At 60.4% G+C, this 94,973-nt stretch carries 96 protein-coding genes and 2 tRNA genes; 43 read left to right on the top strand and 55 right to left on the bottom strand.

Features of this window, described 5'->3' with window-relative positions:
- Window positions 1–312 precede the first annotated feature (312 nt).
- Complete coding sequence (locus tag ERD78_RS19440) at window positions 313–750, bottom strand: hypothetical protein (protein ID WP_129971556.1); 438 nt, start codon at window positions 748–750, stop codon at window positions 313–315.
- A 104-nt stretch (window positions 751–854) separates the two neighbouring features.
- Between ERD78_RS19440 and ERD78_RS19435 the strand changes: the two genes are divergently transcribed.
- The 7 genes from ERD78_RS19435 to ERD78_RS19405 all read left to right on the top strand — a co-directional run bounded on the left by ERD78_RS19435 (window position 855) and on the right by ERD78_RS19405 (window position 5,835).
- A complete protein-coding gene (locus ERD78_RS19435) occupies window positions 855–1,466 on the top strand; it encodes a DUF6088 family protein (protein WP_129971555.1) in 612 nt (203 codons plus the stop codon).
- A complete protein-coding gene (locus ERD78_RS19430; RefSeq protein ID WP_129971554.1) occupies window positions 1,459–2,475 on the top strand; it encodes a nucleotidyl transferase AbiEii/AbiGii toxin family protein in 1,017 nt (338 codons plus the stop codon). Before ERD78_RS19435 ends, ERD78_RS19430 begins: the two co-directional genes overlap by 8 nt.
- A gap of 265 nt (window positions 2,476–2,740) precedes the next feature.
- Window positions 2,741–3,358, top strand: coding sequence for a hypothetical protein (locus ERD78_RS19425; protein ID WP_129971553.1), 618 nt, complete (start codon window positions 2,741–2,743; stop codon window positions 3,356–3,358).
- Between the two features lie 170 nt (window positions 3,359–3,528).
- Window positions 3,529–4,134 (top strand): 2OG-Fe(II) oxygenase, encoded by a 606-nt coding sequence (locus ERD78_RS19420; RefSeq protein ID WP_129971552.1) that lies wholly within the window; start codon window positions 3,529–3,531, stop codon window positions 4,132–4,134.
- A gap of 148 nt (window positions 4,135–4,282) precedes the next feature.
- Window positions 4,283–4,951 (top strand): 7-cyano-7-deazaguanine/7-aminomethyl-7-deazaguanine transporter, encoded by a 669-nt coding sequence (locus ERD78_RS19415; RefSeq protein ID WP_129971551.1) that lies wholly within the window; start codon window positions 4,283–4,285, stop codon window positions 4,949–4,951.
- The gene (queC, locus tag ERD78_RS19410) at window positions 4,948–5,661 is read left to right on the top strand and encodes a 7-cyano-7-deazaguanine synthase QueC (protein WP_129971550.1); all 714 of its coding nucleotides are present in this window, start codon (window positions 4,948–4,950) and stop codon (window positions 5,659–5,661) included. Before ERD78_RS19415 ends, queC begins: the two co-directional genes overlap by 4 nt.
- 98 nt (window positions 5,662–5,759) lie before the next feature.
- Window positions 5,760–5,835 (top strand) — tRNA-Gly (locus ERD78_RS19405).
- Between the two features lie 298 nt (window positions 5,836–6,133).
- On the opposite strand, the gene ERD78_RS19400 is transcribed toward ERD78_RS19405, so the two are convergent.
- Window positions 6,134–7,525 (bottom strand): MFS transporter, encoded by a 1,392-nt coding sequence (locus tag ERD78_RS19400; RefSeq protein WP_129971549.1) that lies wholly within the window; start codon window positions 7,523–7,525, stop codon window positions 6,134–6,136.
- Between the two features lie 101 nt (window positions 7,526–7,626).
- Here ERD78_RS19400 and ERD78_RS19395 point away from each other — a divergent pair, with 101 nt between their 5' ends.
- A complete protein-coding gene (locus ERD78_RS19395; protein WP_129971548.1) occupies window positions 7,627–8,337 on the top strand; it encodes an ArsR/SmtB family transcription factor in 711 nt (236 codons plus the stop codon).
- Between the two features lie 339 nt (window positions 8,338–8,676).
- Window positions 8,677–10,695, top strand: a complete 2,019-nt coding sequence (locus tag ERD78_RS19390; RefSeq protein ID WP_129971547.1) for a DUF8189 domain-containing protein — start codon at window positions 8,677–8,679, stop codon at window positions 10,693–10,695.
- 145 nt (window positions 10,696–10,840) lie between these two features.
- Here the strand turns inward: ERD78_RS19390 and ERD78_RS19385 are convergent, their stop codons facing one another.
- Both ERD78_RS19385 and ERD78_RS19380 read right to left on the bottom strand, forming a co-directional pair.
- The gene (locus ERD78_RS19385; protein WP_129971546.1) at window positions 10,841–11,050 is read right to left on the bottom strand and encodes a hypothetical protein; all 210 of its coding nucleotides are present in this window, start codon (window positions 11,048–11,050) and stop codon (window positions 10,841–10,843) included.
- Window positions 11,051–11,163: 113 nt separating this feature from the next.
- The gene (locus tag ERD78_RS19380; protein ID WP_129971545.1) at window positions 11,164–11,427 is read right to left on the bottom strand and encodes a DUF1272 domain-containing protein; all 264 of its coding nucleotides are present in this window, start codon (window positions 11,425–11,427) and stop codon (window positions 11,164–11,166) included.
- 141 nt (window positions 11,428–11,568) lie between these two features.
- Here ERD78_RS19380 and ERD78_RS19375 point away from each other — a divergent pair, with 141 nt between their 5' ends.
- On the top strand, window positions 11,569–11,958 hold the full coding sequence (locus tag ERD78_RS19375) for a VOC family protein (protein WP_129971544.1): 390 nt from the start codon (window positions 11,569–11,571) through the stop codon (window positions 11,956–11,958).
- A 72-nt stretch (window positions 11,959–12,030) separates the two neighbouring features.
- Here ERD78_RS19375 and ERD78_RS19370 read toward each other — a convergent pair whose 3' ends face one another.
- The 6 genes from ERD78_RS19370 to ERD78_RS19345 form a co-directional block, all read right to left on the bottom strand.
- Entirely contained in the window at window positions 12,031–13,188 is a 1,158-nt protein-coding gene (locus tag ERD78_RS19370; protein ID WP_129971543.1) for a magnesium transporter CorA family protein, read from the bottom strand.
- A gap of 63 nt (window positions 13,189–13,251) precedes the next feature.
- A complete protein-coding gene (locus ERD78_RS19365) occupies window positions 13,252–13,878 on the bottom strand; it encodes a LysE family translocator (RefSeq protein WP_209020041.1) in 627 nt (208 codons plus the stop codon).
- 187 nt (window positions 13,879–14,065) lie between these two features.
- On the bottom strand, window positions 14,066–14,791 hold the full coding sequence (locus ERD78_RS19360; protein WP_129971542.1) for an ABC transporter substrate-binding protein: 726 nt from the start codon (window positions 14,789–14,791) through the stop codon (window positions 14,066–14,068).
- A 106-nt stretch (window positions 14,792–14,897) separates the two neighbouring features.
- Window positions 14,898–15,608 carry an RraA family protein gene (locus ERD78_RS19355; protein ID WP_245152545.1) on the bottom strand — a complete coding sequence of 237 codons (711 nt, stop codon included), beginning with the start codon at window positions 15,606–15,608 and terminating at the stop codon, window positions 14,898–14,900.
- 38 nt (window positions 15,609–15,646) lie between these two features.
- Entirely contained in the window at window positions 15,647–16,363 is a 717-nt protein-coding gene (locus ERD78_RS19350; RefSeq protein ID WP_129971540.1) for a PIG-L deacetylase family protein, read from the bottom strand.
- 46 nt (window positions 16,364–16,409) lie between these two features.
- Window positions 16,410–17,390, bottom strand: a complete 981-nt coding sequence (locus ERD78_RS19345) for a Bug family tripartite tricarboxylate transporter substrate binding protein (RefSeq protein ID WP_129971539.1) — start codon at window positions 17,388–17,390, stop codon at window positions 16,410–16,412.
- Window positions 17,391–17,501: 111 nt separating this feature from the next.
- Here ERD78_RS19345 and ERD78_RS19340 point away from each other — a divergent pair, with 111 nt between their 5' ends.
- The gene (locus ERD78_RS19340) at window positions 17,502–18,431 is read left to right on the top strand and encodes a LysR family transcriptional regulator (protein WP_129971538.1); all 930 of its coding nucleotides are present in this window, start codon (window positions 17,502–17,504) and stop codon (window positions 18,429–18,431) included.
- A gap of 76 nt (window positions 18,432–18,507) precedes the next feature.
- Window positions 18,508–19,440 carry a pyridoxal-phosphate dependent enzyme gene (locus tag ERD78_RS19335; RefSeq protein WP_129971537.1) on the top strand — a complete coding sequence of 311 codons (933 nt, stop codon included), beginning with the start codon at window positions 18,508–18,510 and terminating at the stop codon, window positions 19,438–19,440.
- Here the strand turns inward: ERD78_RS19335 and ERD78_RS19330 are convergent.
- Window positions 19,437–19,928 (bottom strand): GNAT family N-acetyltransferase, encoded by a 492-nt coding sequence (locus tag ERD78_RS19330; RefSeq protein ID WP_371734641.1) that lies wholly within the window; start codon window positions 19,926–19,928, stop codon window positions 19,437–19,439. The genes ERD78_RS19335 and ERD78_RS19330 overlap by 4 nt on opposite strands.
- Before the next feature lie 122 nt (window positions 19,929–20,050).
- Here ERD78_RS19330 and ERD78_RS19325 point away from each other — a divergent pair, with 122 nt between their 5' ends.
- The gene (locus ERD78_RS19325) at window positions 20,051–21,352 is read left to right on the top strand and encodes an MFS transporter (RefSeq protein ID WP_129971536.1); all 1,302 of its coding nucleotides are present in this window, start codon (window positions 20,051–20,053) and stop codon (window positions 21,350–21,352) included.
- A gap of 37 nt (window positions 21,353–21,389) precedes the next feature.
- Here ERD78_RS19325 and ERD78_RS19320 read toward each other — a convergent pair whose 3' ends face one another.
- Window positions 21,390–22,394 (bottom strand): Bug family tripartite tricarboxylate transporter substrate binding protein, encoded by a 1,005-nt coding sequence (locus tag ERD78_RS19320; RefSeq protein WP_129971535.1) that lies wholly within the window; start codon window positions 22,392–22,394, stop codon window positions 21,390–21,392.
- A 193-nt stretch (window positions 22,395–22,587) separates the two neighbouring features.
- On the opposite strand from ERD78_RS19320, the gene ERD78_RS19315 reads away from it, so the two are divergent.
- The 4 genes from ERD78_RS19315 to ERD78_RS19845 all read left to right on the top strand — a co-directional run bounded on the left by ERD78_RS19315 (window position 22,588) and on the right by ERD78_RS19845 (window position 25,088).
- On the top strand, window positions 22,588–24,129 hold the full coding sequence (locus ERD78_RS19315; RefSeq protein WP_129971534.1) for an acetolactate synthase large subunit: 1,542 nt from the start codon (window positions 22,588–22,590) through the stop codon (window positions 24,127–24,129).
- A gap of 197 nt (window positions 24,130–24,326) precedes the next feature.
- A tRNA-Cys gene (locus ERD78_RS19310) sits at window positions 24,327–24,400 on the top strand.
- Between the two features lie 150 nt (window positions 24,401–24,550).
- Complete coding sequence (locus tag ERD78_RS19305) at window positions 24,551–24,850, top strand: hypothetical protein (protein WP_129971533.1); 300 nt, start codon at window positions 24,551–24,553, stop codon at window positions 24,848–24,850.
- 85 nt (window positions 24,851–24,935) lie between these two features.
- Window positions 24,936–25,088 (top strand): hypothetical protein, encoded by a 153-nt coding sequence (locus ERD78_RS19845; RefSeq protein WP_167668999.1) that lies wholly within the window; start codon window positions 24,936–24,938, stop codon window positions 25,086–25,088.
- A gap of 143 nt (window positions 25,089–25,231) precedes the next feature.
- Here the strand turns inward: ERD78_RS19845 and ERD78_RS19300 are convergent, their stop codons facing one another.
- Window positions 25,232–25,432, bottom strand: coding sequence for a hypothetical protein (locus tag ERD78_RS19300; protein WP_129971532.1), 201 nt, complete (start codon window positions 25,430–25,432; stop codon window positions 25,232–25,234).
- A 249-nt stretch (window positions 25,433–25,681) separates the two neighbouring features.
- Between ERD78_RS19300 and ERD78_RS19295 the strand changes: the two genes are divergently transcribed.
- Entirely contained in the window at window positions 25,682–26,257 is a 576-nt protein-coding gene (locus ERD78_RS19295) for a hypothetical protein (protein ID WP_129971531.1), read from the top strand.
- Between the two features lie 4 nt (window positions 26,258–26,261).
- Here the strand turns inward: ERD78_RS19295 and ERD78_RS19290 are convergent, their stop codons facing one another.
- Window positions 26,262–27,791: an esterase/lipase family protein gene (locus ERD78_RS19290; protein ID WP_129971530.1), complete on the bottom strand. Its 1,530-nt coding sequence runs from the start codon at window positions 27,789–27,791 to the stop codon at window positions 26,262–26,264.
- A gap of 188 nt (window positions 27,792–27,979) precedes the next feature.
- Here ERD78_RS19290 and msrB point away from each other — a divergent pair, with 188 nt between their 5' ends.
- The gene (gene msrB, locus ERD78_RS19285) at window positions 27,980–28,462 is read left to right on the top strand and encodes a peptide-methionine (R)-S-oxide reductase MsrB (protein ID WP_129971529.1); all 483 of its coding nucleotides are present in this window, start codon (window positions 27,980–27,982) and stop codon (window positions 28,460–28,462) included.
- Between the two features lie 26 nt (window positions 28,463–28,488).
- A complete protein-coding gene (locus ERD78_RS19280) occupies window positions 28,489–30,345 on the top strand; it encodes a cytochrome c biogenesis protein DipZ (RefSeq protein ID WP_129971528.1) in 1,857 nt (618 codons plus the stop codon).
- A gap of 64 nt (window positions 30,346–30,409) precedes the next feature.
- On the opposite strand, the gene ERD78_RS19275 is transcribed toward ERD78_RS19280, so the two are convergent.
- Window positions 30,410–31,879, bottom strand: coding sequence for a sensor histidine kinase (locus ERD78_RS19275; protein WP_129971565.1), 1,470 nt, complete (start codon window positions 31,877–31,879; stop codon window positions 30,410–30,412).
- Window positions 31,879–32,598, bottom strand: a complete 720-nt coding sequence (locus ERD78_RS19270) for a response regulator transcription factor (protein WP_129971527.1) — start codon at window positions 32,596–32,598, stop codon at window positions 31,879–31,881. Before ERD78_RS19270 ends, ERD78_RS19275 begins: the two co-directional genes overlap by 1 nt.
- 165 nt (window positions 32,599–32,763) lie before the next feature.
- Between ERD78_RS19270 and msrA the strand changes: the two genes are divergently transcribed.
- A complete protein-coding gene (gene msrA / locus ERD78_RS19265; RefSeq protein ID WP_129971526.1) occupies window positions 32,764–33,501 on the top strand; it encodes a peptide-methionine (S)-S-oxide reductase MsrA in 738 nt (245 codons plus the stop codon).
- A 129-nt stretch (window positions 33,502–33,630) separates the two neighbouring features.
- Here msrA and ERD78_RS19260 read toward each other — a convergent pair whose 3' ends face one another.
- Complete coding sequence (locus tag ERD78_RS19260; protein WP_129971525.1) at window positions 33,631–33,828, bottom strand: hypothetical protein; 198 nt, start codon at window positions 33,826–33,828, stop codon at window positions 33,631–33,633.
- Window positions 33,829–34,059: 231 nt separating this feature from the next.
- Between ERD78_RS19260 and ERD78_RS19255 the strand changes: the two genes are divergently transcribed.
- The 12 genes from ERD78_RS19255 to ERD78_RS19200 all read left to right on the top strand — a co-directional run bounded on the left by ERD78_RS19255 (window position 34,060) and on the right by ERD78_RS19200 (window position 44,855).
- Complete coding sequence (locus tag ERD78_RS19255; RefSeq protein WP_218940914.1) at window positions 34,060–34,812, top strand: FadR/GntR family transcriptional regulator; 753 nt, start codon at window positions 34,060–34,062, stop codon at window positions 34,810–34,812.
- A 148-nt stretch (window positions 34,813–34,960) separates the two neighbouring features.
- Window positions 34,961–36,034 (top strand): histone deacetylase family protein, encoded by a 1,074-nt coding sequence (locus tag ERD78_RS19250; RefSeq protein ID WP_129971523.1) that lies wholly within the window; start codon window positions 34,961–34,963, stop codon window positions 36,032–36,034.
- Between the two features lie 54 nt (window positions 36,035–36,088).
- The gene (locus ERD78_RS19245) at window positions 36,089–36,961 is read left to right on the top strand and encodes an ABC transporter permease (RefSeq protein WP_129971522.1); all 873 of its coding nucleotides are present in this window, start codon (window positions 36,089–36,091) and stop codon (window positions 36,959–36,961) included.
- A 30-nt stretch (window positions 36,962–36,991) separates the two neighbouring features.
- Window positions 36,992–37,786, top strand: coding sequence for an ABC transporter permease (locus ERD78_RS19240; RefSeq protein WP_209020040.1), 795 nt, complete (start codon window positions 36,992–36,994; stop codon window positions 37,784–37,786).
- 64 nt (window positions 37,787–37,850) lie between these two features.
- On the top strand, window positions 37,851–38,987 hold the full coding sequence (locus ERD78_RS19235) for an ABC transporter substrate-binding protein (protein ID WP_129971521.1): 1,137 nt from the start codon (window positions 37,851–37,853) through the stop codon (window positions 38,985–38,987).
- 1 nt (window position 38,988) lies between these two features.
- Complete coding sequence (locus ERD78_RS19230; protein ID WP_129971520.1) at window positions 38,989–40,065, top strand: ABC transporter ATP-binding protein; 1,077 nt, start codon at window positions 38,989–38,991, stop codon at window positions 40,063–40,065.
- 110 nt (window positions 40,066–40,175) lie between these two features.
- Window positions 40,176–40,853: a DL-methionine transporter permease subunit gene (locus ERD78_RS19225; RefSeq protein ID WP_129971519.1), complete on the top strand. Its 678-nt coding sequence runs from the start codon at window positions 40,176–40,178 to the stop codon at window positions 40,851–40,853.
- 72 nt (window positions 40,854–40,925) lie between these two features.
- Window positions 40,926–41,609 carry a DUF2946 family protein gene (locus ERD78_RS19220; RefSeq protein WP_129971518.1) on the top strand — a complete coding sequence of 228 codons (684 nt, stop codon included), beginning with the start codon at window positions 40,926–40,928 and terminating at the stop codon, window positions 41,607–41,609.
- A gap of 14 nt (window positions 41,610–41,623) precedes the next feature.
- Window positions 41,624–42,211 (top strand): NUDIX hydrolase, encoded by a 588-nt coding sequence (locus tag ERD78_RS19215; protein WP_129971517.1) that lies wholly within the window; start codon window positions 41,624–41,626, stop codon window positions 42,209–42,211.
- 10 nt (window positions 42,212–42,221) lie between these two features.
- On the top strand, window positions 42,222–42,974 hold the full coding sequence (aat, locus tag ERD78_RS19210) for a leucyl/phenylalanyl-tRNA--protein transferase (RefSeq protein ID WP_129971516.1): 753 nt from the start codon (window positions 42,222–42,224) through the stop codon (window positions 42,972–42,974).
- Window positions 42,975–43,055: 81 nt separating this feature from the next.
- The gene (locus tag ERD78_RS19205; protein WP_129971515.1) at window positions 43,056–43,784 is read left to right on the top strand and encodes an arginyltransferase; all 729 of its coding nucleotides are present in this window, start codon (window positions 43,056–43,058) and stop codon (window positions 43,782–43,784) included.
- 12 nt (window positions 43,785–43,796) lie between these two features.
- Window positions 43,797–44,855: a quinone-dependent dihydroorotate dehydrogenase gene (locus ERD78_RS19200; RefSeq protein WP_129971514.1), complete on the top strand. Its 1,059-nt coding sequence runs from the start codon at window positions 43,797–43,799 to the stop codon at window positions 44,853–44,855.
- Window positions 44,856–44,932: 77 nt separating this feature from the next.
- Here the strand turns inward: ERD78_RS19200 and phaP are convergent, their stop codons facing one another.
- The 4 genes from phaP to ERD78_RS19180 form a co-directional block, all read right to left on the bottom strand.
- On the bottom strand, window positions 44,933–45,514 hold the full coding sequence (gene phaP, locus ERD78_RS19195) for a TIGR01841 family phasin (RefSeq protein WP_129971513.1): 582 nt from the start codon (window positions 45,512–45,514) through the stop codon (window positions 44,933–44,935).
- Between the two features lie 101 nt (window positions 45,515–45,615).
- A complete protein-coding gene (locus ERD78_RS19190) occupies window positions 45,616–46,434 on the bottom strand; it encodes an IclR family transcriptional regulator (protein ID WP_129971512.1) in 819 nt (272 codons plus the stop codon).
- 61 nt (window positions 46,435–46,495) lie between these two features.
- Window positions 46,496–47,302 (bottom strand): competence/damage-inducible protein A, encoded by an 807-nt coding sequence (locus ERD78_RS19185; RefSeq protein WP_129971511.1) that lies wholly within the window; start codon window positions 47,300–47,302, stop codon window positions 46,496–46,498.
- Between the two features lie 26 nt (window positions 47,303–47,328).
- Window positions 47,329–48,123 (bottom strand): EI24 domain-containing protein, encoded by a 795-nt coding sequence (locus ERD78_RS19180; RefSeq protein WP_129971510.1) that lies wholly within the window; start codon window positions 48,121–48,123, stop codon window positions 47,329–47,331.
- A gap of 80 nt (window positions 48,124–48,203) precedes the next feature.
- Between ERD78_RS19180 and ERD78_RS19175 the strand changes: the two genes are divergently transcribed.
- Entirely contained in the window at window positions 48,204–48,587 is a 384-nt protein-coding gene (locus ERD78_RS19175; protein WP_129971509.1) for a thioredoxin family protein, read from the top strand.
- Window positions 48,588–48,592: 5 nt separating this feature from the next.
- On the opposite strand, the gene ERD78_RS19170 is transcribed toward ERD78_RS19175, so the two are convergent.
- From ERD78_RS19170 to ERD78_RS19135, 8 genes are all read right to left on the bottom strand, one after another.
- The gene (locus ERD78_RS19170) at window positions 48,593–49,024 is read right to left on the bottom strand and encodes a MarR family winged helix-turn-helix transcriptional regulator (protein WP_245152544.1); all 432 of its coding nucleotides are present in this window, start codon (window positions 49,022–49,024) and stop codon (window positions 48,593–48,595) included.
- Window positions 49,017–50,630: an MFS transporter gene (locus tag ERD78_RS19165; RefSeq protein ID WP_245152543.1), complete on the bottom strand. Its 1,614-nt coding sequence runs from the start codon at window positions 50,628–50,630 to the stop codon at window positions 49,017–49,019. Before ERD78_RS19165 ends, ERD78_RS19170 begins: the two co-directional genes overlap by 8 nt.
- A 116-nt stretch (window positions 50,631–50,746) precedes the next feature.
- On the bottom strand, window positions 50,747–51,592 hold the full coding sequence (gene kdsA / locus ERD78_RS19160) for a 3-deoxy-8-phosphooctulonate synthase (RefSeq protein ID WP_129971508.1): 846 nt from the start codon (window positions 51,590–51,592) through the stop codon (window positions 50,747–50,749).
- Window positions 51,593–51,611: 19 nt separating this feature from the next.
- Window positions 51,612–53,276, bottom strand: a complete 1,665-nt coding sequence (locus tag ERD78_RS19155; RefSeq protein ID WP_129971507.1) for a CTP synthase — start codon at window positions 53,274–53,276, stop codon at window positions 51,612–51,614.
- A gap of 109 nt (window positions 53,277–53,385) precedes the next feature.
- Window positions 53,386–55,185, bottom strand: coding sequence for an aminopeptidase P family protein (locus ERD78_RS19150; RefSeq protein WP_129971506.1), 1,800 nt, complete (start codon window positions 55,183–55,185; stop codon window positions 53,386–53,388).
- Between the two features lie 5 nt (window positions 55,186–55,190).
- A complete protein-coding gene (locus ERD78_RS19145) occupies window positions 55,191–55,844 on the bottom strand; it encodes a CoA transferase subunit B (RefSeq protein WP_129971505.1) in 654 nt (217 codons plus the stop codon).
- Between the two features lie 3 nt (window positions 55,845–55,847).
- Complete coding sequence (locus ERD78_RS19140) at window positions 55,848–56,555, bottom strand: CoA transferase subunit A (RefSeq protein WP_129971504.1); 708 nt, start codon at window positions 56,553–56,555, stop codon at window positions 55,848–55,850.
- A 98-nt stretch (window positions 56,556–56,653) separates the two neighbouring features.
- Window positions 56,654–57,115 carry an acyl-CoA thioesterase gene (locus ERD78_RS19135; protein WP_167668998.1) on the bottom strand — a complete coding sequence of 154 codons (462 nt, stop codon included), beginning with the start codon at window positions 57,113–57,115 and terminating at the stop codon, window positions 56,654–56,656.
- Window positions 57,116–57,263: 148 nt separating this feature from the next.
- Here ERD78_RS19135 and ERD78_RS19130 point away from each other — a divergent pair, with 148 nt between their 5' ends.
- Together ERD78_RS19130 and ERD78_RS19125 are read left to right on the top strand one after the other, a co-directional pair.
- Window positions 57,264–58,910, top strand: coding sequence for an electron transfer flavoprotein-ubiquinone oxidoreductase (locus ERD78_RS19130; protein WP_167668997.1), 1,647 nt, complete (start codon window positions 57,264–57,266; stop codon window positions 58,908–58,910).
- A gap of 83 nt (window positions 58,911–58,993) precedes the next feature.
- On the top strand, window positions 58,994–60,166 hold the full coding sequence (locus ERD78_RS19125; protein WP_129971502.1) for a metallophosphoesterase: 1,173 nt from the start codon (window positions 58,994–58,996) through the stop codon (window positions 60,164–60,166).
- Here ERD78_RS19125 and ERD78_RS19840 read toward each other — a convergent pair whose 3' ends face one another.
- The 5 genes from ERD78_RS19840 to rpsO all read right to left on the bottom strand — a co-directional run bounded on the left by ERD78_RS19840 (window position 60,167) and on the right by rpsO (window position 65,277).
- Window positions 60,167–60,334, bottom strand: coding sequence for a hypothetical protein (locus ERD78_RS19840; RefSeq protein ID WP_167668996.1), 168 nt, complete (start codon window positions 60,332–60,334; stop codon window positions 60,167–60,169).
- 10 nt (window positions 60,335–60,344) lie between these two features.
- The gene (locus ERD78_RS19120; RefSeq protein WP_129971501.1) at window positions 60,345–61,430 is read right to left on the bottom strand and encodes a YeeE/YedE thiosulfate transporter family protein; all 1,086 of its coding nucleotides are present in this window, start codon (window positions 61,428–61,430) and stop codon (window positions 60,345–60,347) included.
- A gap of 100 nt (window positions 61,431–61,530) precedes the next feature.
- Window positions 61,531–62,484, bottom strand: coding sequence for a sulfurtransferase (locus ERD78_RS19115; protein WP_129971500.1), 954 nt, complete (start codon window positions 62,482–62,484; stop codon window positions 61,531–61,533).
- Window positions 62,485–62,770: 286 nt separating this feature from the next.
- Window positions 62,771–64,918, bottom strand: coding sequence for a polyribonucleotide nucleotidyltransferase (gene pnp / locus ERD78_RS19110; RefSeq protein WP_129971499.1), 2,148 nt, complete (start codon window positions 64,916–64,918; stop codon window positions 62,771–62,773).
- Window positions 64,919–65,007: 89 nt separating this feature from the next.
- Window positions 65,008–65,277, bottom strand: a complete 270-nt coding sequence (rpsO, locus tag ERD78_RS19105; RefSeq protein ID WP_129971498.1) for a 30S ribosomal protein S15 — start codon at window positions 65,275–65,277, stop codon at window positions 65,008–65,010.
- Window positions 65,278–65,454: 177 nt separating this feature from the next.
- On the opposite strand from rpsO, the gene ERD78_RS19100 reads away from it, so the two are divergent.
- Window positions 65,455–65,982 carry a hypothetical protein gene (locus tag ERD78_RS19100; protein ID WP_129971497.1) on the top strand — a complete coding sequence of 176 codons (528 nt, stop codon included), beginning with the start codon at window positions 65,455–65,457 and terminating at the stop codon, window positions 65,980–65,982.
- A 47-nt stretch (window positions 65,983–66,029) separates the two neighbouring features.
- Here ERD78_RS19100 and pssA read toward each other — a convergent pair whose 3' ends face one another.
- From pssA to ERD78_RS18995, 21 genes are all read right to left on the bottom strand, one after another.
- Window positions 66,030–66,917, bottom strand: coding sequence for a CDP-diacylglycerol--serine O-phosphatidyltransferase (pssA, locus tag ERD78_RS19095; RefSeq protein WP_245152542.1), 888 nt, complete (start codon window positions 66,915–66,917; stop codon window positions 66,030–66,032).
- A 4-nt stretch (window positions 66,918–66,921) separates the two neighbouring features.
- Window positions 66,922–67,593, bottom strand: coding sequence for a phosphatidylserine decarboxylase (locus ERD78_RS19090; RefSeq protein WP_129971496.1), 672 nt, complete (start codon window positions 67,591–67,593; stop codon window positions 66,922–66,924).
- A 50-nt stretch (window positions 67,594–67,643) separates the two neighbouring features.
- Complete coding sequence (locus ERD78_RS19085) at window positions 67,644–68,471, bottom strand: heme ABC transporter ATP-binding protein (protein WP_129971495.1); 828 nt, start codon at window positions 68,469–68,471, stop codon at window positions 67,644–67,646.
- Between the two features lie 7 nt (window positions 68,472–68,478).
- On the bottom strand, window positions 68,479–69,486 hold the full coding sequence (locus ERD78_RS19080) for a FecCD family ABC transporter permease (RefSeq protein ID WP_129971494.1): 1,008 nt from the start codon (window positions 69,484–69,486) through the stop codon (window positions 68,479–68,481).
- Window positions 69,487–69,510: 24 nt separating this feature from the next.
- Window positions 69,511–70,359 carry a heme/hemin ABC transporter substrate-binding protein gene (locus tag ERD78_RS19075; protein ID WP_129971559.1) on the bottom strand — a complete coding sequence of 283 codons (849 nt, stop codon included), beginning with the start codon at window positions 70,357–70,359 and terminating at the stop codon, window positions 69,511–69,513.
- Window positions 70,360–70,457: 98 nt separating this feature from the next.
- Complete coding sequence (locus ERD78_RS19070) at window positions 70,458–71,504, bottom strand: hemin-degrading factor (RefSeq protein ID WP_129971493.1); 1,047 nt, start codon at window positions 71,502–71,504, stop codon at window positions 70,458–70,460.
- Between the two features lie 60 nt (window positions 71,505–71,564).
- Window positions 71,565–73,907 (bottom strand): TonB-dependent hemoglobin/transferrin/lactoferrin family receptor, encoded by a 2,343-nt coding sequence (locus ERD78_RS19065; RefSeq protein WP_167668995.1) that lies wholly within the window; start codon window positions 73,905–73,907, stop codon window positions 71,565–71,567.
- 279 nt (window positions 73,908–74,186) lie between these two features.
- Window positions 74,187–75,203, bottom strand: a complete 1,017-nt coding sequence (gene ilvC / locus ERD78_RS19060) for a ketol-acid reductoisomerase (RefSeq protein WP_129971491.1) — start codon at window positions 75,201–75,203, stop codon at window positions 74,187–74,189.
- 103 nt (window positions 75,204–75,306) lie between these two features.
- Window positions 75,307–75,798: an acetolactate synthase small subunit gene (ilvN, locus tag ERD78_RS19055; protein WP_129971490.1), complete on the bottom strand. Its 492-nt coding sequence runs from the start codon at window positions 75,796–75,798 to the stop codon at window positions 75,307–75,309.
- A 10-nt stretch (window positions 75,799–75,808) separates the two neighbouring features.
- Window positions 75,809–77,530, bottom strand: a complete 1,722-nt coding sequence (locus tag ERD78_RS19050) for an acetolactate synthase 3 catalytic subunit (RefSeq protein ID WP_129971489.1) — start codon at window positions 77,528–77,530, stop codon at window positions 75,809–75,811.
- A gap of 371 nt (window positions 77,531–77,901) precedes the next feature.
- The gene (locus ERD78_RS19045) at window positions 77,902–78,594 is read right to left on the bottom strand and encodes a TetR/AcrR family transcriptional regulator (RefSeq protein ID WP_129971488.1); all 693 of its coding nucleotides are present in this window, start codon (window positions 78,592–78,594) and stop codon (window positions 77,902–77,904) included.
- 73 nt (window positions 78,595–78,667) lie between these two features.
- Window positions 78,668–79,369: an ABC transporter ATP-binding protein gene (locus ERD78_RS19040; protein ID WP_129971487.1), complete on the bottom strand. Its 702-nt coding sequence runs from the start codon at window positions 79,367–79,369 to the stop codon at window positions 78,668–78,670.
- Window positions 79,366–80,172 (bottom strand): ABC transporter ATP-binding protein, encoded by an 807-nt coding sequence (locus ERD78_RS19035; RefSeq protein WP_129971486.1) that lies wholly within the window; start codon window positions 80,170–80,172, stop codon window positions 79,366–79,368. Before ERD78_RS19035 ends, ERD78_RS19040 begins: the two co-directional genes overlap by 4 nt.
- Window positions 80,169–81,113 (bottom strand): branched-chain amino acid ABC transporter permease, encoded by a 945-nt coding sequence (locus ERD78_RS19030; protein WP_129971485.1) that lies wholly within the window; start codon window positions 81,111–81,113, stop codon window positions 80,169–80,171. Before ERD78_RS19030 ends, ERD78_RS19035 begins: the two co-directional genes overlap by 4 nt.
- Complete coding sequence (locus ERD78_RS19025; RefSeq protein ID WP_129971484.1) at window positions 81,110–81,982, bottom strand: branched-chain amino acid ABC transporter permease; 873 nt, start codon at window positions 81,980–81,982, stop codon at window positions 81,110–81,112. The genes ERD78_RS19030 and ERD78_RS19025 overlap by 4 nt, the downstream gene beginning before the upstream one ends.
- Window positions 81,983–82,074: 92 nt before the next feature.
- The gene (locus ERD78_RS19020; protein WP_129971483.1) at window positions 82,075–83,295 is read right to left on the bottom strand and encodes an ABC transporter substrate-binding protein; all 1,221 of its coding nucleotides are present in this window, start codon (window positions 83,293–83,295) and stop codon (window positions 82,075–82,077) included.
- A 174-nt stretch (window positions 83,296–83,469) separates the two neighbouring features.
- Window positions 83,470–85,092, bottom strand: coding sequence for an AMP-binding protein (locus ERD78_RS19015; protein WP_129971558.1), 1,623 nt, complete (start codon window positions 85,090–85,092; stop codon window positions 83,470–83,472).
- A 7-nt stretch (window positions 85,093–85,099) separates the two neighbouring features.
- A complete protein-coding gene (locus ERD78_RS19010; protein WP_129971482.1) occupies window positions 85,100–85,462 on the bottom strand; it encodes a DUF6285 domain-containing protein in 363 nt (120 codons plus the stop codon).
- Window positions 85,459–86,532, bottom strand: coding sequence for a phosphotransferase family protein (locus ERD78_RS19005; protein ID WP_245152540.1), 1,074 nt, complete (start codon window positions 86,530–86,532; stop codon window positions 85,459–85,461). The genes ERD78_RS19010 and ERD78_RS19005 overlap by 4 nt, the downstream gene beginning before the upstream one ends.
- Before the next feature lie 2 nt (window positions 86,533–86,534).
- On the bottom strand, window positions 86,535–87,731 hold the full coding sequence (locus tag ERD78_RS19000; protein ID WP_129971481.1) for an acyl-CoA dehydrogenase family protein: 1,197 nt from the start codon (window positions 87,729–87,731) through the stop codon (window positions 86,535–86,537).
- A gap of 109 nt (window positions 87,732–87,840) precedes the next feature.
- Window positions 87,841–88,638: an IclR family transcriptional regulator gene (locus tag ERD78_RS18995; RefSeq protein ID WP_129971480.1), complete on the bottom strand. Its 798-nt coding sequence runs from the start codon at window positions 88,636–88,638 to the stop codon at window positions 87,841–87,843.
- A gap of 157 nt (window positions 88,639–88,795) precedes the next feature.
- Between ERD78_RS18995 and ERD78_RS18990 the strand changes: the two genes are divergently transcribed.
- The 6 genes from ERD78_RS18990 to ERD78_RS18965 are packed head-to-tail and all read left to right on the top strand — an operon-like array spanning window position 88,796 to window position 94,847.
- The gene (locus ERD78_RS18990) at window positions 88,796–89,527 is read left to right on the top strand and encodes an RraA family protein (RefSeq protein ID WP_167668994.1); all 732 of its coding nucleotides are present in this window, start codon (window positions 88,796–88,798) and stop codon (window positions 89,525–89,527) included.
- A gap of 15 nt (window positions 89,528–89,542) precedes the next feature.
- Window positions 89,543–90,439: an SMP-30/gluconolactonase/LRE family protein gene (locus ERD78_RS18985; RefSeq protein ID WP_129971478.1), complete on the top strand. Its 897-nt coding sequence runs from the start codon at window positions 89,543–89,545 to the stop codon at window positions 90,437–90,439.
- Between the two features lie 34 nt (window positions 90,440–90,473).
- The gene (locus ERD78_RS18980; RefSeq protein ID WP_129971477.1) at window positions 90,474–91,430 is read left to right on the top strand and encodes a Bug family tripartite tricarboxylate transporter substrate binding protein; all 957 of its coding nucleotides are present in this window, start codon (window positions 90,474–90,476) and stop codon (window positions 91,428–91,430) included.
- Between the two features lie 15 nt (window positions 91,431–91,445).
- Entirely contained in the window at window positions 91,446–91,763 is a 318-nt protein-coding gene (locus tag ERD78_RS18975) for an NIPSNAP family protein (RefSeq protein WP_129971476.1), read from the top strand.
- 10 nt (window positions 91,764–91,773) lie between these two features.
- A complete protein-coding gene (locus tag ERD78_RS18970; protein ID WP_129971475.1) occupies window positions 91,774–92,577 on the top strand; it encodes an HpcH/HpaI aldolase family protein in 804 nt (267 codons plus the stop codon).
- Window positions 92,578–92,633: 56 nt separating this feature from the next.
- Window positions 92,634–94,847: an FUSC family protein gene (locus ERD78_RS18965; protein ID WP_129971474.1), complete on the top strand. Its 2,214-nt coding sequence runs from the start codon at window positions 92,634–92,636 to the stop codon at window positions 94,845–94,847.
- The last annotated feature ends 126 nt before the right edge of the window (window positions 94,848–94,973 follow it).

Below are 94,973 nucleotides of genomic sequence, written 5' to 3'. Positions count from 1 at the left end.
CCGACTCGTAGCTTTGCACTACGGACAGCTTGAATTGCTCATCGTACTTCGTCATGAAAAACACCCCAAAGGTTGGATCAGTGTCCAACTTTTGGGGTGCAGTTCAAAAGGCCCTTTTTTCATTCCAGCGAGCACCACGGAAATCCACCCACAGCCAGCGTTTTTGAGGCGCCAATTGAGGCACAAGAATGCGGGTGGGTCGGCTACCGGATAGTTGCTGGAGTTGAGCGGGGATTGTGACGAGCATAGGACCTAAGTCATAGCTTAAGGAGGCTCGAAATCTGAGTCGTTCGTGTTCCAGGCTTTTGACAGCTAGCCGAGTCGAAGTTCGGAAGTATCAAGTTCAAACTCGTCTTCAATGCCAAGCTTTTTTATTAGCGCCGGCAGTACTTGATGAATCACACGCATGCCAGTGAGCAGTTCGTTCATGTAGATGTCAGGATGAAGGCGGTTTTGGTCAAAGCCAAGGCTATGCGCTTCCGCAGTCCGACCTAACTCGTCGTGGGAATCGAAGACCAGATCCATCAGCTCGACTCTCAAAGGGATACCAGCACGAAATGCACGCTCCTTCAGATACGTGACCATTTTCGTGGCCTCAGACTTCACTTTGTTTTTGAAACGTGAAAAGCCGGGAATCTTGCTCTCGTCCAGGTCCAGCTTTGATGCGGCCAGACTGAGTAGTTCAGAATCAAGTTCCCAAGCTGGAGTGTCGATAAGATCAAGCTTTTCGTCATAGACCAAATCTGACACGAACGTTGCGTAAAGAACCAGGTGCCCGTATTGCCCCTGAACGAGGTGGGTGACAGATGTTAGATTTTTAACTAAAATATCTAACAATTAAGGTCAATTCAGCCATGAGCACATCCCAAGCCATCCGTGAACGCATCGCCTCGCAACCCGCAGGCGAGCCCTTCACCCCCGCATTGTTTGTGGGGCTAGGTTCGCGCGCGGCCATCGATCAGACCTTGATGCGGCTGGCCAAGGCGGGCAGTATCGAGCGCATCGGTCATGGCTTGTATCTCGTGCCCAAAACCGAACGGTTTGGCATTAAATCGATGCCCGCGCCCGAGCAGGTGGCGCGGACTGTGGCCGAGGCGGAAGGGGCGACGATCGAGATTCATGGGGCAGAAGCCGCACGGCGCCTGGGACTGTCCACGCAGATGCCGGCGCAGGCAGTTTTTCAGACCACAGGCTCCTCGCACCAGATCCGGCTCGGCAAACTGATCGTCCGACTGCAGCACGTGGCGCCGCGCAAGCTGGCGCTGGCCGGCCGTCCCGCAGGACAGGCACTGTCGGCCCTGTGGTACCTGGGGCGAAGCCAGGTCACGCCACACACGTTCAAGCAGATCGCGAAGAAACTGTCTACAGCCGAGTTCGAGACGCTGAGCAGAGCCAAGGCGTCGATGCCGGCCTGGATGGTGGAAGCCCTGACCTGCTACGAGCGAGGCGAACTGGCCCATGCCTGAATCCACGCAGCACTACTTCGATTTGTCCCTGGCCGAGCAGGCCGAGCTGTTGCATGGCCTAGCACCGGTGCTGGGCCGCCGCGCCGAAATTCTGGAAAAAGACATTTGGCTGTGCCAAGCGCTGGGCGCCCTGTTCGCGCTACCAAATCGCAAGCCGATGGCCTTCAAGGGCGGCACATCGCTGTCCAAGGTCTATCAGGCCATCGAACGTTTTTCCGAGGACATCGACGTTACCGTCGACTATCGAAGTCTGGGGACCGATGTCCCTGATCTCGTGGGCCTTTCAAACAACCAGCGAAAAAAACTGTCCAATGCGCTCAAAGAGGCTTTGGTGAAGCACGTCCTCGAGGAGCTGGTGCCGGCCCTGCGAGAAGCGCTGGCGCAAGCGCTCCCCGCGCATGAAGTCACCATCGAGGTCAGCGACGACGCGGAGAAGCTCTGGCTGTATTACCCGAGCGCGGTAGAGAACACAGACGCCTATCTGCGACCGAGCGTGCTAATCGAGTTCGGTGGACGCAATGCCACGCTGCCGCAGGACTCCGTGACGATCATGCCGGATGTGGCTGCGCACGTGCCAGAGCTGGTGTTCCCATGTGCCCGGGTGGCTGTGCTGTCGCCGACGCGCACATTCTGGGAAAAAGCCACGCTGATCCATGTCGAGTGCCATCGTCCCGACCTGCGCGTCGGCGCAGAGCGACTGTCCCGGCATTGGTACGACCTGGCGCGTCTGGCTGATCACGAGGTCGGGCGCAAGGCGCTAGCCGATACCGAGCTGCTGCGCGATGTGCTGCACATCAAAGAGACCTTCTACCGCAGCGGGTTCAGCCACTACGAACTGTGCCAGGTGGGTGGCCTGCGGCTGATTCCCGATGCCGCGCTGCTCCGTACGCTGCAGCAGGACTACCAGGCCATGCTGGGCGCCCAGATGTTCTACGGCAAGACCATGACTTTCGATCACATTGTCGAGCGTTTGTCCGCATTGGAGAGGGAAATCAATCGTCAAGGATGAGCCGCGGCTGGCGGCCGATAGATAGACGCCCGTTGGATGTCCTTGAAAGTCGATGGACAGTTTTATCGTCGAGGGCGAAAAATAGGGCTACAATTAAGGCCTTCGCTGACCATCCCAGCGGAGAAAGTGATTGGGAAACAACCACTTAAGGCACTAGGTCGAGCCTCGTTTCCCGCTCCAGAATATAAAAATGGCCCAAACCCTGGTTTGGGCCATTTGTTTTGTGCGCCGGCAATCGCGGCTGCACGGCATGGGAACAGTGGCAATGGACACCGCATTAATCCTGTTGATGATCCTCGCAGTATGGCAGGCGCTACGCGTGCATTATCAGCGCACGCACATTGCTCTGCTGGGACGTCACCTGGCCAGCCTGCAGCTCGAGCGCCACATGGAGACGCTGACGCAGGGTTATGTTCGCGCCATCCATGAGGAAGCTGAAGCGCGCCAGATCCAGGTGCTGGAAAACTTCGCCCAGGCCGAACGCGCAGTGGCCGCACAAGTACGGACGCTGGCCGAGGCCATGCAAAAGGAAAGCGTCCAGGCTGCCAGCATGGGCGCACTTGCGTTTTGCATTCCTTATGCCGAACGCTTTCTTCCCGCGATAACGCGAGACTTCCGCGCATTGCTGCACATCCATGCGGCCGGCCTGCGGCACGCGGTGGACAACGAAAATCAGTGGGATGCAAAAAAGCGCGCCTATCACATCTCGGCAGAACTGTACCTGCTGCAGCATAGCTGCCATTGGTTCTGCAAATCGCGCATCGTCGCCGACGCGCGATTGATGCGGCGCCATCAAGTCAATCATCAGAAAGTGCTGGACTCCGTTTCCCCAACGACCCGTTCCGCCTATCTGCAGTGGATGCGGGGCGGCGGGCAGCGCTAAACATTGCGGCGCTCCAGCAACGAAAGAACAAAAACCAGTGGCGCCGGCCGCAGCCCCGCCAGTAAAATCCTTCTCCCATTTGCCTTCCACGACAGCAGGATGCCGGCACTCGCCCCTTTCCGGGATCGCTTGCACAATCTGTCGGCCAGTGCGCCCGGAGCGCACTCTCCATGCATGACAACGACATTATTCTGCAGGGCCTGGCCGAGCAAGGCTGGATCATGCTGGACAGCCACCTGCCCCAGCCTCTGGTTTCCCAGTTGCACGAGGCAGCTGTCGATGCCTGGGCGCGCGGGGAATTTCGCCCGGCCCAAGTGGGAGCGACGAGCCAGCCAGTGCACAGGCCGTCCATACGTGGCGACACCATCCTGTGGCTGGATGAGTCCAAAGCCGCGCCCCCCTGCCGTACATTCCTCCAATGGGCGCATGCCCTGCAGCAGTACCTGAATCGCAATTTGTTCCTGGGCCTGAAGCGCGCCGAGTTCCATTTCGCACGCTATGATGCGGGCTTCGGCTATCAGAAGCACTTCGATCAGCATCGAGGGCAGGCTTTCCGGCAGATATCGCTGACGCTTTACCTGAACCCCAGCTGGGACGCGAGCGGCGGCGGCGACCTCGTACTCTATGATCCACAGGATGCAGCGCATGAAATACAGCGCATACAACCCCACTTTGGCCGCATGGTGTTATTTCGCAGCGCGTTGATACCCCATGCGGTGCTGCCTTGCACCCGTCCCCGCTGGAGCTTGACGGGGTGGATGCGAAACGATGCCTAGACTCGGCAAGAGCCGCCGAATAACTTCGCAGTCTCTACCATGATCCATGGCCGGTAGCGGATACCGCCCGATTTGCGGTTCAGCGTACAATGTCCGCTCGCATTTCTCTCAATGGGTTCCCTAACCCCATTCATCAAAAAGGCGCATCATGACTCCAACCTCCGTTCTGCAGTCGCGAACTTCGTCCTCCCTCGCCCTGCTGGTGGCGTTTCACATACTTGTCATCATCTCCAGCAACTACCTGGTCCAGTTGCCCATCGACCTGTTGGGCTTTCACAGTACCTGGGGTGCCTTCAGCTTTCCCTTTATTTTTCTGGCCACCGATCTCACCGTGCGACTGATCGGCAAGCCGGCGGCGCGTATTGTGATCACCAAGGCCATGGTGCCGGCACTGGTCGCTTCCTATATCGTCTCAGTGTTGTTTCACGACGGAGGATTCAACGGCTTTGGCGCCCTGAGCGATTTCAACAGCTTTGTGTTCCGCATTGCCTTCGCCAGCTTCGCCGCCTATGTGCTGGGCCAATTGCTGGACGTGCAGGTATTCGATCGTATGCGCCGCAACCATATCCAGTGGTGGATAGCACCGGCGGCATCTTCCCTATTCGGGCAGGCGCTGGACACCATTGCCTTCTTCAGTATCGCCTTCTGGCGCAGCGACAACCCCTTCATGGCCGAGCACTGGCCAGAGATAGCGCTGGTTGACTACGTCATCAAGCTGGCTGTCAGCCTGCTGCTGTTCGTGCCCATGTACGGTATTGCCCTGAATGCCATCATTCGGATCATGAAACGGCGCGACGCCCAGTTGGCTGGCGCATGACCGCGGCCCGGCAGCACCGCCGCGCACTGGTTCTGTTCTCCGGCGGCCAAGACTCCACCACCTGTCTTGCCTGGGCATTGACACAGTTCAACCACGTCGAAACCCTAGGCTTCGATTACGGCCAGCGCCATCGATCGGAACTGGAATGCCGCCTTATATTGCGCCGTCGAATTGCAGAACTGCATACCGATTGGGCGTGCCATCTTGGCGAGAACCATCTGCTGGATGTAAATACGCTGGCGCAACTTGGCTCTTCAGCCATGACCGACGAGGTGGCGATAGCGATGCAGGCCGATGGCCTGCCCAACACTTTTGTGCCGGGCCGCAATCTGCTTTTTTTCACGCTGGCGGCCGCGCTGGCCTACCGGCGCGGGCTGAATGTGCTTGTGGGCGGCATGTCGCAAACCGACTACTCTGGCTATCCCGACTGTCGCGACAATACCCTCAAGGCCCTGCAAGTGGCGCTGAGCCTGGGCGTGGATCGCCCGCTGACTCTGGAAACCCCGTTGATGTGGCTGGACAAGGCCGATACCTGGCGACTGGCGGAACAACTGGGAGGCAAGGCCCTGGTGGATCTGATACGCACGGAAACCCACACCTGCTATCTGAACCGTCGCGACACCCTGCATGCCTGGGGCTATGGCTGCGGCCAATGCCCCGCGTGCACCCTGCGCGCCCAGGGCTACCAGCAATGGGCAACAGAGCCTTGATTTCCCAAACCACGGAAAAACTGCTATGATCCCGTTCTTTCCTGCTTGGCACACTACGATGAGCGGGAAAAAACGTGCCAATCAGCGCACGGCAAAATGCGGGAATAGCTCAGTTGGTAGAGCGCAACCTTGCCAAGGTTGAGGTCGCGAGTTCGAGACTCGTTTCCCGCTCCAAGAATTTTAAAAAGGCTCAAACTTCGGTTCGGGCCTTTTTATTTTTCAAACCAGCTGCGATTCATTGAACACAAGCTCCAATTAGAAGCCCTTACAGGTCTTCTAATCACGGGATCCTCGCACCAGGTCCAGCTGGGCAAATCAATCAGCAAGGACGATCAGCATCTCGCAACTGATGGTGCTATTAACACGGGTCAGCTACCCCAGGTAGAAAACACGGATACCTACCTGCAACCTCGCATTCTGCTGGAATTCGGCGAATGCAATGCCGCACTGTCGCAGGCCAAGGCCGGCGCCGCTAGCAGGACAGTGCGCGCCAAGCATAAGCGGCGCATCCCAACTGCATAGCGCCACCCATCAGCATGGCAACGCTCAAACCACTATCACCGCCCTGTGCCATGTCGAATAGGGCGCCTAGCGCCGCCACGCCAAAAGCCGCTCCCGCCATGCGAGCCACGTTAATCAAAGCGCTGGCAGTCCCTGATCGCGCAGCGGTCACGGCGCCCACAGCCGACCCCATCAATGGCCCTGTGGCCAGACCCATACCGATGCCGGTCAGCGCCAAGCCGGCCTCCTGCATGACGATCGACGGCTCATGCGCCTCAGCGCCGATGAGTATAAGTCCGGCGCCGATGACGGCGACGCCGCCGGCCGAAACGATGCGTGTGCCATAGCGCTCAGCCAGCCTGCCGGAGAACGGCGAAACCACAACGAACACCAGGGCCATCGGCATCAAGGCAATGCCCGCCCCCAAAACACTGAATCGGCCGGTTTCCTGCCAGGCGAGCGGCAGTAGAAACAGCACGCCATACATGCCGAAGGTCATGCCGGCCGTCGCCGTCGTCGCCCCGCGAAAAGTCCGGGAACGAAAGATATCCAACGGCACCAGCGCAGCCGATCCGCGATGCGCCTCCACACGTACAAACAGTAGCAGTGCCAGAACGGCGGCAGCCAAGGCGACCACGGCCATGCTGGGCATCCGATGCGACTGAATGGCGGCCAGAACCAGGCCGCCAAGAGCCAAAGCGCCAAATAGCTGCGCAGCGCCATCAAAGTGCCGTCCCTGCGGATCCGAAGATTCTGGAATGGACGCGATTGCCATGACGGCTGCCGCCGCACTGACCGGCACGACAACGAGAAAAATGCTCCGCCAACCGAAATGTTCGATCAACACACCACCAAGCGTCGGACCGATCGCCATGGCCACGCCATTGCATGCCGCCCATATGCCCAAGGCTCTGCCACGCTCGATCGGATCGCACCAGATCACACGAATGATGGCCAGCGAGGCGGGTACAAGCAAAGCCGCTCCCAACCCGGCTACCGCCCTCCCCCCGACCAAGATCGCAGCAGAAGGCGCGACCGCGCATAGTAGCGACGCCGCTGTGAAAATAGCGGCTCCGATCACGAAGACGCGGCGCCTTCCGTAAATATCAGCCACCAGGCCACCCGTCAGCAGCAGCACGGCATAGACGAGGTTGTAGCTGTCCAGCACCCATTGCAGGGCACGCATGCCCACGCCAAGATCATCTCCGATGCTGCGCATCGCCAGATTCACCACAGCGGTATCGACCTGCGCCACCAGCACGGCCAGGCAAAGCGCCGTCAGCGCAAGGATACGCCGGCGCCTCGGCTCCGGGGAGTCTATCGTTAAAATATGATTAAGTTGGATGGGTGGTTTCGGCTGCATGAAATGCAGCGTATCAAAGGCATATGGCCCAATGCTTCGACACATGCCGAATCGTGGAAGCGCAAGACGAGTTAGCATCGTCTTCATACAGGGAGATTGCCATGTCCACCTTTTCCAATGTCTCAAAAACCGCTTTTCTGATCGCCGATCCTAGCCGGGCTACCATTCTCATGGAGCTGGCGGACGGACGCGCGCTGCCGGCGGGCGAGCTAGCCCGCGCCTCGGGCGTGACAGCGCAGACTGCCAGTGCGCACCTCGCCAAGCTCCTCGACGGCGGTCTGATATCCGTCGAGACCCAGGGGCGGCACCGCTATTACCGGCTATCGGACAGCCACGTCGCCCAGACCCTGGAACACCTTGCAGCCATTGGGCCCATCGCCAAAGGGCGGCCTAGGGCGTTCAGTCCTCAGCACAAGCAACTTGCGTTCTGCCGACGCTGCTACGACCACCTGGCAGGGAAAGTGGGCGTGACCATGACGCATGCCATGCAAGCCCGAGACTACATCCGCCCAGCAGAGGACAAACAATACATCGTGACTGCCGCCGGTGCGCAATGGCTGAGCGGCATTGGCGTGGACATCGAAATGATCGCGCCGAGCCGCCGCGGCCTGGCCCGGCAATGCCTGGATTGGACGGAGCGCACTCATCACTTGGCAGGCCCTCTCGGAACGCGCTTGATGGCCGCCTTGTGCGAGCAGGGCTGGCTTCGAATATCCGACTCGACCCGCGTTGTCGTTGTCACTCCCAAAGGATGGATGGCACTCCAGCGCACTTTGGGCATGACGAAAGAAGGCGTTGCCAAACCTGCATAGCCTGTTCTTTTCCTCGTGCCCTGCGAGGACACATGGCGACGCCAACGCCGTGATGCGCATCACGACACTGCCATCTGTACATTATGCGGGCACATACTTTTGGCAGCGCAGTGAAACCCCGCTTGATCCAAGCCGCAGCGAAAGAAGAGAAAAAGAAGCCTCTTGTCCCTGCAGGCTCTCGGTATAAACCCTCGCCATCGGGTCAATCCGGACCCGCCCAAAGATGGATATACTCAGCTTCGCGACAAAATCAAAATGTGCGTCGCCGGTGCCCTGGATCGCGCAGCTCCCGCCACGGCCCCCGAGCACGCACCGGATAAAAGCTTTAGTCCATATATCATGCGCCGTTCATCGGCATACATACTGCAAATAATTTGCCAGGCGCTTTTCGCCACATTTACCTGGACGGCCCCGGGCATCACCAATGCAGCCGGCGCCGCGCCACCGGATTTTTCTTTGGCCGAGTGCCATGGCATACGGGATCTGGCGTTCGTGGCCCATCTTGATGACGACCTGCTCTTCATGAATCCGGATATTGCCTCAAACATCCAGGCTGGTGGCTGCGTTCGGATCGTTTATCTGACAGCCAGTGAGCGTGGTGAAGGCGAGAAGTACATGCTGGGCCGTGAGCGTGGCGTGCGAGCTGCCTACGCCTATATGGCCCGGCAGCCCGACACCTGGACGGAAGGCACCGTGGGAGTAGGCGCCTATCATCTGGCGCGCTTTACGCTACAAGGCAATCCGCGCATTCAATTGCTGCATATGCGTCTGAAGGATCCCTGGCTGGGCAAGGGCTGGGGCAGTCTGACGCCATTGAGTCGCGCCGAATCAGTGCCAGGCGCAACAGCTGCTACCCTGGGTTCCTACCATGAGGTGTACACGCGTCGGGACCTCGTGGCGACGATTGCCAGCATTATCCAGGATTACCAGCCCACGACCGTCCGCCACCTGGACGACACGATAGACATACCTTATACCCAACTCTGCTGGCGCTGTACCGGTCATGGCCATCCTGACCATATCGCCAGCGCACGCCTGGTGCGCGATGCGCTGAAGCAGGCACAAGGCAATTTCGCAGAAACCGGGTACGTGGCATATCCAAGCCAGGAGCGCCAGACAAACCTGAATGTGTCGGAAATTGCAAGCAAGTCTGAGATTTTCCGGCGTTATGCCTGGAACGACTATCGATATTGCTCGGGACCGCAAAATTGCCAGGAGCCTGCGGGTCCCGCGGCCTCCTGGGTGCAACGGTCATACTATGTGTCACGCCGCAATGTGGCGCCCGAGCTGTTCATCGACAAACGCACTGGCCTCATGTTGCTTGCAACCGGCGAAGACAATGACGCCGTGAATTTCTGGAGCAGCCAAAACCATAAATGGAAAACCTTGGGTGGCAGGACGGCGGGGCCCCTGGTGTCATTTTCCTATCCGGATGGCAGCGCTGGCGTGTTCGCACGCGATACATTGGGCGGTCTTTGGGCCAACAAACAGGATCAAGGCAACGCATGGCAAGGTTGGCAGGCCTTGGCCGGAAAGCGTTTCTCCCGCATACCGGCCATTACGGCGCACGCCCCCCTGGCGGCGGTTGCCATGGGCAACGACGGCCAATACTATTGGGCTGAGCCCGATGGCATTGGGGGAAGCTGGACGCCCTGGCAAGCGCTGCCTCGCCTGCCCCTTGCGCGAGACAATGCCGTGATCGCTTCAGCGGCCAATGGCAGGCTTATTGCCTTCGCCATAGACCGCAATGGACAGGCCTGGTTTACGCTTCAGCATGCCGCAAGCAGCAATCGCTGGTCGTCCTGGCAACCACTGGATACGCCAGTCAGCAGCGGCGGTCTGGCTGTCATCCGCACTGCACGCAATCAGATCGTCCTGTACTTGCGAAAACGCGACAATAACCACCTCTTGCGTGTTCCGTCCTGGATCGTCCCGGCGGGTGCGGAACAGTCAGGCGAAACATTACGGTCACAGCCGGCTGCCGACATGGGGTTGGCTTATGTCGGCAAGCCCGCCCTAGCACTGAATGCCATGGGCGACGAAACGGTGGCTTTGCTGGAGCAGCCCGCCGGCGGGTTGTGGCTGCTTGAGGACGGCAAGGCCAACAAGCTGGCCGATCACGCAGCGTCCCTGCCCTCCCTGCGCTTTGTTGGCGACACCCTCTATGTCGTGGCGCGCAGCGCGGGGCAGATACAGTCTTATGAGGTGTTATCGCGCAGCAAAGGCATCTGGGGTGTTGTCGCGCGAATTGCCGAGTTGCCGGCTGGCGGTGGCGGACCTTTTGGTCAGATCGCAGCGGCGGCGACCGACGCCTTGGTTTCAGCCCATCTGCCTGGTCAAGCGGGCATATTGCCCTGACTGGGGCGAACCCAACCTCTACATATAAAACGCCCCGAGTCTGTGGCAGGCATCCGGCTGAACCCATCTTGGGGATTCAGCCCGAATGTCCATTCACAGACCCGGGGCGTTGCGGGCAGCGCCTGCAGCCCGCACAAATGGGGTTTTAATGCTTGGCGGAGGCCTCGCCCTGGCTGCGGGCCTTGGCCAGATCTGCCATGTAGCCAGCCAAGGCGCGATCGGCCTTGTTTACAGCGGAGAGAAAGGCCTTGGCCGCCAAGGCGGCGCGCGTGCCAGCCGAATGACGGCGTACGGCCCTGGAGGCGACCGAGCTGACCGGGGCGTTGCCTGCGAGTGCCAGTTTGATGTTTGCCATGTTCAGAACCTATGCGTTGTGTTGATCGACATAGGTATTATAGGGTAAACCCTAGTCTGATTGCAAGGGTTTACCCTAATATTGCCTCGCATGCCTGAATCTGTGGTTTTCTGTCACGCTTGGGACGCGGGAGCCGCGCCAAGGCAGCCGTGCTCCTTGACCACCCGCTGCGTGGAAGCGGGATATTTATGCAGCAGCCGCGCGGGCCTGATGGGCCTGGGAACGAGGTTGCCGCCACAATTGGGGCAAGTGCCGGCGAGGACATCCTCGACACAGCTCACGCAGAACGTGCATTCAAAGGTACAGATGCGCGCATCCGGGCTTGAAGGTGGAAGGTCGCGATCACAGCATTCACAGTTCGGGCGTAGCGAGAGCATGCGTGATGACTCCTGAAAAGAGAGTTGGTTACCAGGGCGCCGTCACCGCCGTGAGTGCCCTGCCCCTCCTGTTTTACACTATTTGCTCCGATCATTGCGAGCAGCGGTAATCAGCCACTTTGTCCCAGACAAGGAGACACAATGCACATCGATCATCTTGATCACCTCGTTCTCACGACCACAGACCCGCAGTCCTGCATTGATTTCTATACGAGAGTCATGGGCATGAGCCTGGAGACATTCGGCAACGGCCGCCAAGCCTTCCGTTTCGGGAACCAGAAAATCAATCTGCACGTACGGGGCAGGGAGTTCGAGCCCAAGGCCCATCTCCCGGTGCCAGGCGCACTGGATCTGTGCTTCATCGCCGTCGAACCATTGGACGAAGTCATTGCGCATCTGCGGCAGAGCAACTGGCCCATTATTGAGGGGCCGGTGGCACGCACTGGCGCCACAGGAAAGATACGCTCGGTTTATCTCCGCGATCCCGATCTGAATCTGATTGAAATTTCTGAATACCCGTCTGGCGGCTAAACCATCCGCCGGAACACCCGAGCATACCCGCCCACAACGGGCCAATCCGCAATACGCTGATTCGCGGCCGGTTCAATCCAATTTGCTTGAAGACAAATAGCGTTTGCGTGCAAAAAATGCGACAAGCGTGATGGCGATCAGCAGCATGACGGCCAGCGTGCCCCAGAATCCCAACTTGGTGTGCAGCCACGGCGTGAACTGGAAGTTCATACCAAATATGCCCGCGATGAGGTTGAGCGGCAGAAAGATTGCGGTGATGGCCGTCAGCATGCGCATGACGTCGTTTGTGCGATTGTTCTGAATATTGAAGTGAATCTGTATCGCAGTTTCCGCGCTGCGCTCCAACTGGCGTACATGGTGCGAAACGCGCTCGATGTGTTCCAGGATATCCCGGCTGCGTACCAGCAGTTGATCGTGCTCGTGCTGGGCATCAGGCGTGTCCGGCGCCGGTAGGTCCTCCAGTACATCCATCCATCTGTCCAAGGCATTGTGTTGATCCTCGCAGATATCGTACAGATGATGCAGCGATTGTCTGGCCTTCAATAATCCGTCCCAATTGTCGAAGTAGATATTGGGGCGAAGCAGGCGCTGCTGCCAATGATCCAACTGGCGCGTCATGGTTTTGCGAAGGTCGAGGTAGGCATCGACCATCTGGCTCACAATGCGCAGCATGAGTTCCGCGGGCGCATCGGGCAAGCGTGTGGGGCCCGACGGTGCCGCACCGGCCGCTTCCAGCTCACGTGAAGCCAGCTGGTCCAGCCTTCGGCTGTATGCCTCGAGCACGCTGCAGCCTGGAGGATGAACGCTCAACAGCACCTTCTCGAATACGACGAAACCCACAGGCAGGGTCTGGGCCTTGCGTGCCGCCGGCAGAGGATTGGATTTCGAGGCACTACGGTCGTTCTTCGCGTTCGCGGCCGGCGCCGCATCTGTTCCCGTTTCGAACTGATTGTCGGCCAGGCGCCGAAATACCAGCATCTCGTAACGAGAGGTGAAGTCGAACTGCGAAGGCGAATTGGCGTTGAGAAGATCGGACACATGCAGTTCGAGCAGACGCCCGCCGGTCCATCTTGCCAGCAGCCCTTGGACCACATCGGGCTCACGCGAGAATGTATCGCGATCGCAGGCCATCCAGATGAATCCGTCCTGCGGCATGGATTCAGGCGGCTCATCAAGCGTCTCTATGGTTTTTCTTTCAGGACGAATCAGAATGATGCGTGCGCTGCTCATCGGATATCCCCAGACTGGCGTCAACCCTTATGATAGCCAATTGCTTCGCGTCTGGCGCTGCGTTCAGGCACTCAATTCATCGAATAGCAGCCATAAGGCCGTGGCGGCCAGCAAACCGGCCATGGCGAGGTTGAATGCCTGCAGCGCCCAAGGCCGGTGCAGCCAGCGCCGCAGCGTGTCTCCGCCCCACGTCCAGAGCGCAACCGACGGTAGCCCGGCAACGATGCCTAGCAGCGCGATATGCATGGCCGCGGGCAAGCGCCCATGGATCGGCAGGAACAAAATGATGGTATTGAGTACCATGACCCATGCCTTGGGGTTGGCATATTGGAACAACATGGCTTCAAAGAAGCTGACTGGCTTGAGCACCCTCGCACTGCCTGGAGCCGAGGCCCTGGCCAGCTTCCAGGACAGCCAAATGAGATAGGCGCAGCCCACCACGGCAAGCGGCGTGCGCACGGCGGCCAACCAGCCTGCTGCGCCCGATAGCAGCAGCACACACAGCAGAAACTGGACGGCGTTTCCGGTACAGATTCCTGTCATGTGCGGAATAGTGCGCCGAAACCCGAAATTGACGCCGGATGCCGTGACCATGATGTTGTTGGGGCCGGGCGTGATGCTCATGACGAGCAGGTAGCTGAAAAGCGGAACGATATCCATGAAACCAATGCCGGATGTGGGGGCAGCCATGCCGCCATGGCTGCCGTGCGCTTATGATAGGTTGTGTGCGAGAATGGGTACAGAGGCAATTTTCCGTATTTTCAATGGGTACAGTGGCCTGAATACCGTCACCGCCGCCTACCGGTAGCCGCAATGTCGGCGGCGGGGCCGCACGCAGGCCCGCCCCGTCGTAGCACGCAGAAAGAGATGCCGCGGATCAGGCAGCGGGAGCGACCGACGCGCCTTGTATGCCGTGGCGTCGCAAAGCATCAGCCACGAAGCCGCTGGTCTTCTGCTGTTCCACAAACTGCGCGAGAAAGGCAGCTGCTTGAGCCGATCGTGGCTTGGGCATTCCCATCGCCTGCTGTATGACCATGAAGCGTCCCGGCAAGAGGCGTTGCCCGCCCACGCGCGCCGCGTCGGCCTCAAGCTGCTGCTTGACACCTGCTGCAACATCCAGGCCCTGGGCCAGATAGGTATCGACCACGGCAGGTGACGTTGGCGCCCGCACTATCTCGGCATGTTTAAGTTCACGGGTCAGGTACAGATCATATGCACTGCCCTTGCCCACGGCTACGCGCGTACCCTGCCTGTCCACCTCGCTATTGTCTTGCAGCGGCGAGCCCTCCGCCACCAGGTAGGCTCCTTCGATCAGGACATAAGGCGCGGTGAAGTTGATACCCGCGCCGCGCACCGGATCCACGGCAAAAAAACCAATGTCCGCATCTTCATTCGTTACCGCCTCCACCGATTTTCCCGCGCTGTCGAATACGACAAACTCCAGATCGGCCTCCAGGACCTGCGCCAGCGCCCGCGCCATATCCACGGACACCCCGCCCGGTTCGCCGCCCTCCTTGCGATGAGCGAGTATGGGATTGCCCACGTTGATTGATGCACGCAAAACACCGGTGGGCGTGAATGCCTGCCTGATCTGTTTGTCCATGAAAGCCGCTCCTTGTCCGCGGAAATTGGGTAAGCCTCCAGTTTTAACACCGAACCAGGGTCTGGGCATGTGCGGCTCTGCCACAGCAAGGCTCGCCGCGCAATAATCAACCCAGGCGGTTCGCCTGGAACTGGCTGATCAGACTCTGCAGACTGGCGTTGGCCGGCAGTGCGCCGGCTGACTTCAGTGCGCCTTCAAGCCAGCCGTAAACCAGCCTGCCTTCGGCGATATCCTGCATGCGGCGCTGTTCGGATCTGATCTTTTCCTCGGCCGCGTCCAGCAGGCCGGCGGCGTCCTGCCGGGGTATCACGACAATGCCGTCATCGTCGCCCACCACCAGATCGCCCGGTGCCACGCTCACGCCACCCACGGATATCGGGTGGCCTATTCGCCCGCCCTGGGTGCGCGTCGGGCCATTGGGATTGAACGTGCAGGCAAACACCGGTATGCCGCCTTTGCGCAGTGTATCCACATCGCGCACAGCACCGTCGATGACAACACCGCCAATGCCCGCCGCGGCGGCGTGCGCACACATGAGTTCGCCCATGAGCGCATGAGCCGTATCGTTCTTGCCGTCGATGACGAGGATATCGCCAGGCTGCGCAAGAACCAGGGCCGCATGTATCATGAGGTTGTCGCCTGGCCGCACTTCAACCGTGAATGCCGCACCGCCCAGGCGCATATCGGGGGCAAGCGCGCGGATGCGCCCGTCCAGCGCGCCACGGCGGCCCGAGACATCGGCCAGAATCGACGCGGGTATCTTGGCGCAGCGCGAGACTGTCGCACTATCTATACGGGTGTACTGGCTGTTGATCATGCTCGCTCCCATTTGCGCCCATTTGCTTCAATTGCATCTCAAAGGAAATCGTCGGTCACCCGCGGGTAGACGCATTGGTAGGCTTCCGCATATTTGATTTTCCTGCCTGAATTGCGAGCCGCCTGTGCCCCGCGCTGCAAGCCTGTACGCGTATAGTATTCCCAGAGATGTTCCTGGGCCTGCATGGTCTGAAAAGCCCGATACTTCTTGTCCCAGACAGATGATATATCCAGGAACAGTTGAGGCTTCCATTCGCACTGTTCCGGCTGGTGCGGTTCAAACAAATAGACCGGTGGCGCGGCCAGCACCTGCTCTCCCGGCAAATGGCCATGGGCCTGGGCTATGACCCGGGCTTCCATAGCAAGACGATTGGCAAGCGGATGATCGAAGTTATAGGGATCCTGGAATGAATGCGTCAGGACGAACTCGGGCTGGAGACGGCGATATTGTGCGGTGATGTCCAGCAGGCGCTCGTCACTCACCCGCAAGGGATAATCGCCGCAATCCATGAAGGAAATCGTCGCACCGAGTATTTCCGCGGCCTGCTCGGCCTCGCTTCTGCGCGCCGCCTTGACCTGCCCCAATATCATGCCTGGCTGCTTCCAGAGCTTGGCCGATTCTCCCCGTTCGCCAAAAGACAGGCACAGAACATGGATATGCCAGCCACGCTCCGCGTAAAGGGCAATGGCGCCGCCCGCACGCCAGACGAAGTCGGCAGAATGGGCGCTGACAACCAACGCATTTCTTTGTGTCATGTTCTCGTATTCCACTTCCAGTTTAATCACACAGTCCGCCCGCAAATCAGTCGGCCTTGATATGCGCTTCCTTGATGACCTGGGTCAACTTGTCTCTTTCCCGGCTCACGAAAGCCTGAAACTGCGCCGGCGTGCCTGGTTGCTCTTTCGCGCCCAATTGCGCCAGGCGAGCCTGCACGTCGGCATTCTTCAAGGCGGCGTCCAAAGATGCATTCAGTTTCTGGACAACCGCGGCAGGCGTACCGGCTGGCGCGACGATGCCCCACCAGACCGTTGCCTCCAAGTCCCCCAGGCCCTGTGCCTTGGCAGTCGGCAGATCGGGCAGAAGCGGCGTGCCGTCTGTATTGAGCACGGCCAGGGCCCGCAGCTTGCCGGCCTTGATATGGGAAATAACCTCGAGCGGATTGATAGCCATGAAGGAAATGCGACCGCCCAGCAGATCGGTGATTGCTGGCGCACCGCCCTTGTAGGGTACGTGCAGCGCCTTGAAATGGCCGGACCGGAGCAGCAGCTCACTGGCCATATGCCCGGAACTTCCTACCCCCGCCGTGCCGAACGTAAGATCCTTGGGATGCTTGCGCCCATAATCAACCAGATCCTTCAAGGTCTTGAAGGGAGAATCTTCGTTCACCACCACCACCAAGGGGGCCTCTCCGATCTTGCCCACCGGCGCAAAGGCTGTTGCAGGATCAAAATTCAGCTTGGAGTACAGCGCCTTATTGGTGGCCAGCGTGTTGGATGCCGTGTAAAGCGTATAGCCGTCCGGCTTGGCATGCGCCGCATAACTCATGCCGATGTTGGTGCCCGCGCCGGGGCGATTGTCCACGACAAAGGGTTGACCAAGCGCTTCTGACATGTGGCTCGTGACCAGGCGTGTCACGATGTCCACGCCGCCGCCGGGCGAATAGGGGACCACGATGGTAATGGGGCGATCCGGATACTGACCGGCTGCGAAGGCAGGCAGTGCTATCGCCATGCAGGCCACGGCGGCCAGTCTTGACGCGATGCGCCACGGGGAATAAGTCATTGTGCTGTCTCCTGGTTCATTTAAGGATGATGCAGCCATCATTGTCTTTGTGCTTACTTATACAGTCCAATACTATTAAAATCTCATATTTATTCGATATCGAGATAAGTAATGGATTTCAGGCAGCTCAATTATTTTGTTGCCGTAGCCCAGGAATTGAGCTTCAGCGGTGCCGCAAAGAAGCTGCACATCAGCCAGCCGCCCCTCAGCCAGCAAATCAAGCTGCTTGAGGAGGATCTGGGTGTGCAATTGTTCGAGCGTACGCGCCGCGTCGTGAAGCTCACGCATGCGGGCGCCCTGTTCCTGGAACGTGCAACGGAAATCCTGGCGCAATATGCGCATGCCAGGGCACTGTGCGCCTGGACAAAGGACGGGCAAGCCGGCATGCTGCGCATAGCCTTTACGGCTTCGGTACCCATGTTTGACGCCTTCCCACACATACTGCAGGGTTTTCGCGGCCGGTATCCGCGCATCGAGCTGGCCTTGCGGCATCTCTCAACGGGCGAACAGCTGCAGGCGCTGAGTTCCGGCGACATAGACGTTGGCTTCCTGCGCCCGTCATCCAGTTTCAAGGCGCCACCCACCCTGGAAACCACAGATCTTTGGCGGGATGAGCTCGTATTGGCCGTCGCCCAGCACCATCCGCTGGCAAGCGCCACACGGCGCATCAGGCTGGAACAGCTGGCTCGCGAAGACTTTATTCTTTTCCCGCAGGCTTCGGGCTGCGGACTGTTCGAACACATCACCACACTTACCGCCCAGGCAGGCTTCACACCCACCATTGTGCAGGAGGTTCAGGAAAACAGTACCACCTTGGCATTGGTGGCTGCAGGTTTGGGCGTCTCGATCGTGCCCAGCATCTACAGCCAAACCAAGCCACCCGGCGTAGTGTTCAAGCGCCTGCAGGGTGACGCCACGTCGTCACGCATCGTCATGGCGGCATCCACGGCGCACAGGCTGGTGAATATGTCGCTGCCTCACTTCCTGCGCCACGTACAGGCAGCAAGGCAGAATCCGCGGCATTCGAACAAGCCATCATGAATGTATTGACGCAACGGCGGCACGGTTCCACAATCCTTGGCAATGCGTCTTCCTCATCCTGCCAGCCCTTCCTCTCATGAAACTGCATATCGAATCGCCGCTTATTGAGTCCCGTCCTCTCAGCCTGCTGGTGCAACGCAATGTGTGGCTGAAGCTCGATGCGCTTCAGCCATCGGGTTCGTTCAAGATACGCGGCATTGGCACTGCCTGCGAAGCATATGCGCGGCAAGGCAAGCGCCGCTTCATCTCGTCCTCCGGCGGCAATGCCGGCATGGCCGTGGCTTACGCGGGCCGATGTCTCAACATTCCGGTCACGGTCGTAGTGCCGCAGACCACCACTGAACGCGCCAAGGCGTTGATTGCGCGCGAGAACGCCGAAGTCATCGTACATGGCGCATCGTGGCAGGAAGCCAATGCGCTGGCCCAGTCCATGCTGAGCGACGACGCGGCCTTTCTCCACCCCTTCGACGACCCGCTGCTCTGGGCCGGACATGCTTCGCTTGTCGACGAGGTCGCCGCCGCAGGCATGAAGCCGGGTGCCGTGGTGTTATCGGTTGGCGGCGGCGGGCTGTTGGCGGGCGTCGTACAGGGACTGCGGCGTAATGGCTGGCACGACGTGCCAGTCATAGCCATGGAAACACGCGGCGCCGATTCGCTCTCGCAGTCGCTGCGCGCGGGACATCGAATCACACTGGACGCGATTACCAGCCTGGCAACCTCGCTGGGTGCGAAGCAGGTTTGCCAGGAAGCCTTCGATCTGGCGCGCAGTCACCCCGTGCACAGCGTCGTCGTCGAGGACATTGCGGCGCTGAACGCCTGCGAACGATTTCTGGACGATCACCGCATTCTGGTCGAACCCGCCTGCGGGGCCAGTCTGGCGGCCGTTTACGAGCAGATTCCCCAACTGGCCGAAGTGGATGAAATACTTGTCGTGGTTTGCGGCGGCGCTACAGCAACGCTGGACCAGATACGTCAGTGGGCGGCACGTCCAGACATCAAGGCAGCCTAGCCATTGTCCTGGGCGAAATCACGCAGCGCGTCTCCCGCGAGGCGGTAGCGTATCCATTCGTCCTGTGGCTTGGCACCCAGGGACTGATAAAAGCGAATGGCGGGCTCGTTCCAATCGAGCACACTCCATTCGAATCGTCCGCAACCCTCCTGCATGGCAATGCGTGCAATGTGGCGCAACAGCATCTTGCCGGCGCCGCACCCGCGGGCGGCCGGCGTAACGTAGAGGTCTTCCAGATAGATGCCGCTGCGGCCCAGCCAGGTTGAGTAGCTGAAAAAGTAGACCGCAAAGCCAATTGCCTGGCCGGCACGCTCGCAGATAAGCGCCTTTGCGGGCCCTCGCCCCTCAAAAAGCGTTCGCACGACATCATCCGCGCTGGCAACGACTTCATGAGCCGCTTTTTCGTATTCGGCCAGTTCATGAATGAAGGCGTAAATCTGCTGTGCATCTGCGCGCGTTGCAGGCCGAACTTCGATAGCCAAGTCCATATTCCATATCCAGGTTGATTGGGCTGAAGAATCGTACCATTGACCTGCATATCTAAAGAACCAAATCTCATAACGATGTATGCTGCTAATGAGTTAGTTCATTCAATGGGTCGGGAAGCAACATGGGCGGCAACACATCGGGCGGGCAAGACACAGGACAGTCTTCGTCCAACGGCATTTATTTCGGCTGGTTCATCGTGGCGGCCACCACCATCCTGACTTTGCTGACGATAGGAATGAGGCTGGGCATTGGCCCGTTCTTCCTGCCCATGACAAACGATTTGGGCCTCACGCGCAGCCAGCTTTCAAGCGTCATCGCCGTAGGCATGATGGTCTACGGCCTGGCCATGCCGCTGGCCGGCTATCTCGTCAGCGCCTGGGGCACCCGCAAAGTGCTGCTGGCCGGAGCCGTATTGGTACTGATCGCTGTCGGATGGACGGTCGTGGCGCGCAGTGAACTGTCGTTGATGCTCTCATTCGGCGCGCTGCTTTCCGTCGGGCTGGCATTCACCAGCCCCGTTTCAGTGACACCCGTCATCAGCCGCTGGTTCGTACGTCAGCGTGGCATGGCGCTGTTCTGTCTATCGGCCGGATCCATGGCGGGCATTGCCATCCTTACGCCGGTTTTCACCTGGGGCATACAGACTTTCGGCTGGCGCGAAACGCTTTTGGGCTTTGCCGTATTGTTTGCCATCGCCAGCGTGCCAACCGCGCTGTTTGTCATACGCGAAGATGCACCTGAACACGCGGACACTCTGGCAGGCGCGCTGGTGCAGGCCAACAAGCCAGGCGTTCGCCCCATCGTGAATAACGCACCCAGCCTGAAACTGCGCGAAGCCATCCGCACTACGCCCTTTTGGCAGCTTACCTTCGGTCTGTTCGCCTGCGGCTTCAGCATGAATCTGTTGGGTACGCACGGCATGCCCATGCTCATGGACCACGGTTTCGACGCGGGCACCAGTTCCTTCGGCATTGCGCTTATAGGCATTGTTGCCATTTTCAGTTCGCTTGCCTTGGGCAGGCTCTCCGACATCGTGGAACGCCGCAATATCCTGATGGCCATCTATATCGTGCGCGGCTTGGGGTTTTTTGCCTTGGTTGAAGTCATGTCGCCTTGGCAGCTATATACGGTTGCCGCCATTGGAGGCATTGTCTGGGCCGGAAGCGTGGCCATATCCTCGGCCATCATGGCCGATGTCTACGGTGTACGACTAGTGGGTGTGCTGTACGGCTGGGCCTATGTCGGACATCAGATTGGCGGCACCTTGAGTTCATGGCTGGGCGGCTGGGCATACGATACTTTCCACACGCACCTGATTTCCTTCGGTGCCGCAGGCACGCTGCTGCTCGCCGCCGCCGCGACGGCATCCCAGCTGCCGCTGCGGGGCATGACGCTCATGGGGCGCGCGCCAGCGGCGGGTTGAAGGCATCGGCCGCCAGGACGCGCAATCCGCCTGCTCGTTATTTATTGACGGAAATATGCCGCTCTTTGATGAGCGCACCCCAGCGCTGTCTTTCCTGCTTGCCGAAGTCGGCAAGATCCTGTCCAAAGAGATTGCCCACGCTGCCGCCCTGGGAAGTAAAAGTCTTTTCCAGCTCGGGTGACACCATGGCCTTGCGTGAAGCATCGACCAGCGTTTTCATGACATCGGCCGGTGTGCCAGCAGGTGCATAGAGCGCAAACCATGATGTCACCTTGACATCCGGATAACCCGACTCCGCCACAGTGGGCACGTCGGGCAGCACCGGCACACGATCGGCCGAGGTTACCGCCAGTGCACGAATGCGATCGGCCGACTGCACATGGGACAGCGTGCTGGGTAGGTTGTCCATGAGAATATCTATCTGCCCACCTATCAGTGCCGGCATGGAAGCCGAAACGCCCTTGAACGGCACGTGCAGCAACCCCATTCCGGTTGCCTGCTCCAACTGCACACCCGTCAGGTGCAAGGATGAGCCCACCCCAGGCGTGCCATAGCTAAGCAGGTGATCCTTGTCGCGCGACTTGCCTTCTTTCACAAGATCCGCCAACGTTTTATATGGGGAATCTGCACGCACGGCAATGACATTGGGCGTAGTCAATACCATGGCAATGGGTTCGAAATCCTTATCGGGATCGAACGGCAGCTCCTTGTACAGGAACGGATTGATGCCGAATGGCCCGATGGTGCTTAAGCCGATGGTATAGCCATCAGCCTTGGATCTGGCCAGCGCGCCAATGCCGATATTTCCACCCGCTCCCGCCCGATTCTCCACAACCACAGTCTGACCGAGCACGCCTTCCAAGGCCTTGGCTGCGGTACGGCCCGCAAGGTCCGCCGAGCCGCCAGCAGGATAGGGCACAATGAGCGTAATGGGATGATCGGGAAAAGAGGCAGCCATGGCCGGCTGCAGGCCCAGCAGGCCTCCGCATGCAGCCAGCGCACCCAGAGCCTGGAGAAGTGTTCGGCGTTTGTATGTCGTCATGCGTGTCTCGGCGCCGCGGCGGGGCGCCATCTCCTCTTTGTAGGTTGGTGTTTTTCGATTATGGCACTTTATGTAGCCGGGCAGGCAATCGGCCCGCTGTCAGTATCACATTGTGAACAGACGCAGGATATCAACGGGGTATGATTGAGCGGCTGCATGTTCTGGACATCTCACAACAAGGAATATCATTGCAATGAATGGTGCGAAGAGTCTGGTCAGCACGCTGCTTAAGGCGGGTGTTGACACGTGTTTCTCCAATCCGGGCACAAGCGAAATGCATTTTGTCGCGGCGCTGGACCAAACCCCGGGCATGCATTGCGTGCTTGGACTGCAGGAGAATATAGTGACCGGCATGGCCGACGGCTATTATCGCCTGGCAGGCAAGCCGGCATGTACCCTGCTCCACTGTGGGCCCGGCCTGTCCAATGGCCTGGGAAATCTTCACAATGCACGGCGCGCCCGAAGCGGCGTGGTCAATATTGTGGGTGACCAGGCCACCTACCATCGTCCGCTGGATGCGCCGCTTACCGCCGACACCGAAGCTCTGGCTCACACCGTCTCGGCATGGGTGCGCACCAGCAGGCAAGCGAACGAGGTTGGCCATGATGCCGCAGCTGCCGTCCAGTCTGCCTCCACACTGCCCGGGCAGGTCGCCACGCTGATACTGCCATCCGATACATCGTGGGATGAAGGCGGCATCGTGGCCGAACCGCTCGCCGTCCCTGTTCCGCAACCCGCCGACCCCTCAAGCGTCCTCAATGCGGCGCGCGTCCTGCGCAATATGAAGAATGTTCTGTTGCTGGTCGGGGGGCGGCAGGTTCTTGCAAGCACCCAGAAACTGGCTTGGCGCATTGCACAGGCAACCGGTGCCCATGTCATGGCCGACTACACGACAGCACGCGTGGCTCGCGGCCAGGGGCGGTTGCCGCTGGAGCGCATTCCCTACGGCATCGACCAGTCCATAGAAAAGCTCAAACGGTTCGAACACATCATTCTGGTCGGCACGACCCCGCCGGTCGGTTTTTTTGCCTACCCCGGAAAGCCTTCCATCAAATACCCTGCCAACGCGCAACTCTATACGCTGGCGCGTCCCGATCAGGACGTCGAGGCCGCGCTGCAGGCACTGGCCGATGCGTTGAGCGCGCCCGACACCGCCTTTCCCGAAGCAGGCGCCCGGCCCGAACCCGGCAAAGGTGCGGCTACCCCCGAAAGCCTGGCTCTGACCGTGGCGGCACTCATGCCCGACAACGCGATCATTGCTGATGAAAGCGTATCTTATGGGCGCGGTTTTTATCCCTACACCTATGCCGCCGCGCCGCACGATTGGCTGCACATGGTGGGCGGGGCTATCGGCAATGGCCCACCAGTTGCGACTGGCGCGGCCTTGGGCGCCAACCGCGAAAGGCGCGTCATCAATTTGCAGGCCGACGGATCGGGAATGTACACGCTGCAGGCGCTATGGACGCAGGCGCGGGAGCGGTTGCCCGTCACGACAGTCATCCTGAACAACAGCAAGTACAACATTCTTATCGGCGAGTACAAGAACGTCGGCGCAAAGCCAGGCCCCACAGCCATGAGTATGCTGGATCTTGGCAATCCAGGGATCGACTGGGTGAAACTGGCCAACGGCATGGGCGTAGAGGCCGCCCGCGCCGCCACACTGGAGGAATTGGCTGACTTGATGAGAGCCAGCTTCAGACAGGATGCCCCGTTTCTTATCGATCTGATGGTCTGATGCGATAAAGAATGCGTCTGACCGACCCGCGCGCGAAGCCGTCCATATCAGAAAGAATCTTTTCTCCACGGCGCAAATACGGGCCATACCGGCACCGCAAGCCATAATGGTGTAAAATCTTGGACTTGGCTCGCTGCGCGTAGCGCGGTGCCAACCACAGGGGAAGCGCTGGCGCTTCCCTTTAAACTGCTGTATCTGGCGCGATGGCAGAGTGGTTATGCAGCGGATTGCAAATCCGTGTACCCCGGTTCGATTCCGAGTCGCGCCTCCAGTATTATGCGATTTTCCAGCGTTTTCAGAATTTCGATTGCTTCGCAAAACGCTGCTTGCTTCGCAATGACACAAATTGACCTGCCTCATCGCAGGTTTTTTTGTGCTACAAATACTGTTTATAAAACCAGTATTTTAATGCGGAGTGGCCATGTATACCGTAACGCTTCAAGATTTGCCCAACGACGTCCCTGATCACGTAAAAAATAATGCGGAGCGTACATTCCAGAAGGCGCTCGAGCGCAGCCTGGGAGACGCGGACTCAGTCGTGCTTGCCTACCGCGCCTGGCAATACGCAGAAGACGCCACCGAAGCGGAATTATCACAAGAGGACGTTTCCCTTATCAAACGCTGGGTGGCTGCCGCCACGCTGGCACGTTATGAGGGGCTGCGCGAAATCGGCGAAACGCAGGGGTTGGGGTACTTCGAAATCACGATTCAGAGATCATAGAGAGGTAAATCGGGAGCGCGAAATCAGCATGGACAGATTATTCCTTGTATTGCTATGATCGCGATACAACAATCAGGGGACTGCCATGAAAATATTGACCGCCTTCGCCGCCATAGCACTGCTCTCTCTTTCGATTTCCGCGCAGGCAAAGCGGGGAAGCGCAAGCAGCGACTATCCCGCTGTCGAATATGACCTAACCTGGAATATCGTGGCCACCCACTCGGATGTTCGGCCATAAGGCTCGCATCTGCTCGCTGCAGCGATACCGCCCGGCAGAAGCCAGCGTCATCCTTTCCCGCTGGCTGAGTAATTCCCTTTTGGCCGATGATGGTTGGACGATCTGAATCGGCTTCTCCACTTGCGAATACATAAGCAAGTACTTCAACGCCCCGGCTTTCCCGGCTTGGCGGGTTTGGTTGCAGTCAGGCTTTCTTTTGGGCTTTCGATTGCATTGTCCTCGTCCACATTGACATCGTCGGCCGTCGATATATTGGGGCGGGTATCGGGCTTCCGGGAAGGAGCGACAGCGGGTTTCACGGAAGAAGAATCTTTCTGCTTGCTCACATCTTTCTGCTTGCTCATCGAACACCTGTCAGATTGTGCCGGCGCACCGCTACGCCGTACTCGTACATCCCCCAGCAAACCACGTACCCACCCATTGCCAAAGACTGCATCCTATGGCCCCCGGTTGATTTTTGGTGCATAATGTAACAACAAAATACTAAAACCAATCCCGGAAAGCGATGACCATAGCCAGTGTTTACATCCGCGCCAAGGCCCGCTTGAAAAGTAAGCAAAGTTGTTATTAATGAAAATATGTAAAGGACGGCCATGCTTGGGAGACTGAAAAACCGGTTATTCAAAGCCGCCGGCGACAGCGATCGGGACGACTTGATGGCGTTTTCCGATTCCGTTGCGGGGCTGAATCGCGAAGCCGTCCTCCACATGCTGGTGCTGGCCAACGCCCTGCGCCTTACGCTTGCGATCCGGCACAAGCTCGAATTGACTGCCTACCTGGATGGCGAGCCGGTTTCCGACCAAGCGCTCTATCCGGAAAAAATCGCCTGTATCGTCAAGGCGCTGCAGAAATCCAAAGCCAGGATGGCGGCCAGGGCCATGATGATCTGGCTGCATTCCGCCAAGGCAGTCGGGACTCCAGCCTTGCGCGTGCATGGTCGGGACTTGTGGGCGGAATTGGCCAAGGGCCTGGGGAACGACGGAGAAATCGCGCTGGCCAGGGCTCAGCTGTCATGGCTGAAAGCCATAGACTTCCCTGACGGGCCGACAAATGCGGACTGTCTGTATATACCCAGGATGCTGAATCCCCATCGACCCCATCTGGCACATATACGCTGGATCGGCGGCGCGGTCCAGCACGATACTGCTCGCAACGTCATGCGTGCTTGATGCACTATGCGTACTCCCGCTCATGGTGCACAGGAGTACCAGCCGGGGAAATCTTGTGTACGGTCAACGCCAGCGTACCCTTGAAGCCCTTGCCTGAATCCAGCGGCACCGAAAAAGACGCATCGGGGCCAAACTGGGCAAGCGTGCCTTTTTTTTCGCTCCAGCTTTCGTCTGTCCGCAAATAGCGCAGGTTGAAGCCCCCGGGCTTCAGTGTGACCTTGAAAGTCAGTGTGTCGCGAAACAGATATTCCCCTTCGACATGCTGATCCAGCCAAAGCTTGTTGTTTATTGTGTAGCCCGTCGTGGACACTTTCAATTCCACACCAAAGACCACCGTGCGTCCAACAGTAATCTTGCTGGTATCCAGGTACGCAGAGAACAGCATGGGCCAGCGTGGCGCATCCCTATCGGTGTCCTCAAGATTCAGCAATTCGTCATAGCCTCGCAGAATGGCGCTGTATGTGTCGCGGCGCCGCTCCGTCAAACGATAGCCCAATGCACCGCGTGGAGAGACCGAACACTCAAAATAGTAAGACGCGCGAATCGATTTGCCGCGCCGGCGAGCTTTCTCGACTGACGGCGGAAGCGGCAATGCCTGCACCTCCAGAACGCCGTCGACCCTGAGATTGCCGAATAAAAATCGAACAAGGTTCTGATAGCCTTCTTCGGAATTCACGACCCCGTAGGGGCCGCTATGACAGCGAAAAGCAAAGGCTCGCGGCGAATCCGCTACAGTCGCATTCTCGATCTTGACCAGCCCGTCGCTCATTTCTCCAGCAAGCGCCCGCGCCAATCCGCCGGCCACGGGATAATCACGATGATTTGTCCCCACAAAGCAGAAGAAGCGCTGCGCATCGAACTTCCCGCCCAGCGTGTCGACCCGCCCCTCGTCCCGCGGCAGATCCAGATATTCGGCCATCCTGCCACGATTGAAATTGTTCATATCCCATAGGCCAAATGCCGCCGGCACATTGATGCCGGCCATTTCTATGCCATTGTGAGGGGTGGCATAGGTAAAGACCTTGCTTACCAGGTTTCGGTCTTCGGGCGTGCTGATTTCGTCGTTCTGCAGAAAAGCGCGAACAACCAGGCCACCCATCGAATGGGCAACAAGATGAACCTTAAACTGCCGCTGCAGATCGGCCTGAGCCCCGCACATCTGCGCGCGTAGCTGATAGAGGAGCGCCCTCAGTCCGCGCGCCGCCTCGGGGATGGAAAGCGCCTTGCCGTCGCCAAAATCCTTGTCCGCCGTATCATAGTAGCGATAGATGATAATGCTTCTCGCGGGAATCGGGCCGGTTATTTCCGTCCCGTTGGCGTAGATGTCACGATACCCATAGTCCTTCATCAGTCGGACAACGGGCGACTCGAATACCTGGCGCACGACCTTTCCGTCCCAGGTCTGCCTGGCCTTGGTTGCTCCCAGATTGAAGCCCATGTATGGCGTCGACACCGTATCGGCGATCTCGGCCGAAGTCATTGCATAGCCACGCACATAAACGACGGGAAAGAATGGCGGCACAAAATAGGCCATGACGGTTTTCCCTGTGAAACGCGGACTTCTCCATTCTGCAGCACCTGCATCCGATTCGATATCCGCCAAATTGCGGTGTTTCGCAGCCCTTCTACGCAAACTTCAAGAATTGTTTAAATCTTCGTGAGGACTTTGCGACCGCCCCGGCCGTACTCTGCAGCATCATTCACTCATTCCGGAGAAAAACCATGGCAACGCGCCGTCAATTTCTTGGTATCGCTGCGGGCCTGGGCCTGCTGTCCGCGGGACTAGTCACGCGCGCCGGAACACGGCAGGCATTCGCCGTCAATCTGAGCAATGCCGAATGGCATAAGCGGCTTACACCCGCTCAATACCATATTCTTCGCGAGGCAGGCACGGAGCGGCCCTACAGTAGCCCGCTCAACAACGAGCATCGGCGCGGCCAATTTGACTGCGCAGGCTGCGGCTTGCCTCTGTTCTCTTCGGAAACGAAATTCGAAAGCCATACCGGATGGCCGAGCTTCTGGCAGCCTCTGCCGGATGCGGTCGAGGTAAGCGCGGATGCCTCGCTGGGCATGCTGCGTACCGAAGTGCATTGCAGCCGATGCGGGGGCCATCTGGGCCATGTATTCGAAGACGGACCAAAACCGACCGGCCTGCGCTACTGCATGAATGGCTTGTCCCTGACATTCACGCCAAAGCCGGCCTGAAGACAACTGCGCTCCAGGAGACTGCCTTGTTACTGATTATCCTTGCCTATCTGGGCGGCGCGCTTACGATTCTAAGCCCTTGCATCCTTCCAGTGCTGCCCTTCGTTTTCTCCACCGCAGGACTATCGTTCAGACGCGGAGCGCTACCGCTGCTTGCGGGCATGGTGCTCATGTTTTCCCTGGTCGCCACCTTGGCGGTCGTGGGCGGCGGTTGGGTGGTTGCGGCAAACCAATATGGCCGATGGCTGGCCATGGCGCTGATTGCTGTTTTTGCGCTCGCACTGCTGCTGCCCCGCTTTGCGGATCGCATGGCAAGGCCTTTTGTAAGCGCAGGAAACCGACTCACGCAAGTGGCCCAAAAGGATGGCGAGCGCAGCGGACGCATGTCCTTCCTGCTTGGCATCGCCACCGGCCTGCTTTGGGCGCCATGCGCGGGGCCAATACTGGGCCTGGTGCTGACCGGCGCGGCGCTCAATGGTCCCAGCTTGAAGACAACGGTACTCCTGCTGGCATACGCGGCTGGTGCGGCGACATCGCTGGCGCTTGCTTTATTGGTGGGTGGCAAGGTCTTCACCGCCATGAAACGATCCCTGGGCACGGGCGAATGGCTGCGCCGGGGACTCGGCGGTCTGATGCTGGCAGGCGTAGCGGCAATCGCACTGGGTCTGGATACCGGATTGCTGGCGCAGGTGTCGGTGGCATCCACAGGCAAGTTGGAGCAATCGCTGGTGGACAGCCTGGGGCATCCTGCCGCAATGCGGCGCGCAAGCTCCAGTTCGGCAACGAACGAAGGCAGCGCGGACATCGCTGCGGCACCGGATGCGATGATGCGCATGTCGAACCAGCAGAGCGCCATGACCATGACACCGCAATCAGGCGCGATGGCCATGGCGGCGACCCACGACACCACCGTTTTGCACCTGCCTGTGGAAGGCAGCCTGCCTTCGCTGGACGGCGCACTGCAATGGCTGAACAGCCCTCCCCTGTCCGTATCGTCGCTACGCGGCAAGGTGGTGCTCATCGATTTCTGGACCTACTCATGCATCAATTGCCTGCGCACACTGCCGTACATCAAGGCGTGGAATGAGAAATACAGCAAGCAGGGGCTGGTGATCATTGGCGTGCATGCACCGGAATTTGCCTTCGAGCGCGATGTGGACAATGTTAAAAGCGCGATGAAACGCCTGGGCATCACCTATCCTGTGGCTATCGACAATAACTATGCCATCTGGCGGGCATTCAACAACCAGTATTGGCCGGCGCACTATTTTATCGATGCGCAAGGCCGCGTGCGCTATCATCACTTCGGCGAAGGCAATTACGAAAAATCCGAGCAAGTGATCCAGCAATTGCTGCGCGAGGCCGGTGCCTCTGTCGACAGCGCCATGGCGCAAGTCCACGGCTCGGGTGTGGAAGCGGCAGGCAACCTGCCTCAGGTGGGCTCCCCCGAAACCTACCTCGGCTATGCGCGGGCGCAACAGTTCGCTTCGGGACCGGTGTCGCGCGACCAGTCTGCCGACTATCGCATTCCCAAGCAGTTGAGCCTGAATCAATGGGGGCTGGCCGGCGCCTGGACAATAGGCGCCGAGCGGGCCACGCTTGACGCGGCGAATGGACGCATATCGTTCCGATTTCGTGCCCGCGACCTTCATCTTGTTCTGGGGCCTGGCCCTGGCGGCAAGCCCATACCATTCACAGTCACGGTAGACGGCGAGGCACCAGGGGACGCGCACGGCGTCGACCTTGCGCCAGATGGTTCAGGCACCGTCACCGATCAACGGCTGTATCAGTTGGTTCGCATGCCAGGTGATGCCGCTGAACATCTCTTTAGCATCGAGTTTTCCGCCCCCGGCGTATCCGCCTATGCCTTCACATTCGGCTGATAACCCGCGTCAGCCGAAACCGGATGGAGAATATATTAAAAGAGGGGCCTTCAGGCTGCGCAGATCAGGCTTGCGCCCCTTTCTTGGCCATGGGCAGGTAGAAGCGGAAAATGGTTTGGCCGCGCTGCTCCACCAGGCTTATTTTTTCGCCCTGCAGCATCAGCAGGCGCTGCACCACAATCAGACCAAGCCCGCCGCTGCCGCCCCCCGATTTCTGCGGCGCATATTCGAACAGCGTGTTGCGTACCGCCTCCGGCAACGGCGGGCCATCATCCATGACATCGACCTCGACGCGGGTGTTGTCCACAGCCCTCAGGCGCAGCTGGATGCGCGTGCCGGAAGGATTGTGACGTATCGCATTGTCCAGCAAGTTGGTCAGTACGCGTTCCACCATCGCCAGGTCGGCGCGGACCGGAGGCAGCGGCGTCATATCCACACTCATCGCCTGCCCGCGCGCCTGCGCGGCAAGCGCGTATTTCTGCGTGACATCCTGTGCCAGTTCCGCCAGCGAGAATATTTCCAGTTCGGGCCGCACCAGCCCGGACTCCAGCCTGGCCAGCTCGAAGAGCTCCTGGGCCAGGTGGCCCACCTTGGCGCTCTGAGCAATGGCAATATCCAGGTAGCGGTGCCGTTCCTGCGTGCCCAGCATGTGGTCTTTGATCCTAAGCGTCTCCAGATATCCATGCAGCGACGTCAGCGGCGTGCGCAGGTCGTGCGATATGCTGGCCATGAGATCCCGCCGCTGCTGATCCTGGCGTGCGAGCGCCTGCCACTGCTCGGCAATGCGCCGGCCCATCTGCGCAAAGGCCTCACGCAGTATGGATATTTCGTCCGCAGGTGGGTGATCCGCGTCCGTGTCCGCCAGCGCGGCGGCTTTTTCCCCATTGGCATCGAACTGGCGCACTGCCTGCGTCAGGGCCCGCAAGGGTCGCGTTATCAAGCGAAAGGCAAGCAAGCCCATGACCAGCGCCAGCAGGCCCACCAGTCCCAGTGTCAACAGCGAAGGGGCCAGCACACCATCCATCACACGACTCTCAACCGCTGTATCATGCGTTTCGCCCTGCAGCACAACGTAGACATACCCCGCATTGCGCCCATCAACCCGCACCGGCGCAACGCTGAATACCTTGCGTGCAGCCGTGCTGCGGGGATCGTCGCCCAGAATGGGCAAACGTGCACCGGACAAGAACCGCCTTATCGGCTCGAGATCAATCTGACGGCGTTTGAGATGCCCGGACGGGGCCGCATCGCCCACTATTCTTCCTTGATTATCCAGAAGATAAAGCTCCACCGAAGGGTTGACTGCCATGAGCTGGCTAAACAGCGTACGAACGGCGTCGGGCCGCCATCCGCTCGCATCCATCAGTTGCGCCCTGCCTGCAATGTGATCCGCCAGACCGAAAGAAACACGCTGCACCACCACTTGCTCGTGGCGCATGCTGGCGCGGATCTGCAGCCAAGCCGATACGGCACTGCAGGCAAGCAACAGCGCCACAAAAACAAGCGACAGCCGCTGGGTAAGCGTGAGGCGCATCACGAGCTTCCAGTCTCCGGACGCGCGAACTTATAGCCGCGCCCCCACACCGTCACGATGTGGCGTGGCGACGAGGGATCCAGCTCCAGCTTGGAGCGCAAGCGGTTTATATGTGTATTGACGGTGTGCTCGTAGCCCTCATGCCTATAGCCCCACACATCATTGAGCAGTTCCAGGCGAGAGAACACGCGTTCGGGATGACGGGCAAAGAAATACAGCAGATCGAACTCCCTTGGCGTGAGCTCGATGTGCCGTCCCGACAGCGTGACAGTGCGCGATACAGGATCGAGTGTCAGGTCGCCCAGCGTCAGTTCGCCAGCCTGGGCTCTGGAATCCTTCAACAGCGCCTCGGTGCGGCGCAGCAACGCCCGTATGCGAGCCACCAGTTCCAGCACGGAGAAAGGTTTGGCCAGGTAATCATCGGCACCCAACTCAAGACCGAGTATGCGATGGACTTCACTTGACCGCGCACTGGTGATGATGATGGGTATATAACGCCCCAGCATCCGAGCCCGCTTGCAGAGTTCCAGACCATCCACGCCAGGCAGCATGAGATCCAGAACCAGCGCGTCCCAGGAGCCTTGATCGAGCAGCCGCAGTCCTTCATCGCCATCGGCCGCATGCGTCACCGTATAGCCCTCATCGCGCAGATGCAGTTGCAGCAGTTCTGCAATATGCACGTCATCCTCCACGATCAGGATATGTTTACCTGTACCCATGCCCCTTCCCGGAAACGCAAGTTGATATTCTGACTGATTATCGCCCATGCAGTTATCACAATTAATTTAAGTTTGCGTGAGGACTTCGACAAGGCATGCACGCCACAATATTTCCAATCGCCGCCGACGGCCTACTCGGGGCGCTAACAATGCGAGGAGTTCACCATGGCACAGAATGGAAAGAATACGTTGGCTGGCGCACAGGCAAGGCATGCTGTCGCCTGGGTGGCCGGGATGGCCCTGCTTGCGGGGGCGGCCGTGTTTTTTGTCGATCATCCCGCAGCGGCGGGAGAGAAGGCAGTCAAGATTCCGGCGCCTGCCATCGACGAGCAATCCGCGGGGGCCCATACGGAAACAGCCGTATTTGCGGGAGGCTGCTTCTGGGGCGTTCAGGGTGTGTTTCAGCACGTCAAAGGCGTAACCCAAGCTGTGTCGGGATATGCGGGCGGCAACGCATCCAACGCAAATTACGAAACCGTCAGCACAGGCATCACCGGGCACGCCGAGTCCGTCAAGGTCACGTACGACCCTTCAGTCGTCAGTTATGGGAAGCTGTTGCAGGTTTATTTTTCCGTCGCCCATGACCCCACCCAGCGCAATCGTCAAGGGCCTGACGTCGGCAGTCAGTATCGGTCAACGGTTTTCGCCGCCAGCGATGTGCAGGAAAAAGTGGCCGCCGCGTATATCAAACAGTTGAACGACGCCGATGCGTACGGCCGCCCATTGGCCACCACCATCGAATCGCTCAAGGCCTTCTACCCGGCTGAAAGCTATCATCAGGATTATCTGACACATCATCCTGACAGTCTGTATATTGCCGTCAACGATCTGCCCAAGGTCGAGAGCCTTGAGCGCATGTTTCCCGCCCTTTATCGTGAAAAGCCCGTTCTTGTCGGGGGCTAAACCGCCTTCGGGATATGGTCCAACCCTATCCCTGCCGAATTCCGGCGGGCACGGATCAAGAGCGACAGCAGGGCACGAACAGCGTGTAGGATGGGCTCAGGCAGCGGGCGCATCCATGCGCTGTTAGGGCTAGACGCCCGTTTCCTCGTCGCCGTCAATCTCTTCGTCGCTGAACATTTCACGCAGCGAGCGCGGACGGTCTTCGTGCGGACGAAAGTGCTTCATGTCGGACTGGCCATCATCGGGCGCAGGCCGCTCTGGCGACAGATAAAAGGCTGTCACACGCCGCTGATTCATCTGGCGGGCATGCAGGCTCAAAGGTTTCATGGCGTGACGTATCCAGAATAACGACCAGATGTCAGCCTAACACATCGCGCTTCACGCGACGACTCTAGGTATTTATCCCTAAATTCTCGTGCCCTCCTTGCCCGACCTTGGGTTCCGGCCTAATATTGGTCCAACCACTGGACCGAAATTGGCCCAGCCACCAGACTGATTACCGGGGCAAAACAGATCGTGAGCCGCTTCGAACCCGTCAATACGACACGTCTCTATCGGATGATCTCGCGCCAGATCGCCGACAGGATACGTGCGGGCGATTTTCCCGAAGGCTCACGGCTGCCTTCCGAGAGGGAGCTTGCGGGCAGCATGCATGTCAGCCGCACCTCCGTGCGCGAGGCGCTGATCGCGCTGGAAATCGAGGGTTTGGTTGAAGTACGCGTGGGTTCAGGCGTCTATGTGCTGCGTCAGGACCGGCGCGAGAGCGCCGGCGGCAATGCCGCGCGCGGCAAGGCGGCCGCCCGCGTGTCTGGCCGTGATGATCCCGACCGCCAGGAGTTGCGCGAGTATGATCGGACAGCGCCACCAGCGGCCGACATGACACCCTTCGAACTGGTGCATGTACACCTGCTGCTCGAGCCCGAAAGCGCCGCGCTGGCTGCGCGCCATGCCAGCGACGAACAAGTGCAGGCCATCATGCAGGCGGCACGCGGCCTGGAGGATGCCGACTCTCCCGCCGCGCACAATATTCTTTTTCACCTGGCCATCGCCGACGCAAGCGGTAATGCCGCCCTAGCGTCCACGATAAGGGATGTATGGCGGCTGCGCGACGAGAGCGCACTTTACAGCCGGCTGGAGAATCACTTCGTGCCCAGAAAAATCTGGCATATCGCGGAAAACGAACACATGGATATTGCACAGGCCATAGCCCGGCACGATGTCGTGCTGGCGAGGCGGGCCATGCGGGTCCATTTTATGGAAATACGGCAACGGTTGCGGGAAGATTTTCGCAGTCAATTGTTCGTGAAGTAGGCAACCGCCATGCCGCCACGAGGCGGTATGTGCGGACAGGCTGCGTGTACCGCAGGCGCGTTTCGGTCGGACAGCATGCCGGCCAGGGCGAAAAATAGAACACGCGCGCGCTGGAAGCGATGTGGCGCCAAATAGACTGGAGACTTTCATGCGGGCATATTTTGCGCCTGAGCAACTGAAGCACGATCCCAAGCAGTTCATGTGGGAGGGCCGCATCGTCGACCCCAAGGATGTCAAAGAGCGCACAGACGCGCTGCTACGGGCGCTGGCGGCGCTGAACATCCCCGTTTATGCGCCGGACGACTTCGACCTGAGCCCTTTGCAGGCCGTGCATGCGCAAGGCTATCTGGATTTCCTGCAGCATGCATACGAACATTGGCAGACACTCCGCAATCCCGGTATTGAAGTCCTGCCCAGCCATTCTCCATACTACAACGGGCGTATCGAGCAGCTGTCCCGGCCCGAGTGTCCATCGACATCGCCGGTTGCACGGGCTGGCTATTATCTCGGCGATCTCAGTTCACCGATGGGTCCCCACACGTGGGAATCATCGCTGCGTTCGGCGCACAGCGCAGTCGCCGCCGCGCGCGCTGTGCTGGCCGGCGATCAGGCCGCCTATGCGCTGTGCCGCCCATCTGGCCATCATGTGCGCCACGATTGCGCCGCGGGATTCTGCTATCTCAACAATGGCGCCATTGCCGTCCAGCAACTGCGCGAACGCTTCAGCCGGGTGGCCGTGCTCGATATCGATGTGCATCATGGAGACGGCACACAACAGATTTTTTATGGCCGCAGCGATGTATTGACGGTCTCGCTGCATGCGGACCCCATCGACTACTACCCGTTCTTCACCGGATATACCCATGAAACCGGATATGGCGAAGGCGAGGGATACAACCTCAACCTGCCGATGCCGCGTGGCAGCACAGATGATGCGTGGCTGCAGCAGTTTCAGATTGCGTGCGAGCGCATCGCGGACTTCAGACCGCAGGCCCTGATGATCGCACTGGGGTTCGACGCGCATGTGGACGATCCGCTTGGCGTATTGAGCCTGAGCGACGACTGCTTCAGGAAAGTAGGCGCGTCCATCGCCGCATTGGGCCTACCCACTGTGCTTGTGCAGGAAGGCGGATATGCCGTCGATGTGATCGGAGCAAGCCTGCAGGCATTCCTGGAGGGTTTTCTCGGCCGCAAAGCCGCACCCTTTGCCGCCATCCCCTAACGGGGCTTTGGGGCAGGCATGCCCCCGAACCATCATGACAAAGAGGAGCAATTCATGTCCCCCGCCGTCCGGAATACCTGCAAACCCTGGCTATTGCTGAGTCCGACGCTGGGCGCCTATCTCTTTCTTCTGGTGATCCCCACTGCGTTCGTGCTGGTGTATTCGCTGTGGCTCGGCAGCGCCACGGGCATGGCCACCCGGGACTGGACACTGCAAAACTGGAACAGCCTGTTGGGGGATCCCTTTTATTGGGCGATACTCTGGCAGACTTTGCGCATTGCATTACAGGCCACCATCGTGTGCGCATTGCTGGGCTACCCGGTGGCCTACTTTTTGGTGCGCAGCCGGATTCGCAACAAGTCGCTGCTCATCCTGATGCTGCTGCTTCCGTTCTGGATCAGCTATATCATCCGCACGCTGTCATGGATCAATATCCTGGGCGCCCAGGGCGTGCTGAACAGCGTGTTGATGGGCCTGGGCGTTATCGATGCGCCCTTGCAGATGCTCTACAACGAGGCTGCCGTCATTCTGGGACTGGTGCACTACCTCCTGCCCTTCATGATACTGAACATCTATGTGGTGCTTGAAGGTGTGGACCGCAATGTGGAGGATTCAGCCGCCTCGCTGGGCGCGCGCCCATGGCGGGTGTTTGTCGAAGTCACACTACCTCTGTCGCTGCCCGGCCTGGCTGCTGGCGCCCTGTTGTGCTTTGTGCTGGGCGCCGGAACCTATGTTACGCCCATGATACTTGGCGGCCCACAGAACGCGATGTTCGCCCAGCTTATCTACGACACCATCATCGTCCAACTGGATTGGCCCATGGGAGCGGCGCTCTCCATTCTGCTTCTCGTCCTGCTTACCGCCATCGTGGCCATCTACAACCGCTACGTCGGACTCGGACAGGTCTATAAATCGCTGGCTGCCTGATCACGCCCGCAGCCGCACAGGAGTATACGCATGCAAACGACGATGAGCTGGCGCATGATACGCTGGACCACCATGGCAGTGTATCTGTTCATGTTCCTGCCGATCGGCGCCGTCATTCTGCTGTCATTCAGCCCAGAACAGTTCGGCGGTTTGCCGACACACACTTTCAGCCTGCGCTGGTACGACGCGCTGCGGGACAACCAGGCAATACGGGCAGCGGCGCACACGTCACTGGTGCTCGGTGCCCAGGCGGCAATTATTGCATCCGTGCTGGGGGTGCTCGCCAGCATGGCGATGATGCGCTTCAACTTTCGGGGCAAGCAATTCATCAACGCCATCCTTGTCATGCCCATTCTGATTCCCGAGGTCGTACTGGGTGTCGCCCTGCTGCTTTTCCTTCGCTGGGCCTCGGTGCAGCGTTCATATGCCCTGCTGCTCATGGGCCATGTGCTCATCACTCTCCCTTTCGTGATCCTGGTCGTGCAGGCACGCCTGGCCGGCCTGCGGCACGACTATGAAGAGGCTGCGCGCAGCCTTGGCGCCAACGCCATCCAGACATTCTTCACCGTAACCCTGCCGCTCATCATGCCTGCGGTGCTGGCCGGCATGGTGTTCGCCTTCACGATTTCCTTCGATGACATCACTGCCACCCTGTTCTGGAAATCGGCGGGAGTGGAAACCGTCCCGACGCAGATTTTCGCCATGCTGCGCAACTCCATCAGTCCCCAGATCAATGCCTTGGGCACCTTGATGATTGTGCTGACCGTGGGTCTGCCTATTTGCGCCGGACTGCTGGCGCGCTGCTTCAAGCGCGGGCGTGCCTGAAGCGCCCGCCTGCACACTTCCGGCCGCAACCTGGCCGGCACCTTCAACAACAAAGGAGACAGACATGCAAGACGAACGCTACTACGAATGGCTGGACATGTATCAGCGCAATCGCCTTTCGCGCCGGCACTTCATGGGCCTGCTTGCCGCCAGCGGCGTCGCGCTGGGGTTGGCCGGCCGTCCCCTGAAGGCGCTGGCCGCCGAAGCCACGCAGGTACGTTTCGATGGTTGGGGCGGAAGCGTGTCGGAAGCCCTGCGCAAATCTGCCTTTGATCCCTACACCAAAGCCACGGGTGTCAAAGTGGTGGATGGCACCTTTGCCGGCGTCGATGAATTCTTCACCCGGGTGCGCACCAGCCAGCCCGGCTCCTTCAACATCTTTCACTCAAGCGGGGTATTCGATTACGTCCGCTACGTCGATGCCAAGCTGGATGTCAAGCTGGACGAGAGCCAGATTCCAAATCTGAAAAACGTGCTGCCTCGCCTGATGGAACCATTCCGCAAACTGTCCGACGGCGGCCTGTCGGCAGTTCCGTACGACTACGGCACGACGGGCATCGCATACAACCGGGATGTCATCAGCGACGATGAGATCAAGGAAAAAGGCGCGAGCATACTCGTGGATGAAAAGTACAAGGGCAAGCTGGGCGGCATCAACGACTGGCGCACGCAATGCTGGTACGGTGCCGTCATCAGCGGGCAGGATCCCAATAATGTGGAGGATCTGGACGCCATGTGGGAGGTGCTGCGCAAACATCGCTCGCTGCTGCGCAAGTACTGGACATCGGGCGCCGACTTGATGAAACTGATGTCCAGCGGGGAGATTGTCGCCACCCAAGGCTGGTCGGGCCGCATCGCCACCTTGCAGAAGGAGGGACATCCCATTGGCTACCACGAGCCCAAGGACACGTTTGCCTGGCAAGAAGCCATGTTTGTGCTGCGCGGCAGTCCCATGAAGGAAACGCAGGAGCTGCTCAATTTCATGCTGGACCCCAAGGTCGCCATTGCCGTGGCCGAGGCGCAGGGCTATCCTCCCTCGCTCGATCCCACCAAGGTCGAATTGCCCGACAGTGTGACGTCCCTGCCGGCCTACGACCCGTCCGGCAAGCTGGAAGGACGCACCTTTGCGGATCCCCGCTACTGGAATGGCGTGCAGCCCAAGTGGAGCAAGATGTTTTCACGCATCGAGCGAGGTTTCTGACATGACGGACTTCTCGGTCGAACTGCGCGGCATCCAGAAGCGATATGGAACCGTCACAGCCGTGGAATCCATGGACCTGTCTGTGCGCGAAAGCGAGTTCCTGTCTTTTCTGGGGCCATCGGGATGCGGCAAGACAACAACGCTGCGGATGATTGCGGGCCTGGAGCACCCAAGCGCCGGAGACATCTATATACGCGGCAAGCGCATGAACGATGTGCCCATACACAAGCGCAATATCGGTATTGTGTTCCAGAACTATGCACTCTTCCCGCACCGCACGGTCCATGCCAACATCGCCTTCGGGCTGCGCTACCGTCGCTGCAGCCGCAGCGACATCGACAAGCGCGTGGCCGATGTGCTGAGCCTTGTTCAACTGGACGGCATGGCAAAGCGCTATCCCGCTGAACTCTCCGGAGGACAGCAACAGCGGGTGGCGCTGGCCAGGGCCATCGTCATACGTCCGGACCTGCTCCTGCTGGACGAACCCCTGTCCGCCCTCGACGCAAACCTGCGCGAGGATATGCGCGTGGAACTCAAGCAGATACAGCGTGAAACCGGCATTACCACGCTCTTCATCACCCACGATCAGTCCGAGGCGCTGGCCATGTCCGATCGTGTCGCGGTCATGAGCCGTGGTCGAGTCGAACAGTTGGACAAGCCCCAGATCATCTACAACCAACCCAGCACACAATTCTGTGCCAGTTTCCTGGGCAACGCCAATCTTCTGGAGGGACGCATCCAAGGTGGGGAGCCCGGCGCCTGGGAAGTGCTGAGCCATGGCCACACCTGGCTCAGCGCCTCGACGGCTGCCTGGCAACGCAACGCGGCGGTCACGCTGGTGATGCGGGCCGAGCACTTCCAGGCGTCGGACAACAGGCAAGCCCCCAACACCGTTGGCGTCACCGTCAGGAATGTCGATTATCTGGGCGTATCCGCGCACTACATTGCGCAGACCGACGAGGGCCTGACCCTGGAGCTGTTCGGCAGCGTAGGCCGCGCGCCCCTGGAAACCGGAAGCCGCCTGGATGTGTGCATAGATGCCGGTCAGGTAGTGCTTCTGCCGGCAAAAAACCCCTGAGGCGCGGCACCCGGCCTGGTTATGCGGCACAGCTATAAGGACTTATCGAATATGTAGTTCCTGCGCTGGCGACATGCGCCTACACTCGGCATTCGCCTGGAGGATCCCGCATGTCGCCAACGCTGACCGATTTATTTGTAACCGCTGCCGGAGAAACGCTGCTGGCGGTCGCGATATCGCTTGCCGTCGGTGCACTGCTGGGTATCCCCCTGGGCGTCCTGCTACGCCGAGCGGCACAAGCGCACTCGAGCTCGCCCAGCCGCCTTGGCATGCTGGCCGCATATGCCGCGCATGGCGTCCGGGCGACGCCCTCTTTCATCATATTGATCGTGGCAATCGCGCTCACCCACCTCGCCGTCGGCGCCGCCCACGGGACTGCGGCGCTGACATTGCCGCTGAGCCTGCTCGCCATACCTTTTGTGGCACGGCAAACCGAGACCGCACTCAATCAGGCAGCGGCGCCCGCTTCGGAAGATCCTGCCGCACTGTCGACACGCGTCGCGTTCAGCGCAGCCCTGCCAGGCATTATCGCCGGCTTGGGCGTGACACTCGCTGGTCTCGTTGGCTATTCGGCGCTGGCAGGCGCATTGGGGGCCGGCGGCCTCGGCGATTTCGCCATGCGTCATGGCTACCAGGCGTTCCGGCCAGGGCTGCTTCTGCTGGTTGCGCTTGCTTTTGTGGTATTGGCCGAGTCGGCGCAGGCTTGCGGCCATCTGCTGGCGCAGCGGCTGAATAACCTGCAAACAGCACCCGCAAGACGGCTTCTAGCCGTTCGGCGGCCTCGCTAATCTCCGTCTCCTGCCAGCCGGTCGGGGCGCGCTCCTCTATACTGGACTTTCCGTAGCAAAAGGAAGCCCAGCATGGACAAGTCCGTCATCGAAGCCATGGCCAAATGGCCCAACGTACCGCATGTATATGGCTGGCTGTCCCTGAACGAGCGCGGGCAATGGCGCCTGCATCCGGCCGGCGACGCCCTGCGCGGCGATCTGGCGAGCCCCGGCGAAGCCATTGGCAGCGCACCCATTCTCGCCTTCATTGGACGTAACTACGTTTGCGACGAATCCGGACAATGGTTCTTTCAGAATGGCCCCCAGCGCGTCTACGTGCGACTGGATGCCGCACCTTTTATTCTGCGCACGGAACCTGGCGGCCAGGGGCAGGCGGCCTTGCTTACCCATACAGGACTGCCCGCCGTGCCAGTGCGCGACTGGCTGCTCGCCGATGACGGCAGGCTGTATGCCTGGACGCCGGCAGGTCCTGGCCTCATGCAAGGCCACGATATCGAAGCGGTGCTTGGGGCGCTGCGCACCCTCGATGACACGCCCGTACTGGACGCGCTGGATCCCAGTTCACTGCCGGCCGACCCATTGCCGCTGGCCGCTTCGCATCTTGCAGGCAGCGCCGGCGTCAACGACACGGACGCACCAGCCCGCGACGGCGCCCTGCTACATTTCTGCGCGGCTGGCGAAGTGGAGAAGCGACTGGGCTTCATCCGCCATCCCCGGCCCTCTGCTGCCAGGGCTGACATTGATTCCGGGCATTGAGTAGAATGCCTCACATGACTTCGCACGCTCCCAATTTTTATTTCCCCGCTCCGCGCACACAGCGATTCTGCAGTCAATGCGGCACGCCCCTTATCCGGCGCATTCCACCCGACGACAATCGCGAGCGTGACCTGTGCGAGCATTGCGGCGCAGTGCATTACCAGAATCCTCGTAATGTCGTTGGCGTGCTGCCGGTATGGCAAGGCAAAATTCTCTTGTGCAAGCGTGCGATCGAACCGCGTGCCGACAAATGGACGCTACCGGCGGGTTTCATGGAGCTGGGCGAAACCACCGACCAGGGCGCCCTGCGTGAAAATCAGGAAGAGTCGGGCGCGCAGATCGAACTGGAGCAGTTGTACACCATCATTGACGTGCCCCATGCCGAGCAGGTGCACTTTTTCTTCCTGGCGCGCGTTCTGAACGAACAACTTGCCCCGGGCCCTGAAAGCCTGGAAGCCGGCTTTTTCGGTATCGATGAAATTCCCTGGGACGAACTGGCCTTCCGCACCATAATCTCGACGCTGGAGCATTACGTATCGGACCTGGCCACCGGCGTATTCCCAGTGCGCCACTACACCATACCGGGCCCCGCCCCCCGCTAACGAGGCCGTTGTGGGCAGCCTGACCTGGCTCGATGATGCCACACCCTTTCCCCATCCAGACCAGGCATTGCCTGAGGGCCTGCTGGCGGCGGGCGCCGATCTGTCGCTTGCGCGTCTGGAGCAGGCATATCGGCACGGCATTTTTCCCTGGTTTAACGAGGGCGATCCCATTTTGTGGTGGAGTCCCGATCCACGAATGGTGCTGCCTTGTGCAGACCTGCGCATTTCGCACAGCCTGAACAAACTGCTGCACCGTGTGGCGCGCGAAGAACGGCGCGCCGACGCCCGGGTGCGCATCACCACCGACCTGGCCACAGCCGAGGTGCTCGATGCCTGCGCAGCGCCGCGGCGCACCCAGCATGCCACGTGGATATCGCCGCTCATCAAGCAGGCCTACATGGCCTGGCATCGCGCCGGCGCCGTGCACAGTGTCGAGACATGGCTCGACGGCGACCTTGCTGGCGGCCTTTACGGTGTCTGCCTTGGCCGCTTTTTCTTCGGAGAGTCCATGTTCAGCCGGGCCAGCGATACAAGCAAGATCGCGCTGGCCTACCTCGTCCGTTTCCTTGAATCCAGGGGCGTGCGGCACATTGACTGCCAACAACAGACAGATCATCTCGCCAGCCTGGGCGCCCGGCCGATGCCGCGAGACGCTTTTCTGTCGCTGCTGCGGCCTGCGGTGGCACAAACGGCGCCCGTCTGGCAACCCGGGCAACTGCTGCATACCGGGCAGTGCCTCCCCCTTCCAGCGCCCTGCCCCTAGCCCGCCGACCGGGGCCGCTTGCGTGCGCCGCCACATTACGCTCATAATGGTTCGAACCTTCTTGCAATACCGCATGCCGTCATGAGCCACCTCACCGAACCTGGCTTCCATACACTTCAGTTCTACGCCACTGCCTTGTATCCGTGCAGCTACCTGACCGGCGCACAGGCTCGTTCCCAGGTCGCGGCCCCTACGCATCTTATAGACAGCCGCACATACTCCGGGCTGGTGGAACAAGGCTTTCGCCGCAGCGGCCTCTTTACCTACCGGCCCCATTGCGATGCTTGTCAAGCCTGTCTGCCCATACGCATCGACGTGCGCCACTTCCAACCCAGCCGAACCCAGCGGCGTATGTGGCGTCGGCATAGCTTGCTGCAGGCACGGGAGCTGCCGCTGCTCTGGAAAGCCGAACACTATGCCCTGTATCGTGCCTACCAGCTCGGTCGACACGCCGGTGCCGGCATGGATGAAGACAGCCATGCTCAATACACCCAATTCCTGCTCACGAGCAGGGTCGACTCTCATCTGGTCGAGTTCCGCCTGCCTACTGGCGAATTGCAGATGGTGTCCATGATCGACACGCTCGAAAGCGGGCTGTCGTCGGTTTACACTTTCTTCGACCCCAACGCCGCTGGCAGCCTCGGCACCTATGGCATTCTTTGGCAGATCGACCGCTGCCGCTCAAAAGGGCTTCCTTGGCTCTACCTGGGCTACTGGATAGAACAGAGCCGTAAAATGGCGTATAAGTCGCAATACAGACCCGCCCAAATATTCAAAAATGGAAACTGGATAGACCTGGCCACCGGGTAGTCCACGCTTAGCATGTCCTTTCTATTCGATACTTACGGCCTGGCACGCCCGGCCCTGTTCTCCCTTGATGCCGAAAAGGCCCACGAACTCACGCTTTCCTCCCTGAAGAGAGCCCATGACTGCAGCCTGACGCGGCGGTTGCTGACCGCACAGCCCACGCTGCCATGCACATTGATGGGCATGGCACTGCGCAATCCGGTTGGCCTGGCCGCCGGATTGGACAAGAATGGAGCCTATATCGATGCACTGGGCAACCTGGGCTTCGGCTTCATCGAGGTGGGTACCGTCACGCCACGCCCACAGCCAGGCAATCCAAAGCCGCGCATGTTCCGGCTGCCGCGCGAACAGGCGCTCATCAACCGGCTCGGTTTCAACAACCAGGGCCTGGCCGCCTTCATCGGCAATGTTCGTCGCAGCCAGTGGCGCAGGCAAGGGGGCATACTCGGGCTCAATATAGGCAAGAACGCGGCCACGCCCATGGAACGGGCGGTCGACGACTATCTGCAGGGCCTTGAAGGCGTCTATGCGCATGCCGACTACATCACCGTGAACATTTCCTCGCCCAATACCCGAAATCTTCGCTCCCTTCAGGGCGAAGACGAGCTCGCGGGCCTGCTGGGTCCGCTGCGCGAGAAACGCAAGGCGCTGGCGGACCAGCACGGGCGGCATGTGCCGATGGTGGTGAAAATCGCCCCCGACTTGGAGGCCGATCAGATCGACGCCATTGCCGATGTGCTGCATCGCTTCGACGTGGATGGCGTCATTGCCACCAACACCACGCTCTCGCGCGCCGCCGTGCAAGGACTGCCCCACGCGGACGAATCGGGCGGCCTGTCGGGGCCACCCGTGCATGCACTGTCCTTGGCCGTGATACGCCGCCTGCGCAGCCGGCTCGGGCCAGACTACCCTATTATTGGCGTCGGCGGCATCGCTTCGGGCCGGCAGGCAATGGAAAAAATGCAGGCTGGCGCAAACGCGGTGCAACTGTACACCGGCCTGATTTATCGGGGGCCCGCACTGATCGCAGAATGCGTCGGCGCGCTGAAAACGCGCGACCAATCGGTGCGCTGAAAGAAAAAACCCCGGCGCCGCAAGCGGCGCCGGGGCGAAAACGCTGCGGACAGTGCCCGCAGGTCTCGATGCGATGTTTAGTTGGCGGCGCGGCGGCTGCGCGAGGCAGGCTTGGCGGTCGCTTCGCTGGCTTGGGCAGCAGCCTTGAGCGTGGCGTTGGTGGCGGCAGTCAGGTTGGACTCGGCCACATCTGCTGCCTGGCGGGCTGCCTTGGCAACAGACTCATAGGCGTTGTTGGCGCTGGCCAGCGACGACTTGATCAGCGCGATGGCGCCTTCGGATCCGGTGGGTGCGCTCTTGGCGAACTGGTCCAGGGTGTCCGACACGTGTTGCTGGCCTTGGGCGATTTGCGCTTCGACCAGCTTGGTAAGGTCAACCTGCACACCGGAAACGATGTCGTATACGTGTTTGCTGTAGGCCAGCGCTTTTTCCGCGCTGGGTTGAGTCAGGGAAGACGACAGGGCCACCGCTTCCTGGGCGTCGGACACGGAAATGGCCTGCTGCGATTTCTCCGCCACTTCGTCCAGTGTGGCCTTGGCCACCTTCAGGTTGAGGTCCACCAGCTTTTCAAAGCCGCCAAAAATGGCGCCTTGAATGGCCAGCAGGTTGTTCAGAGAGGCCTTCTGGCCGGCGATGACTTGTTCGGGAATTGCGCTCATGGGGTTTAGCTCCTGGGCTGAATGTATGTTGCGTTGCACAATTCCTATTTTAGGCATTATTTATGTGGTGTCAAGCTATTTTGTTGCATCGCAACAAATATTTAATGCGCAGCAGGCGCCTCATAGCCCAGCGCCTCGGAAATCGTCGCCGCGGTCTGCAGCAAAAGCGGTATCCATTCGTCGCGCATGCGCTCCGCCGGCGCCGATAGCGACAGACCAGCCTGCAGCTTGCCGGTATCATCGTAGACACCCGCCGCAATGCACCGCACCCCGAGTTCAAGTTCCTCGTTGTCGCGCGAATAGCCGTGTCTGCGCACCAGCGCCAGGTCACGGTCCAGGGCGTCCGTGTCGGTAATGCTATTGCGCGTGGTGCCCGCCAACCCCGTTCGCATCGCGTAGGCGCGCACTTGCCGAGGATCGCTGACAGACAGGAACAACTTGCCGGTGGAGGTCAGGTGCAGCGGCGCCCGCCCGCCAATGGCCCGGACAACCTGCATGCCCGAGCGCTCGCTCCATGCCCGCTCGATATAGACGATTTCGTCGCCCTGCTGCAGGGACAGATTGACGGTTTGCCCCGTAGCCTTGTGCAGTGCGCGCATGTGCTCGATGGCCACCTCGCGCACATTGAGCCGCCCCTTGACCAGCGAACCTAGTTCCAGCAGACGCATGCCCAGCTGATACAACCCGCTGTCCACCCGCTCGACATAGCGGCCAACCACAAGATCGTTCAATATGCGATGGGTGGTGGAAGTGTGCAGGCCGGTCGCCGTGGCAAGGTCCTTGAGCGGTACAGGATCGGGCCTGGACGCGAGCACGTCCAGCAGCAGCATCGCACGCTCCAGGACTTGTATCGTGATATGCGTGTCATTGAGCGGCGACGCGCCGTTCAGTGTCTGATCGAGCAATGAAGGTCTGGCCATAATATTTGTCGCATTGCAGCATTTCCCATATTATGGAAAGTATCCTCGTTTTTGGCAAGCATTATTTCTGCGGCGGATTCAGCGTACCGCCTGCGCTCACCGCCGCTTCCCGCAAAAAGGCCAGAGCCTGCGCCGCGGCATCTGGCTCGCCCTTGACGCCCAAATCGATGTGTGAACGCCCGTCGGCGCTCATGCTGGGCAGGCTGAAAGCCTTGACGCCTGGCCAGCGGCGCTCCAACTCCTCCATGACGGGCGCTATGCGCGATTCGGGCAATCCAAACACAATGAACGAGTGTTCCGTGTAAGCCACCTGATGCTGTAGATGCCTGTAGCGCGTGTCCAGCGTCCAGGCCATCATGGGCCAGGCCATGACGGGAAACCCGGGCATGAAGGTATGATCCCGGATGAAAAATCCTGGAATCTTGTTGTATGGATTGGGGACGATTTCCGCCCCTTGCGGGAACATTCCCATCTGCAGGCGCTGCTGGTTCTCCGGCAGCGACATATCGCTGCTGCCCTGCCCCTTCTGCGCAAGATCGGCACATCGCTCGGCGATCAGCCGTTTCGCCTCGGGATGCAGGGCCAGCGGCACGCCAAGTGCTTCGGCCGCGGCCTGGCGGGTCTGGTCGTCGGGCGTCCCGCCTATTCCACCGCAGCAGAACACAACGTCGTTGCCGGAAAAACTGCGTTTCAAGGTATGCGCGATGGACGGCCGGTCGTCGGGAACAATCTCCGCCCCGCGCAGCCGCATCCCGCGCTGGGAGAGCAGCTCGATCAGCTTGCTGAAATGTTTGTCCTGGCGTCGCCCTGACAGGATTTCATCGCCGATGATGATAAGGCGTACATTGCGAAGAGCGGTGTCAGGCATGGCATGGAAACCCGGAAAATGGAAAATCAGACATCGATGGTGCCGTCCGCGCGCAGCCGGCGCAGGGCGTCCAGGCTGAAGTGGGCATAGACCAGCGCCGAAAAGACGGGCAGCACCAACCACGCTGGCGGCATTAAATTGACAAGCGCCATGATCAGGCCTATGGTCCAGAGCTGGCCGCGGTGCTGGCGCCAGACAATACGGCGCTCGCGCGAACTGGCGTGCTCCACAATGGCGTCCACGCTCAACATGCGGGTAAATGCAAATGCCCACCAGCACACAGGCAGCAGAATCGCCAATGGCGGAATCAGCCATAGCGGCATGGTGAGCAGCCAGCCGATGCCGAACAGCCCGCCCACCCAAACGGCATTCCAGCCGCTGACGGCGGTGGCGTACTGCCCTTGCCGCTTCAAGCCTGGATAGTCGTGCTTTTCCAGGTGCCGGAGCACGATGGGCATGACGAAGACGGCGGCAATGATCAGGCCCAATATGCCCGACAAAGGGAGCAGGATGCCGGCCGCCAGAATGGGAATCAGGTAGAGCTTGATCGAGAACAGGCCAATGGCGACCATCCAGGCATCGACATGGTTGATGATGTCCCAGTCCGCCGATTCCGCGCTGAGCCAGCCGGTAAGCGGAGCCCAGAACGCCCACAACAGCACGATGGCGCCCAGCAGGGCGATGAAAAACGGCAGGAAAAGCGCAGCGAGCATCTTGGGATGGCACTGCGTAATGGCCGCGCGCTTGAACGCCCGCATTACCGCGCTCATGCCCGTGGCATCGCGGGGCGGACGGCGTACAACAATATCGGATTCACTCATTGGCCGGTCTCGGGATGACATCAGGGTTATCATCATAGTCAAACCCGCCCGGGTTTGTCTTGCAACCCTTACGATTCATCATGCCCGTATTCGACCCGCAGCACAATGCCCAAGCCTTTGCCGCCCGCCTGGCCGATGCACCCGACACCGTGGTGATTGCCTGCTATTGCGCTGCCTGGTGCCGCAGTTGCACCGACTACCAGCCCGACTTCGAGGCACTGGCTGACAAATGGCCGCAATACACCTTTGCCTGGATAGATATTGAGGAAAATCCCGAATTTCTGGATGACGAGGACGTGGACAACTTTCCCACCTTGCTGATCCAGGATCACCGCGGCAATGTCTTCTTTGGCGCCCTGCTGCCTTACATCAGCCATCTGGAACAATTGCTGGCGCGCTACAACCCCGAAGGCCCGCGCATTGCTGGTGGGCCGGGGCCGCTGGCGGGCCTAGCTCACGGATAGCGCCCTCAGTTGGAAGTGCCGCCGCGCATGCGCGACTCCAGCGCACGCAAAAGCTCGGTGAGCGCGTTGGCCTGTTCCGGCGACAGATCCACGAACATATCCCGGATGAAGGCGGCGCGACGCGGCAGGGCTTCTTCAACCAGCGTACGGCCTGGTTCTGTCAGCGCTACATTGGTCAGCCTGTTGTCGAGTTGGTCGTTGTGGCGCTCCACCCAGCCCATGGCCTCTATGGCCTTGATATGTCGGGTCAATGCCGCGGGATCCATGGGCAGGCATGCAGCCAGCTGTTTCTGCGACATCTCTCCGTCCTGGTGCAGTCTCAGGAGGATACGCCATCGCGGCATGGAATGTCCGATCGCGGTTTCGAAAGCCGTCATGACCGAACGATACGTACGGCCCAGTTGCTGAATGGCCTGGAAGTATGCGGTATCAGTCACGCGTCGTATGCTCCTGGCGCACGGTGGTATCCGCTGCGCGCGACAAATGTATGGGAGGCAGCCGATGCACCCAGAAAAGCCCCACGAGGGCGATCAGCAGAACCGATGCCAACCCCATATGCACCGCGTCCACCAGCGCAACGCGGGCATATTCGATAAAGGTTTCCCCATAGAGACCGAGCCGTTGCAGCGTACCGATGAATTCGCTTTGCACGTGCTGGTTGACCAGTACTTGCGGATCCCCCAGGACGCCGAACCAGGGTGCGCCCTGCCGCTCCGGCACCATCGCTGCCAGTCCGCTGGTGTAATAGTGTCCAACCAGCGTGCCCACTATGGCGGTGCCGAGCATCCCCCCTATCATGCGCACCGACTGCAGCATGGCTGTGGAGATGCCCAGCAACGCGCGACCCGCCGTTTCCTGCGCGAACACCGTCAGATTGGGCATGACGAAACCCAGGCCCAGGCCCGCCATGATCATGTATATCAGCATCAGCCAGAACGAAGTGTCGGGCGAGAGCGACACCATGCCCAGGCACGCCAGCACAAGAAGGGCATAGCCCGCGTACAACATGTGATTGGGCCGGGACAGCCGCACCACGATACGCGCATTGGACACACTGCCCAAGGTAATACACACCACCATGGGGGTGATCAGCAGGCCCACCTGCTGGGGGTTGCGGCCGAAACCGCCCTGCAGCAGCAGCGGAATGTAATACAGCAGGGCAAACATGATGAAGCCGACGAACAAGGACAGACAGAACAAGGCCGCCAGACTCTTGTTGCGGAACATGTCCAGCGGCAGCAACGGATGGGCGCATCGCTTCTCCCAATACACCAGCAGCGTGAAAAGCAGCGCGGTGACGCAGCCCAGCAGCACCATATTCAGGCTGGCTCCCTCTTCCGGCAGAAACTGCACAAAAAACTGCAGGCTGATCAAGCCCAGGGCGAGCAGCAGCGCGCCGCGCCAATCGAGCCGTACATTCTCTCCCTTCATCTGCCGGATATGGGGCAGATAGCGCCAAAGAAAATAGAGACTTGCCAGGCCCAGCGGCAGTGTCATGAAAAAAATGGAGCGCCAGCCGAAATGCTGGGTAAGTATTCCGCCCAGCGTCGGACCGAAGCCGTTGGCCACGCCGAACGATGCGCTCAGCATCATCTGCCAGCGCAGCCGCACGTGCGAATCGGGAAACATGTCGGGCACGCAGGCGAAGGCGGTACCTATGAGCATGCCACCGCCTATGCCCTGCAGGCCGCGTGTAAATACCAATTGCAGCATGGACTCCGTAAGGCCGGACAGGATGGATGAGCCGATGAATACGACGACCGACGCAATGACGAAAGGCTTGCGACCGTAATAGTCGCCCAGTCGCCCGAATATGGGAACCGTAATGACGCAAGTGAGCAGATAAGAGGTGGCAACCCAGGCGTAGTAATCAAAACCGTTGAGTTCGGCCGCAACGGTGGGCAGTGCAGTGCCCACTACGGTCTGGTCCACGGCAACAATCATGCTGAGAAAGCATAGGCCTATCATGGCCAGCAGCGATTGCCGAACAGGAAGAACGCGCCCCGCACCGGACGCGCCCGATGTAACTGGCGTAGCAGCCATTCAAAACCTTGGATATATCAATTATTGACGAGTCAATAGTTTATCGCATAAGGGTTTACCCCACAAGCCGCGCCATGCGATTGCCATGGAACGTGCCGAGATACTTGTCGGAAAAGCTAGTTCTGCAGGATGCCGCTGGCTTTCACGCTGCGGTCTATTTCAAGCAGCGACGACAGCAGACGCCGCATGTCCGCCATACGGACCGCGTTCGGGCCATCGGAGAGCGCCTTATCGGGATCAGGATGGGTTTCCATGAAAAGGCCGGCCACGCCGACGGCCACGGCGGCGCGCGCCAGCACCGGGACGAATTCGCGCTGCCCCCCCGACGATGTGCCTTGCCCGCCCGGCAGTTGCACTGAATGCGTGGCATCGAAAACCACCGGGCATTGCGTCTCGCGCATGATGGCCAGCGACCGCATGTCGGATACCAGATTGTTGTAGCCGAACGACGCACCCCGTTCGCACACCATGATGTTGTTGCCATCTCCGCCGGCAGCCAGCGCCGCCGCCCTGGCCTTGGCGACGACCTGCGTCATGTCGTGAGGCGCCAGGAACTGGCCCTTCTTGATATTGACCGGCTTGAGCGTGGCCGCGCAGGCGTGGATGAAATCCGTCTGCCTGCACAAAAACGCGGGCGTCTGGAGCACATCGACCACGCTGGCGACTTCGGCCACCTGCTCAGTGGTATGCACATCGGTGAGCACCGGCACCCCAAGCTGCGAACGAATATCGGCCAGGATACGCAAGCCTTCTTCCTGGCCCGGCCCGCGGTAGGATTTGTCCGAACTGCGGTTGGCCTTGTCGAAAGAGCTTTTGTAGATGAAGGGAATGCCAAGTTCGCCGGTCAGCTCCTTGAGCGCACCCGCCGTTTCAAAGGCCAGTTCGCGCGACTCAATGACACAGGGGCCTGCAATCAGGAAAAACGGACGGGTCAGTCCGACGTCGAATCCGCATAGCTTCATGGCTGCTCCTTGGCCCTCATCAGGCCTGCGCGCGCTCGGTGGTCTCGCGCGCGGCCTTGTGCGCGATGGCTGCACGGATATAGCTGGTGAACAACGGGTGGCCATCGCGCGGGGTGGACGTGAACTCGGGATGGAACTGAACGCCCATGAACCAGGGATGATTGGGCAATTCCATGATCTCGGGCAGATTTTCAGTGGGCGTACGCGCGCTGATGACCAGACCGGCGTCCTCGAGGCGCGACACATAGACGTTATTGACTTCGTAGCGGTGGCGATGGCGCTCGTTCACCTGCGGCCCATAGACCTCGTAGGCGCGGGTGCCGCCCTTGACGGGACAGCGCTGCGCACCCTTGCGCATCGTGCCGCCCAGGTCGGAAGTGTGGTCGCGCTTTTCGATCTTGCCTTCGCGATCCTGCCACTCGGTGATAAGCGCCACCACGGGATGCGGCGCGGCCGGGTCGAACTCGGTGCTGTTGGCGCCGCCCAATCCCGCGACATTGCGCGCGAACTCGACAACGGCCAACTGCATGCCAAGGCAGATGCCCAGATAAGGCACGCCGTTTTCACGCGCATAGCGGATGGCCTTGATCTTGCCTTCGGTGCCGCGCTTGCCGAAGCCGCCAGGCACCAGGATGGCATCAAGACCCTTGAGACAGTCAGTGCCTTCCGCGTCGATCTGCTCCGAATCGAGGTATTCGATGGATACGTGCGAGCGAGTGTGAATGCCGGCATGCACCAGCGCCTCGCTGAGCGACTTGTACGACTCGGTCAGGTCTACATACTTGCCGACCATGCCGATGCGGACTTCGTGCTCGGGGTGCTCGATGGCGTCGACCAAGCGCTCCCACAGGGTAAGGTCCGCCGGCGGCGGCGTAAGGGCCAGGGCATCGCAAACCAGGTTGTCCAGCCCCTGGCGATGCAGCATTGCCGGAATCTGATAGATGGAGTCGGCATCCCAAACCGAAATGACCGCGTCCAGCGGCACATTGGAAAACAGCGAAATCTTTGCGCGCTCGTCGTCGGGCACGGGGCGGTCGGCGCGGCAAAGCAGCGCCGTCGGATAGATGCCGATCTCCCGCAGCTTCTGTACCGAGTGCTGCGTGGGCTTGGTTTTGAGTTCGCCCGCCGTGCCGATATAAGGCACCAGCGTCAGGTGCACAAAGGCCGAATTATTGCGTCCCAGCCGCAAGCTCATCTGGCGAATGGCCTCGAGAAAGGGAAGCGACTCGATATCGCCCACTGTACCGCCGATTTCCACGATGGCAATATCGGCTGCGCCATCCCACGCCGCCTTGGCGCCTCGGGCAATGAAATCCTGGATCTCGTTGGTGATGTGCGGAATGACCTGAACAGTCTTGCCCAGGTAGTCGCCGCGCCGTTCCTTGCGCAGGACCGACTCGTATATTTGCCCGGTAGTGAAGTTGTTGAACTTGTGCATCCGCGTGGACACGAAACGCTCGTAATGGCCCAAGTCCAGATCGGTTTCCGCACCGTCATCGGTAACGAAGACCTCGCCATGCTGGAAGGGACTCATGGTGCCCGGATCGACATTGATATAGGGATCCAGCTTGAGCATCGTGACCCGCAGGCCCCGCGATTCAAGTATGGCAGCCAGCGACGCAGCAGCTATGCCTTTACCCAGGGAGGACACGACGCCTCCCGTGACAAATACGTATTTGGTCATTTGAAACATGCCCGGGGCAACCGGGCAGCAGCGGGAAATTTGGATTATAGCCCGAGCTCAGGCAGCCATTGTGGTTACATAACGCGAGCTTTGTGGCTGCGCGGCCTTATCAGAGGGCAGCCGTGCGCGCATGCAGCCAATCGAGCGCCTCGCCGCGCACCAGAGGCGCAAGGCGCTCACGCACCTGCGCATGATAAGCGTTGAGCCAGTCGCACTCAGCCTGTGTGAGCAGCGCAGCGTCGATGCAGCGGGTGTCTATGGGGCACAAGGTCAGCGTCTCGAAACGGAGGAACTCGCCAAACTCGGTTTCCATCGCCGGCACGGTCAGCACCAGGTTCTCGATGCGTATGCCCCATCGGCCCGGCCGGTACAGGCCGGGCTCGTTGGAGGTAATCATGCCCGGCAGAAAAGCCATGTCCGGATTGACCTGGGCACGGTAGGAAATGGACTGGGGGCCCTCGTGGACATTCAGAAAATAGCCCACGCCATGGCCGGTTCCGTGGCCGTATTCGCCGCCGGCCTGCCAGATGGGGTTGCGGGCCAGAACATCCAGCATGGGCGCCGGGGTGCCGCGCGGAAAGACGGCGCAGGACAATGCGATCATGCCTTTGAGCACATAGGTGTAGTCGCGCTTCTGGGCCTCGCTGGGTGTGCCTATGGGTACCACGCGGGTGATGTCGGTCGTGCCGCCAAGATACTGTCCGCCCGAATCAATAAGCAGCAGGCCACTGCCTTCGATGACGGCATGCGCCTCGGGCGTGGCATGGTAGTGAGGCATGGCGCCATTGGCGTTATAGGCAGCGATGGTGCCAAAACTAGGCGTTACGAAGCCCGGCCTGCGCGCGCGCGCTGCGCAGATCTGCTCATCGACCGATATCTCGGTAATGCGCTCGCGCCCCAGATTGGCTTCCAGCCAGGCAAAGAACTCGCACAGCGCCGCGCCATCCTGCGCCATGACGGCCCGCACATTATCGGCTTCCGCTGTGTTCTTGCGGGACTTCAACCGCTGGGAAGGGTTCAGTGATTCGATGATGCGCACATAGGCCGCTGCCGCCAGGGCACTGGCCGTGCAACGGTCGGGGTCGACCAGTAGTGCACTGTTTTCAGGCAGGCTGGCCAATACTCCCGGCGCATCTTCATAATCGAGCACCTGGACGCCTTCGCTGCCGAGCTGTTCGCGCAGGGCGTCGCCGATCTTGCCAGGCGCCACGAACAATCGGGCCTCATCCGCTCCGATCAGTGCGTGGGCCAGAAAAACAGGGTTGTACGAGACATCACTGCCGCGCAGATTGAACAGCCAGGCGATGTCGTCCAGTGAGGATAGCCAGTGCCAATCGGCGCCCTGTTCACGCATCCCGGCGCGCACCCCCGCCAGGTTCTCCGCACGCGTGCGGCAGGCATGCGGCGGAAGATGCTCGTACACTGGCTTGCAAGGCAAGGCGGGGCGGTTCCGCCAGACATCAGCCAGGACATCCTGATCTGTAACCAGGGCGATATCGTGTGCGCGCAGGGCATTCTGCCACTGCCTGTGTGCGGACAGCGACAGGGTGCGCGCGTCGATGCAGACACGCCCGCCTTTGACAAGCGTCTCACCCGCCCAGGCACTGGGCCCGGGCACGTCAAGCGCGCCGGCGCGCATGACAGCGATGCCGGTGCCCGCCAGCTCGCCTTCGGCCTGTTCCCAATAGCGGCTGTCGGTCCAGAGTGCGGCCTGGCTGGCGGTCACCACCAGCGTGCCAGCCGATCCTTCGAAGCCGCTAAGCCAGGCGCGGCCCTGCCAATGATCCGGCAGGTACTCCGACAGGTGCGGGTCCGCCGTAAGAAACACGCAAGCGTCGAGCTGACGCTGTGCCATGGCGGCCCGCAATGCAGACAGACGTGCGGCGATGGTGCTGGCTGGCGTGGCCATGGATTTCAGCTTACCGCGGAAACATCGAGCCGGGCCGGCGTCTTGGCCTTGATTTCATCAACGGTGACGCCTGGTGCGAGCTCGATGAGCTTCAGGCCGTTCTCGCCCACCTCCATGACACCCAGATCGGTGATGATGAGATCCACCACACCCACGCCGGTCAGAGGCAGCGTGCACTCGGGCAGCAGCTTGAAATCTTCGGTGCCGTCTTTTTTCTTGGCCACGTGGTCCATGAGAATGACCACACGTCCCACACCGGCGACCAGATCCATTGCGCCGCCCATGCCTTTGATCATCTTGCCCGGGATCATCCAGTTGGCCAGATCGCCCTTTTCGGATACCTGCATCGCCCCAAGAATGGCGAGGTTGATCTTGCCTCCGCGTATCATCGCAAAGGAGTCCGCCGAGGCGAAAATGGAAGAGCCTGGCAGCGTCGTCACCGTCTGTTTGCCGGCGTTGATAAGATCGGCATCGATTTCATCGTCGGTCGGGAAAGGCCCGATACCCAGCAAGCCGTTTTCGGATTGCAGCCATACTTCGACACCAGGCGGCACATGATTGGCAACCAGTGTCGGCATGCCTATGCCCAGGTTCACATAAAAACCGTCCTGCAGTTCGCGCGCTGCGCGCGCTGCCATTTGTTCACGATCCCATGCCATGATTCAAGCTCCTTGCGCGTTGCGTACAGTACGTTTCTCGATGCGTTTCTCCGGACTGGCGTTGAGCACGATGCGGTGCACGTAGATGCCCGGCAGATGTACGTCGTCGGGATCGATCGCACCCAGCTCCACGATCTCTTCCACCTCGACCACGGTGATCTTCCCCGCCATGGCCACATTGGGATTGAAATTGCGTGCCGTCTTGCGAAACACCAGGTTGCCGCTGCGATCGGCCTTGTAGGCCTTGACGAGTGATACATCGGGAACGATGGCGCGCTCCATGACGAATTGCTCGCCATCGAACTCGCGGATTTCCTTGCCGTCCGATACCACCGTGCCCACGCCAGTGCGCGTATAGAAGGCGGGTATGCCGGCGCCGCCTGCGCGAAGCTTTTCAGCCAGTGTGCCTTGCGGGGTGAACTCAAGCTCCAGTTCGCCAGCCAGGAATTGACGCTCAAACTCTTTGTTCTCGCCCACATACGAGGCGATCATTTTCTTGATCTGACGCGTTGTCAGCAGCTGGCCCAGCCCAAAATCGTCCACGCCGGCATTGTTACTGACGCATGTGAGGTTCTGCACGTTGGAGTCGCGCAGCGCCGCGATCAGGGCTTCGGGAATGCCGCACAGGCCGAAGCCGCCCACGGCGATGGTCTGGCCGTCTGCGACGACGCCCTTGAGCGCTTCCGCAGCACTCGCATAGACTTTATCCATGACTGCTGTCCTTATTTCAATACTTTGAAGTTATGGCGCTGTTCAACTGCCCCAGCGCCGCGTTTTGGGAAAATGACAAACTCATATCGGTGACGATTTTACGCTGCGGGCGATACCTCGGCAGGATTCACCGCCTTGGCCAGCCGCTCGAGCTCGCCTTCCAGCCACGGCATTGAGCGGCCGGTGGCAATGTCCACGCCGACAACCACGTAGTGCCCTTTCGCGTAGGCAACGCCAGGCTCGTCTTCGCGCTCGATGACGGCATCAAGCGCAAAACTGCTGCGTCCGACCCGTCGGATGATCTGCACCACCACCACGCTGCCCGGATAAACAAGAGGGCGCAGAAAATCGCATGACGTGTGCGCCAGTACAAAGCCGCGGCGCGTGCGATCGACTGCCTGTGCGTTATCGAGCATGCGCATGCGGGCCTCTTCGAAGAAGCGGAAGTAAACGGCGTTGTTGACGTGGCGCATGGCATCCATGTCGCCCCATCGCAGGGGTATGCTGCACCGGAAAACGGCATCCTGCAGCGCGGCAATGAGCGCCTCGTTGTTTTGCATTTGTCTTAACCTGTTGTTAACCCTTGGTTTTGCTGTCCAGTATACATTGGTGAATTCGCGGGAAAGCCTCATACTGCAATACAATCAAATGCTGTCCGTGCCCTGCGGGGGCCGCATCAAATTATATAAACCAGGAGATCGAAACGACATGGCTGAACGCGAATCGATGGAGTACGATGTCGTCGTGGTAGGCGGAGGGCCTGCTGGCCTGGCAGCTGCCATACGGCTCAAGCAATTGGCTGCCCAGCACGAGCACGAAGTCAGCGTGTGCGTGCTGGAAAAGGGGCCGGAAATTGGCGCGCATATCCTGTCTGGCGCCGTCATGGATCCCCAGGCGCTTGCAGAGCTCATTCCAGACTGGAAGGAGAAAGGTGCACCGCTTGATACCGCCGTCACCGAAGACAAGTTCCTTTTTCTCTCCGAAAAGGGTGCGCGCGGTACCCCAGGCTGGATGCTGCCCGACTGCTTCCGGAATCATGGCAACTATATCGTGCGCCTGGGCTATGTTACGCGTTGGCTCGGCGAGCAGGCCGAAGCGCTGGGCGTGGATATTTTCCCCGGCTTCGCTGCGGTGGAAGTGCTATACACCGACAGCGGCGCGGTAAAGGGCGTCGCCACAGGCGACATGGGGATTGCACGCGACGGCAGCCACACCGATGCCTACCAGCCCGGCATGGAGTTGCACGCGCGATACACCATCTTTGCCGAAGGCTCGCGCGGCCAGCTTGGCCGCGAGCTCATTGCCCGCTACAAGCTCGACGCCGACTGTGATCCGCAAAGCTACGGCATCGGCATCAAGGAATTGTGGGAAGTCGACCCATCTCAAAGCAAGCCCGGTCTGGTCGTGCATACCGCCGGCTGGCCGCTGGACTCCGACACCTATGGCGGGTCCTTCCTGTATCACCTCAACGACAACCTGGTTGCAGTGGGCATGGTCGTTGGACTCGACTACGCCAACCCATGGCTTTCGCCCTTTGAGGAGTTCCAGCGCTACAAAACCCACCCCGCCATTCGGCCCACCTTCGAAGGTGGCAAACGCATTTCCTATGGCGCACGGGCACTGACCGCGGGCGGACTCACCTGCCTGCCTAAGGTCGTCTTTCCGGGCGGCGCCCTTGTCGGCTGTGAAGCAGGCTTTCTGAATGCGTCGCGCATCAAAGGCAGCCACTCCGCCATCAAGACGGGCTCCATGGCCGCCGAGGCCGCATTCGAAGCGCTCAAGGCCGGACGCAGCCAGGACGAGCTTACCGCCTACCCTGCCCTGTTCAAGGATTCCTGGCTGCACGCCGAGCTGAACAAGGCCCGCAATTTCAAGCAATGGTTCAAAAAAGGCCGCACCATAGCCACGCTCATGACCGGCATAGAACAGTGGCTGCTCAAGGGCAAAATGCCCTGGACGCTGCATCACAGCAAGCCCGACCATGCCTGTCTTCAGCCTGCGGCCGACTGTCCCCGCATCGAATATCCCAAGCCGGACGGCAAGCTCACGTTCGACCGTCTCAGCTCGGTGTTCATTTCCAATACCAATCACGATGAAAACGAGCCCGTGCACCTTACGCTCAAAGACGCTTCGATACCGGTCGATGTCAACCTGGCCAAGTTTGGCGGACCCGAGGCCCGCTACTGTCCGGCAGGCGTCTATGAATTCGTGACGGATGACGACGGAAAAGACAGATTGCAGATCAATGCGCAGAACTGCGTACATTGCAAGACCTGCGACATCAAGGACCCTACGCAGAACATCGTTTGGGTGGCGCCCCAGGGCGGAGAAGGCCCGGTCTACAACGGCATGTAGGCCCGCGCATGGATGCCGCGCGTGGCATCCATGCCACCGCACCGCCAGGGCGGGCAAAGGCGAAGTGCTGTAAAACGTAGCCTATGACCCGTCTCTCATCCTTCCTGCGCCGCTTGCCCGTATTGTTGGCCCTGGTGCATCTATACACCGCCCTGCGCCTATGCCAGGCGGCATCCTTCCCCGCAACCCGCCTGGCCATTGCCGGCGGGCTTGTCTTGATATACGTGCTTATCCTCGCGGGTTTCAGCACCCGCCGCGCCGTGGGAAAGCGCCATGGCGATATGCTGGCGTGGGCAGGCTTTCTCTCCATGGGATTTTTTTCCTGGCTCTTTGTGCTGACAGTGCTGCGCGATGCGCTGCTCTTGGCCGTGGCCGGCGTCCGCCTGATCTGGCCCGGCTTCCCCGATGCCATGCTCGCATGGACGGACCTGCTCGGCTGGAGCGCCCTGGCCGTGGCCGTCATTTCATCAGCGGCAGTGCTGCTGGGCCTTTTCAACAGCCGGCGAATCGCGGGAATCACCCGGGTCGACATCCCCATCGTCGGGCTGCCCCGCGCGCTGCACGGCTATACCATTGCCCAACTCAGCGACATTCATGTGGGTCCCACCATCAAGCGCTCCTATGTCCAGGCCGTGGTCGACCGAACCAATGATCTGCGGCCCGATGTCATTGTCATAACCGGCGACATCATCGACGGCAGCGTGGCGCGCCTCGCCGCCGATGTGGCGCCGCTTGCACAATTGAAGGCGCCCCACGGCGTTCATCTGGTGACTGGAAACCACGAGTACTATTCCGGCGCCGACGAGTGGGTGCAGGCCTTCCGCGCAATGGGCCTGGCCGTGCTGATGAACGAGCACCGCGTGCTGCGCCGAGACGGCGCCAGTCTCGTGCTGGCGGGCGTCACCGACTATGGCGCCGGCGCCTTCGATAGAACGCAGCGCAGCGACCCCGCGGCGGCACTGGCAGGCGCGCCGCCCGAAGCCGCGCTCAGAATCCTGCTTGCCCACCAACCACGCAGTGCGCAGGCCGCCGAGGCTGCCGGCTTCGATCTGCAGCTGTCGGGCCACACCCATGGCGGCCAGTTCTGGCCCTGGGGGTATTTCGTACCTTTGCAGCAGCCTTTTGTTGCGGGTCTGAATTCGCTCGGTACGTTGAGAATCTACGTAAGCCGCGGAACGGGGTACTGGGGTCCGCCGATGCGCATAGGCGCGCGATCGGAAATCACACGGATACGACTGGTAGCAACGGACAACTGACTAGAACGTCGATGCGCAGTGCCCACCGGATGGCGCCTGCCCTGAGCCTATCGCGACCAGAGGTGGTTCGAGCCGATGATTGATGGGTTCGGATACAAACCAGTCCCATGTGAAGAAAGCGACAAGAACGATCCATAGGGCCAGAGAAAGTTTGGACTTCAGTTTCATGGCGCGTTCCCTAGAAGTTGAAGCGGCGGCGCACCCGCACACCTATCAGAGAGCCCATGAAGGCCATGGGCACCCATATCCAGCCGTGCAGGCTGCCCGTGGAAATGCCGCTGACCATGGCGCCGATATTGCAGCCAAAGGCAAGCCTGGAGCTATAGCCCAGCAAGAAGCCCGCCGCTATGCCCACCACCCACTGCGTGCCTGTCAATGACCTGGGCTCTGCGGCGCCCACCTTTCTTTTGGCGGCAATCCACAGCGCGCCGGCCAGAATACCTATATTGGTGATGGATGTGACGTCCAGAAACACCGACTGCGATAGCGTGCGCACATTGACGGGCTCGCTCCAGAATGCATTGGCGGTCGGATCGAATACACCCAGCGCCGTGGCCGCCTTGGCGCCCCAAAGACCGAACCCATACACAATGCCCCACGGCTGCCCGGCTATTATCAAGTTAAGCGCGGCCAGCACGGCCAGCAGCATGGCGCCAATGAATAATTTCTTGTTGAACCACGGAGCAATGCGATCAGACCATCGCAGCGCGGCCCAGCCAAGAGCGATCAATCCCAGCAGCGTGATGCCGAAGGCTTCCAGGAGTCCGAAGCGCGCGACCAGGCCTACCGGCGCAATGCTGCCCAGTTGCAGCCACTGCTCCAGCTGCGCCGAGCCCAGGAAGCTGCCTAACGCAAATATCGGCAGTATGCCCATGTTCAAGGGGATACCCAGGCCCGCCTTGTAAAGCGTGCCGGAGCCGCAGCCATCGGCCACCTGCATGGCCAGGCCAAAGACAAACGCACCTATCAGCAGGCTATAGCTCGGAGGCCCGAGCGCGGCGCCGAGTTCGCCGGGGAACGCAGCCAGTAACGGCATGCACACTGCGGCAGCAAGGCCAAGCAGGAACAGCTGCGCCATCACGCCGCTTGCATCGCGATTCTCGATCAGCAGCCTCCAGCCTGTAGTGAACCCGAAGCGGGCGCCTGCCAGCACTCCACCCAGGCCTATTCCCACCAGAAACAGCAGGGCCTGTCGCAGCGAAACCGCCCAGGCCAGGAAGAAAAAAAAGACGGCCATGGCGGCCGAGATCAAGCAGCGATTCATTCAGACATCCATGATTTCCGTGCGGGGAAAAACGAAGCAGGCCAAGTGCCGGCTGGCCGCACAACCGCGTGCCCGGCCGGCACTCCGCCCTCAAGCGGTGTCAGGATTTGCTGCCCAACAGCGACTTGAGCGTATCCAGGATTTGTTCGCCGCGCCCAGGTGTATTGTCCATGGGCAGCGCCTTCTCCGACTGGGTCCACTCAGCCAGCGACGCGGGATAAAGCCTGACATTCGGCTGCCCAACCACTTCTGACAATGCAAACCAGTCTGTGGAAGCCCAGTGACCGGTATTGCAAAAGGAAATGGTTTCTTCAGCGGGTTCGGAAAAACGCTCGCTGGCGATTTTTCTGGCCTCCTCCTGCGATACAAAAATCGACGTACCCGGCTTGAACCATGAATCGTGCGCAAGATTCACCGCGTTGCGGATGGTGCCGGGCACTTTGGCGGTGGGTGCCTTGGCCTGGCCTTCGAAGAACTTGGCGGGCCGTGCGTCGACCAACCTGACGCTGGGGTTGTCCACCTGCGCAAGCACGTCGTTCTTAAGCGCGACCAAATTTTTGTTCAACGTGGGTTTGTACTGGCTGGGCTGAACGACGGGTACGGCCTGGTCTTGCGGCAACCCCGCATCCACCCAGGCTTTCACACCGCCATTGAGAATGGAAAGATTACTCATGCCCAGGTACTTGAGCGTCCAGTAAACCCGTGCCGATCCGCCAAAATCTGTGGCGTTTGCGCCCGACGATACAACTATCGCATGTGTGTTGGCACTCAGACCCAGGCTACGTGCAAGCGCCGTGAACTTCTCGACAGGCAACAATTGCCCGGGACTGTTGGCCGGGCCCCGCCATTGCGAATACGGTGCCGAGACCGCGCCCGGAATGTGACTTGCGCTGTAGTCGGCCGCGGGCCGGATATCGATGATGCGCACCGACGCGTCATCGCGAACGGCATCAAGCTGGGCCGGCGTGAGCAGCGGCTGCACGCCGGCGTACGCCGCCATGCCCGGCAGCATTGTGGCAACCGCGATAGCGGCAATGGAAAAAAGAAATCTCATGGCAACACCGTAGCAAGCATTCAAATCAGGGTATGTACTCATTCTCTCATGCCGGATATATCTATCATTCGATTTTTTTATTATGTTTATATATAAAACACATATATCATCCAGGTCGCCGCCGTGCTGGCCCGGCTTGTTCGCCCACCGCGCCATACCGCACGCAAGCGCGCGCGGTATGTATGGCGAGGATTCTTGCAATCAATACGCAGACTGACAAAGAGCCACGGCAAGAAAAAGGGGAGCCATTGGCTCCCCTTGACAGGCTCAATGCTTATGTAGCGTATCAGGCATCCGATGCCGCTGCCGGGCCTTGCGGCCCACCCTGGGCTTCGATACCGCCGATAGCCTTCATGGACAGGCGCAGGCGGCCCTTGTCGTCGGCCTCGATGACCTTGATGCGCACAGTCTGGCCTACCTTCAGCACGTCATTGATATTGGCGATACGATAGTTGGCGATTTCAGAAATGTGCAGCAGGCCGTCGCGCCCGGGCAGAACCTGGACAATGGCACCAAAATCGAGCAGGCGCAGGACGGGGCCTTCGTACTCCTGCCCCACTTCTACATCAGCTGTCAGCTCCTTGATACGGCGCTCGGCCTCGCGGGCGCGGTCCAGATCGGCGCTGGAGATGGTAATGGTTCCATCGTCGCCAATGTCGATCTGCGTGCCGGTTTCCTCGGTAAGGGCGCGTATGGTTGCGCCACCCTTGCCGATGACGTCACGGATCTTCTCGGGGTTGATCTTCACCGTGAGCATGCGCGGCGCGAATTCGGACAACTCGGTGCGCGATCCGTCCAGGGATTCCTTCATCTTGCCCAGGATATGCAGGCGTCCTTCCTTGGCCTGAGCCAGGGCCACCTGCATGATTTCCTTGGTGATGCCCTGAATCTTGATATCCATTTGCAGGGCCGTGATGCCGTTGACGGTGCCCGCCACCTTGAAGTCCATGTCGCCCAGGTGATCTTCATCGCCCAGAATGTCGGTCAGTACGGCGAATTTCCCGCCGTCCTTGATGAGGCCCATGGCCACGCCTGCGACATGATCGCCAACGGGCACGCCAGCGTCCATCATGGCCAGTGAGCCGCCGCAAACCGAAGCCATGGATGAGGAGCCATTGGACTCGGTGATTTCCGACACCACGCGGATGGTGTACTGGAAGTCGGCCGGCTCGGGCAGCAAGGAAATCAGTGCACGCTTGGCAAGTCGGCCATGGCCGATCTCGCGGCGCTTGGGCGCACCGAAACGACCGGTTTCACCGGTGGCGAACGGAGGCATGTTGTAGTGCAGCATGAAGCGGTCGCGATGCTCGCCCATGATGGAATCGATGATCTGTTCATCCTGCTTCGTACCCAGCGTAGCCACAACCAGCGCCTGGGTCTCACCGCGCGTGAACAGCGCGCTGCCATGCGCACGCGGAAGAACGCCGAGCCTAATGCTGATGGGACGCACCGTACGGGTGTCGCGACCGTCGATACGGGGCTCGCCGTTCAGGATCTGGCCGCGCACGATCTGGGCCTCAAGGTCGAACAGTATGTTTTCGACTTCGACACTGTCGGGCGGATTGTCGCCTTTGGCGGCAGCATGATCGGCCAGGCGCGACTTGACGTCGGCATAGACAGTGCGCAGGCGGGCAGTGCGCTCCTGCTTTTGGCGAATCTGGTAGGCTTCCTTCAGCCCATCCAGCGCGGCAGCCGCCACGGCGGTGCTCAGCGCCTCGTTGCGGGCGGGCGGCGCCCAGTCCCACTCGGGCTTGCCCGCTTCGGCAACCAGGTCATGAATGGCATTGATGGCGGCCTGCATTTGCTCGTGGCCAAATACCACGCCGCCCAGCATGACGTCTTCGGGCAGTTGCTTGGCCTCGGACTCGACCATCAGCACGGCGCCCTCGGTACCAGCCACCACCAGGTCCATGGACGAGGACTTCAATTGCGTGGTCGTGGGGTTAAGCACGTACTGGCCATCGATATAGCCAACGCGCGCAGCGCCGATGGGCCCGTTGAACGGGATACCCGATATGGCCAGCGCCGCGGATGCGCCGATCATGGCCGGAATGTCGGGATCGACTTCGGGATTGACGGACACCGTATGGATGATGACCTGGACATCGTTGTAGAAGCCCTCGGGAAACAGAGGACGCAGAGGCCGGTCGATCAGGCGGCAGGTCAGCGTCTCTTTTTCAGAGGGCTTGCCTTCACGCTTGAAGAAACCGCCGGGAATGCGGCCGGCGGCATAGGTCTTCTCGACATAATCGACAGTCAGAGGAAAGAAATCTTGTCCGGGCCTAGGTGTTTTGGCTGCCACGACGGTGGCCAGAATGACGGTGTCATCGATCGTTACCAGCACGGCGCCCGAGGCCTGGCGAGCGATCTCGCCGGTTTCCAGAACAACCGTGTGCTGACCGTACTGAAACGATTTGCTCACTTTATTAAACATTGAGGAATATCCTTACAATAAAAAAACCGTGCACACCACGAAATGATCGCAGTGTCCACGGTTCCAGCGCGGGGAGTGAACCCCGGGTATCACTTACGCAGACCGAGCTTTTCGATGAGCGAACGGTATGAATCGGGATTGCGGCCCTTCAGGTAGTCAAGCAGCTTGCGGCGGCGGCTGACCATGCGCAGCAAGCCACGACGCGAATGGTGGTCTTTCATGTGTGCGCGGAAATGGCCGGTAAGTTCGTTGATGCGGGCTGTTAGCAGCGCCACCTGAACCTCTGGGGAGCCTGTGTCTCCCTGGGCGCGTTGATACTGTGCGACGATGTCGGACTTGTTGATGTCGGAAACGGACATTGAATGATCCTCTTTGACTGGCGCCAGGGCCGAGGCGCCCTGACGTGACGTGGTTAAAACAAACTACAATGATTGAATATTTCCCTGTACGGCTGATGGGTGCGAAAACAGACCCTGCGCGTCAGGAAAAGAAGCATTATACCGGAAAGCCACTGTTGTGGTCGGAGGCCCCTGTCAATGAAACCCAGTCCGCTCTCTCGTCTGGCCCGCACCTGTGCCTGCGCGGCACTGGCCAGCTTGCTTTCGGCCTGCGCCAATATGGCCGAAACACCGCCTGGCTCCGCCTTGTCCACTGTCGAAGCCAGGTTCGGGCAACCAGACCTCGGCTGCCCGGGCCCCGATGGCACAAAGCGCCTTGTCTGGACCCAGCAGCCGCTAGGCCAATACGCCTGGGGCACCCATGTCGATGCCAGCGGCAATATCGACCGCATAGAGCAGATCCTGACGGATCAGCACTTCAACGCGCTCGCCACCGGCACATGGACGCCCGAACAGGTGCGCTGCGAATTCGGGCCACCGGCCATTATCGATTCAGTCGGCCTGCCGTCAAACACAAAAATTGTCTGGAGCTACCGATACAAGCAGGCCGGCGTATGGAATTCATTGATGTATGTGTATTTCGGCACGGATGGAAAGCAGGTCACGCGATTTCACCCTGGCCCCGATCCCATGTTCGAGGATCACGATAATTTCTGGATCAATTAGCAGTCGGAACAGATCTGGCGCAAGCGCGCCCAGAACATGGCCTGCGACTAATGCGCGGGTGGAGGAGGCGGGGCGTGGCGGTCGGAGTGCCCACCCAACTCGGGTGATTGATAACTGCCCGGCGTGCCCAGTGACGGTTCCTCGGGTGTGGATTCCTCTTCAGCTGCGCTATGGCGCTTGCGCGTCAGTTCGCGGGCGCGCCGCCAGCGCCAGAACATGATGCCCCAGCCCGACAGTCCATAAACGACAAACAGGCCGAACAGCACTATGGGCGGATCGCTGGACACGAATACGAAGACCGCCACCACCACAAGAATGACCCAGAAAGGCACGCTGCGTCCGAGCGCAAAAGTCTTGCCACTGTAGAAGGGCGCGTTCGACACCATGCACACGCCGGCATAGACCGTGAAGACGAAGGCCAGCCATGTCAGCGCGGCAGGAGAGAAAAGCAGCTTGTTATCCACGGACAGCCACAGCAGGCCCGCCACGAGCGCGGCCGCAGCTGGGCTCGGGAGCCCCTGGAAGAACCGCTTGTCGACCACACCGATATTGATATTGAATCGGGCCAGGCGCAGCGCAGCCCCTACCACATAGATAAACGCGGCGAGCCAGCCCCATCTCCCGAGGTCCTGCAACGCCCACTCGTACATGACCAGCGCCGGTGCAATGCCGAACGACACCATGTCGGACATGGAGTCGTATTGCTCGCCGAAAGCGGATTGCGTGTTGGTAAGCCGCGCCACACGGCCATCCATGCCATCGAACACCATGGCCAGGAAAATGGCAATGGCGGCGATCTCGAAGCGCCCATTCATGGACTGGACGATGGCGTAGAAGCCCGCGAACAGATTGGCCGTGGTAAAGGCATTGGGCAGCAGGTAGATGCTGCGCCGGCGGCGCGTTTCGTCAGGAGACATGGCGTGATTGTCGTTCATGGGCCTACTCGCTGTTGCCAGGAACACCAGCGGGCAACTCAGCCAGCACTGTGCTGGTTGCCTGGACCTTGTCGCCGATGGCCACGCGGGGCCGCGATCCTGGCGGAAGATAGACATCGACACGCGACCCAAAGCGGATGAAGCCGTAACGCTGGCCTGCATAGAGCGTGTCGCCCGTATTGACATAGCATAGTATGCGCTTGGCCACGAGGCCAGCCACCTGCACGCAGGTAACGACATGCCCCTGCGCCGTCTGCAGAACCATGGCATTGCGCTCGTTTTCCAGAGAAGCCTTGTCCAGCGAAGCATTGAAGAACTGGCCGGCAAAATATGACATCGCGCTGACCGTGCCGTTGACCGGCGAACGATTGGAATGCACGTTGAATACATTCATGAACACGCTGACCTTGATCGCATCGCGTTCGGCGTATGGATCGCGTACCTCTTCGACCGCGACGATGCGGCCGTCGGCGGGCGCAATAACAATGTTTTCACCGTCGGGCGCGGTGCGTGCCGGATCGCGAAAGAACTGCAAGACAAATAATGACAGCAGCCAGAGCGGGATGGATGCCAGCCCCGACCAGAAGCTGACGAGTATCGACACTGCGACAATGCCGGCCAGAAAAGGCCAGCCCTCACGGGCGATAACAGGATGGGGATAGGGAGGTATATTCATCGTAAGACGAAGGATAACCGAAATAATGCCGCTTCCTGATCGAAACCTGCCTAGCCGAAGACGATCAGCGGCTTGCCGGGGCGCAAGGGATGATCCATCACATGCACGTCCAGGCCATATACCCGACGCAGGTTCTCCGGCGTCAGCACTGTACTCGGATCAGCACAGGCAAATACCGTGCCATCCGCCAGCAGCGCAATGCGATCGCTCCAGAGTGCAGCCAGGTTCACGTCATGCAGAATGAGCAGGACGCCCAGGCCTTGGCTGGCGGCAAGCGACCGTGCGGCGCGCAGCAATCCATGCTGATGCATGGGATCGAGGCTGGCCGTGGGTTCGTCCAGCAGGAGGTAGCGGCCAGACGGGTCGCTGTCGCGCAGACACAGAACCTGCAGAATCACGCGCGCGAAATGCACGCGCTGCTGCTCTCCGCCTGACAGTTCAAGATAGCGCCGCTGCGCAAGATGGGATACATCGGCCAGTTCCAGTGCGCGGACAACCAATCCATGCGTGTCGGCCTGGCCGCACTCAGGAAAGGGGTAGGCGCCCATGGCCACGACCTCGCCCACATCGAAATCAAAGGACAGTTCGGGCCGCTGCGGCAGCACTGCCCGGGCACGCGCCTGTTCGCCGGCATGCAGGCTGCTCAGCGCCCTGCCGTTGAGAAAAGGTGGGCCGGTCGATGCGTCTGGCTGCAGCTCGCCGGCCAGCAAGGCAAGCAGCGTGGATTTGCCCGCGCCGTTCGCTCCCAGAAGGCTGACGACCTCTCCGGGCTGGATGCGCAGCGTAGCCTGCCTGAGTATGGCTCGCGCTGCGCGATGTGCCGACACAGTCAGCGCACCAATGGCGTCGTCAGCGGGAATATCGAAAGTCTTGCTCATGGCCCGCCTAGATGGCCGCCCTGCCGCGCAGCAGCAGCCAGAAGAAAAATGGCCCCCCCACCAGGCTGGTCACCAGCCCTATGGGTAGTTCGGCCGGGCTGATCAGCACACGCGCAAGCCAGTCGGCCAGCGTAAGAACCAGCGCGCCGCCCAGAATGGACGCGGGAAGAAGAAAGCGATGGTGCGCGCCAAGCATCATGCGCATAACATGCGGCACGACCAGCCCGACAAAGCCTATGCCTCCGGTGACCGCCACCAGCGGACCGATGACAAGCGCAATGGCGACGATCAACTTGCGCCGTATGGACTTGAGCGCAAAACCCAGGTGCGCAGCCTCGCGTTCTCCCAACAGCAGTGCATTGAGCACGCGCCATTGGCGGCATAGATAAACAAGCAGCAACGCCGTCCATGGCCCTGTCCAGATAAGCACGCGCCAACTGGCCCCCGCCAGACTGCCCATGCTCCAGAAGGTCAGATCGCGCAGTTGCGCATCGTTGGCAATATAGGTGAGCACGCCGATGATGCTGCCGCATACGGTGTTGATGGCAATGCCCGCAAGCAGAATGCCGGCAACGCCGGTGTAGCGCCGTCCGATTGCGTAAGCGAGCAGCGTGGCCAGCAGGCTGCCGGTGAAGGCGGCCGACGCAATGGCGAGATATCCGCCCGCAGTGATGACGATGGCAAAAACCGCACCCAGGGCCGCGCCGGCTGATATGCCCACCAGGCCTGGCTCGGCAAGCGGATTGCGAAACAGCGCCTGGATGGCCGCGCCCGTGATGGCCAATGCGGCCCCGGTCAACGAGCTGAAGAGCACGCGTGGCAGACGAATGTCGACGAGCACGTTGTGCAGCAGCTGATCATCGGGCTGCAGCGGGCCGAGCAGCAAACGCGGAAAGCTGTGCCAGGGAATCGACACGGCCCCGCCTGCGCTGGCCGCCAACAACGCCAGGACCAGACAGGCTGCAAGCACAAGCAGCAGAGGCTGGGGGGGCAGTTTGCGACTGGCTGAAAACATGATGACTGGGCGTATCCGGTTGCCTTAGCGCATGGCAGCCTGCTTGAGCTGCGCAATGGCCTGGGCTACGCGCGGCCCTATTCCCAGAATGAGCAGATCGTCCATGGCGATGACGCGGCCTGACCGGGCCGCGGGTGTCATGGCAATGCCGGCCTTGGCACGAACGGCGTCCAGCCCGCCCATGCCTTGCGCGGACGTCGTGGTGGTGATGATCATGTCCGGCTGCAGGGCCGCCATGCCTTCGGCCGATAGCGGCTTGTAGCCCTTGTGTCCCGCCGCGGCGTTCGTCAGGCCGGCCAGCGCCAGCATGGCGCCGGCGGCGGTGCCCTCGCCCGCCGCCATGAAGGGTCCCGTGCGATTCACAATGACCACTGCGCGCAAGGACGGCACATCAGCCTGACTGGCGGCTTGAACCGCTTGGCGTATCTGCCGCGACAGGGCCTGCCCTTGCTCAGGCACATGCAGCGCCCCGGCAACCTGATCGATCCGTTTATACAGAGAGTCGAGCGAAGGGCCGTCCGATACCTGCGACAGCGTGATCCCCAGGGACTGCAGGCGCTGCAGCACCTCCGGCGGGCCCGCGTTCTCGGACGCGAGTACGAGATCGGGCTTGACGGACAGCACGCCTTCAAGCGGCACGGTGCGGTAGTAGCCAACCTGGGGCAAGGCCGTCGCTTCTTCCGGATAAAGGCTGGAAGCATCGACGGCCACCAGGCGATCGCCCTGCCCCAGCTCATATACGATCTCCGTGACACTGCCCCCCAGAGTAACCACGCGTTGCGGCGTATCAGAGGGCAGCGCATCCCCAGACCGGGCTGGCATGGCGGCCGCCGCGATGGCAAGGCCAAGGCAGCACCCCAGAGCACGGACCATGCGCCTGCCAAGCAAGCGCGAAACAACGCCCGACGCACGGCTGATCGGCGGGCAGCGCCGGGCATGGCGGAAATGCGGGGCGCGTTCGGGCTGCATCATCACGCTGCGAGAGGCTCTGTGCAGTATCCCGCCAGCAGCTCGCGCCAGCTCGTCAGCTCAGGCACGCCGGGCTTGCGTGCGCCGAAGAACTGGGCGATGAGATCGCCATTGGCCGCAAAACACTCGAGCGAAGTGACCCAACCATCGGAAGTCGGCCGGTTGACGATCCAGGTGGCGTCGATGGCATCTGTGTTCAGATGCAGGTTGAAATGCGGTTCGAGAATATTGAACCATGGCCCGGTGCGTAGTGTCTTGGCGATGGGACCGGAATGGATCTGGACAATGCCGCGATTGCCCACAAAGCACATGAACGGGATGGATTGCCCGGCCACGTCCGTGATCATGCGCTCGGCCAGATCGTTGGGCATCTGCTGGGCAAGGTCGGGGCCTACGCCGCGCAATGCCGTCAGCCTGGACACTTGATGCTTCTTGAGCAGGCCAAAGAACTCATGGGTATCCTGCATGGCAAGCCAGTCTGCCCGCAGCGCGGCTGGCGCCTCGGTAACCGGCGTGGCGTCGACGGGCGGCAGCGATTCAATTTCCGGCCATTCGGCCTGCGGGTCGACAAACCGGGCAACAAGCGCCTCGTAGGCGGCCGTGTCGGTTTCGTCAGTGACGTAGACCTTATGCAGCGCGCCGCCCGCCATGTCGAAGAACTGCAGACTCTTCCGCCCACCATCATCAACGGCCCATACGCTTTTCCATACAGAGAAAAACAGACGCAGATCGATATCGGGCCCAAGCGCAATGCCCATGGTCTTGCCCGCCCTTACGTCTTCGTAGCGCCCATGGCGTTCGTGCACAGCCCATTCGTTGCGCGTAAGGGCCATGACACGCCCCAGCGCGCCAAGCTCCTTGAGGATGTCCTGGGCCGGCTCCTTGAGGCGCTGCGCTTTAATATCGCCGCACTGGGCGGCAACCAGCTCGAGCTCGGTGACACCCATTTGTTCGGCGACGTTGCGGATTCGCGCCTTGGGGTTTTCTGCCTTGATCAGGGTGTAACGCTCGCGCAGTGACTGCGCCTGTTGTGCAGTGGCTGTATTCATGACTGGATTTCCTTGATGCTTGCCATAATGTTCAAACGAGAAGCCTATGAGCGGCTGCGCTCAGTACTGATACGATACAGACAGGCGCAGGCTGCGGCCGGGCTGCGTGTACCAGTCTATGGGCCTGGCGTAGTTGGTTGGCACGTCCAGTGCATTCCAGTATTTTTTGTCGAATACATTGTACATGCCAGCCTGCACGCGCAAGCCCTTGATAGCGGGAGGCGTCCACCACGCCGTCAGGTCAACCACCCCGTAACCCGGTGCCTGGAAATCGGGCTTGTTGACCGCGGGATCGGGATCGGGATACGCAACCTGCGAGCGCGCCTTCACCAACGTCGTCATGGCCTGCGCGCCCCATTGCTGCGTACGGTATCCCAACGCGAGAATGGCCTTGAGCGGTGCCACGGAATTCAGGTAGCGGTCTTCGTTGAGATCGCGGCCGTGAGTCCAGGCCAACGAGCCCCATGTGAACCAGTTTTCGTCAATATTCCAATGGCCGCTCAGCTCCATCCCATAGATACGCACCCGCGCGCGGTTGATATTGGCGGTGACGCCAAATGGGTACTGGCCATCCCATGCGGGGTTCCATTGATCGGATCCGGGTGCAAGCGGCACAGCGTCGATGTAATCGCGATAGCGGTTGTCGAAGAAGCTGAAATGACCGCCCAGATCGGCGTCGCCAGCGTCAACGCCCAGCTCGTAGCCATGGCTGACCTCGGCCTTCAGCTCGGGGTTGCCGACCCGCAGGTAGGTACCGGGAGCGCCATAGTTCATGTACAGCTGCGTGGCCGAGGGAGCCTTGTAGCCGTAGCCGTAGCGGGCATAGAACGAAAGCGTGTCGCGCGGCGCGTAAGTGGCCAGGATGGAGGGAGACAAGCGGTGGCCGCTGTTGGACGACAGATTGGTTATGCCGGCATTGGGGTTGGCGCTGTAGTCGCCACCACCCTGAGGCGATTGGCGATATGCATCGTAGCGCAGCGCCGGTGTGAGCGCGTAACGGCCTTGCTCCCAGGAAATTTCGTCCTGCGCCCATGCCGACCATTGATGGCCGCGCGCTTCGGGCATGTCCGACTGATTGGTGTGCAGGAATTCGCAGCTGCGCGGCCCCATTGGCGGATTGGGCAGGAGAAAGGCGGGGCAGTTGTCGTAGCCCGACGAAGCCTGTTCGTTTCGGTTGTGATACCACTCGGCGCCTGCGGCCCAATGGTGCTGCACGGCTCCCGCATCCAGGTAGCCGTTCCAGCTGGTGAGGGCGCCATAGCCGGTTTCCTTGACGGTGTTGCTGCGTCCATAGGGCCCGTACGGGTACGCGTAGCCATAGACCTGGCCAGCGGGAAATGGGCCGAACATGATATCGCCGCGCGGATCGGGTTTGCGCAGGCCGTCAGTGCTGCCGTCCAGCTTGCTGCGTTGCCAGTACACCTTGACCTCGCCCGCTTGCACCGCGGATTTGGACGCCGCAGACTGGAAGTCATAGGAAAGAATGGCACGTTCGCGCGATTGCTTCTCGGACGCGTTGTGTTGGCCGGCATAGTAGGAGGTATCGGGGCCTTGCTCGAAGAGCCGCTGGCTGTCGCTTTCCAGCTCGAAGGCCTCTGCACTCAGCCCGATCCGGTGTTCCTGATTGAGATCGTGCTGTAGCTTGACAAGAATGTTGCGCTGTATGAAACGAAGCGGATCGGCCGCATCGCGGTCGCTTCCCAGCCCGTCCATGTCGCCCATGTTCTCCAATTCGTGGCCGCGGCGGTAGCCCGCCTGCACCAGCCAGCTCGTATCGCCCTGCCCCACCCGACCCGCCAGGGCCGCATCGATGCCGCGGCTGTCGTCAGCCGTATCGGCGCTGCCTTTCACCAGCGCACCAAAATCGTGTCCCGGGCGCAGCAAGTCGGAGGGGGACAGCGTACGCAGATCGACGTACCCTACCAAAGAGCCGGATTGAACCCCGCCGGCCGCACGAACCAGATCGACGCTGGAGAGCGTATTGAAATTGATGGTGGCCAGCCCGCCCCGTTCGCCGCGCGCGCCATCGTCCAGCCATGGGATGCGTATGCCATCCACACGCGTGACAACCCGGTCGCCATCCTGGCCCCGGATGTTCACGCTTTCGGAATCCCGGCTGTAATTGACACCCGGCTCCCCGCGCCGGGCAAAGTCTTCCCAGCTTTCGATACTGCGGTCGTCGAGTTGGCTGCGAGTCGTCATGGTGGCGCCGGGAGGCAATTCGGTTTGCAATTGCCCCTGGACCAGCAAGGGCGACAAAGTGGTGATGGCCGAAGGCGCGGTGCTGCTGGCGGCCTGGCTGTCGCCGGCGCGCTGCGCAGGGAGATCCGCGGTCTGAGCGGACGCATGGCCCGCGATGAAAACCAGACACAGGCCTGCGCACGTCGATGCCTTGGCAGCCATTCTACTCTCCATATGATAATAAAGACAAACCACAGAATGATAATTGTTTTCATTTAGATTATCAATTAATAATTTCCAGTAATTTATCGATATAAGTCTGCAGGCGGCACATAGAAAATGCGGCCCGGCATATCGTTACGCAGCACGACAGCGTTCTGTCTGCGTCGATATGCCGGGCCGCGAAGAAGAATAAAGCCCAGCGCAATGGAGAATGCCGTCCTGCCGGAACGCCGCCTCATCCTGAGGAGGTGTTCCGCAACGGCATTCTCGCCTAGCGGGCTAGTTCTTGCTTTGGTCCACCAATTTGTTCGCCGCGATCCAAGGCATCATGGCGCGCAGCTTGCCGCCGACCTGCTCTATCTGGGATTCGGCATTGATGCGACGGCGGGAAATCAGGGTCGGCGCGCCAGCCGCATTTTCCAGAATGAAGCTCTTGGCGTAGACGCCCGACTGGATGTCGGACAGGATCTTGCGCATGGCTTCGCGGGAGGCGTCATTCACGACGCGAGGTCCGCTTTCGTACTCGCCGTACTCCGCATTATTGGAAATGGAGTAATTCATATTGGCGATGCCGCCTTCATAAATAAGGTCGACAATGAGCTTGAGTTCGTGCAGGCACTCGAAATACGCCATTTCCGGCGCATACCCCGCTTCCACGAGCGTCTCGAAACCGGCCTTGATGAGTTCCACTGTGCCGCCGCACAGCACAGCCTGTTCGCCGAACAGATCGGTTTCGGTTTCTTCGCGGAAGCTGGTTTCGATGACGCCGGCGCGGCCGCTGCCGATGGCGCATGCATACGACAGTGCAATGTCGCGAGCCGAGCCGGACTTGTCTTGGTGCACAGCGACCAGCGAGGGTACGCCACCGCCCTGGCTATAGGTACCGCGAACAGTGTGACCCGGCGCCTTGGGTGCCACCATGATGACGTCGATGTCATCGCGCGGCTGAACCTGCCCATAATGAATATTGAAGCCATGGGCAAATGCGAGCGCCGCGCCAGCCTTGATGTTGCCGGCAACCTGGTTGCGGTAGACTTCCGCAATGTTTTCGTCAGGCAGCAGGATCATGACAAGATCGGCACCCTTGACGGCTTCCGCCACCTCCTTGACTTGCAGGCCGGCATTCTCGGCCTTTTTCCAGGATGCGCCGCTCTTGCGCAGTCCGACCACAACATTGACGCCGGATTCGTGCAGATTGAGCGCATGGGCATGGCCTTGCGAACCATAGCCTATGATGGCCACAGTCTTGCCCTTGATAAGGGACAGGTCGCAATCTTTGTCGTAATACACTTTCATTTGGAAGCTCCAATATTTTTGAGAGTTGTTTGCTCTTGTTCGATTCTTGATACTGCAGGATTCATGGCGGGCCTGCCCTGCGCCGACAATGCCGGCGCCCCGCCTAGAGTTTCAGGACGCGTTCACCCCGTCCTATGCCCGATACGCCTGTGCGCACGGTTTCCAGGATGGCACTGCGATCGAGAGCGCCGATGAAGGCAGCAATTTTATCCTGATTGCCCGTAAGCTCTATGGTGTATGCCTTGTCGGTCACATCGATGATGCGACCGCGGAAGATGTCCGCCATGCGCTTGACCTCTTCACGCTCCTTGCCAACCGCCCTCACCTTGATCAGCATGAGTTCGCGTTCGATATGGGCGCCTTCGGACAGATCCACCACCTTGACCACATCAATGAGGCGGTTCAGGTGCTTGGTGATCTGTTCGATGATGTCGTCCGAACCGACACTGACTATCGTCATGCGCGACAGCGTCGGATCCTCGGTTGGGGCCACCGTCAATGTCTCGATGTTGTAGCCGCGCGCGGAAAAAAGGCCCACGACACGAGACAATGCGCCGGGTTCGTTTTCCAGAAGGATGGAAATCACGTGTTTCATTGTGTTCTCCTTACAGGTCTTCAGAACCGAGCAGCATTTCGGTCAGGCCCTTGCCCGCCTTCACCATGGGCCAGACATTCTCAGTCTGGTCCGTGATGAAGTCCAGAAAAACGAGCCGCTTCTTGTGCTTGGTGAAGGCTTCGCGGATGGCCGGCTCGACGTCCGCCGGCTTGTCAATGCGCAAACCCACATGGCCATAGCTTTCGACCAGCTTGACGAAGTCCGGCAAGGCGTCCACATACGATTCGGAATAGCGCGAACCGTAGTCGATCTCCTGCCATTGGCGCACCATACCCAGGTAGCGGTTGTTCAGGCACAGTATCTTCGGATGCATATGATACTGGCTGCAGGTGGACAGCTCCTGAATGTTCATCTGTATTGAGCCTTCGCCCGTAATGACGGCGACGTCGGCATCCGGATTCGCCATCTCCACACCCATCGCGTAGGGCAGGCCCACACCCATGGTGCCCAATCCACCGGAGTTGATCCAGCGACGCGGCTGGTTGAAGCGGTAGTATTGCGCCGCCCACATCTGATGCTGGCCCACGTCCGACGTCACAAACGCATTGCCGCCGGTGACCTCCCACAGCGTTTCGATGACGAACTGGGGCTTGATTACCGTATCGGAGCGGGCATAGTCCAGGCATTGCCGGGCGCGCCACGTATTGATTTGCTCCCACCATTTGGCCAGCCGTGCCGCATCAGGCTGCGCATCGGCGCTGGCCTGGGTGTACAGGGTATTCATGTCCTGCAGCACATCCTTCACATTGCCGACGATAGGCACATCGACCCGCACACGCTTGGAGATGGACGATGGGTCGATATCAATGTGAACGATTTTGCGCGGCGTCTGGGAAAAGTGGCGCGGATTGCCGATGACACGGTCATCGAAACGGGCGCCGACCGCGAGAAGCACATCACAGTTCTGCATGGCCATATTGGCCTCGAAGGTGCCGTGCATGCCTGGCATGCCCACGAACTTGTCGTCGCCGCCAGGATACGCTCCCAGACCCATGAGGGTGGTGGTGCACGGGGCCCCGCTCAGATCGACCAGCTCGCGCAACGCCTCGGCGGCGTCCGACAGCACTACGCCGCCGCCGGCGTAGATCATGGGCCGTTCGGCCGCAAGCAGCATCTGGACAGCCTTCTTGATCTGCCCATGGTGGCCCTTGGACACCGGCGCATAGGACCGCATGCGGACTTCGCCGCGCCGCGCCGAATATTTGCAGGTCGCCACCGTGACGTCCTTGGGGATGTCGACCAGCACCGGCCCCGGCCGCCCAGTGCGGGCAATGTAGAAAGCCCGGCGCATGGTCTCGGCCAGATCCTTGACATCGCGCACCAGAAAATTGTGCTTGACGCAGGGACGCGTGATCCCCACCGTATCGCACTCCTGGAAGGCATCCTCGCCGATGGCATGGGTGGGAACCTGTCCGCTGATGATGACCATTGGAATCGAATCCATATAGGCCGTCGCAATGCCCGTGACCGCATTGGTGAGCCCCGGGCCGCTGGTGACCAGCGCCACGCCCACCTTGTCGGAGGACCGTGAGTACGCGTCGGCGGCATGCACCGCGGCCTGCTCATGCCGAACCAGGATATGCTTGAAATTGTCTTGCTTGTAGATTGCGTCGTAGATGTACAGCACGGCGCCGCCCGGATAGCCAAAGACGTGGTCAACGCCCTCTTCGGCTAGGCAGCGCACGACGATGTCGGCGCCATTGAGTTCCATGTTGTATTCCTTTCATGACCAGTGCGGGCATTCCGACCGGCCTTGGAGCCTGAGCTGGACTCGGCTTCGACAACATGATCCGGCGCTTCATGACTCACGGAGCCAATCCACCCGGACACCTTGCCGACCCGACTCGCACTCGTCGAAACACAGCACGAACGCCCCTTGGGAGCGCGGGAGGTAGAAACGGAAGCCTTGGCAACACACGCTTGTGACGCGGCCAGCGGCAGGTAAAGCAGGCGCAAAAAACCGGGCGGATGGCCCGGGCAACAGTGCCTTGGATGATAAGTTCGGGATGCTGAACAAACCAGGACTGCTAATTTACCCCTTTGCTGCGCTGCAAGCAAATCGGCGCTGACCGCGACCCTGTCTCAGGGAAGCAGGTAACGTTCCAGAACGGTGCCTATAAAGGCCGCATACTGCGTCGCATCCACCTGCTGGATGCGATACTTTCGCCGTTTAAGATACCAGTCCTGCATCATGGCCTTGCACAGGGATGCCACCAGCCGCGCGTCAGCATGCGCCGGCTGGAATACCCCCGCCTCCATGCCTTCGCTGATGATGTCGTGGAAGATATTCTCGATCTCGAGTTCCGTCTCGATGGCCGCCCTTTTGTGCGGCGCGGGCAGGTTCCTGGCCTCCATGAAGGAAAAATAGAACCAGGGCTGCAGGATTTCGCTCAGATACACATGCGCCTTGACGGCGGTCAACAGCCTGGCGGTGGGGTCGGATACGTCGCGCGTACAGTCGATGAGCGTGCGGCGCGTCAACATGAAGCCGTGGCTCTGGATGAGGGGAATCAGGTCGTCCTTGCTGCGGATATAGGCGTAAAGACCGCCGATGCTGAAGCCTGAATCCGCGCAAAGGTCGCGCAGCGACATGGCGTGGAATCCTTTGGCGCTGGTCAGCCTGAGGGCGGAGTCGATGATGCGCACAAGGTTGCGCACAGCCACATGCTCGCGCTTGACGCGGATGGTTCCGCCATTCTGGCGATACAGGGCGCGGCATATCTCAAGCTTGGACAAGTTAAGCCCGGCCTTGAAGGACTCGAAGTCGGAAATCATGATGGGGTCGGTTGGTGACTCACAGGCGCGAGTTTACGGCAAGCTGTCGGCGCGGCGGCTGAATCGCTCAAGCTCAGACCGAAAGATACCGGCGCTGCGTCTGCGCATCGCGCGCCAGCGATCCGCAGTCGGCTTCATGCACGATTCGCCCCTTTTCCAGGATGTAGGCGCGTTTCGCATGCCGCAGGGCGAACCGTACGCTCTGGTCTGTGAACAGAATGGTCGTGGTGCCAGCCAGCGCGTCAATCAGCTCGCCGATCTGCTTCACGATGACAGGCGCCAGCCCTTCATTCGGCTCATCAAGCAGCAGCAATTGCGGTTCGCTCATGAGGGATCGCGCCACAGCCAGCATCTGCTGCTGGCCGCCAGACAGCGTGGCGCCATCCTGACCAGCCAGCTCGGCCAGCATGGGATATTCGTCAAAAATGCGCTCTATGCTCCAGCGCGGCTGCAAGCCTGGCCTGCGATACTGGCCCACCTCCAGGTTCTCGCGAACGGTCAGGCCGGGCAGAATGCGCCTGTCTTCGGGCACTAGGCTCACGCCCATGCGGGCGATCCGGTAGGCGGGCATGCCAGCAATGTTGCGACCCGCGAAAACCACTCGGCCCCTGCCCGGCGGCGTCAAACCGATGATGCTGCGTAGCGTCGTGCTTTTCCCCGCACCATTGCGGCCCAGCAGACACACCGTCTCACCCTCGTCCAGCCGCAGCGATACGCCCTGCAGCGCATGGCTTTCGCCATAGTAGGTATGGATGTCCTGTACCTCCAGCATCATGGTGCGATCTCCTCGTCCTCGTCACCCAGATAGGCCTTGCGTACATCGGGATGGGCACGAACCTCCTGCGGCGAGCCCAGGACCAGCCTGCGCCCCCTGTGCATGACCAATATCCGATCCGCCAATCCGAACACAACCTGCATGTCATGTTCCGTCACAAGAAAGGTGTAATCGCCGTCCGCCGCCAAGGACCTGACAAGCGCCATGACGCGCTGCGTTTCATCGGGCGTCATGCCCGCAGTCGGCTCATCAAGCAAAACCAGATGAGGCCGGGTGGCCAGCACCACCGCGATCTCGACCAGGCGCTTGTCTCCATAACTGATTACGCCAGCCCGCCTGTCCGCCAGTCCGGAAAGCGACAGGCGCGCCAACAGTTCGAACGCCTCGTCGCGCACGCGGCGGTTGCGCGAGGCAAGATTGAGCCAGCGGCGGCTGTCTCCGCGATAGGCGGTCACCGCCACCTCGACGTTCTCAAGCACCGTCATCTCATTGAAGATATTGTTTATCTGGAATGAGCGGGATACGCCCAATCTGCTGATGCGGTGGGCCGGCATGCCCGTGATGTCCCTTTCATCGAACATAATGGTCCCGCTGGTGGGTTTCATGCGCCCTGAAAGCAGGTTGTAGAAGGTGGTTTTTCCCGCCCCGTTCGGACCGATGATGGCGAGCGTCTCGCGCGGAAAAACGTCCAGCGACACATCATCGACAGCAGCCACGCCGCCGAAGCGCTTGCTCAGGCCTTTGATGCTGAGTATGGGTGACTGACCGCCGCGCGGCGCGCGCACTGCAGATGCCGTATTCATTTGCGCTCCATCCACCAATCGAGAAGGGTTCCAAGAAGCCCGCGCCTGAAGAACATGACCATGAGCGCCAGAATAATGCCCAGCACCAGCATCCAGGCCTGCGTCACGCTGGTAATCCAGGTTTCCAGCAGCACGAACATGCCCGCGCCGAAGAACGGCCCCAGAAAGTACCCGCTGCCGCCGAGTATGGTCATGAGCACCGGCTCCGCCGACATGGACCAATGCACCAGTTCAGGGCTGGCGATCCGCAGAAACGGCGCCATGAGCCCGCCGGCCAGACCCGCGAAGGCGCCGGCGATGGTAAAGGCGGCAAGCCGGTAGCTGCGAACATTGAGGCCGCAGAAAGCAACGCGTTCGGGGTTCTGGCGTATGGCGCGCAGAACCAGGCCAAAGGAGGATCGGCAGATCAGGTACAGAAGCGCGGCCGCCAGCACCACTACCACAAGCACCATATGGTAATAAACACTTGGGTTCCCAAGTGTCAGCGGCAAGCCTAGACCGAACTGGCCCACGGTGAATCCGGCGATGCCGTCGCTGCCGTTGGTCACCGAACGCCATTGATGCACGACGGCGAATACCATCATGCCAAACGCCAGCGTCAGCATGGCGAAGTACACTTCATCCAGACGCACGCTGAAAAAGCCGATCAGCAGCGCCAGCAGCGCGCCGGCCACGATGGCCGCAAGCAGACAGCCGAGCAGCGGCCACTGCTGCGACTGCAACAGCATGGCCGTGGCATAGGCACCTGCACCGAAGAATGCCGCATGTCCGAAGCTGAGCATCCCGGTGTAGCCGAATATCAGATTGAAGCTGGCCGCGAACAACCCCAGAATCAGAATCTCCGTGGCGATGAAAATATAGAAGTACGGTGCTATCCATGGCAACGCAGCCAGGAGCAGAACGATGAGGGCCAATGCCGCGATATTGATAACGCGTTTCATGCGCTGGCCCTCCTGCCCATCAAGCCGTGCGGTTTAAGCAGCAGCACAACAGCCATGCCCAGGAACGGCAACACCAGATTCACTTCCGGCAGGAAGCGCCCGCCCAGTCCGTGGATAAGCCCAAGCACAATGGCGCCTAGCAGCGCACCCGGGAAACTGCCCAAGCCGCCTATCACCACGACAATGAAGCTTTCAATGATGACTTTGTCGCCCATGCCCGGATCAATGGCTCGCATGGGCGCCGCCACTACGCCACCGACAGCCGCCAGCCAGGCCCCGAATGCAAAGACGCCCGTGATGACCAGTTTGGTATTGATGCAAAGCACCTGGGCCATTTCACGGTCAAGCGCGGCGGCCCGCATGATGCGGCCCACGCGGGTTTTATTGAAAAGCAGCCAGAGCCCCGCCAGAAAAATCAGCCCGACAGCCACGACAAAAAGGTTGTAGAGCGGATAGGCAATGCCACCGGGCAGCGTGACGGTACCCCGCAGCAGCACAGGCGGATCAATGACATGAATGCCTGCCCCCCACAGCAGCCGCACGGATTCGTTCAGTATCAGAAGCAGCGCGAACGTGAGCAGCAGGCTGTCCGTCACTTCACGCTCGTATACAAAGCGCAGCATCAAGCGATCGATGATCACCGCCAGCATCGCCACACCGATGGGTGCAACCGCCAAGGCCATCCAGAACAGCATGCCCCAATTGTCCATGCACGCGTAGGCCATGTACGCGCCCAGCATGTAGAGTGCCCCATGCGCGAAGTTGATGACATTCAAGACGCCAAAGACAATATTCAATCCAACCGCGATGACGAACAACAGCAGGCCTATGTCGAGGCTGTTGAGCACTGCGAGGCCGAGACTCCCCATTTTGTCCCCCGTTTTCCATGTATGCGCACTGCCTTGCCTGCCCATGCGCCGCGGGCCGCAAGCCCAGGCGCATGGGACATGTCATGAATGCGTCAAAGCTTGCAGGCGGGGTCCACCGGCGGCGTTATCTTCTCGCCATCGAATGTATGCACCTGCGTCAGGCTGCGAATCCCGTCATCGGCATTCATGCTTCCCGTCTTGCCCCAGGTCGGGCCGATGAGCGCCTGGTTATCGCCTTTGCGGAAGGTCAGCTTGCCCGTGGGCGCGTCCACGGTCAAGCCCGAAAGCGCCTGCGCCACCGCCTTTCCATCCACCGACCCCGCTTTTTCCATGGCCGCCTTGAACGCATGCACGGCAACGTAAGCGCCTTCCGCGTTATAGCTGGGGGGCGCGCCATAGGCCTTCTTGTAGGCGGCAACAAACTTCTTGTTGATATCGTTGTCGTGCGCATCGTACCAGTAGCGCGTGCCCAGCCACACCCCTTCGGGCATCTGGTCGCCAAGGGCAGTCAGCACCTCGGTCGCCGCACCGACAGCAACCAGCACTTCGTAGCCCTGCTTGAAAAATCCCCGGTTGTTGGCTTGACGAACAAAATTCACAAGATCGCCGCCCCACAACGAAATCATGACACCGTCGGGCTTGGCGGCCATGACGCTATCGATGAACGGCGTGAAGTCTTCTGCGCCAAAACGCGGAAACGCGGGGTTGTCCATGATCTGAGCGTCGGGCTTAAGCGCTTTCAGATATTTGCTGAAGAACTCCCATGTCTGATGGCCAAAGGCATAGTCAGGGCCTATCGTGGTCCACTTCGTCGCGCTGGTCGAGGCGGCAATCTCGGCCGCGCCCTTCATATTCTGATGCACATTGACACTATCCCGGTATGTAAAGGCGTTGCACAATTTTCCGGTCGCATCCGGCGTGGCCGCGTGCGTGATGATGAACGGCTTGCCCAGCTCGGGCACCACCGGCGTCAATCCTTGCGCCACGCCGGAGCTGTCCAGGCCCATGAGTACGTCGGCGTTGTCCTGATACACCAGCTTGCGCGCAGCCTGTATGGCTGTGGCAGCCTTGCCCTGACCGTCCTCGAGCTTGAGCTGCAGCGTGCGCCCCAACACACCACCCGAACCGTTGATCTCATCCAGGGCAATCTGGATGCCCTGCTCCGCAAACTTGCCGTACGTCGCGGCGCTACCCGACATGATATAGATGGCGCCGATGGTGATCGGCTTCTCGGCGGCCAACGCGGGCGCGGCGGCCAAAGCGCCAGCCAGCGCGGCAACGGCGACTGAACGGTTGAACATCTGCGTGAACATATATGTCTCCTTTTGAGCGCGCCTTCCGGCGCACCTTGACGATTATGATGTACTCACTGGACGATGTGCTGCTTCAGGCTCTCCATAGGCATTTCCTCCAAGCTGCTATTCGCGTTTACCGCCGAAGCCCGCGCCGTGCCCGGTCGCGGGCAACTGCCGGCCTTCATGTATGGTTCATTTCATCCTCAACTGATCGCGCAAGACGTTCTTGCGTATCTTGCCTGTTGATGTCTTGGGCAACTCTCCGAACACCACTCGCGTGGGCGCCTTGTAATGCGGGAGCTTGTCGCGGCACCATGCGATAAGGGACTGCTCGTCCGTTGCGCTGCTGTCCTCGCGCAAGGAGACGAAGGCACAAGGCGATTCGCCCCATTTTTCGTCGGGCATGGCAACAACAGCGGCCTCCAGCACGGCTGGATGGCGGTACAGAACATCTTCGACTTCCTGGCTGGAGATATTTTCGCCACCCGAAATAATGATGTCCTTGGCGCGGTCCTTGACCTCCGCATAGCCATCGGGATGCATGACCGCCAGATCACCGGTGTGAAACCAGCCGTCTTTGAAGGCCTCACGCGTGGCGTCCGGATTCTTCAGATAGCCTTTCATGAGATTGTTACCGCGCATCAGCAACTCCCCCATTGTCTGGCCATCCCAGGGCGCAAATCCGTTCGGGCCCGATCCGGCAACGGCCACCTCGTCAATGGCATGCAGGCCGACACCTTGCCGTGCCATTTTCGGCGCCAGTTCTTCCAGCGGCAGGCTTCGCCATTCGGGCTGGCGCACGCACAGCATGGAGGGGCCATAGGTTTCCGTCAGACCATAAAGATGGGTGATATCGAAGCCCAGCTCGCGGCCTCGACGGATGACGGCACTGGGCGGTGCCGCACCGCCCAGTGCAAACTGCACGGAAGAGGGCAAGCTCACGCCGTTCTTGTGAAAATCGTTCAGCAGCATGTTGAGGACGATGGGCGCGCCGCACATATGCGTAACGCCGCAGATCCGAATGCGGTCCAGCACGGTCTGCGGCTGCACCTTGCGCAAGCAGACATGCGTGCCGCCTATTGCCGTGACAGCCCAGGTATAGCACCAGCCATTGCAATGGAACATGGGCAGCGTCCACAAGTAAACCGTGTCGGCCGTCATTTCCATGGCAATGGCATTGGTCATGGCGGAAAGATAGGCGCCCCGGTGATGATAGACCACGCCTTTGGGGTTGCCCGTGGTGCCCGACGTGTAGTTCAGGGCAATGGCATCCCATTCATTCTCAACCGGCCGGCCCGGCCACGCCGGATCCCCGGCCGCCACAAGCTGTTCATAATCCAGTTTCGCGAGCCCCTGCGACGGCCCTGATGGTCGGGAGATGGACACCAGCGCGGGCGCCGCGGCAATGCCGCTCACCGCATCGCCCACCATCTCCTCGAACTCCGTGTCATAGAGTAGCAGCCGCGCCTCGCCATGCTCGAGGATGAAGCGCAGTGTCGCCGCATCCAGCCGCGTGTTGAGTGCATTGAGGACCGCGCCCGCCATGGGTATCGCGTAATGACACTCCAACAGTTCGAGTGTGTTGAAGCACAGTACGGACACAGTATCGCCGCGCTGCACGCCCTGCTCCACAAGGGCATTGGCAAGCGCACGGCAACGTGCATGAAAGTCCGCATAGGTCAGGCTAACGTCGCCATCGATCACAGCCACCTTGTCGGGAAAGACATGGGCTGAACGCCGCAGAAAGCTCAACGGCGTGAGGCTGGAATAATTGGCGGGATTCCTGTCCAGCCCCTGCTGGTATTTGCTGCCCATGACGCCCTCACGACTTGACATATTTCGGGTTGCTAAGTGCCAGCTTGGATTCGGTTAGTGACAGCAAGAGCGCGCGCAGGGCTGGCTCATGTTTGGGCGCCACCTTGCGCTGCCGAACGAGCTCGGCCAGGCCCGCCTCGGTGGCCTCCGCATCCTGGACGCCGGCAAGCTGGAAGAAGCCGCCGATGGCCGCCGCGGCGTCCCGGTCCCCATCCGCATGAGGTGCCAGTTCCCGCGCGGCGATGGCCATGGCATTGGCCACCATCAGCGCATCATAGACACGTTCGGCGGGTAGTAATGGCAGCAATTCGTCCAGCAGCACGCGGCGGGCCACGGCCAGCAGTTCATTGCCATAGGGGCGATTGTTCAATGCGCACCTCCAAGCATCGCCATATAGTGGAGCAGATCCAACTCCATTTCCGGCACGATGCGGCCGGTCAGCGCCAACTCCAGTGACGGCTGCTCGCCCGACAAATGGCGCTGCGCCTGCTGCAGGGCAATGACCGCCCAACCCACACTTGCCATGGCTTCCCAGTACAGCACTTGATCGGGGTTGGGCGCTCTACCGCTGGCCTGCGTATAGGCTTCGAACAGATCCGCCTTGTATCCCAGCCCTCCAACCGGCTTGTCGAACGCGCCAAAGCGCCAACAGCGGGCGCACAGCCATCCCAGATCCTCGATCGGATCGCTCCAGCGCGCGAATTCCCAATCAAGCACGCCCGTGATCCGGCCCTCGTGCACCATATAGTTGCCCGTGCGGAAGTCGCCATGGCATAACGTCAACTCACCCCCGTCTGGAGCACAATCCTCCAGCCAGTTCAGCGCCCACTCAAGCACGGGGTGCGGTTCGGGAACACGGGCCAGCAATGCGCGGCATGTATGAACACGCGCGAGCGCGGCGGAGCCCGTGGGCATCTGCAGGAAATCCAAGGCTTGCAGCGGCGGCTTCACACTATGTATACGAGCCAACTCCACGCCAAGCTGGCGCACCAAGCTGCGCGCCTGCCCAGGTTCCATGTCTGCGCGAACCAAGGTGCGCGCATGAGCGGTTCCCTTGACCCGAGCCATGACACAGAATGCCCGCCCCATGACCGCGTCATCCTCGCACAGCCACAGCGGCTCGGGCACCGTTACGCCAGCGTGAAAGGCGCACTGCAGTACCTGGAATTCCTGCGCCCGGGTCATGCTGGCGTCGACGCCAGACGGCGCATCGCTGCGCACCACAAGCTCATGCCGGCCTGGCCGCTGCCCGCCAGTACATGCCAATGTCAAGGCATCGTTGTTTTGTATTGCCCCCCCAGACAGACGATGATGCGCCAGGACGCGAACTTGCTTGGCGCCGGTACGCTCGCGCACATATTCGGCCAAGGCCAGCACGCTGTCCGGCCAGGTGCCATGCGCAGGCTGCTGATTCGCGGATGCGGTGCTACGAGAAAGCACGCCTACCCCCACCGCCAGAAATCGACACCATCATGCATCAGCGTGCGGGACAATACCATTTTGTGCACCTCGGATGCGCCATCGACCAAGCGGGCCTGACGCGCATAGCGGTATATCCATTCCAGCGGCGTGTCGCGCGAGTAGCCCCGCGCGCCGCAGAGTTGAATCGCTGTATCCACGGCCTTGTGCAAGGTATCGGCCACCGCCACTTTGGCCATGGAGACCTCCCTGCGGGCGTAATCGCCCTGGTCGAGCTTCCAGGCCGCATGCATGGTAAGCAACCGGCCCACCTGTATGGCCATGGCCGCTTCGCCGAGCAGCCACTGGACGCCTTCCCTGTCCGCCAGACGCATACCAAAAGACTCGCGCTCGGCCACGTAGGTCGAGGCGATTTCCAGCGATCGCTTGGCCAGCCCCAGCCAGCGCATGCAATGCGTCAGGCGCGCCGGACCGAGGCGGATCTGCGTCAGCTTAAGGCCGTCGCCCACGCCCATGAGGCGGTTCTCGTCGGGAATGCGCATGTCCGAAAACCGCAACTCGCAATGCCCACCATGCTCTTCCGGCCCCATGATGGGAATGCGTCGCACGATTTCCCAGCCCGGATCGTCCCGATGAAACAGAAATGCGGTAAGACCCTTGCGCGCGTCGTCGGACGTGCGCGCCATGAGAATGAAATGAGCGGCCACGCCTGCGCCCGTAATGAAGTGCTTATGACCGTTGACGATCCAATGGTCCCCCTGCCGGACAGCCGTCGTGCGCGTCATGCCCGGATCGGAACCGGAACCAGGCGCGGGTTCGGTCATGGCAAAGGAAGAGCGAACGGTGCCATCTATGATGGGTTGCAGCCAGCGCTCCTTTTGTGCTGCGGTAGCCACCTTGTTGAGAACCATCATATTGCCGTCGTCAGGCGCCGCGGAATTGAACACCACGGGCCCAAAGATGGCGCGGTTCATTTCCTCGTAGCAGGCCGCCATTTCGGCCATGGAAAGACCTTGTCCGCCGCGCTCGCGTGGCATCTGCAGACTCCAGAGACCGTGATCCCTCGCACGCGACTGCATCTGGCGCAACAATACCGGCCGGATATTGTCGTGCTCATCGTACGACGCGCCCTCGGACTCAAGCGGAATGAGCTCCCCATCGACGAATTCGCGGATACGGCGGCGAAGATCCTCGCTGCGGGCCGATAAGGTGAAGTCCATGCCATGCCTTTCTGTAAGCGGCCCCGAAAAGGCCACAATTGTTTTCCGGTGCACCCTATAGCCCAATCATCGAACGATTGTTCGATATTGTCAAGCGCTGCGGCTGACCTCAGGCATGGGTGATGCGGGCGTACTCTTGCGCAATGCGCAGGCTGAGCGCCCGCAAGGCAGGCGCATGACGCGGCACCGAATCGGACGGCATGGCGGCCGATGGGCAGGCTCTGGCCAGACTGCCGATAAGGCGCTGATCCTGCAGCGAAAGAATGGGCACGGCAATGCCCATGACAAAAGGCGTGATCTGCTCGTAGCTCGTGGCGTATCCGGAACGCCGGATACCGGCCAGTGCATGCCGGAATTCCAGCCAGTTCTGGCCCAGGCCCGCGGCGCGAACGGCCTCCTCGTTGCCCAGATAGGCCTGCTTGATGCGGTGCGACGACAGATGCGCCAAGGCGGCGAGTGAGGCGGCGCCCTGAAACAGAGAAAAGGGGATGCCCCGGGCTCTGCGTATGGTGATCTGCTGGCCATTGTGACGAAGCACATCGGGGCCAACCTTGTATATGCACAGCACCTTGTCCTGATAAAGACTGTGCAGCAGCAAGGCATGATTGTCGCAATGCTCGCTCGCCAGCACCTGCTGGCCAGCGCGATACAGCGGATCCGTCAGCGCCAGCATGCGCTCCAGTTCCACGATGCGAGGCCCAAGCGTATACGCGCTTTCAGGTGCATTGGCGATCAGCCCCGCATCACACAGCTCCTTGAGATAGCGATAGGCGGTCGATCGCGTATAGCCCAGTACTGCTGCAATTTCCTCCGCGGTCAGCAGCGGGGAGGCTACCGAGAACAGAGAAAGAATATCCAGGGCGCGGCCCAGGCTGGACGGTGAGGATGTCTTGACGTTGGCTGCCATGGGCAAATTGTATTAGAGGCGCGCCTCCAGGCATCGCCGCATGTCTCGTCGGCCGCCTGTTCCGCCTGAAATTTAATAAATCCCATATTACAGGATTATTGACGTTACCTGCATAGCAAGATATTATGATTTGAATGGACTCTTCGGGACAGACATTGTGATCACCAGAAAACTTACTGGCCGCGTACCGCGCGAAGCCATCCGATGTCTGGAAATCCCCCGTTTGCAGCCATCGCTGCTGCAGCGATGCGCCCAACTGACCGATCTCACCAGCAGCCTGTCCGATGCGCTCGATCAACTTGGTCTGCGCGGCGCCGTGCCTGCCCGTGAGCTCGCACCCACGCTGAGCCAGTCGCGCGTCGTCGGTCAAGCAGTCACCGTGCGCAATATCGAGCGCGAAGAGAACCCCACTGTCAGCGCCGCCAGCGGCGTGGGCAAAATGGGTGAGCACGAAGCCTACAACCTGGCCCAACCAGGCGATGTGGTTGTCATCCAGGGCCTGGCGGGCGTATCCAATATGGGCGGACAATCCGCCACCGTCGCGCACCGCGCCGGCTGCGCCGCCGCGATTATCGACGGTGGGTTTCGCGACCCCTCCGCGTCGCGCGAACTGCATTTTCCTATCTGGTCTCGCGGACCCACGCCCATCACCGGTAAATGGCGGCTGCAAACCGTGGAGATCAACGGGAGCGTCCGTATCGCAGGCATCGGCGTCAGTGCCGGAGACCTGGTGGCCGCCGACGAAGCGGGTGTGGTGTTTGTGCCTTTTGCCCATGTACAGGACGTGGTCGAGCAGGCCGAGCGCATCGACGCCGGCGACCGGCGCCAGAAAGCCGACATCGCAGCCGGCATCGACCTGGCTACCCTCGCCGCCACACGCTATAAATAACAGGAGCATGCAAACATGCAGATTGAAACCGATGTGGACATCCGGTGTGCCGTGCACAGCGCGGATATCCTCGGGGAGGTGCCGCTTTGGTGCCAGCGGACGCAGCGATTGTGGTGGGTAGACGTGCGCCGGCCGGCGCTGCAGTTCCATGAGCCTGCGAGCGGCAAGCATGTCGCGCAAAGACTGCATCCAGATATGGTAACCGGCGCCATCGCCCTGCGCGAAGAGGGCGGCTTTGTGCTGGCTACCAGTTCGGGGCTCTATCTGTACGACCCCGATCACGGGCAAGCTCCCGTCCTCATAGCGAATCCGGAGAACAATGCGCCAGGCATGCGCCTGAATGACGGCAAGTGTGACCGACGGGGGCGCTTCTGGGTCGGCAGTATGCACGACACCCGCCGCGAACCGCTAGGCACCCTGTACCGCCTTGATCCGGATCACAGCTGCCATTCCATGCTGCGCGATTTCGTGCTGCCCAATGCCCTGAGCTGGAGTCCGGACGATCGAACCATGTACTTCGCCGACACGCACAATCAAGTCATATGGGCGTTCGATTACGACATCGATGACGGCGCGATCTCAAACCGCCGCATCTTCAAGGACTGGACACATCAAACTGGCAGGCCTGATGGCGCCACGGTGGATGCCGAAGGCTGCATCTGGAACTGCATGGTAGCCACCGGTCATCTTGTACGGCTGGCACCTGACGGCACGGTCATGCGCTGCATCCAGTTGCCCGTCACCAATCCCACATGCCCTGCATTCGGGGGCCGCGACCTGGACACGCTGTACATCACCAGCCATTCGCAGCGTTTCACACCAGAGCAGCAGGCACGCGAGCCACTTGCCGGCGCCCTCCTGGCTCTGAATGTGGGTGTGCGTGGCCTGCCCGAACCGCGCTACGCAGGCTGAACAACATGACAAGATCACATGACGGAGACAAATCATGCAAACCCGATTCGCTGCCTGCGCGGCGCTGCTGACCGGCGCCCTCGCAGTATTCACCGCGGCCCATGCCGCGGATACCATCAACATGATCGTACCTTTCTCGGCGGGAGGCCCCACCGATCTGATCGCGCGCACCATCGCCCCCAGTCTCAGCGACAAGCTGGGCAAGACCGTCGTGGTCGAGAATCACGGCGGCGCGGGCGGCACAATAGGCGCCAATCTCGCGGCCCATGCCAAGCCCGATGGGCACACTATTCTGCTCACAACATCCAGCCTCATCCTGTCTACCGGTACCCGCAGCAAGCTCCCGTTCGATGCCCGCAAGGATCTCATGCCGGTCTATCTACTGGGAGAGGTGCAGACCATGCTGGCCGTGAATCCAAAACTCGGCGTGGACACGCTGCAGGAATTGATCGACAAGGCCCGTGGTACGCCCGAGGGGCTCAACTATGGATCGACAGGCGTGGGCGGCACCATGCACGTGGGCGCTGAGCTGCTGCGCAAGGCTGCCGATATCCCGCTCGTGCATGTGCCTTACCGCGGGGCCGCGCCGGCACTCGTCGCGCTCATGGCCGGACAAGTAGACCTGGTCAACGCCGATGTTCCCGTCTTGCAGCCTTATATCAAGGACGGGCGGCTCAAGGGTCTGGTGATCTATGACACCCGACGCTCTCCGCTTCTGCCCGATATCCCCACTGCGTCGGAGGCCGGCATGCCGGCACTGCAAATGACCAACTGGTACGGCGTGCTCGTGCCTGCCGGCACTCCGGATTCGTTTCGGAAAACACTGGAAGGTGCACTGAACGAAGTAGTGCATGAGCCGGAGATCGCGGCCAAACTGGCGCAGGCCGGCTTCAGCAACCCAAAGGACACCGCGGGCTTTCAGGCCAGGCTGGATCAGGATTTCGGCAAATGGCTGCCTTGGCTGAAGGCCAACAACATCCATACCGATTGAACCGCAGCAATAGACATGATCTTCGAACTTCGCACCTACACCGTAGCCCACGGCCAGATGACCAGCTACCTGGACCGCTATGAGCATCAGGCGCTACCTCTGCTGCGCAAGCATCTGGGGCGCTTTCTTGGGTTCTACGTCAGCGAAATCGGGCCGCTGAACCAGGTGCTGCACATCTGGGCCTATGAGGATCTGACCGACCGCCAGCATCGGCGCGCCGAACTGGATGCCGATCCCGCCTGGCACGCCTTCAAGGAACTGAACGCCGGCACGTTCGTACACCAGGAAGTCAAGATCATGCGCGACCTGCCTTTTTCGCCGCAATGGCTGTAGCGTAATTGCAATGACCGACGAACTTGTGGCCTTGACCCGTAATCCGCTGAAAGAAAAGCTTGGGCGCGGCGAACTGGCGTCTTGCATGATCATCCGCATGAGCCATGGAATCGCAATCGGCGCAGCCGCCGCCAACGCGGGCCTGGATGCGTGCTATATCGATCTGGAGCACAGCCCGCTTTCCCTGGAAACGACAGCTGTCCTTTGTTGCGCCGCGCGCGCGGCAGGCGTGGTGCCGCTGGTGCGCGTACCCGGCCTGGACGAGGCGCTCGTTGGCCGCCTGCTTGATGGCGGCGCCATGGGCATCATCGTCCCCCAGATTGCGTGCGCCGAACAGGCGCGGCAGGCTGTGGCTGCGGCCCGCTATCCGCCAGAAGGACGCCGGTCGTTCTCCAGCACCCAGCCATTGCTGAACTATCGCGCCTTCCCGCCCGCCCAGGCGCAGGCCGCCATGAACCGTTCCGTATTCGTGGCCGTCATGATAGAGAGCGCCGACGCAGTCAGCCAGATCGACGCCATCGCGGCCGTACCTGGGTTGGACATGCTGTTTCTGGGCGCCGGCGACCTGAGCGCCGATCTGGGCATTCCGGGCGAGTTGTCGCATCCGTCCATGCGCGCCGCCTACGCGCGCATCCAGCGAGCCGCGGACAACAACGGCAAGGCCGTAGGCCTGGGCGGCTTGTCCAGCGACCCGGCTCTATTGGCAGAATGCCTGTCCGCTGGCGCCCGCTTTGTGTCTATCGGCACCGACCTCGCACTGATGACCAGAGCCATCCAGGAACAAGTCCGTCGCCTCCCTACTGTCGACTGCTGAGCCATTCATCACAAATTGCCTCTATACTGCCCGGGTCTGTCCATCGCGATGCACCTATGGTTTCCAGCTTGCCCCAGATACAGCGCTTTTTCTACAGCCATTACTTCTTCGGCGGCCTGCGACAGGGGGTAGGCGTTCTGCTGCCGGCACTGCTGCTGGCCGGCATACTGCACATGTACGCCGTCGGCATCATTGCATCGATCGGTGCAGCCTGCGTGGCCATCATCGACCAACCCGGCGGGCCTCGCAGCTATGGCCGCAACGGCATGCTTGCGGCCATTCTCGTCGGCTCGCTAACAGCATTGGTCACAGGTTTCGCGTCCGCTCACTCAGCCTTGCTCTGGCTGGTTGTTCCGCTGCTGTCCTTCTTTTTTTCCATGTTCACGGTCTTCGGCAAACAGGGTGGCCTGCTTGGCTTCGCCTGCCTGCTCATCATGACGCTGACCATGCGCGTTCCGCTGGCGCCTCACGAGGTGCTGATGCACACCGCCTATTCCTTCGCCGGCGGTGTCTTTTATTTCTGCTATGCATTGCTGGCGCACCGCGTGCTGTGGCACCGGGAAGAGCAGCAGGCGCTGTCCGCCGCGCTGTTCGCCACCGCCGACTACATGCGCGCGCGATCCCAGTTCTACGACGTGCACTCGGACCTCGATAAAAACTACCGCGCTCTTACGCATGCCCAGGCCAACATGACCGAGAAGCATCAGGGTGCGCGCGATACCGTGCTGCGCGAGCTGCCACGCGGGCATGGCAAGGCCGACCTGCTGCGCACCCGCGCCCTGAATGTATTCATCGACATGGTCGCCCTGCTGGATACGCTGGTGGCCACACATGTCGATTACGCAACGCTGCGGCGCAGTCTGCCTGACAGCGACCTGCTGGTATTCGGGCGCGATGCCCTGCGCAAGCTGGCCCGCGACCTGGATAGGCTGGCGCTAAATATCGTACGAGGCCGGCATGTCACCGAGCGCAGTAGCGTCAAGGCCGAACTACGAGCCATTGAGTACGAACTCGATCAGTGTCGGCGCAAGGGTATGGACGAGGACAGTCCAGAGGTCTACGCGCTGCTGGTACAGGTATTCCGGCGTTTGCGCAATGCAGCGCGTCTGGTACAACGCATCGGAGATCACATTAGCGACAGATCCGATGCCACCCTGGTAGACCGGCTGCTGGACAAATCGCTGAACCGATTCCTGACACGGCGCAAATGGCGCTTCGGCATGCTGACGAGCAATCTGCGCCTGGACTCTCCGCACTTCCGCTATGCTACCCGCGTAGCCGCCGGCACGCTGGCGGCCATGACCCTCTCCGTCCTGTTTTCCCTCACGCTCACGCACGAAGGCATGGCGCCCGAATTGAGCGCCCATAGCTATTGGATCATCCTGACCATCATCATTGTGCTCAAGCCAGGCTACGCATTAACACGGCAGCGCAACGGCTGGCGGCTCGCCGGCACACTCATAGGCTGCGCTCTGGCATTGCTGCTATTCAATGTCACCCATGATCCCGCCATCTATCTCGCCATACTAGTCGTGGCCTGCATACTCGGCTACGGCCTGGTACAGATCAATTACATGATGGCCGCCATTTTCAATACGCTCTTCGTGCTGCTGGTGTTCCATTTCCTGTCTCCCACCACCAATCTTGTCATCGGTGAAAGGCTGGTCGACACAGTGCTGGGTTGCGGCATTGCCCTGCTCTGCAGTTATATTCTGCCCTGGTGGGAATACAACTTCATGGGATCGCTGGCATTGGCGCTGAGGCGGGCCAATCAAGAGTTTCTCGGCAGCGGGCTGGAGTACGCAGCGCTGACCAGGGCTCAGGCAGCCCCTGGTGCGGGCGTGGATGCCGACCTTGACACGCGATTGCGCGAAGCCGAGTTGCGCTGGCGCATTGCCAGAAAGAACGTGCACATCGCCTTTGGCAATTTCACGGCCGCCTTCTACCGCATGATGGATGAGCCCGCCCGGCGCCAACGCAACGTGCCCGAATTGAACCATCTGCTGATACAGAACCACGTGCTGGCATCACAGATAACGTCTGCCATTCCCATTCTGGCGAACCTGCCCAGCGTACCCGAAGGCGTGCAAAAATCGCTTGACGCAGTCGTGGCTTTCCTGGACGGCAAGTATGCCAGCCCGCCCGCGTCGATCGAAATCGAAGGCGAACTGGCCACCCTGGCCTACCCTTTGCGCCAGATGGTAAAAGCCTCTCAATTGATCGACCAGGAAATGCGAGGCCTGCCTCAAGCCGATCCGGCCAAGGCGTGAACCCCTGACCTGTCCTGGCTTTTTCGATCCAAGGTAACTTGAGACAATGGCCTCTTCGATAGCGAGAGGCACATGAAGAAGACGCGATACAACGATGAGCAGATCGTCCGGATCCTGCGCGAGACC

The sequence above is a fragment of the Allopusillimonas soli genome (genome assembly GCF_004153445.1).
GTDB lineage: Bacteria > Pseudomonadota > Gammaproteobacteria > Burkholderiales > Burkholderiaceae_B > Allopusillimonas > Allopusillimonas soli.
The sequence above is the reverse complement of the archived record's forward strand: the minus strand, read 5'-3'. Positions and strand labels throughout refer to the sequence as shown.

Coding starts and splice junctions, on each gene's coding strand:
- ERD78_RS19435 (WP_129971555.1), top strand. CDS start 855: ATGAGCACATCCCAAGCCATCCGTGAACGCATCGCCTCGCAACCCGCA.
- ERD78_RS19430 (WP_129971554.1), top strand. CDS start 1,459: ATGCCTGAATCCACGCAGCACTACTTCGATTTGTCCCTGGCCGAGCAG.
- ERD78_RS19425 (WP_129971553.1), top strand. CDS start 2,741: ATGGACACCGCATTAATCCTGTTGATGATCCTCGCAGTATGGCAGGCG.
- ERD78_RS19420 (WP_129971552.1), top strand. CDS start 3,529: ATGCATGACAACGACATTATTCTGCAGGGCCTGGCCGAGCAAGGCTGG.
- ERD78_RS19415 (WP_129971551.1), top strand. CDS start 4,283: ATGACTCCAACCTCCGTTCTGCAGTCGCGAACTTCGTCCTCCCTCGCC.
- queC (WP_129971550.1), top strand. CDS start 4,948: ATGACCGCGGCCCGGCAGCACCGCCGCGCACTGGTTCTGTTCTCCGGC.
- ERD78_RS19400 (WP_129971549.1), bottom strand. CDS start 7,525: ATGCAGCCGAAACCACCCATCCAACTTAATCATATTTTAACGATAGAC.
- ERD78_RS19395 (WP_129971548.1), top strand. CDS start 7,627: ATGTCCACCTTTTCCAATGTCTCAAAAACCGCTTTTCTGATCGCCGAT.
- ERD78_RS19390 (WP_129971547.1), top strand. CDS start 8,677: ATGCGCCGTTCATCGGCATACATACTGCAAATAATTTGCCAGGCGCTT.
- ERD78_RS19385 (WP_129971546.1), bottom strand. CDS start 11,050: ATGGCAAACATCAAACTGGCACTCGCAGGCAACGCCCCGGTCAGCTCG.
- ERD78_RS19380 (WP_129971545.1), bottom strand. CDS start 11,427: ATGCTCTCGCTACGCCCGAACTGTGAATGCTGTGATCGCGACCTTCCA.
- ERD78_RS19375 (WP_129971544.1), top strand. CDS start 11,569: ATGCACATCGATCATCTTGATCACCTCGTTCTCACGACCACAGACCCG.
- ERD78_RS19370 (WP_129971543.1), bottom strand. CDS start 13,188: ATGAGCAGCGCACGCATCATTCTGATTCGTCCTGAAAGAAAAACCATA.
- ERD78_RS19365 (WP_209020041.1), bottom strand. CDS start 13,878: ATGGCTGCCCCCACATCCGGCATTGGTTTCATGGATATCGTTCCGCTT.
- ERD78_RS19360 (WP_129971542.1), bottom strand. CDS start 14,791: ATGGACAAACAGATCAGGCAGGCATTCACGCCCACCGGTGTTTTGCGT.
- ERD78_RS19355 (WP_245152545.1), bottom strand. CDS start 15,608: ATGATCAACAGCCAGTACACCCGTATAGATAGTGCGACAGTCTCGCGC.
- ERD78_RS19350 (WP_129971540.1), bottom strand. CDS start 16,363: ATGACACAAAGAAATGCGTTGGTTGTCAGCGCCCATTCTGCCGACTTC.
- ERD78_RS19345 (WP_129971539.1), bottom strand. CDS start 17,390: ATGACTTATTCCCCGTGGCGCATCGCGTCAAGACTGGCCGCCGTGGCC.
- ERD78_RS19340 (WP_129971538.1), top strand. CDS start 17,502: ATGGATTTCAGGCAGCTCAATTATTTTGTTGCCGTAGCCCAGGAATTG.
- ERD78_RS19335 (WP_129971537.1), top strand. CDS start 18,508: ATGAAACTGCATATCGAATCGCCGCTTATTGAGTCCCGTCCTCTCAGC.
- ERD78_RS19330 (WP_371734641.1), bottom strand. CDS start 19,928: ATGGACTTGGCTATCGAAGTTCGGCCTGCAACGCGCGCAGATGCACAG.
- ERD78_RS19325 (WP_129971536.1), top strand. CDS start 20,051: ATGGGCGGCAACACATCGGGCGGGCAAGACACAGGACAGTCTTCGTCC.
- ERD78_RS19320 (WP_129971535.1), bottom strand. CDS start 22,394: ATGACGACATACAAACGCCGAACACTTCTCCAGGCTCTGGGTGCGCTG.
- ERD78_RS19315 (WP_129971534.1), top strand. CDS start 22,588: ATGAATGGTGCGAAGAGTCTGGTCAGCACGCTGCTTAAGGCGGGTGTT.
- ERD78_RS19305 (WP_129971533.1), top strand. CDS start 24,551: ATGTATACCGTAACGCTTCAAGATTTGCCCAACGACGTCCCTGATCAC.
- ERD78_RS19845 (WP_167668999.1), top strand. CDS start 24,936: ATGAAAATATTGACCGCCTTCGCCGCCATAGCACTGCTCTCTCTTTCG.
- ERD78_RS19300 (WP_129971532.1), bottom strand. CDS start 25,432: ATGAGCAAGCAGAAAGATGTGAGCAAGCAGAAAGATTCTTCTTCCGTG.
- ERD78_RS19295 (WP_129971531.1), top strand. CDS start 25,682: ATGCTTGGGAGACTGAAAAACCGGTTATTCAAAGCCGCCGGCGACAGC.
- ERD78_RS19290 (WP_129971530.1), bottom strand. CDS start 27,791: ATGGCCTATTTTGTGCCGCCATTCTTTCCCGTCGTTTATGTGCGTGGC.
- msrB (WP_129971529.1), top strand. CDS start 27,980: ATGGCAACGCGCCGTCAATTTCTTGGTATCGCTGCGGGCCTGGGCCTG.
- ERD78_RS19275 (WP_129971565.1), bottom strand. CDS start 31,879: ATGCGCCTCACGCTTACCCAGCGGCTGTCGCTTGTTTTTGTGGCGCTG.
- ERD78_RS19270 (WP_129971527.1), bottom strand. CDS start 32,598: ATGGGTACAGGTAAACATATCCTGATCGTGGAGGATGACGTGCATATT.
- msrA (WP_129971526.1), top strand. CDS start 32,764: ATGGCACAGAATGGAAAGAATACGTTGGCTGGCGCACAGGCAAGGCAT.
- ERD78_RS19260 (WP_129971525.1), bottom strand. CDS start 33,828: ATGAAACCTTTGAGCCTGCATGCCCGCCAGATGAATCAGCGGCGTGTG.
- ERD78_RS19255 (WP_218940914.1), top strand. CDS start 34,060: ATGATCTCGCGCCAGATCGCCGACAGGATACGTGCGGGCGATTTTCCC.
- ERD78_RS19250 (WP_129971523.1), top strand. CDS start 34,961: ATGCGGGCATATTTTGCGCCTGAGCAACTGAAGCACGATCCCAAGCAG.
- ERD78_RS19245 (WP_129971522.1), top strand. CDS start 36,089: ATGTCCCCCGCCGTCCGGAATACCTGCAAACCCTGGCTATTGCTGAGT.
- ERD78_RS19240 (WP_209020040.1), top strand. CDS start 36,992: ATGCAAACGACGATGAGCTGGCGCATGATACGCTGGACCACCATGGCA.
- ERD78_RS19235 (WP_129971521.1), top strand. CDS start 37,851: ATGCAAGACGAACGCTACTACGAATGGCTGGACATGTATCAGCGCAAT.
- ERD78_RS19230 (WP_129971520.1), top strand. CDS start 38,989: ATGACGGACTTCTCGGTCGAACTGCGCGGCATCCAGAAGCGATATGGA.
- ERD78_RS19225 (WP_129971519.1), top strand. CDS start 40,176: ATGTCGCCAACGCTGACCGATTTATTTGTAACCGCTGCCGGAGAAACG.
- ERD78_RS19220 (WP_129971518.1), top strand. CDS start 40,926: ATGGACAAGTCCGTCATCGAAGCCATGGCCAAATGGCCCAACGTACCG.
- ERD78_RS19215 (WP_129971517.1), top strand. CDS start 41,624: ATGACTTCGCACGCTCCCAATTTTTATTTCCCCGCTCCGCGCACACAG.
- ERD78_RS19205 (WP_129971515.1), top strand. CDS start 43,056: ATGAGCCACCTCACCGAACCTGGCTTCCATACACTTCAGTTCTACGCC.
- ERD78_RS19200 (WP_129971514.1), top strand. CDS start 43,797: ATGTCCTTTCTATTCGATACTTACGGCCTGGCACGCCCGGCCCTGTTC.
- phaP (WP_129971513.1), bottom strand. CDS start 45,514: ATGAGCGCAATTCCCGAACAAGTCATCGCCGGCCAGAAGGCCTCTCTG.
- ERD78_RS19190 (WP_129971512.1), bottom strand. CDS start 46,434: ATGGCCAGACCTTCATTGCTCGATCAGACACTGAACGGCGCGTCGCCG.
- ERD78_RS19185 (WP_129971511.1), bottom strand. CDS start 47,302: ATGCCTGACACCGCTCTTCGCAATGTACGCCTTATCATCATCGGCGAT.
- ERD78_RS19180 (WP_129971510.1), bottom strand. CDS start 48,123: ATGAGTGAATCCGATATTGTTGTACGCCGTCCGCCCCGCGATGCCACG.
- ERD78_RS19175 (WP_129971509.1), top strand. CDS start 48,204: ATGCCCGTATTCGACCCGCAGCACAATGCCCAAGCCTTTGCCGCCCGC.
- ERD78_RS19165 (WP_245152543.1), bottom strand. CDS start 50,630: ATGGCTGCTACGCCAGTTACATCGGGCGCGTCCGGTGCGGGGCGCGTT.
- kdsA (WP_129971508.1), bottom strand. CDS start 51,592: ATGAAGCTATGCGGATTCGACGTCGGACTGACCCGTCCGTTTTTCCTG.
- ERD78_RS19155 (WP_129971507.1), bottom strand. CDS start 53,276: ATGACCAAATACGTATTTGTCACGGGAGGCGTCGTGTCCTCCCTGGGT.
- ERD78_RS19150 (WP_129971506.1), bottom strand. CDS start 55,185: ATGGCCACGCCAGCCAGCACCATCGCCGCACGTCTGTCTGCATTGCGG.
- ERD78_RS19145 (WP_129971505.1), bottom strand. CDS start 55,844: ATGGCATGGGATCGTGAACAAATGGCAGCGCGCGCAGCGCGCGAACTG.
- ERD78_RS19140 (WP_129971504.1), bottom strand. CDS start 56,555: ATGGATAAAGTCTATGCGAGTGCTGCGGAAGCGCTCAAGGGCGTCGTC.
- ERD78_RS19135 (WP_167668998.1), bottom strand. CDS start 57,115: ATGCAAAACAACGAGGCGCTCATTGCCGCGCTGCAGGATGCCGTTTTC.
- ERD78_RS19130 (WP_167668997.1), top strand. CDS start 57,264: ATGGCTGAACGCGAATCGATGGAGTACGATGTCGTCGTGGTAGGCGGA.
- ERD78_RS19125 (WP_129971502.1), top strand. CDS start 58,994: ATGACCCGTCTCTCATCCTTCCTGCGCCGCTTGCCCGTATTGTTGGCC.
- ERD78_RS19840 (WP_167668996.1), bottom strand. CDS start 60,334: ATGAAACTGAAGTCCAAACTTTCTCTGGCCCTATGGATCGTTCTTGTC.
- ERD78_RS19120 (WP_129971501.1), bottom strand. CDS start 61,430: ATGAATCGCTGCTTGATCTCGGCCGCCATGGCCGTCTTTTTTTTCTTC.
- ERD78_RS19115 (WP_129971500.1), bottom strand. CDS start 62,484: ATGAGATTTCTTTTTTCCATTGCCGCTATCGCGGTTGCCACAATGCTG.
- pnp (WP_129971499.1), bottom strand. CDS start 64,918: ATGTTTAATAAAGTGAGCAAATCGTTTCAGTACGGTCAGCACACGGTT.
- rpsO (WP_129971498.1), bottom strand. CDS start 65,277: ATGTCCGTTTCCGACATCAACAAGTCCGACATCGTCGCACAGTATCAA.
- ERD78_RS19100 (WP_129971497.1), top strand. CDS start 65,455: ATGAAACCCAGTCCGCTCTCTCGTCTGGCCCGCACCTGTGCCTGCGCG.
- pssA (WP_245152542.1), bottom strand. CDS start 66,917: ATGAACGACAATCACGCCATGTCTCCTGACGAAACGCGCCGCCGGCGC.
- ERD78_RS19090 (WP_129971496.1), bottom strand. CDS start 67,593: ATGAATATACCTCCCTATCCCCATCCTGTTATCGCCCGTGAGGGCTGG.
- ERD78_RS19085 (WP_129971495.1), bottom strand. CDS start 68,471: ATGAGCAAGACTTTCGATATTCCCGCTGACGACGCCATTGGTGCGCTG.
- ERD78_RS19080 (WP_129971494.1), bottom strand. CDS start 69,486: ATGTTTTCAGCCAGTCGCAAACTGCCCCCCCAGCCTCTGCTGCTTGTG.
- ERD78_RS19075 (WP_129971559.1), bottom strand. CDS start 70,359: ATGGTCCGTGCTCTGGGGTGCTGCCTTGGCCTTGCCATCGCGGCGGCC.
- ERD78_RS19070 (WP_129971493.1), bottom strand. CDS start 71,504: ATGAATACAGCCACTGCACAACAGGCGCAGTCACTGCGCGAGCGTTAC.
- ERD78_RS19065 (WP_167668995.1), bottom strand. CDS start 73,907: ATGGCTGCCAAGGCATCGACGTGCGCAGGCCTGTGTCTGGTTTTCATC.
- ilvC (WP_129971491.1), bottom strand. CDS start 75,203: ATGAAAGTGTATTACGACAAAGATTGCGACCTGTCCCTTATCAAGGGC.
- ilvN (WP_129971490.1), bottom strand. CDS start 75,798: ATGAAACACGTGATTTCCATCCTTCTGGAAAACGAACCCGGCGCATTG.
- ERD78_RS19050 (WP_129971489.1), bottom strand. CDS start 77,530: ATGGAACTCAATGGCGCCGACATCGTCGTGCGCTGCCTAGCCGAAGAG.
- ERD78_RS19045 (WP_129971488.1), bottom strand. CDS start 78,594: ATGATTTCCGACTTCGAGTCCTTCAAGGCCGGGCTTAACTTGTCCAAG.
- ERD78_RS19040 (WP_129971487.1), bottom strand. CDS start 79,369: ATGATGCTGGAGGTACAGGACATCCATACCTACTATGGCGAAAGCCAT.
- ERD78_RS19035 (WP_129971486.1), bottom strand. CDS start 80,172: ATGAATACGGCATCTGCAGTGCGCGCGCCGCGCGGCGGTCAGTCACCC.
- ERD78_RS19030 (WP_129971485.1), bottom strand. CDS start 81,113: ATGAAACGCGTTATCAATATCGCGGCATTGGCCCTCATCGTTCTGCTC.
- ERD78_RS19025 (WP_129971484.1), bottom strand. CDS start 81,982: ATGGGGAGTCTCGGCCTCGCAGTGCTCAACAGCCTCGACATAGGCCTG.
- ERD78_RS19020 (WP_129971483.1), bottom strand. CDS start 83,295: ATGTTCACGCAGATGTTCAACCGTTCAGTCGCCGTTGCCGCGCTGGCT.
- ERD78_RS19015 (WP_129971558.1), bottom strand. CDS start 85,092: ATGGGCAGCAAATACCAGCAGGGGCTGGACAGGAATCCCGCCAATTAT.
- ERD78_RS19000 (WP_129971481.1), bottom strand. CDS start 87,731: ATGGACTTCACCTTATCGGCCCGCAGCGAGGATCTTCGCCGCCGTATC.
- ERD78_RS18995 (WP_129971480.1), bottom strand. CDS start 88,638: ATGGCAGCCAACGTCAAGACATCCTCACCGTCCAGCCTGGGCCGCGCC.
- ERD78_RS18985 (WP_129971478.1), top strand. CDS start 89,543: ATGCAGATTGAAACCGATGTGGACATCCGGTGTGCCGTGCACAGCGCG.
- ERD78_RS18980 (WP_129971477.1), top strand. CDS start 90,474: ATGCAAACCCGATTCGCTGCCTGCGCGGCGCTGCTGACCGGCGCCCTC.
- ERD78_RS18975 (WP_129971476.1), top strand. CDS start 91,446: ATGATCTTCGAACTTCGCACCTACACCGTAGCCCACGGCCAGATGACC.
- ERD78_RS18970 (WP_129971475.1), top strand. CDS start 91,774: ATGACCGACGAACTTGTGGCCTTGACCCGTAATCCGCTGAAAGAAAAG.
- ERD78_RS18965 (WP_129971474.1), top strand. CDS start 92,634: ATGGTTTCCAGCTTGCCCCAGATACAGCGCTTTTTCTACAGCCATTAC.